The sequence below is a fragment of the Streptomyces sp. NPDC016845 genome, from assembly GCF_044332585.1.
In the GTDB taxonomy this organism is placed as follows: domain Bacteria; phylum Actinomycetota; class Actinomycetes; order Streptomycetales; family Streptomycetaceae; genus Streptomyces.
The window spans coordinates 23249-137583 of record NZ_JBIRPI010000002.1 but is presented as its reverse complement, the minus strand read 5'-3'; the positions used below and the strand labels follow the sequence as shown (position 1 = coordinate 137583).

The window sequence follows — 114335 nt, the reverse complement described above, 5'->3', positions numbered from 1 at the left end:
GGCGGCGACCCTGGCCTCGCTCCTCCCGGCGGGCCTCTACCTCCTCTCCCGCGCGCCGGGCCCGCGCAAGCGGCAGCAGATCGCCTGGTGGTTCCCTGCGGTGGTCGCGGCGACCCTCTGGTGGACAGTCCCGCTCCTGCTGCTCGGCGTCTACGGGGAGAACTTCCTGCCCTTCATCGAGGACGCGCGGACCACGACCGACACGATGGCGGCGACGGAGAGCCTGCGCGGCGCGGGCAACTGGGTCGCCTACCTGCACCTCGGCGAGGCATGGCTCCCGGCCGGCTGGACCGTGGCGACCGCCGCCGTCGTCATCGTCTGCTCGGCGCTCGCGGCGGCGTTCGGACTCGCGGGCCTGGCCCGCCGCGACCTGCCCGAGCGCCGCTGGCTGCTGCTGACGGTCATGGCGGCGGCGCTCGTCACGCTCGCCGGGTACGGGGGTGCGGCGGGCGCCCCCTTCCACGAGACGGTCCAGTCGTGGCTGGACGGCGGCCTGGCCCCGTTCCGCAACATCTACAAGTTCCAGACGGGCCTCGCCCTGGCCCTGGTCATCGGCCTCGCGCACGTCGTGGGCATCGCCACACAGACCCGGGGCACCAGACCGCTGCGCGGGCGCCGGTTCGCACCGCTCGTCGTCGCGGTCCTGATTCTGCCGGGCCTCGCGTGGCCGTACCTGAACGGCTCGATCCTCCAGTCGGGCTCGTTCCAGAAGCTGCCGGCGTACTGGGAGACGACGGCGGACTGGCTGCACAAGTACTCCCCCGACTCGCGCGCCCTCGTCGTCCCGGCCACCGCGCACGGCATCTACACCTGGGGCTCCCCCATCGACCAGCCGCTCGACGTGCTCGCGGACTCCCGCTGGGCGCAGCGCGACTACGTCCCGTTCGGCACGCCGGGCAACCGCCGCACCCTGGACGCGATCGAGCAGGCGCTGATGTCGGGCGGTGAGGTCCCGGGGCTCCAGGACTACCTGTCGCGAAGCGGCCTGTACTACGTGGTGGTCCGCAACGACCTGGACCCGGACCAGTTCGGCTACGTGCCCACCGCCACGGTCAAGCGGACGCTGACCGAGTCCGGCTACCACCGTGTCACCGGCTTCGGCCCGCCCGTGACCGGCGGCCGGATCGCCGAGGACACCCCCATCCAGGTCGAGGGCATCTACCCGCGCTCCCGCTCGGTCGAGATCTACGCGCCCGCCGCCGGCACCCGCCGTCCCGGCCAGGCGGCCCTGCTCCCGGTCGGCTCGACGGCGGAGGTCAGCGGCGGCCCGGAGTCCCTGCTGCCGCTCTCCGCGGACCCGGCGCTCCGCAACCGCCCCGCGGTCCTGACCGGCGACAACCACCCGGGCATCGGAACACCGGCCGTGCGCATGGCCGTTGACGGTCTCCGCCGCGCCGACACCCGCTTCGGCCTGGTCAACACCAACACCTCGTTCCCGTACACGCCGACGGAGCGCAACAGCCCGGACGCCGCCGAGAATCCGGGCGAGAAGCCGAAGCAGATCCTCCCCACCCGGGGCCTCGCCCATCAGACCACCGCCCGGATCGAGGGGGCCCGCTCGGTCTCCGCGTCCTCCAGCGGCAACTGGCTGCTCCACCTCCCGCAGTTCGACCCCGTGCACGCCTTCGACGGCGATCCGGACACCGCGTGGACGGCGGGCTCCCCGGACTCGGGGGACGGCTCATGGGTCCGCGTCGACTTCACCCGCCCCACCCGCGTCCCATCGACGATCCAGGTGACACCGCTCCCGCAGGAGCAGGTACGGGCGGCGCCCACCCGCATCCGTGTCGAGACGGACGAGGGCAGCACGACGGCCGACATCCTGCCGAACGGCAAGCGCCAGCGCGTCAAGGCGCCCGCAAGCGCCGCGAACTGGCTACGGGTGGAGATCCTGGACACGCAGGCCAGGCGCCCCTCGCTGACGGGCGCGGGCTTCGCCGAGATCAGCGTTCCCGGCCTACGGGCGGCCCGCGCGCTGCAGTTGCCGACGGACTCCGACGAGGCGGACCAGTACACGTTCCGCCGCGCGACCGGTGACGGCGCCCTCACCCTCACCGACCTGGCCCCGTCGATCCACCGCTCCTTCACCACGTCCACCACGGCGCCGTTCACGTTCGAGGCGACGGCGGTCCCGGCCCCGACGGAGGCGCTCGACGAACTCCTCTACTCCGTCGCCCCCGACCAGCGCCGCGCCATCACGGCCACCGCCGGCTCCACGGCCCGGATCGGCCCCAACACCTCGGCCCGCAACCTCACCGACGGGGACCTGACCACCGCCTGGATCGCGGGCGACCGGCCGACGATCCAGCTGCGCTGGCCCGACAGACAGCCCGTCTCCCAGCTCGTCCTGCCCGCCGCCGGCGGCCTGTCCAGCCGCCCCGAGAAGATCGAGATCAGCTCCCCGGACGGTGCAGCGGTCGCCGGCGTGGACCAGAACGGGGTCGCGAACTTCGACCCCATCACCACCGACCGCCTCACCATCACCATCACCGACACCGCCCCGCTCACGCTCCACAACCCGGTCGCGGACGAGGACCTCCAGCTCCCGGTGGGCCTGACCGAGGCGTACATCCCGGCGCTCGACTCGTACCGGGTGCGGCAGCCGACGCCCGAGCGCCGGTTCAGCCTGCCGTGCGGCGAGGGCCCGACGGTCACGATCGACGGCGTCCGCCACCGCACGTCGGCCCGCGGCGCCCTCGCGGACCTGACGGAGCGCCGCCCGGTCGCCATCGCCCTGTGCGACCGGCTCACGCTCACCGCCGGACCGCACACCCTCAGCACGGACAGGGAGGGCCCGCTCGCACCGACCAGCATCACGCTGACCCGCGTGGGCGCCGACACGGACGCCGTCCCGCCCGCCGCCCGCGACCTCACCATCGGAGACTGGCTCGGCGACCAGCGCGAGGTGCGGGTGGGCGCGGGCGAGGCCACGTACCTGACGACGTACGAGAACGCCAACGACGGCTGGCGGGCGACCCTCAACGGCAAGAAGCTCTCCAGCCTCCGCCTGGACGGCTGGCAGCAGGCGTGGCTCATCCCGGACGGGGCGGCGGGCACGGTCAAGCTGTCCTACCAGCCCGCGACCAGTTACGACGTGGGGCTGATCGTGGGCGGGGCGATGCTGCTGCTGCTCATCGGCCTGGCGCTGTGGCGGCGCGGGCCGGTCGAGCCCGTGGAGCAGCCGATTCCTCCGCCGCCGCCGGGGTGGATCCTCGGCACGGTGGTCCTCACGGCCGTCGGCATCGTGATCGCGGGCCCGTGGGCGGCCCTGGTCCCGGCCCTGGCCCTCCTCGCGTGGAAACGCCACACCCTCCTCGTACCGCTGGCGTTCCTGGCCATGGCGGCGGCGGGCGTGGCGGCGGCCACGGGGGCGGGGGTCCCGGTACGGGACGGGGAGGGGGCGTTCAGCGGGGTGGCGCAGGTACTGGCACTGGTCGGACTGTTCGCGGCGCTGGTGACCAGTCCGGTCCCTCCGACGAATCAAGCCGATCCGGCAAATCAAGCCGGTCCGGCAAATCAAGCCGGTCCGGCAAATCAAGCCCCTCCGGCGATTGAGGAGCGGGGTCCGGGGCGGAGCCCCGAGACGTCCACGGCGGCCCCGGGCGCCACGGAAGAGGGGCCCAAGCCATGACGGCCACGACGACCCCGGGCGCCGAGGAAAACCGCCACCCCTTCCCGACCGTCGACGAGATCGCCCGCCACTGCCAACAACACGACGAACCCGAGACGGTCCACATAGAGGTACACCTCACCGGCCACCTGGACCCACCCAGACTGAGGACCGCCTTCGGCCAAGCCCTGCGCGCACACCCCCGCATCCTCATGCGCGAGGCCCCCCGCCGCTGGTACACGAGCCGCTACACGTGGGAGCTGACGGACGGCCCGGACGTCCCCCCGGTGTCCTTCCCCGAGCCGGGCCCGAACGCGCTCAAGCGGGCCCGCACCCGGGCGCTGACCGAGGCCCCGCCGCTGACCACGTCGCCCCCCGTACGCCTGGAGTGCGTACCGCACCCCGAGACCGGCGACACCGTCCTCTTCCTCACCATCAACCACACCGCGCTCGACGGTCCGGCCTGCCTCCGCGTCCTGGCGACGGCGGCGGACCTCTACGGCGGCCGGGGCAACACCCCGCCCCCCACGCCTCCACCGCCCCCGCGCAGACCACCCCCGCCCGGCCTGCCGTCCTCCTGGGCACGCCCGGCGCGGGTGGCCCCCGGTACTCCCGAAGCGCGCCCCGGCAACGGCATGCTGGTCTGCGAGCTGGCGGTGCCGCGCCGCCCGAAGGGCGCCCCGTACACGGTGAACGACCAGCTCATGGTGGCGACGGCCCGCACGGTCGCGAACTGGAACGACGAGCACGGAGTGCACCGGCCCCGCCGCCCTCTGCGCATCACGATGCCGGTGGACGACCGCCCCCGGGACGCGACGATGCCGATCGGAAACGGGACACGGCTGGTCGGAGTCCCCCTGTCGGCCGCCGAACTGCAGCGCCCGACACCCGCGCTCCTGCGCCTGACCGCCGAGCGCACGGCGGCCCTCAGGTCCCTGGTACGCCCCCAACTCGGTCATGGAGCAACCCTGTTGACCTCTCCCTACGCTCCCGTCGCCTGGCGCGCCGCCGCCACCCGCGCCCTGCGCACGGCCGCCGCCCCCTGGACCTCGACGACGCTGCTCAGCAACATCGGCCGGATCCCCTACCCCCTGGACTTCGGCGACGGCTGCCGGGCCCGCGCCGTCTGGTTCTCGGCACCGGCCCGCATGCCGCGCGGCCTCACCTTCACGACGGCGTCCACGGCGGGCCGGCTGCACGTGGCCCTGCGCTGGTCGCGCACGCTCCTGAGCCACGGCGACGGAGTGCGCCTGCGCGACCTGTTCGAGCACCACCTCCACGCGACTCAGGAGGAGGCACGATGACGACGACGCCCACGCTGGCGCCGCGCGGTCTGCGGGACTTCTACGAGAACCCGGCCGTCCCCGTGGCCTCGGGCACGCCCCGCACGCTGCGCCAGACCCGGGCCCTGGCCGCCGCCCTCCGCGGCACCCACCACGCCACCGTCCTGGACGTGGGCTGCGGCGACGGCAGCGCGGCGGCGACGGCGGCCCGCCTGCTGCCGGGTCACCGCCTGGTCGGCGTGGACTGGTCCCAGGACGCGCTGCGCCGGGCGGCGCGGCGGATCCCCGATGTCGTACGGGGCGAACTGACCGGGGACGGCCTGCCGTTCGCGTCGGGATCGGCCGACGCGGCACTCCTCTCCGAGGTCCTCGAACACCTCGTGGACCCCGACGCCGCCCTGGACGAACTCCGCCGGGTCCTGCGCCCGGGAGGCCACCTGATGCTCTCCACCCCGAACCTCGCCGCCTGGTACAACCGGGCCCTGCTCCTGGCCGGCGTGCAACCGGTCTTCTCCGAGGTGAGCCTGCGCGCGGTGCACGGCCGCCCCGGCACCGAGGTGGTGGGCCACCTGCGCCTGTACACGCGGCGCGCGCTGTGCGAGTTCGTCGCGGCGTCGGGTTTCGAGGTCGTACGGGTGACGGGCGCGCCCTTCCACGGAGTGCCCCGCGCCCTGCGCCCCCTGGACCGCCTCGCCTGCGGGGCCCCGTCCCTCGCCTCGATCCTCCTCCTGCACGCCCGAAGGACGTGACGTGCGATGCCCGCCGTGGCATGGGGGGTCGGCGCGGCACTGCTCGCCAACACGCTGTACAGCGTCGGCTTCGTCCTGGAGAAGCGGGCCCTGACCCGGCTCCCCGAGGTCAGCGTGCGCCGCCCGGCGCAACTGCTCCGCCATGTGGTGACGAGCCCGCTGTGGCTGGCGGGCTCCATCGCCCTGGCCTCCGGTTTCGGCGCCCAGCTTGTGGTGTACCGGACCCTGCCGATCGCGGCGGCGCAGGGCATCTTCATCACGGGCCTGGTACTGCTCCTGCTGCTCTCCTCGCGGATGCTCGGCGAACGCACCTCCGCCCGCGAGCGGTACGCCATCGCCGCGATCCTCCTCGCGCTGCTCATGGTGGTGCTCTCGCTGCGCGACACCGGCCACGACCGGGACACCGTCGGCGGCGCCGCCCCGGCCCCGCTGATCCTCACGGTCTGCCTCCCGTCACTGGCGGCGGGCCTGTACCTGTACGCGGCGGCGGAACGCAGGGCGGGCCACCGGCACCGCCGGCCCGCGTCGGGCGTCGAGTACGGCGTGGCGGTGGGGTTGCTCTACGGGGTCAGCTCCCTGGCCATCAAGGGCGTGTCCGGAGTCCTTCCGGACATCCCGGCGGTGCTCAGATCCCCGTACCCGTATCTGCTCCTCTGCACGGGCGCGTTCGGCCTGGTCATGTCGCAGGCGGCGTTGCAGCGCTGCCGGGCGTCGCTGATCGTGCCGGTGTGCACGACGGTGACGTGCCTGTTCACGGCGGTGCTCGGAACGCTGGCGTTCGGCGAGTCGCTGCCGTCGGAACCGCTGCGGCTCGGCCTGCGGGTCGCAGGGACGGTGCTGGCGGTGGCCGTACTCCTGCTGATGCCGAAACACGACGCACCGCCACCCGTCTCCCCTGCCCCATCCACTTCTGCCCCCAGAGAGTTGCTCCCCCATGTGCCCCACGAGCCCGAAGAACCCCATGAGCCCTGACGACCCGCTGCTGCGCATCCTCGCCTGCCCCCTCGACAAGGGGCCGCTGGTGCTGCTCCCCGGCGGGACGGCGCTGTACAACCCGCGCCTGCACCGCCGCTACCCGGTCGTCGACGGCATCCCGCAACTGCTGCCGTCGTCGGGCGAGCAACTGCCGGAGGACGAGCACGAGCGGCTCTTGAAGGACCTGGAGACATGACCACCCTCGCGGCCCGCCTGGGCCCGTACCTCCCGCCCCGCCTGACCGCCGCGACGGCGAGAGCCCTGTACCCGCGCTTCGAACCGGAGCTGGCTCGCCTCGCCGACATGCTGCCCGCCCCGCGCGGACGGTGCGGCACGGCGATCGACGTCGGCGGCTGGTACGGCCCCTGGACCCACCGCCTGGCGGCCCGCGCGCGACGCGTCGTCGCCCTGGAACCGGTCCCGCACCTGGCCCGGACGCTCGCCGCCTCCGCGCCGCCGAACGTCCGGGTCGTCCGGGCCGCCGCCAGCGACCGCCCCGGCGCCGCGCCGCTGTGGCAGCCGCCGGACGACGAACGCGGCGAACGCGGCGTCTCGTCCCTGGTCCGCAGGGAGGGCCTGCACGCGCGGACCCCGCACACGGTGCCGTGCGTGACGCTGGACGAGTTGTCGTTGCGCGAGGTCGACTTCATCAAAATAGACGTGGACGGGGCGGAGCTGCCGGTCCTGCGCGGCGCGCGGGTGCTGCTCCACCGCGACCGCCCGGCCCTCTTCGTCGAACTGGAGACCAGGATCCAGCCGATCGCCCCGGTCGTGGCCCACCTGCGCGCGCAGGGCTACGAGGGCTGGGTCCTCCCCGCCACCCACTGGCTTCCGCTCACCGACTTCGACCTCCCCGCCCACCAGCGCGGCACGTCCCACATCGCCTCACAGGGTCTGCTGCGCCGGGCCCTGACCCCCACGGCCCGCCGCCCGCGCTATGTGAACTCGGTCCTGTTCCTGCCGGACGGGCGCCGTCCCGGCCCGGTGCGCGACCATGGAACCCATGCCACGCCCCACGCCCAAGAACTCCCCTGACCCGTTCACACCGCTCGACTTCCAGCTGGTGCTGCTGCGCCGCATGGCCGACCACAACCCGGAGCTGGTGGAGACGGCCCGCGCCGACCTGGGCGTCTCGGTGGCCGACATGCGCGAGGCGAATCGCCGCTGGCAGGCGATGCGGCATGCGCGGGGCGGGCGTTCGGGGGTCTCTCAGTACCGCTCGGTCCTGGGCGCCCCGGAGCAGCGCCTGGTCCGCAAGATCGGCGACCTGGACTGCGAAGCCCTGCTCTGGCCGGTCCCGCTCTGGCCGGACCTCCGCTTCGAGGTTCTGCTGGCCCCGACCGGGGCGGTCTGGAACGCCTGGCTGATCCGCACCCCGGGCGTGCCTTCGCCCCCGCTCCACACCCTGGCCGACCTCACCCCGTGGTCCTGCACGGTGGACGAGGCGGCCCGCGCCTTCGCCCCGGCCCGCCCCCTGGAGGGCTCGGCACCCACACGCTGGGGGTTGGAGTTCACGGCCCCGGACGAGGAATCCGGCACGCCACGCCGGGTGCGGGCGGAGTTCACTTGGGGGTTGCTGCAACGCTGGCAGGAGGTGTGACGCGGAGCCCCTCGACGAACGTGGTGAAGGCGACGCGGGGGACGGTCAGGGGGCCGCGCCCCCGGGCCTTCGAGTCACGGATGCCTACGTGGGTGGGGAGAGCGGCGACCTCTACGCAGTTGTTGCCGTCTCCGCCGCCTGAGTAAGACGACTTCCGCCAGATGAAGGTGCGCGCCATGAGGTACCTCGCAGCTAGGCGGACGGAAAGGCCCGCGCCTTAAGTCCTTCTACGAAAGCGCCGAAGGCGCCGTGGGGGACGGCCAGTGCTGCACGCCCTGGGGTCTTCGAGTCACGGATGCCCACGTGAGTTGGGAGAGCGGCGACCTCTACGCAGTTGTTGCCTTCACCGGCCCCGGAATAGGACGACTTCCGCCAGGTGTAGGAGCGGGTCATGGGGTACCTCACAGTTCCTTCGCCAGTGCGTGGATGAATTCACGAGAACGTTCGGGTTCCAGCGCCACCGCCTCAACCTTACGGAAAAGCGTTCGTGAGGCGACGAGTTGCGCTTCGGAGTCAATCAGTGTCGTGCCGTGCGGTGAATCCCGTACGGCAGTGTCGAGCTTCGGAACGGTTCCGCCCACATACATCATGGCGCTTCCGGCGCCGGCGAACCCGTCGAGGTCGAACGGGATGACGCGCACGGTGACGTGGTCGGCCTCGGAGAGTTCCAGCACGCGGTTGAGCTGCGCCCGCACGGCCGGGCGGTCGCCTACTCGTATCCGCAAGGCCGCTTCGTGGATCACGGCTTTGTACGGGACAGCGGCGGGGCCTTCGATGATGACGCGGCGGTCCATCCGGTGGCGGGCACGCAGTTCCACGTCCTCCTCGGCACGCGCGGGAACTTGGTACGAGAAAACGGCGCGGGCGTAATCCTCCGTCTGAAGCAGCCCGGGTACGTGCAGGAACTCGATGTCATGCCGGTAGGTGGCGTGGTGCTCCACCTCCGCGAGGTCCAGGTACATCGTGGGCAGGAGGCCGCGATACTTCTCCCACCAGCCAACCGTCCGGTCGGTCGCCATCGCCACCAGCGCGTCGATCAACTCCTCGTCCGCGCAAGCGTATTGCGTCGCCATACGCCGCAGGCGCGCCTCGCTCAGACCCGCCAGACCGGCCTCGGTCTGGCTCACCTGCGCGGAGTCCGTACCGAGGAGCGCGGCGGCCTCCCGCCCCTTGAGCCCGGCCGCCTCCCGCAGTTTCCGCAGCTCAGCACCTAGCCGCTCCTGGCGTGCGCTCGCCTGCCGTCTACGCGGCATGACGTCCTCCTCGGCTTCAACTGCTGAGTGATCCCGACTCGTTCGGGCGGCAGACTACGCAACAGCTTGCGTGGGACCAAAATTTGCCCCTACCTTCAGTGACGCACCGCACACTCTGCGGGTTCCCGGGGCGCCGGAAGCGCACCGCTCCGTCCTGCCATGACGGGCGCGACATGCCACCGCCGCCCGGGACCAACGCACAGCCACCCCCTCACCGAACGGAACACCCGCATGCCCGAAAGCGAACCCTGGGAGTACTCCCTCTACATCCCGAACGACCCGCGCGCGGTGACGGTCAGCCGTCGCACCCTGCGCCTCATCCTGACCATGCACGGCCTGATCCGCCTGGTCGATGTCGCGGAGCTGCTCGCCGCCGAGCTGGTGAGCAATGCCGTACGGCATACGAAGGGCCCGGCGGCGCTGAGGGTCAGGTGGTCGGTCGGGGTGCTGCGCATCGGGGCCTGGGACACCGCCCCGGAACCACCTGACCCGCCCAGCGCGAACGCGGAGGACGCCGAGGAGGGCCGGGGCCTGCTGCTGGTCAGGGCGTGTGCCGACGAGTGGGGCTGGCATGCCCTGGGGAGCGGGGCGAACCGGGGCAAGTACGTGTGGTGCGAACTGGCAGCCGCGTAGCGGAGATCCCCGGTCAGCCACGACCGGCACGGCCACCGGCACGGACACCGGATGCAAGCACCACCATCCCCAGCGCCGCCACCGCCCCGACCGCGAACCCGGCATGCGGCCCCGCCCCGTCCACCGCCCGTCCGGCGAGCGCCGCGGCCCCCGCCGTCCCCGCGGCGCTCGCCGAACCGAGCCACGTGAACGCCTGCGTGAGAACGGCCCGGTCAACGGCGTTCTCGGCCAGGACGGAGAAGACGACAAGGAGCACCGGCACCGCCAGACCCGTAAGAGCCAGGCACGCGGCCACCATCCACGGGCCGTCCACGACCGTCAGCGGCAGGCACGCCAGGGCCAACCCCGCCGCCGCCAGCGCTCGTTGCCGTTCGGGCGGCGCATTCCAGTGGCGTACCCCGTACGCCCAACCCCCCGCCAGGTTGCTGCAGTTGGACACCGCGTACAGCAGCGGTGCCACATCCGGCGTGCCCCGCCCGACCGCGTACGCCGTCACCGACACCTGCAGCGCACCGAAGAAGACCCCGAGCGCGGCGTTGAGCGCGACAAGTCGTATGAAGGCGCCGCGCAGCAGGCTGCGGCCCGCGCCCCGGCGTTCGGCCCGGCCCGCGACCGGTGGCGCGGTGCGGCGCTGCGCGGCGAGGGAGAGTCCGCCGCCGACCACCAGGAGGGCGGCGAGCAGGCTGCCGAGGCGCGGATAGCCCGCGGCGCCGACCGCGCTGACGAGGGCGGGGCCCGCGAGGAAGGAGACCCCGTTGGCCAGGGCTTCGAGGGTGAAGGCGCGTGGCAGCGCGCTCTCGTGCGGGGTGCCGCGCAGCAGAGCCGGCCAGCGCGCCGCGGAGAGCGCGCTGAGCTGCGGGAGGCTCGCGCCCGCGAGGACCGCCCCGGCGAGGGTGAGGAGGTTGCCGCCCGCGAACAGCAGCCCGATCGCCCCCGCGTGCACGGACAGCGCGCAGACCAGCACCCGCGCCTGCCCGAAACGGTCGACAAGACGGCCGACCTGCGGTCCGCCCAGCGCGTCGGCGACGGCGAAACACCCTGTCACCACGCCCGCCTCCCCGAACGAGCCCGTCCGCGCGTACACCAGCCACACGATGCCGACCCCGGTCATCGCGAGCCCGACGCGCCCTACGACGCCGGAGAGGAAGAAGGCGGCCGCACCCGGAATGCGGAGAAGGGCCCGGTAAGTACGTCGATTCGCCGTCGGCACGGCGCGTCCCTTTCGCCGCCCGGCGGGACGCGCTCACCCGGGGTCGTCGGCGTCCGGAGTGTGCCGACCCGTGAGCGCGCCAGTAGCCGTCCAGTGCGGGCGGGAGGCGGGGACGCGCGCCTCCCGCCGACTCTGTCACCGGGCAGAAGTATGAGTACGAGTGTGAGTGTGAGTGTGAGTACGAATGCCGCTCGACCTTAACCCAGGAAGCAGCGAAAAGCGCCAGCGGGAATGCGCGCACTCCTCACGCGCATTCCCACCGGCGCTTTTCGCTTACGGTCGGCACACTCACCGACCTGGGGTCATCCGCCGACGTACCAGCTGAATCCGCCGTTGGCCGCGGCGATCATCAGCACGACGAAGAGGATGACGTCGACGATGCCCAGGATGAGGCCCGCCTTCGCCATGCCCGCACCCCCACTGGCGGCCCTCTGCCGCAGGGCGAGCGCGCCGAAGATGATCGCGAGCGGACCCAGGACGAAGCTGAGGAAGAACAGTCCGACGATGCCGCAGACGAGTCCGGCTATCGCGAGGCCATTCGTCCGGGTACCGGAAGAAGCGGCAGAACGGCTACCGTAGGCCGACATGGTCCACACCCCTCAGATCGATCTGACCGATTTGCAGAACGTCGTTACGACCCTCCGGGTGCCCCGGAATTCGGCGCACACGCTGCCCGAATTCCGAGTTTAAGTGGAAGCAATTACTCCGGTGCGCCTTCCTCGGCCTCCGGCTCCCACTCCAGCAGCCGTACCTTCGCCACCGACCGCACATGCCTGCGCATCGCCGCCGCCGCCCCGCGCCCCTGCCCCGCCTCGATCGCGTCGAGGATCGCCCGGTGCTGGGCGAGCGATCGGCCCGGCCGGCGCGGCTGGCGCAGCGACTCGGTGCGGGACTCCGCGATCGGCTCGTCGATCTCGCGCATGAACGCGGCGAGCAGCGCGCTGTGCGCCGCCGCCGTCACCGCCGCGTGGAAAAGCCGGTCCCCCTCGATGCCGAGGCCGCCCGCCTCGATGTCGCGCGCCATGGTGTCGAGGGCGGTGCGCAGCGCGGCGAGGTCGGCGTCCGTTCGGCGCTCCGCCGCCAGCTCCGCCAGCTTCGTCTCCAGCGCCTCACGCGCCTCCAGGACGTCCGGCAGCCGCTTCTTGCGGGCGACGAGGCTCTCGACCGGTTCGACGACGGCCGTGTCGAGGCTGTCCCGCATCAGGTACGTGCCGCCGCCGTGCCGCGCCTCGACCAGGCCCTGCACCTCCAGGACGACGATGGCCTGCTTGACCGAGGCGCGGCTCACCCCGAGCCGCGCCGCGAGGTCGCGCTCGGTCGGCAGCCGGTCACCCTCGCGCAGGCCGCCCTCGGCGACGTACGTACGCAGCCGGTCGAGCACCTGCTCGTACAGGCGCGGGCGCGCAGTCATCGGCCGCAGTGCGTCGGTCATGCCCCGGCCCTTCCTCGCCCGGTACGGGCCTTGTCGTGTGCCCGGCAGCGTACGTCCTTGACGTGGGCGCCTGCCAGACGGCACGCTCGGATTGGCTCAGCCACTGAACCAATCTGCTGCAGATCAGGAGTGTTCACGTGTCCCGACTCCTCCCGGCCCTGGCCGACACCCCCGACCGCCCGGCCCTGCGCTTCGGCGACCGCTCCCTGACCTACGGCGAACTGGCGGCGGCCGCCACGCCCCTGGCGTCCCGGCTGAGCGGTTCGGCGCGCGTCGCCGTGTGGGCGACTCCGACCCTGGAGACCGCCGTCGGCGTGGTCGCCGCGCTGATCGCCGGAGTCGCCGCCGTTCCGGTCAACCCGAAGTCGGGCGGGAGCGAGCTGGGGCACATCGTGGCGGACAGCGCGCCCGACGCGGTCCTCGCGGCGCCGGGTACGGAACTGCCGCCCGCGCTGGCCGGGTTGAACCGCGTCGACATCACCGTAGAGACGGAAACGGGCCGACCGGGCCCCCTCCCCGACGAACCCGCCGACCCCGAAACCCCCGCCTTCATCGTCTACACCTCCGGCACCACCGGGCCTCCCAAGGGCGCCGTCCTCCCCCGCCGCGCCGTCTCCTCCACGCTCGACGCGCTGCGCGACGCCTGGCGGTGGACGGAGCGGGACACGCTCGTCCACGGGCTGCCGCTCTTCCACGTGCACGGGCTGATCCTGGGCGTGATCGGCCCGCTGCGCAGGGGCGGCGCGGTGCGGCACCTCGGCCGGTTCGACACGGACGGCGTCACGCGCGAGCTGGCGTCCGGGGCGACGATGCTGTTCGGCGTGCCGACGATGTACCACCGCATCGCGGAAGCCCTGCCCACCGACCCGGCGCTCGCGAAGGCGCTCGCCTCGGCCCGGCTCCTGGTCTCGGGCTCCGCCGCGCTGCCCGTCCACGACCACGAGCGGATCACCGCCGCCACCGGTCAGCGTGTGATCGAGCGGTACGGGATGACGGAGACGCTGATGAACACCAGCGTCCGCGCCGACGGCGAGCCGCGCCCCGGCGCGGTCGGCGTTCCGCTGCCCGGTGTGGAGCTGCGGCTCACCGAGGACGACGGGACGACCGAGGTGCCGGCCGGGGACCCGGAGGCGGTCGGGGAGATCCAGGTGCGCGGGCCCAACCTGTTCCTGGAGTACCTGAACCGGCCCGACGCGACGGCGGCGGCGTTCGCGCCGGGCGGCTGGTTCCGCACGGGTGACATGGCCGTGCGCGACCCCGACGGCTACGTCCGCATCATCGGCCGCAAGGCCACCGACCTCATCAAGAGCGGCGGCTACAAGATCGGCGCGGGCGAGATCGAGAACGCGCTCCTGGAACACCCCGGCGTCAAGGAGGCCGCCGTCACCGGCGCCCCCGACGCCGACCTGGGCGAACGCGTCGTCGCCTGGATCGTCCCGGCCGACGCCGGCGACCCGCCGGGCGCCACCGCCCTCGCCGACCACGTGGCCGCCCGCCTCTCCCCGCACAAGCGGCCCCGCACGGTCCACTACCTCGACGCGCTGCCCCGCAACGACATGGGCAAGATCCTCAAGCGGTCGCTCTCCGATGGCTGAGGGCACCGGCGCCCGCGCCGTCCTCGCCACCGTCTGCGACCCCGACACCTTCCGCGAACTCGCGCCCCCGGCCCCGCCCGCACGCCCCGACCCGCTCCGCTGGCCCGGCTACGGCGACGCCAAGGCACGCGCCACCGAACGCACCGGCGAAGCCGAGTCCGTCGTCACCGGCACCGCCGAGATCGACGGAGCCCCGGCGGTCGTCGTCGCCTTCGAGTTCGGGTACCTGGGCGGCTCCCTCGGACAGGAGACCGGCGACCGTATCGAGGCCGCGCACGTCCACGCCCGCGCGCACCGCCTGCCCCTCGTCCCGCTCATCGCCACGGGCGGCAGCCGGATGCAGGAGGGCATGATCGCGCTGACCCAACTGCAGCGTGTCGCCCGGCAGTCAGCGCTGACCCGCGCCGCCGGGCTGCCCCAGATCGCCGTCGTACGGGATCCGACGACGGGCGGCGGCTGGGCGACCCTCGGCGCGGGTGCCGACCTGACCCTCGCCCTGCCCGGGGCGCAGATCGGGTTCGCCGGGTCCCGGGTGCGCCCGCCGGGAGCGGACCCGGCGGCGTACACCGCGCAGGCGCAGTGGGAGGCGGGCTCCGTCGACACGGTCGTGGCCCCGGACGAGCTGCGCGCCGCGCTCGGCCGCCGCCTGCGGCTGCTGACCCGGCCGTCCGCTGCTTCGAAGGCCCCGGCGCCCGTACCGTACGCGCTGGGCCGCACCGACCTCCCCACCACCGGCTGGGAGGCGGTCGAACGCGCCCGGGCGCCTCAACGACCGCGCGCCGCCGCCTACTTGGACGCCTACTTCACCGACCGCGTCGAGCTGCGGGGCGATCGCGCGGGCGGCACGGACGACGGCATGCTCTGCGGGTTCGGCGCCCATGAAGCGCAGGGGCGGAGCCGCACCATCGCCTACGCGGCCCAGTGCGGCACCGCCACCACCCCGGCGGGATACCGCACCGCCACCCGGCTGGTCCGGCTCGCGGGCCGCCTCGGCATCCCCGTACTCACGCTCGTGGACACCCCCGGCGCGGCGAGCGGCGACGCGGCCGAGCGGGCGGGCGCGGGCGCGGCCATCGCCGAACTGTTCCTCGCGCTCGCCGAGTCACCGGTGCCGCTCACCACGCTCGTCATCGGCGAGGGCGGCTCCGGCGGCGCGCTGGCCCTCGCGGCTCCCGGCAACACCTGGGTGGCGCCGGACGCGTACTTCTCGGTGATCGCCCCCGAGCTGGCCGCCGCGATCCTCAAGCGGCCCGCCGACCTGGCCCCGGTCACCGCCGGTCAACTGCGCCTCCGCCCACAGGACTTGGTGGACCTGGGCGTGGTCCGAGGCATCGCCGAGCCGCCGCCCGCCGCCACCCCGGCTCCATGATCTGAAACGAACAGGCGCGCAGTTGTTCCCACGAACAGGTGATCGTCCCGCCAAAAAATTGCATGAGGCACGAGTGACCGACGATGCTTACGGTGCGCAAGCGACGGGCTGCAGACCGTAGTTGCCGCGCACCCGGCCCATGTCCCGTACAGAGCCGGGGTGTTCGTCCCACACACATGCACCATCGCAAGGAGAACGTTTCACCATGAACCTGCTCACCGACATCCTCGCCGGCCTCGTCCACTTCGTCGGCTGGCTGGTGTAGCTCAGTCGGACACCAGCGCGGCGCCGTCTCCCCCGGTCCCACGGGGAGGCGGCGCCGCCGCGTTGCCTCCGGCCCCTTCGCCGGCGAGCAACGCCCGCAGCCTCGGGACCACTTCCCCGCCCGCCCGCAGGGCGTCGTCCGCGTCCGGGCCCCCTGAGAGCACGAACTCGTCGACGCCCGCGAGACAGTACGCGTGCAGACGCCGGGCGGTCCCCTCGTGGTCCCGGCCCGCCTCGACGGACAGCCGCAGCGCGAACCGCAGCGCCGGATTCCGGTCCCGCACCCGGGCGACCCGGTCCGCGACCTCGGCCGGGGACTGCTCCGGCTCGCTCCACAGCAGGTGGACGTCGGCCCGCCGCGCGGCAAGGTTCTCCGCGGCACCCGACACGCCCCCCAGATACAGCGGCACCTTGTGCTCGACGGCCGGATCGGTCAGCCGCGCGCCCTCGACCTGCACATGCTGCCCCTGGAAGTCGATGCGCCTGCCGTCGAGCAGATCCCGCACCACCGCCATCACCTCATCGGTGCGGCCGTAACGCCGGTCATGCGTCAACCGCTCACTCACCGACCGCTGTTCGGTGCGGTCATCGGCCGTCACCACGTTCAGCCGCAGCCGCCCGCCGGTGAACCGGCGGAACGCGTCCGCCTGCTGCGCGAGCAGCGTCGGGCTGACCGCCCCCGCCCGCACCCCGACCAGGAACCCGATCCGCTCCGTGCGTCCGGCGAGCACGGACGCCAAGTGCCACGGGTCCGAGCGCCCGCGCCCCACCGGCGCGAACAGCGACACGAATCCGGCCCGCTCGGCGGCGCGCGCGACCCGCACGGGCCCGGCCGTGTCGGCCCGGTCGCCTCCGGCGGGCAGGGACCAATGCAGCAACGGCAAGTTCTGGGACATGGGCACCTCGGGCCTACGACAGGGTGGCAAGGGCAGGGCGCACCCCGGGGCCCCGGTACAGGGAAGGGGTGCGTACGTCATGGAAGTCGCCGCTACGGGCGGGGCGAGCCGGGCCGGTACCTCGGCAACCGGCGAAGGCCTTCAGCGCCTTCGCCAACCGGCGAAAGCCTCACCGACGGACGAGGCGGCTCGCAACGAGGCTGCTCAGCGACCAGCCGTACGGCGACGCGCGGAGGCCCGACAGAGCATCGTCGCGACACGCAGCAGATCCACGTGTCGACGCGAGACGAGAACGAGGGCCATGCCCGCATCCTTTCCGGGCCCCGCCCCCGCCACAACCCACGGTCCGCATCCCGGACGTCGCCGTATCACCCCTTGACATACCGAAGCCATGCCGAAGCCATGCCGAAGGGATGCCGAAGCCATGCCGGGGCCATACCGAAGGGGTGCCGAAGGGATGCCGAAGCCATGCCGGGGCCCGGCGCGGCGTTCCTCCGCACCGGGCCCCGAGCCCAACTGCCGGTTACCTGACCCCGACCGCCCGGATGATCTCCTGGGTCACGGCCCCGCCCCTGTCGTCCTCGGCCGACGCCCGCAGCGAGACGTACTCCGCCTGCCGCGGAACGCTCAGGCTGCCCTTCCACGAGGCGCCACGACCGCTCAGACCAACCGGCCGCCACGTCTTGCCGTCGTCGTACGAGACCTCCAGCCGGCCCCCGCCGATCGTCCCCGTACCGGCCGCGTCCTTCACGTACTCGCCGAAGATCCCGACCGGGACGCGCGAGCCGCCCCGTACGTCACCCGCCAGATCGGTGTCGATGTCGAAACCGAGGTTGATCAGCGGCAGATACGTCCACCGGTCGCCGGGCGTCGCCGCCGACCTGAACGTCCACTCGGCGTGCCCCTTGGCCGACAGTTCCCAGCGCGCGGGGTCGAGCGTGGTGTCCGTGGCGACCTCGTACGTGTGCTCGCCCGGATCGGCGTCCCACACGTACACACCCGAACTCTTCTTGCGGTCGACCTCCGCCCCGTCCACGGAGACCGACGTGTACTGGTCGATGCCGTTGGTCTCGCTGCTCCAGGCGTCGCCGAAGCCGGTGTGGTCGGGCCCGGAGTCGCCCCAGCCGGGCGTGTTGAACCGAAGTGAGTTGCCGGAGCGCTGCTGCCCCCAGCCGAGCCCGGTGCCCAGCCACGGGTGCCAGACCGGCTTGAACCAGTCGAGGTTCTTCCGCGTACCGCCCTCGTAGGTGACCAGGCCGCTGCGCTGCTCCAGGTCGGTCGGGCCGGTCTGCACGGACTCGTGCCACATCTGCCCGGCGCCCGTGGAGACGTACTCGGTGCGTTCGGCCGGGTAGGCGATCTTCTCCAGGAAGCCGAGCCCGATCGGGAACGTGTCGGTGATCGAGTACCGGAACTCGCCCCCGTCCTGCGGCTTCACGGCATGGAACCTGGTGTCCAGGACGGCCAGTTCACGCTTGCCCGGCCGGTACTCCAGGTCCCCCCTCGGCACGCCGCCCTTGTGCTCGTCGGTGAGGTCGTACACCCAGGGCGTGTACCGCGTGCCCGTCATCGAGAGGGTGCGGCCCTTCTTCGCCAGCTCGGCGAGCGTGGCGCCGCCCACCGCGTCGACGGAGGCGATCTGCAACGGCCGGTCGCTGCCGTCCTCCGGCCCGAACCAGGCGCTGAGCCGCCCCGGCGCGTCGTCCGTCACGAACAGCGCCTTCGCGCCCGCGTCCTGCGCGGCCTGGGCCAGCTGGTCAGGGGCGATGGCCTCGGTGCGGCGCACGAGGACGGCCTTGCCGCGCACGTTCCTGCCCGCGTAGTCGGCGGGCGCGCCGTCCCCCGCGTCCACGACACGCAGCCTGCTGCGGCCCTCGACGAGCGTGCCGCCCGCCTGCAAGGTGGCCTCGCGCAGACCGTCGACCCGGAGCATCGGCTTCCCGAGGCGCCACACCGTGCGGTACTCGAAGCTGCCCTCGCTCACCTTGCCCGTCGGCGCGGCGAAGACACTGTCGTAGGTGACCGGCAACTGCACGGCGCTCATGTAGTCGGCGCCGCCCGCCTGGCGCGCGGCCTCCATGACGAGCTGCCGGGTCTCCGTGGTACGCCCGACGTCGGCGGTGATCTCCTTCAGCCGCCGCCCGTCGAGCGTGACCTCACGGTCGCGGTCGAGCGTGATCTCCGGCTCGGCGAGGTAGCCGAGGCCGAGCGAGTCCTTGCCGTGGCTGCCGCGCACGTCGAGGTAGGACTCCAGGTGGTACGAGCCCGGCTTGAGCCGCAACTCCAGCGTGCCGGAGTCGCCGACCGCGGCCGGGAACGGGTCCGTGTCCGCGGCGAGCCGCTGCACCGTCAGGCCGGCGGCTGCGGGCGCGCCGGACCGGTCCTTCACATGGACGGTCAGCGTGTACCGCTCCTCCTCCTTCACCAGGCCGAACACCGTGTGCGCGACGGCCTTGCCGCCCGCGCTCGCGACGATCTGCCCGCTGAGAGCGCCGACCGCCGCCTTGGCGCCGTCGCCGGTGACGGTGGTGGAGGCGGTGCCGTGCGCCGGAACGTTCAGCGCGCTGTCCCCGAGCGTGGCAACACCCTCACCGCCCCCCTGCACGGCGAGATCCAGCTGAACGTCGTCGTCACCCGTGTTCGTGTAGGTGACGGTCCGCGTCACCGGCTTGTTCTCCTCGTACGGCCACGAGTAGTAGCCGAGGTCGGCGCTGCCGGTGGCGGTGACCTGCGCGCCGATGGCGTCCGGCACGCTGACCCGCCCGGCGCCCAGCGCATAGGCGGACGCGTCGTCCAGCTCCTTGCTGCTGGACATGAGCGCGTCCTTGAGCTGCGCGCCCGTCCAGTCCGGATGCTCCTGCGCGAGCAGCGCGGCCACCCCTGCGACGTGCGGCGTCGCCATCGACGTACCGCTCATCTCCGTGTACGGGCCTTCGCCCTCGGCCGCCAGCGAAGAACGCGCGGCCAGGATGCCGACGCCCGGCGCGGAGACGTCGGGCTTGAGGGCGTTGTCGCCGAGGCGCGGGCCCTGGCTGGTGAAGTACGCGGCCTGGTCGGCGCTGTCGACGGCGCCGACGGTGAGCGCGGAGTCGGCGGCGCCGGGCGAGCCGATGGAGCTGGGCGCGCCGGTGTTCCCGGCGGCGATCACGAAGAGGGCCCCGGTCTCGGCGGAGAGCGTATTGACGGCGGCGGACATGGGATCGGTGCCGTCACTGGCCTCGTCCGAACCGAGGCTCATGGAGACGACCTTGGCGCCGATGTCCTTGGCGGCCCACTCCATACCGGCGATGATCTGCGACTCGGTGCCGGAGCCCGCGTTGCTGAGGACCTTGCCGACGGCGAGGGTGGCGTCAGGGGCGACGCCCTTCTCCTTGCCGCCGTCGGAGGCGGCCCCCGACCCGCCGACGGTCGAGGCGACGTGCGTGCCGTGCCCGTGCCGGTCGGCGACCTCCTCCCCCTCGATGAACGACTTCGACTCGGTGACACGCGTCGCGAGGTCGGGGTGGGCGGCGTCGTACCCGGTGTCGAGGACGGCGACCTTCACGCCCTTGCCGGTCAGCCCCGCCTCCCAGGCCTTCGGGGTGCCGATCTGGGCGTTGCTGTCGGCCATGTCGGCTTCGACGCGCCCGTCGAGCCAGACCTTGCGGATGCCGTCCTCGAAACCCTTGCCGGTCGTGGCGGCGTCCCAGAAGGTCCGCCCCTTGTGGGCGTCGAGGGCGGCGCCACGGACGCTCGGCAGCGCACGCGTCCGCTCGGCACCCCTGGGAACGGCGCGGGCGCCGAGGGCCGCCTTGCCGCTCCCGTAGGTCACGATGAGGGGCGTCGCGTCGGCCTCGCCGTCCGCGAGGCCCTGGCGTATCAGCTCGCTGACGTCGAACAGGCGGGCGTCGAGGGTGCCCGCGCTCAGGTAGGGCCGGGCCTCGTCCGGTACGACGCTGATGTCGCCGTGCGCCACCTGCGTGCGGACGGCGCCGGTCGCGCCCCGCGCCCGCTCCACGGTGACGGTCCGCTTGCCGCCGCTCAACTCCGTCACGGTCACCTTGTCGCCGGTCACCAGGGTCACGGTGTGCGCGGCGGCCGCGGCCTTCGTCGCCTTCGCCTTCGCCTGGGGTACGGGCATGGGGGCGGCCTGCGCACCACCGCCGGGCAGCAGCGCGAACGCGATGCCGGCCGACAGCAGGGCCGCGCCGCGTCTCGCGGCAGGTCCTCTGGTCATCGTCGCCTCTCTTCGTATGCCTCGGATCGGGGGTCACCCGAGTGCTCAGAAGAGTGTCAAGCCCCGTGCGTTACGCGGGAGTTGCATGACCTGGCGGAAATCTGCCCTGGCACGTTCCCGCCAGGTCCCGCGGGCGGGGCGGCATCCGCCCGGTCGGCTCATCGAACTTTTCACCCGTTCGGCCCCGCCCCTTCCGGCCCAGTCCAGCGCGCGGAATCGCGATCTTGCCCGCACGCTGCCAAAAGGGCCGCGCCCGCGGCCCCGTCCACGGTCTGCGCTCTCGGGAGGATCTGCCATGACCGTCAGTCTTGAGCAGCTGTATCGCTGCCACTTCGCCGTCGACCTGGGTGCCGCGCGCACCCGCGTCTACGTGAAGGGCCTCGGCCTCGCCGTCGACGAGCCGAGCGCGGCGGCGGTCAACACCCGCACCGGCGCGCTCATCGCGGTCGGCGAACTCGCGGAGAAGATGACCGGCCGCACGCCCGAGCACATCCGCGTCGTCCGCCCGATCTGCGGCGGCACCGTCGTCGACATCGAGATGGCCCAGCGCATGCTCCGCCACCTCCTCGGCGACAAACTCCGCCGTGCCCTGCGCCGCAAGCCCCGGCTGCGCGCGGCGGTCTGCACGCCGCACGACGCGGATCCGCTGGCGCGGCGCGCGGCCGTCGAGACGCTGGTCGGGCTCGGGGCGCGGCGCGTGGAGATGGTGGACACGCTCATCGCGGCGGCCGTCGGCTGCGGGCTCCCGGTGGAGCAGCCCGAGGCCACGATGGTCATCGTGTGCGGCACGGCGTCGACGCAGATCGCGGTGCTCTCGCTGGGCTCGATCGTGACGTCCGTCCGCGTCCCGGTCGGCGGCGAGGCCGTCGACCACGCGGTCGTCCAGCACCTGCGCCAGCAGCACGCGCTCCTGCTCCCCTCGCAGACCGTACGTCCCCTGCAACTCGCCCTGCGCGGCAACGGCCTGACCCCGCACGGCCCCGAGCGCACCGAGATCCACGGGCGCGACGTGACGACGGGCCTGGCCCGCTCGGTCCAGGTGGAGACGGCGGCGGTGCGCGACGCGATCCACACCCCGCTGACCGGCTTGCTCGACGGCATCAGCAAGGTGCTCCGCGACTGCCCGCCCGACCTCGTCGCCGACCTCGCGGAGCGCGGCATCATGATGGTCGGCGGCTCGGCCCGCCTCCCCGGCCTGGACGTCATGCTCAGCGAGGCGACAGGCATGCCGGTCCGCACGGCGGAACGCCCCGACGTCTGCGCGGTGCAGGGCCTCGGCGCGATGATGGAGGGCAAGATCCAGCCAATGGTCCTGGACCCGACAGGAAGCTGACCCGGGTCGCGTCGCTGGCGGCCACGGCCGCACGGGCGGGGCGGCTCTCTCGGCCCTGCCGTCACAGGCGCCCTGAGCGACCGCCCCGCCAGGGGCGCGGGGAACTGCGCGACCAGCCACGCACCACCCGCACGCGCCGTACGACCGCACGAGGCAGACGCGCATGCGCCCCACCAGGGGCGCGGGGAACTGCGCGACCAGCCACGCACGAGCCGCACACGCCATAGAACCCCGCGAAGCAGACGCGTCCGCGGCCCGGCGGGGGCTGAGCGCGCAGTTCCCCGCGCCCCTGAGGCAGACCTACTCGACCCCAGTCCAAGAACACCTGGCCCCCATGACCCCACCCCCCGAACCCCCCGCCGGCCTCCCCCTCCTCCTGGACGCAGTCCTGAACGTAGGTTCCGAGCTCGACCTGATGCCCACCCTCCAGCACCTGGTGGAGAGCGCGGTCGCCCTGACCGGGGCGAAACACGGAGTGCTGGGCGTGTTCGACCCGGTCCACGGCGGCCTGGTCGAGGCGGTCGGCACCGGGGACGTGCAGCCCGTCCTGCCCCCCGGAGAGGCCCCGGACGCCGTGGTCCACGCCCCGGACACCCTGGCCCTCCCCATCCACGTACAACACACCGTCTTCGGCCGCCTGCGCCTGACAGGAAGACCCCCCGGCACAGGCCGCACCGGATTCACCGACGACGACCTCGCCCTGCTGCGCATCCTCGCCACCCAGGCCGGCATCGCCCTCGGCAACGCCCGCCTGTACGACACCGCCAAGCAGCGCGAACGCTGGATCGAGGGCGCCGCCGCCGTGACCACGGCGCTGCTCACGGGCCGCGCGGGCGACGCCCTGACGACGGTCGCGGAACAGGCGCGGCTCCTCGCGGGGGCGGCCGCCGGGGTCGTGCTGCAGCCGACGGAGGCGGGCGGCATGGAGATCGTCGCGGCGGCCACGACGGACGACCCGCAGGAGCTGCTCGGCGCGACGATCCTGCCCGGCAGCGCGGTCCTGGAGCAGCTCCTGACCGGCGAGCCCGTCTTCATCGACGACTCGGCGACGGACCCGCGGATGACGACGGAGGTACGGTCCCGGTTCGGCCCGAGCATGATGCTGCCGCTGAAGGCCGACGGAAAGCTGATCGGCACGCTCGCCCTGCCCCGCGCCCCCGACGACCGCCCGTACACCTCGGTCGACCACCTCCTCGCCACCCAGTTCGCCACGCAGGCGGCGCTCGCCCTGGTCCTGGCGGAGGCGCAGGAGAGCCGCGAGCGCCTCGCCGTCTACGAGGACCGCGACCGCATCGCCCGCGACCTGCACGACCTCGTCGTCCAACGGCTTTTCGCGACGGGCATGATGCTCGAATCGACGCAGCGCCGCACCCAGGCCGAGGACGTCCGCGCAACGCTCGCGCAAGCCGTGGACGAGCTGGAGTCGACGATCCAGGAGGTCCGCACGACGATCTTCGCGCTGCAGCAGCCCCCGGCGGACGCCCCGACGACGTTCCGCGGCAAGGTGCTGCGCGAGACGGCGGGCGCCGCGGCGATCCTCGGCTTCACCCCGTCGGTGCACTTCACGGGCGCGGTGGAGGCGGCCCTCGCCGACCCGGTGCAGTCCCGTCTCCTGTCCCACCTGCGCCGCGCCCTGGCCACGGCGTCCCGCCGCCCGGGGGTCTCGCGCGTGGACGTGACGATCGACACCCGTACACCGCTGCCGGACGGCCGCGCCGGGGTGCGCCTGACGGTGTCGGACGACGGGGCCCACGAGGACGCGGAACCGGCCGCGCTGGTGTGGCACGCGCCGCGTTGATCGGCCGGTGCGGGCGACGGTCGCGCTGATCGGGTGACGAAAAGGCCGCCACGGTTTCCGTGACGGCCCCTCAGGCTACGTACGTCCTGGTCGCATCGTTTCTGCGCCAGGATGGTGGTGGGGCGGGTGGGACTCGAACCCGCATCAGTGACGCGTCTCACCTGCGAAAACGCGGCCGGAGCGGACATTTCCGCCTGTTTCCATCCCACCGCGTCGGCCTCGATCCTGCTCGATCAGGCGTCCGTTAGGCGTTCGCCACACCGCCCCCACACACTCGCCCCCACCCCGCACGAGCGCGCGAGGCTCAGCAATGAACCTAGCGATCTGCCCTCGGGTGCCACTGCACGGGGCACCTTGACCTGGTCGCTCGCATGCGACACTCCTTGAGGGGGCTCACTACGCTGCGTAACTGCGATCCGGCAGATAGGCCATTGAATCTCGTCCAGGTCTGGAACAAGGTTGCGACCGCGAGGATTACCCCCGCGGATACGGGGAGCACCGGAAGCCGATCCACTTCCGTACCTCCACCACGGGAACATCCCCGTGAGTTCGGGAAGCACGGGCACAGTGGCCGCATGTGCCGCCGCCTCGTGGGAACATCCCCGCGGGTGCGGGGAGAGTCCCGAATGCTCCGCCAGCAATCAGCGGCGTACGTCGCGCTGCTGCACTTCCTTGAGCGCCGCCGCCACCGTGGCGAAGTCGTTGTCCACGTGGAGCACCGTGTGACCGTGATGGACCGCCGTCGCACACACCAAGAGATCAATGGCTCCGGCGGCGCGGTGCTGCCCTTGCTGGGTGAGCTTGTACTGCGCGGTCTCCACCCAGCGCCACGCGTTCTTGGGAACCGGCGAGAACTGGCAGAGAGCATCCAGCTCTTCGGCCAACTCATCGCGGTGGGCCGGACTTGTGGCCGAGTAGAGGAACTCCGCCCTCGTGGGCTCGCAGATATGGAACACGCCTGCGGCGATATGCCCTTCCCAGGGCGGCAACGCCCCTGGGGTGCGGAAGAGGTGCCACAGGGCGGAAGTATCGAGGAGGTAGGTGATCACTCGAAGGCTGCCCGCCGGGCGCGCTTCGCGGCTGTATGCGCCGCAGCCGCAGCCTCGAACTCGCCCCGCTCACCCCGCGCGGCCAGCTTCTCGGCAGCCTCCAGCCGCTTGATGCGCGCCACGTAGTCCCGCAGAGCCCCGTTGACCGTCTCTTTCTTCGTCGAGACGCCCATGAGCCGCATCGCCTCGGCCAGCGCCTCGTCATCGAGATCAACCTGGGTAACAGACATACCAGCCACCCCTCACCGAGAGTCCATGATGTACATAACGACGATACATCACCAACATGGCCTTGTGGGGCCCCTCACGCAGGAGGCAGACACGACCCGATCGCTGAGAGGCCGCAAACCACGGGCACCACAAACCCCTGGCAGGGCACCGCACCCGAAAAGACGGGACTGCCTCGCTGGGGAACCAAGGGTGCGGATGCCCGGTGCAGGTGGACCCCTTACCGGAGGGGTGACTATCCCCGCGGGTGCGGGGAGCACCCTGCATCAGCGTGATCACCTTTTTCGAGTTCCAGCTCACCACGGACACGTACACGCACGTACTCCCGCAGCTGATGGCTGCGGGGGCTGAGGCCGTGATGTCGGTGGTTCCGCGAGCCCGCCCCGCCGAGTGACCGTGAGTCACGGCTTCGGGATGCCGCGCGCGAAGCGCCTGGGCAGCGCCACCTTGCAGCCTCGGGCAGCCTTCGGGCAGCCACTCCGTTCGGGTGGTCGTTTTGCCCGTTCGGAGCCGGGCAGGTTTTGACGCTGTATCAGGCAGGGAAGGCAAGAGCCCAGCTCAGAACGTTTCTGCGCTGGGCTCCTAGGTGGGGCGGGTGGGACTCGAACCCACGGCCGACGGATTATGAGTCCGCTGCTCTAACCGGCTGAGCTACCGCCCCGTAACGGCGCGCCGCGCACATGTGTGCGCGCCGTCTGCCGCAGCATAGCCGCTCATACGATCTCCTGCCTCGAATGGTCCGGCTCTGCACGACCTTGAGGACTCCGCGTGCGCGCACGCGGTTCCCCGGGGTGCGAAAAAGCCCCCCGGAGTGTCTCCGAAGGGCTTGTTCCGCAGCTCTCCCGACTGGACTCGAACCAGTAACCTGCCGGTTAACAGCCGGCTGCTCTGCCAATTGAGCTACAGGAGATCGAGCTCCCCCGACTGGACTCGAACCAGTAACCTGCCGGTTAACAGCCGGCTGCTCTGCCAATTGAGCTACAGGGGAATGCTTCATCTGCTTCGAACGCATCCACCTGGGTACTTGCCAGGCGGCGGGCGCTCGCTGCGACACATACATTAGCGCAAGCAGGGGGGTGCTCCGCCAATCGGTACCCCCTCAGTGATCACGACGAGCTACGGAAGGGTGGCCGCCATGCGCTACCGGCTCACATTCATCGCCGGTCTGGCCCTCGGTTACGTGCTGGGTACGCGCGCCGGGCGCGAGCGGTACGAGAAGCTGAAGAAGACCGCGCGCGAGGTCGCCCAGAACCCCGCTGTGCGCAACACCGCGGAGTCGGCGGCGCAGCAGACGCGGACCTACGCGGGCAAGGCCTTCAGCACGGTCAGCGAGAAGGTCGAGGGCCGTGTGCCGGACGCGGTCGCCGACCGGGTGCGTTCGCTGCGCGAGCGCACGAGCGCGACCGGCAGCGCGACCGGCGAGGACGACTGGGGTACGAGCAACACCTAGGCCCGGCCGGAGGCGCGGCACGGGAGTGTCCTGCGGTGCGGCAGAATTTCTGTCATGGGGATAGTCGCAGGGCTGGACAGTTCGCCCGATTTCACGCGCATTGTGGTTTGTGACGCCGACACCGGGGCCGTGCTGCGGCAGGGTTACGCCCCGCACCCGCTGGACCCGGTGGAGGGCGGCGGCCGCCCGTCGGACGTCGATCCCCAGGCGTGGCTGCTCTCGCTCGGCGAGGCGGCGGCCGGCGGGCTGCTCGAAGGCGTGCAGGCCATCGGGGTCTCCGCGCAGCAGAACGCGCTGGTGCCGCTGGACGGGCAGGGCAACACGGTGCGCCCGGCGCTGGTCGGCGGCGACAAGCGGGCGCAGTCGGCCGCCGCGGACCTGATCGACCGGTTCGGCTCGCGCGAGGCGTGGGCCGACGCCGTCGGCTCCGTACCGCAGGCGGCGCACCCGGTCACGAAGCTTCGCTGGCTGGCCCGCACGGAACCGGAGAACGCCCAGCGGGTGGCGTTGCTGCTCCAGGCCCACGACTGGCTGGTGTGGCAGCTCCTCGGCCGGCCCGCGCGCCGCACGACGGACCGTGGCGGCGCCTCCGGCAGCGGCTACTGGTCGGCCGCCGCCGGTTCCTGGCGCCCCGACCTCGTGGAGCTGGCGCTCGGCCGGCAGGCGATGCTGCCCGAGGTGCTCGGCCCGGGCGACGCGGCGGGCACGACCCCCGAAGGCCTGATCATCTCGGCGGGCACCGGCGAGACCATGGCCGCCGCCTTCGGGCTCGGTGTGATGGCCGGGGACGCCGTGGTCTCCCTCGGCGCGTCCGGCTCCGTGATGGCCGTGCACCACGAGGCGCTCACCGACTCCAGCGGCGCCATCACCTCACTCGCCGACGCGACCGGCATGCACCTGCCGGTCGTGCACACGTCGAACGCGGTACGGGCGCTGCGCGGCACCGCCGGGATGCTCGGCCTGGACGGAGGGCTGGAGGAGCTGTCCGAGCTGGCCATGAAGTCGACGGCGGGCGCCCACGGGCTCGTACTCCTGCCGTATCTGGAGGGCGAGAAGACGCCGAACCTGCCGCACACCGCCGGGACGCTCAGCGGCCTGCGGCGCGAATCCATGCGGCCCGAGCACCTGGCGCGGGCCTCCTTCGAGGGCATGGTGTGCGGGCTCGCGGACGCCATGGACGTACTGCGCGGGCGGGGCGTGGAGATCCGGCGGGTGTTCCTGCTGGGCGCCGCCGCCGAACTGCACGCCGTGCAGGCCGTGGCGCCGATGCTGTTCGGAGTGCAGGTCGTCGTGCCGCAGCCCGCGGACTACGCGGCGATCGGCGCGGCGCGGCAGGCCGCGTGGGCGCTGAAGGGGCAGCTGCCGCAGTGGCAGGGCGCGGCGGCGCAGGTCTTCGAGCCGGGCGAGGAGGCGGCCGTCGGACAGGCGGTGCGCCAGCAGTACCGGGCGGTGCGGGAGCAGATCCACCCGGGCGCGTTCTCGTAGGTCGCCGTACGGCTGTGTGGCAGGTCTTTGTCAGTTCTTGGGTCGGTCAGGTGCTTAATCGGTTGAGGTAACGCGGGTGGAGTGTCGGACGATGAGGGTCCATGCGTCCGCACTCCGGTGCGGACGCGACACTCCCCGGTCCACCGCTCACACTCAACGACCGCCGACACCGAGAGACCGAGCGTGCTCATACGACTCCTGCGGACCCACCTCAGTCCGTACAAGAAATCCATCGGGCTACTGGTGCTGCTGCAGTTCCTGCAGACCTGCGCCGCGCTGTACCTGCCCACACTGAACGCGGACATCATCGACAACGGTGTCGTGAACGGCGACACCGGCTACATCCTCCGGTTCGGCGCCCTGATGCTGGGCGTCACCGTCGTCCAGGTGGTGTGCAACACCGGCGCCGTGTTCTACGGCGCCCGGACCGCCGCCGCCCTCGGGCGTGACGTGCGCGGCGCCGTCTTCGACCGGGTGCAGTCCTTCTCGGCGCGCGAGGTCGGCCACTTCGGCGCTCCCTCGCTGATCACCCGGACCACCAACGACGTCCAGCAGGTCCAGATGCTGGCGCTGCTCTCGTTCACGCTGATGGTGTCGGCGCCGATCATGTGCGTAGGCGGCGTCGTCATGGCGCTCGGCCTCGACGTGCCGCTCTCGGGCGTGCTGCTGGCGGTGCTGCCCGTCATGGCGATCGTGCTCTCGCTGATCATCCGCAAGATGCGCCCGCTGTTCCGGTCGATGCAGACCAAGCTGGACACCGTGAACCGGGTGCTGCGCGAGCAGATCACCGGCAACCGCGTGATCCGCGCCTTCGTCCGCGACGACTTCGAGAAAGGCCGGTTCGGCGAGGCCAACCACGATCTGACCCAGACCTCGCTCGCGACCGGCCGGATCATGGCACTGATGTTCCCGTTCGTCATGACGATCGTGAATGTCGCCTCGATCGCCGTCGTCTGGTTCGGCGCGCACCGCATCGACAGCGGTCACATGCAGATCGGCGACCTGACCGCGTTCCTCGCGTATCTCATGCAGATCGTCATGAGTGTGATGATGGCCACCTTCATGTTCATGCAGGTGCCGCGCGCCGAGGTCTGTGCCGAGCGCATCCAGGAGATCCTCGACACCGAGTCGAGCGTCGTGCCGCCGAGCGAGAAGGCGTCCGTACGGGAGCTGCGCCGCCGCGGCCACCTGGAGATCCGCAGCGCCGAATTCGGCTACCCCGGCGCCGAGGAGCCGGTGCTGCGCTCCATCGACCTGACCGCGCTGCCCGGCGAGACCACCGCGATCATCGGTTCGACGGGCAGCGGCAAGTCGACGCTGCTCGGCCTGGTGCCGCGCCTGTACGACACCACGGCGGGCGCCGTGCACGTCGACGGCGAGGACGTCCGCACGATCGACCCCGAGCTCATGGCGAGAACCGTCGGCCTCGTCCCGCAGAAGCCGTACCTCTTCTCCGGAACGGTCGCCTCGAACCTCCGCTACGGGCGGCCCGACGCGACCGACGAGGAGCTGTGGCACGCCCTTGAAGTGGCGCAGGCCAAGGACTTCGTCAGCAAGCTGGAAGGCGGGCTCGACGCGCCCATCAGCCAAGGCGGCACGAACGTCTCCGGTGGTCAGCGCCAGCGCCTGGCCATCGCACGCACGCTCGTACAACAGCCGGAGATCTACCTCTTCGACGACTCCTTCTCCGCGCTCGACTACGCCACCGACGCCGCCCTGCGCCGGGCGCTCGGCAATGAGACGGCCGACTCGACGGTGGTGATCGTCGCCCAGCGCGTCGCCACCATCCGCGACGCCGACCGGATCATCGTCCTCGACGAGGGCCGGGTCGTCGGCGAGGGCCGCCATCACGAACTGATGGCCGACAACGAGACGTACCGGGAGATCGTCCTCTCCCAGCTGACGGAAGCGGAGGCCGCCTGATGAGCGGGCCGATGGCGGCACGGATGGCGGCCGGTGGTCCCGGTTCGCGTTCGATGGACTTCAAGAACTCCGGAAAACGGCTGCTCAAGCGGATGGCGGTGCACCGCTCGGCGGTGTTCGCCGTGCTCGGCGCGGTCGTCATCAGTGTGGGTCTCTCGGTGGTCGGGCCGAAGATCCTCGGCCACGCGACCGACCTCCTCTTCGGCGGGATCATCGGCGGCCGGCTCCCTGCCGGGCAGACCAAGGACCAGGTGATCGAGGGCCTGCGGGCCAAGGGCGACAACGGCATGGCCGACATGCTCGGCGGCGTCGACTTCACCCCCGGCCAGGGCGTCGACTTCGACGCGATCGGCCAGGTCCTGCTGCTCGCGCTCGCCGTCTTCGCGGTGTCCGGCTTCGCCATGATGATCGGCACCCGGCTGGCCAACCGGGTCATCAACCTGGCGGTGGCCCAGCTGCGCAAGGAGATGCAGGCGAAGCTGGCCCGGCTGCCCCTGTCGTACTACGACAAGCAGAAGCGCGGCGAGGTACTGAGCCGGGCGACCAACGACATCGACAACATCGGGCAGACGCTCCAGCAGACGATGGGCCAGATGCTCAACTCGCTGCTGACCATCGTCGGCGTCCTGGTGATGATGTTCTGGATCTCCTGGCTGCTCGCGCTCGTCGCACTCGTGACGGTGCCGCTCTCCGTGTTCGTCGCGGCGAAGGTCGGCAAGCGCTCACAGCCGCAGTTCGTCCAGCAGTGGCGGACGACCGGCGCGCTCAACGCGCACATCGAGGAGATGTACACGGGCCACAATCTGGTCAAGGTGTTCGGCCGGCAGAAGGAGTCGGCCGAGCAGTTCGCCGAGCAGAACGAGGCGCTCTACGAGGCGTCGTTCAAGGCGCAGTTCAACAGCGGCATCATGCAGCCGCTGATGTTCTTCATCTCGAACCTGAACTACGTGCTCGTGGCCGTCGTCGGCGGCCTGCGGGTCGCCTCGGGGTCGCTCTCCATCGGCGACGTACAGGCGTTCATCCAGTACTCGCGCCAGTTCTCGATGCCGCTGACGCAGGTCGCGTCGATGGCGAACCTCGTCCAGTCGGGCGTCGCCTCCGCCGAGCGGATCTTCGAACTGCTCGACGCCGAGGAGCAGTCGGCCGACCCCGTACCGGGCGAGAAGCCGGCCGACCTGCGCGGCCGCGTCGAGTTCGAGCACGTCGCCTTCCGCTACGAGGAGGACAAGCCGCTCATCGAGGACCTGTCCCTGACGGCGGACCCCGGCCACACGGTCGCCATCGTCGGCCCGACCGGCGCGGGCAAGACCACCCTCGTCAATCTGCTCCTGCGGTTCTACGAGGTCACCGGCGGGCGGATCACGCTCGACGGGGTCGACGTCGCGAAGATGGACCGCGACGAGCTGCGCGCCGGGATCGGCATGGTCCTCCAGGACACCTGGCTGTTCGGCGGCACGATCGCGGACAACATCGCGTACGGCGCCGCGAAGGACGTGACCCGGGCGGATGTCGAGGCGGCGGCGAAGGCGGCGCACGCCGACCGGTTCATCCGGACCCTGCCGGACGGTTACGACACCGTCATCGACGACGACGGCACCGGCGTCAGCGCCGGTGAGAAGCAGCTCATCACCATCGCGCGGGCGTTCCTGTCGGACCCGGTGATCCTCGTGCTCGACGAGGCGACCTCCTCCGTCGACACCCGGACCGAGGTGCTGATCCAGAAGGCGATGGCGCGGCTCGCCTCCGGGCGTACCTCGTTCGTCATCGCGCACCGTCTTTCGACGATCCGCGATGCCGACACGATTCTCGTCATGGAGAACGGGTCGATCGTCGAGCAGGGTTCGCACGATGAGCTGGTCGGCTCCGGCGGGGCGTATCAGCGGTTGTACGAGGCTCAGTTCGCGCAGGCGGTCGCCGAGGTCGACTGATCGCCGCAGGGGCGTGGGGCCGGGTGTCGAGCACCGCCTCGTGTGGCTGACCGCGCCCACGCGGCGGATCGGCAGATCGGCACGGCCCCGCGCCCCTGGGCGGCTTCAGTCCAGGTAGCCCCTCAGCTGGTCCGCGAAGGCGTGGTCGCGGAGCTTGTTCAGCGTCTTCGACTCGATCTGGCGGATTCGTTCCCGGGTGACTCCGAAGATCCGGCCGATCTCCTCAAGCGTGCGGGGGCGGCCGTCCGCCAAGCCGTAGCGGAGCTGGACCACCTTGCGTTCACGCTCTCCCAGGGTGGAGAGCACGGCCTCCAGGTGTTCCCTGAGCAGGAGGAACGCCGCCGATTCGACGGGGCTCGTGGCGTCGCCGTCCTCGATGAGATCGCCGAGGGCGACGTCGTCCTCCTCGCCCACCGGGGCATGCAGCGAGACCGGCTCCTGGGCGAGGCGCAGCACTTCGCTGACGCGCTCGTGCGGGAGGTCGAGGTGGGCCGCCACCTCCTGCGGGGTCGGCTCGTAGCCGCGCTCCTGGAGCATCCGGCGCTGGACGCGGACGACCCGGTTGATGAGCTCGACGACGTGCACGGGGACCCGGATGGTGCGGGCCTGGTCGGCGAGGGCACGGCTCATGGCCTGCCGGATCCACCAGGTCGCGTAGGTGGAGAACTTGTAGCCGCGGGCGTAGTCGAACTTCTCCACGGCGCGGATCAGGCCGAGGTTGCCCTCCTGGACCAGGTCGAGCATGGTGAGGCCGCGTCCGACGTAACGCTTGGCGACGGAGACGACGAGGCGGAGGTTCGCCTCGATGAGGCGGCGCTTGGCCATCCGCCCCATGACCACCAACTTGTCGAGGTCGAGGGCGAGTTGGGAGTCGAGGTCGGGCGCGTGGGCGAGCTTCTCCTCGGCGAACAGGCCCGCTTCGACGCGCCGTGCCAGCTCCACCTCCTCGGCCGCGGTGAGCAGCGGAATGCGACCGATCTCGCGCAGGTACTGGCGGAACAGGTCGGAGGAGGGGCTCGCGGTCTCCGTACGGGTGGCGCGCACGGGCTCGGGCGGCTCGACCGTCTCGGGTTCCTCCGGCGCCTCGGGGCGCTCCGCCGTCTCGGGGCGGTGCGCCACGCGGCTCTGCGGCGGCACCGTGGCGAGAGCCTCCCCGTCGGCGGCGTCGGGATCGGCGGGAGCCTGCGCTGTGCTGTCGCGCTGGGTGAGGGTCTGGGTCTGCACGGGGGCGACCTCCATAGTGATCGCTGCTGAGGCGTGCGGCTGGGGGGCGGAAGCGGCGGCCGCGCCGCTGTCCGTCCCGTACGCGATGAGCGGAACCGCGGGGGTGTCGGACCCGGTGTCCGGGTTCCGGCCGCGCTCCGAGGACTCAGGCACCGGAACCCAGTGTGGAGTACGACACAGCGCCGCTACGAGGGGCGTGCGTTGACTTTCTGAGTCCGGTGCGTGACCAAGCGGTTACCGAGCTGTACGAGTGCCCGCTCTTCCCGCCTTCGAACACGCCGAAACGGCGCGTGACAGTGCGGCCCGGCGCCTACAGCGCGGCCGCGCCCCGCTCGCGCAGAGCCTGGTCGTACTGCTGGAGGACCCACAACTCGTTCTGTACGGCAACCAGTTGGGCCGGGTCGCCGCCGGAGCCGAGGCGGGTGAAGGTGCCCTGCATGTCGCGGATGCGGCGCTCGACGGCGCGCCTGCGGACGGTGACGAGCTGATCGCCCGCGTACACCTCGTCGACCGTTTTGCGGTGGATCGCCTCGACGGCCAGCTCGGTGACCATGGCGCGCACCGCGTCGTCCGGCGCCGCGTCGCGGACGCGGACCAGGTACTCGTGCGGTTCGCTCGTGCCCTGCTCGGCGCCGCCCGCCTCCAGGATCGCCAGGCGTACGGCCGCGTAGGGCGGGGCGGTGAACTCGTCGATGCCGTACGCGTCGAACGCCGGGGAGACCAGGTGGGGGTGTTGCAGCGCGAGCTTGAGCAGCTCGCGCTCGGTGGCGTAGACGGGGTTGCGCAGGGTGAGCGCGGGGCCGCCGAAGGCGGGGGCGGCCGGGGCGGCCGTCTCGGGCACCGGGCGGCCGCCGCGTCCGGCCGGGGCCGGGCCCTTGCCGCCGCGGTCGCGGGCCCAGCGGGCGAGCTGGGCGACGCGCTTGACGACGAACTGGGTGTCGAGGATGCCGAGCATCCCGGCGAGCTGGACGGCGACCTCGTGCTGCGAGGCGCTGTTCTTGATGCGGGCGACGACGGGCGCGGCCTCGTCGAGCGCGGCGGCGCGCCCGGCGGGGGTCTCCAGGTCGTACCGCGAGACGATCTGGCGCAGCGCGAACTCGAAGAGCGGCGTACGCGGCTCGACCAGCTCGGCGACGGCCTCGTCCCCCTTGGCCAGGCGCAGGTCGCAGGGGTCCATGTTGTCCGGCGCGATGGCGATGTACGTCTCGGCGGCGAACTTCTGGTCGTCCTCGAAGGCGCGCAGGGCGGCCTTCTGCCCGGCGGCGTCCCCGTCGAAGGTGAAGATGACCCGTGCGGACCCGTTGTCCATGAGGAGACGGCGCAGGATCTTGATGTGATCGCCGCCGAAGGCGGTGCCACAGGTGGCGATGGCGGTGGTGATCCCGGCCAGATGGCACGCCATGACATCGGTGTAACCCTCGACCACGACCGCCCGGGAGGTCTTGGCGATCTCCTTCTTGGCCAGGTCGATGCCGTACAGGACCTGTGACTTCTTGTAGATCGGGGTCTCGGGCGTGTTCAGGTACTTCGGCCCGTTGTCGTCCTCGCGCAGGCGGCGGGCGCCGAAGCCGACGACCTCGCCGCCGATGTCGCGGATCGGCCACATGAGGCGCCCGCGGAACCGGTCGATGGGCCCGCGGCGCCCCTCCTGGGAGAGCCCGGAGAGGGTCAGCTCCTTGTCGGTGAAGCCCTTGCCGCGCAGGAAGCGGGTCAGATGGTCCCAGCCGGCCGGGCTGTAGCCGACGCCGAAGTGCGCGGCGGCGGCCTGGTCGAAACCGCGCTCGGCGAGGAAGGCGCGGCCGATCTCGGCTTCGGGGGACTCCAGCTGATCGATGTAGAACTGGGCGGCGACCTTGTGCGCCTCGACGAGGCGGATGCGCTCGCCGCGCTGGTGGGAGGGGTTGTAGCCGCCCTCTTCGTAGCGCAGGGTGATGCCGGCCTGGCCGGCCAGGCGCTCGACCGCCTCGGAGAAGGTGAGGTGGTCGATCTTCATCACGAACGTGATGGTGTCGCCACCCTCCTGGCAGCCGAAGCAGTGGAAGAACCCCTTGCTCGGGCTGACCTGGAAGGACGGCGACTTCTCGTCGTGGAACGGGCACAGGCCCTTCAGGTTCCCGCCGCCCGCGTTGCGCAACTGCAGGTACTCGGAGACCACGGCGTCGATCGGGACCGCGTCCCGAACAGCCTTCACGTCCTCGTCGTTGATCCTGCCAGCCACGCGAGAATTCTACGGCCCGCCACTGACACCCTCGTCACTCCGGCGTCGCGCGGACGAGAGATCACAGAAGATCACCGAGGGGGACGGTCGGGTCGGAGAGCCGCTCGGTGCCGGGCCGCACGCCCGACCGGATGAGCTGCTGGATGTGGTCAGTGACATCCCACACATTCACGTTCATCCCGGCGAGGACCTGCCCGTCCCTCAGCCAGAAGGCGATGAACTCGCGCTTGCCCGCATTGCCGCGCAGCACGACCTGGTCGTACGAGCCCGGGGGCGCCCAGCCCGAGTACTCCAGGCCGACGTCGTACTGGTCGGAGAAGAAGTAGGGCACGCGGTCGTAGGTGACGTCCTGGCCGAGCATGGCGCGGGCGGCGGCGGGCCCGCCGTTCAGCGCGTTGGCCCAGTGCTCGACACGCAGCCGCTGGGTGTAGAGGGGGTGCTCGAGGGCGGCCACGTCACCGGCGGCGTAGATGTCGGGGTCGGAGGTGCGCAGCGACGTGTCGACGGCGATGCCGCCGCCGTACCGCCGGTCGACGAGAGCCAGGCCCGCGTGCTCGGCGAGAGCGGTGCGCGGGGCGGCGCCGATCGCGGCGAGGACGTCGTGGGCGGGGTGCTCCTCGCCGTCGTCGGTGAGCGCGGCGAGGACCAGGCCGTCCTGACCGGAGATCTCGGTGAGCCGGGCGCCGAAGTGGAAGCGGACGCCGTGGTCGCTGTGGAGCTCGGTGAAGATCTGCCCGACCTCGGGCCCGAGCACGGAGTGCAGCGGGGTCGCCTCCGGCTCGACCACGGTCACCTCGGCGCCGAACTCGCGCGCGGCGGCGGCGACCTCCAGGCCGATCCAGCCGGCGCCCGCGATGACGAGGTGCCCGTTGTCGCGCCCGAGCGAGCCGAGGACGTTCTTCAGCCGGTCGGCGTGGGCGAGGCGGCGCAGGTGGTGGACGCCGACGAGGTCCGTGCCGGGGATGTCGAGGCGGCGCGGCTCGGCGCCGGTGGCGAGGAGGAGCTTGTCGTAGCGGATGACCGTGGAGTCGCCGAGCCGGACCGTCCTCAGGTCGCGGTCGACGGCGGTGACCGGCTGCCCGAGGTGCAGCTCGACGTCGTTGCTCGCGTACCAGGCGGGTTCGTGGACGAAAACGCTCTCCCGCTCCTCCTTGCCCTGGAGGTAGCCCTTGGACAGGGGCGGGCGCTCGTACGGGTGGTCCAGCTCGTCACCGATGAGGATCACCCGCCCGGTGAACCCCTCCGCGCGGAGCGTCTCGGCCGCCTTGGCGCCGGCGAGCCCTCCTCCGACGATGACGAACGTCTGGTCCGCGTCGACCACTTGATGCCTCCTCGTTGCGCTGCCGTCATATGCGAGCGTCCCGCACGCAGCGTGATGCGGGAAGGGGGCGTGACCCGATCAGGGCACCAGAACCCAGTGCCCGGGAACGGAACCGTCACACTTCGTGTCCGACCGACAGTCGGGCGTGCAGGGAGCGCGCCGACGCGTCGGTCAGGGACGCGATCTGGTCGACGATGACGCGCTTCCTCGTACGGTCGTCGGGCGCGTCGTCGAACAGGGCGCGGAACTGGGGGTCGAGCCCCTCCGGCGCACGCGCCGTCAGCGCCTCGGCCAGCTCGGCGACGACGACGCGCTGGTCGGCGCGGAGCCGCTCCTGCTGCGGCCGCTGCATCACGTACCGGTCGGCGACCGCCTTGAGGACGGCGCACTCGTACCGGGCGGCGCGCGGCACGACCAGCTCGGCGGCGTACCGCGTGAGGCGCCCGGTGCCGTACCGCGCGCGGGTGGCGGTCTCGGCGGCGAGGCAGAAGCGCCCGATGAGCTGACTGGTGGCGTCCTTGAGCCGGGCCTGGGAGACGGCGGTGCCGTCGTACCCGTGCGGCCACCATTCCTGGTCGAGGAGCCGGTCGAGGGCGGCGGCGAGTTCGGCGGGGTCGGTGTCGGCGGGCACGTAACGGCCGAGAGCGACGGCGAAGACGTCGGCGCGTTCGGGCTCGGCGTGCAGCATGCCCGGATCGAGGTGTCCCGCGTGCAGCCCGTCCTCAAGGTCGTGCACGGAGTACGCGACATCGTCGGCCCAGTCCATGACCTGCGCCTCGAAGCACGTCCGGCGCCCGGGTGCCCCTTTCCTGACCCAGTCGAAGACGGGCCGGTCGTCCCCGTAGACCCCGAACTTGACCGAGCCCGGATCGCTCGGGTGCTCACCGCGCGGCCACGGGTACTTGGTGGCGGCGTCGAGAGCGGCCCGCGTCAGATTGAGCCCGACGCTGACCAGCTCCCCGCCCTCGGCGGACCGCACGAACCGCTTGGGCTCGATCCGGGTGAGAAGCCGCAGGGACTGCGCGTTCCCTTCGAACCCCCCGCAGTCCTCGGCCACTTCGTTGAGAGCCTGCTCACCGTTGTGCCCGAAGGGCGGATGCCCCATGTCGTGCGAAAGACAAGCGGTCTCGACCAGATCCGGATCGCACCCGAGCGCCGCACCCAGTTCCCGCCCCACCTGCGCGCACTCGAGCGAATGCGTGAGCCGCGTCCGGGGGCTGGCGTCCCAGTGCAGACTGCGTGTGCCCGGCGTGACGACCTGCGTCTTGCCCGCGAGCCTGCGCAGCGCCGAGGAGTGCAGGACGCGGGCCCGGTCGCGCTGGAACGCGGTGCGCCCCGGGCGCTTGTCGGGCTCGGCGGCCCAGCGCTCGACGTCCGCCTCGTCGTACGTACCGGAGCCTTCGTCCGTGGTGTTCATGCCCCGACATTAAGGCCAGGCACCGACAAAGGGCGGGTGACCGCCGAGGTCAGGCGGGCGCGAGCTGCCGCGCGGGCCGCACGGGCGAGAGCAGGGCGCGGTCGTGGCGGTGCAGGACGAGCCGGGCGACGCCGGGATGGGCCCCGAGCGGCGCGGCGACAGGACCGTCGCCGAACGCGTCGGCCGCCTCCGTGGCGAACCGACCGGGCGCGGTGAAGTAGGAGGCGAGGGCGTACTGGTGACACCCCTGCCCGGCGAGATCGCGAAGGGCGGCGGCCACCCCGGCCCCGCCCCCGGAGGCATACGCGGGCACGACCGGGACCCCGAGCCGCTCAGCGAGCCGGCCGGCAGTACGGCGCGTATCCACACGGGCATCGGGATCCCTCGACCCGGAGGCGGCGAGCACGACCCCTCCCTGCCCGTCCCACCCGCTCTCCACCAGCCGGTCGTGCAGGGCGTCGACGAGCAACGGGTGCGGCCCGAGCGGATCGGCGACACGGGTGACCAGGTGCCGGGCGGCTTCGGCGGCACGGGGCAGATCCCGCTTGACGTGATACCCGCGCGACAACAGCAGGGGCACGAGAACGGCGCGCCGCCCGTGGCCGAGCCCGTCCAGCACATCCCCGAGCAAGGGCTCGTTCAGCTCGATGTGGGCGAGCCGGACGTCGAGGAGCGGCCGCAGCTCCCGCACCCGCTCGACGAGTTCACGGACGGTGGCCAGGGCACGCGGGTCACGGCTGCCATGGGCGACAAGGACCAGGGTGCTGCTGTCGAATTCCGTCATGGGCTGATCGTGCCGGTCCCGGATTGCGTACCTGTTGCCCCTCGATGACGGACGATTGCCCGGGCTTCACGGCGCGGCGGACCGCACGGTGAGCACGACACACCCGAACCGTCCACCCCCGTGGAACGTCTCTCACCTCAGAGAACGAAATTCCGTCACCCCCTGGGAGCCGCATGCGCCCGCACTCGCTCCGCACCCGCCGGACACAACGACGGACGATGCAGGCGCTGATGACGCTCTGCGTACTGGCGCTGCTTCCCTCCGCCTGGCTGTTCATCTCGACCGGCGACCGCCTGCGCTCGACGGCGGACGCGCCCCGCACCGGGGTGGCGATGGTGTTCGGAGCGGGCCTGTGGCAGGGCGAACCCTCCCCGTACCTGGCGCACCGCCTGGACGCGGCGGCCGAGCTGTACCGCGCGGGCAAGGTCCGCGCCGTCCTGGTCACGGGCGACAACAGCCGTACGGACTACGACGAGCCGGACGCGATGCGCGCGTACCTGACCCGGCACGGGGTGCCGGACAGGGCGGTGGTCAGCGACTACGCGGGTTTCGACACATGGGACTCATGCGCGCGGGCGAAGAGGATATTCGGGGTGAGGGAAGCGATCCTGCTCAGCCAGGACTTCCACATCCGCCGGGCGGTGGCACTGTGCGAGGCGGCAGGCGTCACCTCGTACGGCGTGGGAGTGGCCGAGAAGCACGACGTGACCTGGTACGCGGGCGGAGCGCGCGAGGTGCTGGCGGCGAGCAAGGCGGCGCTGGACGCAGTGGTCCGTCCGGACCCGCACTTTCTGGGGGCACGGGAGGACGGCATCGACAGGGCGCTGGGCGCCGCCCGTTAGGGCATCCGCCGGCGGCGGGCAGCCGCTTGGTTCACGTCCTCGTACAGCGACACCGGCGGCCAGTGCACAGAGGTCGCCACGAACGTCGCCGCCTCGCGCGGTCCGGCCGGGCTGTTCCCCTCCGTCGCGGCGGGCGTCAGGGCCGACGCCCGCTGACCTCACACCCGCCCGCGGCCCGCTGCGAGACGCGCGTACCGCCCCCGTAACCCGGTCCGCCCGCACCGCGTAACAAGAGCCGCGCACGCTGGCGGTATGCACACGCAGACCATGCCACCGGCCACCGCGACCCACTGCCCGTACTGCGCGCTGCAGTGCGGGATGACGCTCACGCCGGCCGGGGCGGGCGTGGAGGTCGCGGGGCGGGCCGACTTCCCCGTGAACAAGGGCGCGCTGTGCGGGAAGGGCCAGAGCGCGGCGGCCGTGCTGTCGGCCGGGGCCCGGCTGACGACCCCCCTGATCCGTTCGGCCACCGGCGACCTGGAGCCCGCCACCTGGGAGGCCGCTCTTGACGCGATCGCCGACGGGCTCGCCCGTACCCGCACAGCGCACGGCGCTGACGCCTGCGCCCTCTTCGGGGGCGGCGGCCTGACGAACGAGAAGGCGTACGCGCTGGGCAAGTTCGCCCGCACGGTCCTGCGCACGTCGCAGATCGACTACAACGGCCGTTTCTGCATGTCGTCGGCGGCGGCGGCGAACCAGAAGGCGTTCGGCCTCGACCGTGGCCTGCCCTTCCCGCTGGAGGACATCCCGCGCACGGGCTGCGTCATCCTGGTCGGCTCGAACCTGGCCGAGACGATGCCCCCGGCCTTGCGCTACCTGTCCGAACTGAAGGCCAACGGCGGCAAGCTCATCGTCATCGACCCGCGCCGCACCCGCACCGCCGAACAGGCGGACCTGCACCTGGCACCACGCCCTGGCACCGACCTCGCGCTCGCGCTCGGCATGCTGCACCTGGTGGTGGCGGAGGGCCGGGTGGACGAGGAGTACGTAAGGGAGCGCACGAGCGGCTGGCCGGAGGCGCGGGCCGCGGCGATGGCGCACTGGCCCGAGTACGTGGAGCGGGTGACCGGCGTCCCCCTTCCCCAACTCCGCGAAGCGGTCAGCCTCTTCACCACACCCGACCACGCGATGGTCCTGACGGCACGGGGCCCGGAACAGCAGTCCAAGGGCACGGACACGGTAGGCGCCTGGATCAACCTGGCCCTGGCCACCGGACGCCCGGGACGCCCCTTGTCCGGCTACGGATGCCTGACGGGCCAGGGCAACGGCCAGGGCGGCCGCGAACACGGCCAGAAGGCGGACCAGCTCCCCGGCTACCGCAAACTCACCGACCCGGCGGCACGAGCCCACGTGGCGGAGGTCTGGGGCGTGGACCCGGAGACCCTCCCCGCCCCCGGCCGCTCCGCCTACGAACTCCTCGACGCCCTCGGCACGGACATCCACGCCCTGCTCCTCATGGGTTCGAACCCGGTGGTGTCGGCCCCCCGGGCCGCGCACATAGAAGGCAGGCTCCGCTCCCTGGACTTCCTGGCAGTGGCGGACGTGGTCCTGTCGGAGACGGCGGAACTGGCCGACGTGGTACTGCCGGTGACCCAGTGGGCGGAGGAGACAGGAACCATGACGAACCTGGAGGGCCGGGTCCTGCTCCGCCGCCAGGCGCTGGCACCGCCCCCGGGCGTCCACTCGGACCTGGACGTGCTCCACGACCTCACAGCGCGCCTCTCCCCCGACATGGAGAAGAACTTCCCGACCGACCCGGAAGAGGTCTTCGACGAGCTGCGCCGCGCCTCGGCGGGCGGCCCGGCGGACTACGCGGGCATCAGCTACGGCCGCCTGACGAGCGGCGAGGCCCTGCACTGGCCGTGCCCGCAGGAGGACCACCCGGGCACACCCCGCCTCTTCCTGGACCGCTTCGCGACAGAGGACGGCAGGGCCCGCTTCACCCCGGTGGCCCACCGCCCGGCGGCCGAGGAGCCGGACGCGGAGTACCCCTTCTACCTGACGACGGGCAGGGTGGTGGCCCAGTACCAGTCAGGGGCACAGACCCGCCGCGTGGCGGAGCTGAACAAGGCGGCCCCGACCCCGTACGTGGAACTGCACCCGCGCCTGGCCGCGCGCCTGGGCATCACGGAAGGGTCGCCGGTGACGGTCACCTCCCGCCGCGGCACGGCCCAGGCACCGGCCCACCTCTCCCCCGCGATCCGCCCGGACACGGTCTTCATGCCGTTCCACTGGCCGGGCAAAGGCAGGGCGAACACCCTCACCAACCCGGCGCTGGACCCGACGTCACGTATGCCGGAGTTCAAGGTGTGCGCGGTAAACCTTCAGCGAGCGGACTGACGACCACAGCCGGTTCAGCCGCGTACGACAAGGCGTGCGCGACGAGTCAACAGCGAGCCGACGGCTGAACGCACCACCACCGACCGACCGCCCAGCCGAGTACGAGACGGGAGGGGCCGACCGGGGTATGTCCGCGCGCAGCACAGTTCACGCGGTGACAAGGCCCGAAGCAGCGGGCGAGGCCATCAAGATGGCGAGCACGGACATACCCCGGGCGGCACCGTACCCACCCCGGCACCTGTCGGATCGAAACCGCCGGCCGCTGACGGCCCCTCAGGCGGCCACCCTCCATTCAGGCGTACCCAGCATGCGAAGACCCCGCCCTGCCACTTACCTCGTCCTTGCAGGGGCGCACCCGACGCCCACGAAGGAGCGAGGACGATGCGCACAGGCCGACCCCTGGCAGCCGCCGCGTTCGCCGTGACGGCAGCCGCGTTCACGGCGTCACCCGCCACAGCGTCGCTGGGCGGCCTGGAGGTGTACCCGGCGACGGCGTCCCCCGGCAGCACGGTCACCGTCAGCACGACAGCGTGCGGCTCGCGGGGTACGGCGGCCGGGGACGCGGGAGCGGTGGGCCCGGGCCCGTTCACGCTGGCCCCGGACAAGGCGGCCGGACGGGCCACGGCACGGTTCGAGGTGCCGGCGTCGGCGCAGCCGGGCACGTACGAGATCACCGCCCGCTGCTCGGGCGGCACGGTGGTCACCGGCGACCTGATCGTGTCGATGGCGCAACAGGCGGCGGCCCCGGCGCCGGGAGCGCCGGTGCCGCGCGGCCACGTACCCACGGGCATGGGCGGCGCGCTGGGCCCCGACCCGGTGAAGACGACCGCGGGTGTCGCGGCGCTGGCCGTGGCGGCAGCGGGCGGTACGTGGCTGCTGCACCGCAGGACAAGGGACGGCAGGGTCTGAAATCAGTGCGGTTCAAGCCGGTCAACACGGCGAACGCGGCGGTAGGCGTGGTGACGCTGCTGGCCCTGGCCACGGGCGCCTGGCTGCTCGCGGGCGGCGCGGCGGGCCACCCGCCACCCCAGCCGGCCCCGGAACAGGCGGACGCGGCGGCGAACGGAACCGCCCGCCGGACGGGGGCACCCCCGATGCCGAAGTCACCCCCGACCCGCATCCGCATCCCGTCCCTCCAGGTGGACGCCCCGCTGACGGCTCTGGGCCTGTCACCGCGCGGAAGCCTTGAGGTACCGCCGCCGCGCAAGGAGAACTTGGCGGGCTGGTACGAGGCGGGGACGAGCCCCGGCGAGCGGGGCACGGCGGTGGTGGCGGGCCATGTGGACAACGCGGAGGGCCCGGCGGTGTTCTACGGCTTGGGCGCGCTGAGGCGCGGAAGGACGGTGGAGGTCGACCGGCGGGACGGTTCGGTGGCGGTGTTCACGGTGGACGCGGTGCGGATGTACGCGGCGAAGGACTTCCCGGACGAGAAGGTGTACGGGTCGGCGGAGCGCGCGGAGCTGCGGGTCATCACGTGCGGGGGCCCGTACTCGAGGCGTACGGGCTACGAGGGCAACGTAGTGGTGTTCGCACACCTGACGGATAGCCGCTGACCGACAGAAGGCCCTCAGGCAACCGCAACCCACTGCTCGTAGGCCATTTTCACGACCAGCGCACACACGACACTGAGCAGAACGACCCGCACGAACCCGGCCCCCCGCTTCAGCGCCGTATGAGCCCCGACCATCCCCCCGGCGAGATTGAACACGGCCATGAGCCCGGCGAGCTGCCAGTACACGGTGCCCTTGAAGCCGAACATGGCGAGCGCCCCCGCGTTGGTGCAGCAGTTGACGATCTTCGCGGTGGCAGAAGCGACCACAAGGTCAAGATGGAGCAGAGCGGTAAGGGCAAGAACGAGAAAGGTCCCGGTGCCGGGCCCGATGAGCCCGTCGTAGAACCCGATGCCGAGCCCGGCGAACCCGATGGCGGCGAGAACGCGCCGAGGCGGGAGCGGCTCGGCGGAGGGCGCGGTGCCGAAGGAGGGCCGGAAGAGGACGAAGGCGCCGACGCAGACGAGGACGACCATGACGATGGGCTTGAGGACGTCGGTGCTGAGCCCGGCGGCGAGCAGCGCGCCCCCGGTGGACCCGGCGAGGGCGGCGACGCCGATGCGGGCGGCGAGGCGCAGGTCGACGGGGGCTTTGCGGGCGTAGGTGATCGCGGCGCCGGTGGTGCCGACGATGGAGACGGCCTTGTTGGTGCCGAGGGCGTAGGGCCCGGCGCCCGCGGAGCTGGGGAGGCCGAGCAGGAGAGCGGGAAGCAGAAGAAGTCCACCACCCCCCACCACAGCGTCGACCCACCCGGCCGCGAGGGCGGCGAGGCAGAGGACGACGAGGGTGGTCAGGGATATGTCAGGCATGCACATGACCCTATGAGCAAGGGGGGACCGCACCCGGCACACCCCGCCCTCACACCGGCGGACGCCCCTCGCTGAGCCCACCGTTCCCCTGGGGAAACGGACGGGACGCCACGGAGAAACACCGCGCTTGCAGGCTACGAGGCATGAAGCGCGTCGTGGTCATAGGCACCGGCCTGGCCGGCATCCGAGTCGCCGCCCGTCTGGGCGAGGACGCGGTGCTGATCGGGGAGGAACCGCACGCCCCGTACAACAGGGTGCTGCTGGCGGAGGTCCTGGCGGGCAGTTACGGCCCGGAGGTCATCGCACTGCCGGCGCCTCAGGGGCCGAGGCTCCGCACCAGAGCGATCCGCGTGGACCGGACCGCCCGCGTGGTGCAGTGCGAGGACGGCGCGGAGGTGGCGTACGACGCGCTGGTCCTGGCGACGGGCGCGAACCCGGTGCTGCCACCGCTGCGCGGCCTGTTCGAGCCGGGTGCGACGGACCTGCCGGGCGGGGTGCACGCGTTCCGCACGATGGACGACTGCGTGGCGCTGTCGGAGTCGGTACGGGAGGGCACGAGGGCGGTGGTCATCGGCGGCGGCCTGCTCGGCGTGTCGGCGGCGCGGGCGCTGGCCCGCCGCGGAGCGCAGGTGGTCCTTGTACAGCAGGCGGAGCGCCTGATGGAACGTCACCTGGACCCGACGTCATCGGCGCTGGTACGCAGCCATCTCACGGCACTCGGCGTGGAGATCCACACGGAGTGCAGGGTCAAGGCGGTGAGAACGGCGAACGGCACCGTGACCCACGTGGAGCTGCACGACGGCTACGTACTGGAAACCGACGTCACGGTACTGGCCTGCGGCGCCCGCCCCAGGACGGGGCTGGCGAAGGCGGCGGGCCTGGAGGTGCGCCGCGGCGTGGTCGTCGACGACGAGCTGCGCACGAGTGACCCGCACATCCACGCCGTGGGCGACTGCGCCGAGCACGCGGACCGGGTCTACGGCCTGGCGACACCGGCGCTGGAACAGGCCGACGCGCTGGCGAACGCGCTCACCGGCGTCGGCGCCCCGAAGACCTACACGGGCACCCGGACCCTGACCCGCCTGACGCTCCCCCACGCGGCGGACCCCCTGGATCTGGCCGCGTTCGGCGAGACGGAGCCGCTGCCCGGCGACGACGTGGTGCAGCTGACGGACGCGACGCGGGGCACGTACCGCAGGGTCGTCGTACGCGGCGACCGTCTGGTCGGCGGGGTCCTGGTCGGGGCGCTGGGCGGCGTCGGCGCACTCGCGCACGCCTGGGAATCGAACGAAGCACTGCCCGCCGACGACGGCGCGCCGCTGCTGCACCTGCTCACCAACGACGGAGGCCTCTGACATGGCGACTGACATGGCGACCTCGAAGCCCACCCTGGTCCTCGTCGGCCACGGCATGGTCGGACAGCGCTTCCTCGAAGCGGCGGGCGAGCGCGGCCTGACCGGGACGCACCGCGTGGTCGTCCTGTGCGAGGAGCCGCGACCGGCCTACGACCGGGTCCACCTGACCTCGTACTTCTCGGGCACGACGCCCGAGGAACTGTCGATGACGGACCCGGAGTTCATCGAGAGGAACGGCATCGAGCTGCACGTGGGCGACCCGGCGCTGACGGTGGACAGGACGGCCCGCACGGTGACCGCCCGCTCGGGCCTGACGGTGGAGTACGACACGCTGGTCCTGGCCACGGGCTCGTACCCGTTCGTGCCGCCGGTCCCGGGCAAGGACGCGACGGGCTGTTTCGTGTACCGCACGATCGAGGACCTGTACGCGATCGAGGAGTACGCGAAGAACCACGCGACGGTCGGCGCGGTGGTGGGCGGCGGTCTGCTCGGCCTGGAGGCGGCGGGCGCGCTCCAGGGCCTGGGCCTGACGACGCACATCGTGGAGTTCGCGCCGCGCCTGATGCCGGTGCAGGTGGACGAGGGCGGCGGCGCGGCGCTGCTGCGCACGATCACGGAGATGGGCCTGACGGTGCACACGGGCGTGGGCACGCAGGAGATCCTGTCGGACGAGGACCGCGGAGACGCCGTACGGGCGATGAAGCTGTCGGACGGCGCTGAGCTCCCCACAGACCTGGTCGTCTTCTCGGCAGGCGTGCGCCCCCGCGACCAGCTGGCCCGCGACATGGGCCTGGAGGTCGGCGAACGCGGCGGCATCAAGGTGGACGAGGAGTGCCGCACGAGCGACCCGGCGGTCTTCGCGATAGGCGAGTGCGCGCTGGCGGCGGACGGCAGGGTCTACGGGCTGGTGGCGCCGGGCTACGAGATGGCGGTGACGGCGGCGGCGACGATGGCCCGCGCCGGGGCCGAGGCGGACGGCGCGGCCAGGACGACGTTCACGGGCGCGGACCTCTCCACGAAGCTGAAGCTGCTCGGCGTGGACGTGGCGTCGTTCGGTGACGCGCACGGCGCGACCGAGGGCTGCCTGGACGTCGTCTACTCGGATTCGCGTTCGGGCACGTACAAGAAGCTGGTGATGGGCGCCGAGGGGGAGCTGCTCGGCGGCGTCCTCGTGGGCGACGCGGAGGCGTACGGAACGCTGCGCGCGCTGACCGGCACGGTGCCGCCGCTGGCGCCGGAGCAACTGGTCCTGCCGGCGGGCGCGGGCGCCCCCGCGCAGCTCGGCCCGGAGGCGCTGCCCGCCGAGGCCGTCATCTGCTCGTGCCACAACGTGACGAAGGGCGAGATCTGCGCGCACACGACGTTGCCGGAGGTCAAGAAGTGCACGAAGGCGGGGACGGGTTGCGGAAGCTGCGTCAAGCTGATCACCCAGCTCCTGCCGAAGTCCGGCGACACGGGTCTGTGCGGCTGCTTCGCGCGCACGCGCCAGGAGCTGTACGAGATCGTGCGCGTCAAGCGGATCACCTCCTTCGCCCGTCTCCTGGACGAGCACGGCCGTGCGGAGGCGCGCGGCGGCGAGGGCTGTGAGGTGTGCAAGCCGACGGTCGGCTCGATCATCGCGTCGCTCGCTCCGTCGATCGGCGCGGACGGCTACGTCCTGGAGGGCGAGCAGTCGGCGCTGCAGGACACGAACGACCACTTCCTGGCCAACTTGCAGAAGAACGGCTCGTACTCGGTGGTGCCCCGCATCCCGGGCGGCGAGATCACTCCGGAGAAGCTCATCGTCATAGGTGAGGTGGCCCGGGACTACAACCTGTACACGAAGATCACAGGCGGCCAGCGCATCGACCTGTTCGGTGCGCGGGTGGACCAGCTCCCGTCCATCTGGGCGCGGTTGGTGGACGCCGGCTTCGAGTCGGGCCACGCGTACGGCAAGTCGCTGCGCACGGTGAAGTCGTGCGTGGGACAGACGTGGTGCAGGTACGGCGTGCAGGACTCGGTGCGGATGGCGATCGACCTGGAGCTGCGCTACCGCGGCCTGCGGGCGCCGCACAAGCTGAAGTCGGCGGTGTCGGGGTGCGCCCGCGAGTGCGCGGAGGCCCAGTCGAAGGACTTCGGCGTCATCGCCACGGCCAACGGCTGGAACCTGTACGTGGGCGGCAACGGCGGTATGACACCGCGCCACGCCGATCTTCTCGCGCAGGATCTGAGCGACGCGGAGCTGATCCGCCTGATCGACCGCTTCCTGATGTTCTACATCCGCACCGGCGACCGCCTGGAGCGGACGGCGGCCTGGCTGGAGCGGATCGACGGCGGCCTGGACCACGTACGGGATGTGGTCGTGCACGACTCGCTCGGCATCTGCGACGAGCTGGAGGCGCTGATGGCCGCGCACGTGGCGCACTACCGCGACGAGTGGTCCGAGACGATCGAGGACCCGGAGCGCCTGGCCCGCTTCGTGTCGTTCGTGAACGCGCCCGGCACCCCCGACCCGACGGTCCGCTTCGTACCGGAGCGCGACCAGATCAAGCCCGAACTGCCCCTGATCTCGATGCCCTCCCTGGAAGGACTGGCTGTCCGATGACGACATTCGCCCCGGAGCAGACGAAGCTGCTGGTTCAGCTCGACGTACGTGACAGCTGGTTCACGGTCTGCGACCTGGACCGTCTGACGCCGGGCCGCGGGGTCGCCGCCCTGCTCCCGGACGGCACCCAGGCCGCGGTCTTCCTCGACCGCACGGGCCGGCTGTACGCGGTGGACAACACGGACCCGTTCACGGGGGCGGCGGTGCTCTCGCGCGGGCTGCTCGGCTCGGCGCAGGGCCGTCCGTTCGTGGCGTCGCCCCTGCTGAAGCAGCGCTTCGACCTGGAGACGGGCCGCTGCCTCGACGACGAGACGGTGGCCCTGCGCACGCACACCGTTCGCACCGCCTGACGCCGGACCCGTCACCCCTCCAGGGCGCCGAACCGCACCCCGGTCACCTGCTCGGACGCCGCCCACAACCGCTCCCCCGCCACGTCGTGCCGGGTCCACGACGCACGCCACGACCGGGCGGGCGCTCCGCGCCACATGAGGACGCGCGGCCCGTAGAAGTCGTCGGGGCGGACGCCGGGCGCGGTGGCCGCGTACAGCGTGGGCAGCGCTCCGGCCGCGGCGGACTGACCGAAGATCCGGTTGCCGGTCTCGTAGAACCGCTGGGCGCCTTGGCGGCCCCGCATGAGCGGCCCGCGCGTCGTCAGGGAGGTGGCGGCGTACCCGGGATGCGCGGCGGCGGCGACGAGGGGAACGCCTGTGGCGGCGGCGCGCCGGGCCAGTTCGTGCACGAAGAGGAGGTTGGCGGTCTTGGAGCGGGCGTAAGCCACCCAGGGCCGGTAGCGCCGTTCGTTGTTGAGGTCGACGATGTCGATGTTGGCGAGGGTGTGCGCCATGCTGGCGACGGTGACGACGCGGGCGGCGGGCGCGGCGAGCAGGCTCGGCAGGAGCAGCCCGGTCAGCGCGAAGTGGCCGAGGTGGTTGACCCCGAACTGGGTCTCGAACCCGTCGGCGGTGCGGTCGAAGGGCAGCGCCATGACCCCGGCGTTGTTGACGAGGAGGTCGAGGGGGAGCCCCTGCCAGTTGGCGGCGAACTCGCGCACGGAGGCGAGGCTGCCGAGATCGAGCGCGGCGAACTCGACGACGACGTGCGGCAGTTCGGCACGTATGCGGTCGAGAGCGGCGGCGGCCCGTCCCGCGTCACGGCAGGCGAGCACGGTACGGGCGCCCGCGCGGGCCAGTTCGCGGGCGGTGGCGTAGCCGATGCCGCTGTTGGCACCGGTGACGACGGCGGTGCGGCCACGCAGATCGGGTATGTCGCCGACGCTCCAGCCGCTCATGGTGGCTCTCCCTGAACAGGATCGGGTCTCACGGGCACGGGTCTCACGGGCACGGGTCGCCCGACAGTAGAACGGCCGCCCGCACACCGAAAGAGCGGCACCCCCCGCACAGGGGTGCCGCTCTCTCGTCTCGCACCGGAGCCGTCGCCGATCGGTGAGGGTCGGGGACCGGCGGCGGCTCCGGAGTATCAGGGGATGTCAGGACCGACGGGCGGCGTCAGCGGTGATCGCTCCCCGCGGAGGTGGACGCCGCGCGCCCCGCCTCGAGCCGGGCCACCGGAATCCGGAACGGCGAGCACGACACGTAGTCGAGCCCGACCTCGTGGAAGAAGTGCACGGACTCCGGGTCACCGCCGTGCTCGCCGCAGACGCCGAGCTTGAGGTCGGGCCGCGTGGCACGCCCCGCCTCGACGGCGCTGCGCACCAGCGAGCCGACGCCGTCCCGGTCGATCGTCTCGAACGGCGACACCCCGAAGATGCCCTTCTCCAGGTACGCGGTGAAGAAGGAGGCCTCCACGTCGTCGCGGCTGAAGCCCCAGACGGTCTGGGTGAGGTCGTTCGTGCCGAAGGAGAAGAACTGCGCGGCCTCGGCGATCTGCCCGGCGGTGAGGGCGGCGCGGGGCAGCTCGATCATGGTGCCGATGGCGAGCTTCAGCTGGACGCCGGTCTGCTCCTGGACCTCGGCGATGACCCGGTCGGCCTCCTCGCGGACGATCTCCAGCTCCTGGACGGTGCCGACGAGCGGGATCATGACCTCGGCGCGCGGGTCGCCCTTGGCGGTCTTACGGGCGGCGGCGGCCTCGGCGATGGCGCGTACCTGCATGGCGAAGAGACCGGGGATGACGAGCCCGAGCCGCACACCACGAAGCCCGAGCATCGGGTTCTGCTCGTGCAGCCGGTGGACGGCCTGGAGCAGCCGCAGATCGTTCTCGTTGTTGTCCTGGCGGGACTCGGCGAGGGCGACGCGCACCGACAGTTCGGTGATGTCGGGCAGGAACTCGTGCAGCGGCGGGTCGAGGAGGCGGATGGTGACGGGGAGGCCGTCCATCGCCTCGAACAGCTCGACGAAGTCCTGCTTCTGGAGCGGCAGCAGCTGCTTGAGGGACTCCTCGCGCTCGGTGTCCGTGTCGGCGAGGATCAGCTTCTCGACCATCTCGCGCCGCTCACCGAGGAACATGTGCTCGGTGCGGCACAGGCCGATGCCCTGGGCGCCGAACCGGCGGGCGCGCAGGGCGTCCTCGGCGTTGTCGGCGTTGGCGCGGACGCGCAGGCGGCGTACGCGGTCGGCGTAGGCCATGATCCGGTGGACGGCTCCGACGAGTTCGTCGGCGTCGTCGGCGCCCGCGTGCATCCGCCCCTCGAAGTATTCGACGACCGGGGACGGCACGACGGGCACCTCGCCGAGGTACACCTTGCCGGTGGAGCCGTCGATGGAGACGACGTCACCCTCCTCGACGACGACGCTCCCGGCGGTCAGCCGCCGCCGCTTGGTGTCCACTTCCAGGTCCTCGGCGCCGCAGACACAGGTCTTGCCCATACCGCGCGCGACGACGGCCGCGTGCGAGGTCTTGCCGCCGCGCGAGGTCAGGATGCCCTCGGCGGCGATCATGCCGTCGAGGTCGTCGGGGTTGGTCTCGCGGCGGATCAGGATGACCTTCTCGCCGGAGCGCGACCACTTGATGGCGGTGTACGAGTCGAAGACGGCCTTGCCGACAGCGGCTCCCGGCGACGCGGCGATGCCGCGCCCGAGCTGCTCGGTCTTGGCCTCCTCGTCGAACTTGGGGAACATCAGCTGGGCGAGCTGGGCGCCCGTGACGCGCTGCAGGGCCTCGGCCTCGTCGATGAGCCCCTGGTCGACGAGTTGCGTGGCGATGCGGAAGGCGGCCCCGGCGGTGCGCTTGCCGACCCGCGTCTGGAGCATCCACAACTGCCCGCGCTCGATGGTGAACTCGATGTCGCAGAGATCCTTGTAGTGGTTCTCCAGGGTCTCCATGATCTGCATGAGCTGGTCGTACGACTTCTTGTCGATCCGCTCCAGCTCGGCAAGCGGCACGGTGTTGCGGATACCGGCGACGACATCCTCGCCCTGCGCGTTCTGCAGGTAGTCGCCGTAGACGCCCTGGTGTCCCGAGGCGGGGTCGCGGGTGAAGGCGACGCCGGTGCCGCCGCTCTTGGATGTCGCGGTGGGGCCGAGGTTGCCGAAGACCATGGAGCAGACGTTGACGGCCGTTCCGAGGTCGCCCGGGATGCGCTCCTGGCGGCGGTAGAGCTTGGCGCGGTCGGTGTTCCACGAGTCGAAGACCGCGTGGATCGCGAGGTCCATCTGCTCGCGCGGGTCCTGCGGGAAGTCGCGCCCGGCCTCGGTCTTGACGATCTTCTTGAACCGGGTGACCAGCTTCTTCAGATCGGCGGCGTCCAGGTCGGTGTCGACCGCGACCTTCTTGGCGCGCTTGGCCTTCTCGAGCTCTTCCTCGAAGAGATCGCCGTCGACGTCGAGGACGGTCTTGCCGAACATCTGGATGAGGCGGCGGTATGAGTCCCAGGCGAAGCGCTCGTCGCCGGCCTGCTTGGCGAGGCCCTGCACGGACTTGTCGGAGAGACCGATGTTGAGGACGGTGTCCATCATGCCGGGCATGGAGAACTTGGCGCCCGAACGGACCGACACGAGGAGGGGGTTGTCGGGCTGCCCGAGCTTCTTGCCCATGCGCTGCTCCAGCGCGTCGAGGTGGGCGCTCACCTCGTCACGCAGTGCCACCGGCTCGGCGCCGCTCTCGAGGTAGACCTTGCAGGCCTCGGTGGTGATCGTGAAGCCCGGCGGGACGGGAAGGCCCAGGTTGGTCATCTCGGCGAGGTTGGCGCCCTTGCCGCCGAGGAGGTCCTTGAGGTCCTTGTTGCCCTCGGTGAAGTCGTAGACGAACTTCACACCCTGATCGCCGGCCTGGCCTGCCTGATCGGCCTGATCGGCCTGATCGGTTACCTGAGGATCTTTGTTTTCCGACACGGGTCTCGACTCCTCGAGGCTCGGTGGCTGCCCTGACGGCGAGGAACATACCCAGATCCAAGGCACCTGGGTACGTCCACTTTGCCGTCATGGGGCCGTAACCGCCCGTCCGCCAAGAGATCGAAAGTAACCGCGGGGTACGGGGATCGAGGCGCGTGCCTTCAGTTCGTGAAGCGAGATCGTTTAGAGCTGGCAAAATTCGCTCACATGAGCAGGTGCTGCACTCATGTGCGTTCAAGGCGTGAATGATCGAGCGGTGGCACTGAGTGCCACGTCTTGAGAAGGTGCAATCGCGCTGACCGCGCTCGTTTGAGCGTAAGGGTGATCAGAGGTGGCGAGAATCACGCCGGAAGCACGCCGGAATCGGGGCGGATGAGCGGGCGGGTGTCACCATGCGGACACCCGCCGGTCCGTTTCGGGCGGTCGACTGCGGCACCGTCGTGGCTGGTCGCGCAGTTCCCCGCGCCCCTGAAGGCACACTGCTCCGCCGCACCTTCCGCGACGACGCACACGCCCCTGACGAGGCACACACCAACCGAGCACCCTCAAAACGCCACACCCCCGACATGAGCGCACGCCAGGACGGCACACCCCTGGTACGGGCGTACACAAGGACGCGGCCCCTGAGATGGCGCACGTAGTGCGCATCTCAGGGGCGCGGGGAACTGCGCGACCAGCCACGACGGTGACACGCCCGGCAACGCGACAGAACATGGCAGACGCCCGCCCAGGGGCGCGGGGAACCGCGCGATCAGCTCAAGCCGGACCGCAACGGTTCAGCCCCCGGACGTGTCCATCTCGGCATCCTCGGAGAGCCCCGCACAGTCGTACGGATCACGGAGCCACCCATCCGGAAGCACGACCCGGTTGTTGCCGGACGTACGCCCCCGGGGCCCGTCCGCGCCCGCCGGCCACTCCTGCTCCAGGTCCAGCTCATCGAGCCCCGCACGGAGTTCGGCCAGGGACGACGTGACGGCCAGCCGCTTGCGCATCTCGGACCCGACCGAGAACCCCTTCAGATACCAGGCCACATGCTTGCGGAAGTCGATGACCCCCCGCGCCTCGTCCCCGATCCACTCCCCGAGCAGGGAAGCGTGCCGCACCATCGCATCGGCGACGACGCGGAGCGTAGGCCGCACCCGCTCGTCCCGTCCCTCGAACGCCGCCACGAGATCGGCGAAGAGCCACGGCCGCCCGAGGCAGCCCCGCCCGACGACAACGCCGTCGCACCCGGTCTCGCGGACCATGCGCAGCGCGTCGTCCGCCGACCAGATGTCACCGTTGCCGAGGACGGGGATCTCGGGGACGTGCTCCTTGAGCCGGGCGATGGCGTCCCAGTCGGCGGTGCCGCCGTAGTGCTGGGCGGCGGTGCGCCCGTGCAGGGCGATCGCGGTGACGCCCTCCTCGACGGCGATGCGGCCCGCGTCGAGGAAGGTGATGTGGTCGTCGTCGATGCCCTTGCGCATCTTCATGGTGACGGGCAGGTCGCCCGCCCCGGTGACGGCCTCACGCAGGATGGCGCGCAGCAGCGGCCGCTTGTACGGGAGGGCGGAGCCGCCGCCCTTGCGCGTCACCTTCGGGACGGGGCAGCCGAAGTTGAGGTCGATGTGGTCGGCGAGGTCCTCCTCCGCGATCATGCGGACGGCCTTGCCGACGGTGGCCGGGTCGACCCCGTACAGCTGGATCGAGCGGGGCTTCTCGCTCGCGTCGAAGTGGATCAGCTGCATGGTCTTCTCGTTGCGCTCGACCAGTGCGCGGGTCGTGATCATCTCGCTGACGAACAGGCCCTTGCCGCCGGAGAACTCCCTGCACAGGGTGCGGAAGGGTGCGTTCGTGATCCCGGCCATGGGCGCGAGCACCACGGGCGGGACGACGGTGTGCGGTCCGATGGCGAGGGGGGTGGTCGTAGCGGTCATACCCCCTATTGTCGCGTACGCCGAACGAGGCTCCGTACGGATTACGCTGCGGCCATGACCGCCGACACCCGCACCCTGGACACCCGCAGCCTGCGCGCGCTCGCCCACCCGCTCCGCATCAAGATCATGGATTCGCTGCGCGGCGACGGTCCGGCGACCTCGGCGGTGCTCGCCGCCCGCTTCGGCGAGAGCACGGGCACCCTGAGCTGGCATCTGCGCCACCTCGCGGAGAACGGGTTCATCGAGGAGGACGAGGAGCGCGGCACGCGGCGCGAACGCTGGTGGAAGGCGGTCCACAAGACGCATGTGCTGCCGACGTCCAGGCTGCGCAAGGACCCGGAGGCCCGTGCCTCGCTGGACCTCTACCTCGGGCAGATGGTGCAGGACATGACGGATCAGGTCTCCATGTACCTCGCCGAGGACTGGGAGGAGGAGTGGGAGGGCGCCTCGCTCCTGGGCAACTGGAACGACCTGCACCTGACGCCCGCCGCGCTCACCTCTCTGCGCGAGGAGCTGATGGCGCTGGTCAACCGCTACGCGGAAGCCCCGCATGAGCCGGGTGCCCTCCCCGTGACGGCCCAGATCCAGGTGTTCCCGCGCCGCAAACGCGGCTGATCCCGAAGCGCCGCGACCGCCCCCGCCCGACCCCCGCCCAGCCCCCGCCAGGCTCGAGCGATGCAGAGAAAGGTCTGCAAATAATGCTATGCAGAGGCTTCTCTGCAAGCTACGCTCGCTCACATGCCCGCCCTTCTGCGCCGCCACCCCGACTTCCGCCGCCTCTGGATCGCCTCCACCACCGGCCGCACCGGCGCCTCCGTCTCCTCCGTGGCCTTGCCGCTGACCGCGCTCACGCTGCTCGAAGCCTCCACGTTCCAGGTGTCGCTGCTGACGGCCGCCGCCTGGCTGCCGTGGCTGGTCGTCGGGCTGGTCGCGGGCGCGTGGGTGGACCGGCTGCCGCGCCGGCCGCTGATGCTGGTGTGCGACGCGCTGTCCCTCGCCGCGATCGCCGCGATCCCCGTGGCGGCCGGGCTCGACGTCCTCACGTACACGCAACTGCTGGTCACGGCGCTGGTCACCGGTACGGCCACCGTCTTCTTCCAGACCTCGTACGAGGTGCTGCTCCCCCGCCTCGTCGACGGCGCCGACCGCGCCGAGGCCAACTCCACGCTGCACGCCAGTGAGCAGGCCGGGCAGCTCGCCGGGTACAGCGGCGGCGGCGCGCTCGTCACGCTGCTCGGTGCGGCGGGGGCGATGTACGCGCAGGCGGCGGCGTTCGCGGTCTCGTTCCTCGCTGTGCTCGGCCTGAGCCACCGCGAGGAGCCCGCCGCGCGGCCGGTGTCCGGGGCCACGAGCCTGTTCCAGGAGATCCGCGAGGGGTTGTCCTTCACCTTCCGCGACGGCTACATCCGGGCGTTCGTGCTGTGCGGCGCCGCCGCCAACCTCTCCCTGATGGCCTACCAGTCGATCCTGGTCGCCTTTCTGGTCCGTGAGGTCCATCTGGCCGGGGGCACCATCGGGATCGTGATGGGCACGTGCGGGCTCGGCGGGATCGCTGGCGCGTTCGCCGCGCGACGGCTCGGGGTGCGGTTCGGCACGGCCCGCTCGGTCCACGTGCTCACCCTGGGGACCCCGTGCCTGGCGCTGCTGGCGCCGCTGGCCTCGTACTCTCCGCTCGGGATCGGCCTGTTCGCCGTCGGCCACATCGCCGTCGTCTTCTCCGTCGTCGCCGAGAACACGCTGACCGCGACGTTCCAGCAGGACTACACCCCGGCCGCGCTCTACGGCCGCTCCCGTACCGCGTCCTCGTTCGTCAACTACGGCACGATCCCGCTCGGCGCGCTGCTCGGCGGCGTCCTCGCCGAGACCCTCGGCCTTCGCCCCGCGATATGGCTGTCGGTGGCGCTGCTCCCGCTGTGCGGCCTCATCCTGCTGACCTCCCCGATGCGCCACCACCGCGACCTGCCGACGACGCCCGCCACCCCCGAACCCGCACCCGCACCCGCACCGGTCGTCGGACCGGTCGAGTCAGCGCGTCGCTGAAGCGGCGGCCAGCCGCTCCAGACGCTCCTCGGTCGCGTCGTCCGCCGGTACGTACGCGACGACCCGGTGCGCGCCCGGGTCCGGAGCCAGCCACATGTGCCGGTGCTCCAGGTTCAGCAGGCCGATCGCGGGGTCCACATGCTCGTAGCGCTTGACGTGCGAGACCATCGACGCGACCTCGCGCCGCTCCCACAGCTCGCGGAACTCCGGCGAGACGGCGAGGAGTTCGTCGACGGGCGCCTTCCAGGCCGGGTCGGCGACATGCTCGGCCATCGCCTTGCGGTACTTGGCGAGGAGCTCCGGGAGCATGGCCTCGCGGTCCAGGAACCGTACGCGCCAGCGGTCGTTCATGAACATCATCCACAGGGCGTTGCGGTGCCCGGGGGCGAGTTCGGCGGGGTCGCCGAAGACGTCGGCGTAGGCGCGGTTGTGGGCGAGGACGTCGTAGCGGGCGTTCTTCACCTCGGCCGGGTACGGCTCCAGGCGCCGCAGCATGCGCAGGACTGTGGGCGTGACGACCGGCGACACCGTCTCGGCGCGCGGGTCGACGGCCTGGGCGAGGGCGAAGGCGTGGGCGCGTTCGGTGGGGTCCATGAGCAGGGCGCGGGCGACGGCGTCGAGGACACCGGCGGAGACATTGATCGCGCGGCCCTGCTCCAGCCACGTGTACCAGGTGATGCCGACGGAGGCGAGATGCGCGACCTCCTCGCGGCGCAGCCCGGGAGTGCGGCGGCGCGCGGTGTTCGGCAGGCCGACCTGGTCCGGGGTGACGCGCTCGCGGCGACTGCGCAGGAACGCGGCCAGTTCGGCGCGGCGCACCTCGGGCTCCGGCGGGGTTCGCGTTCCCGTACTCATGCCACCAGGATGCTCCCGCCCGCATCCTGGTGCCAGGTACTGCCTGTAACACGATGAGGAGACTCTGGTACCCGGCTGAGCGGCGGACGACGCTGAGGGCATGACCTCCGATGCCAAGTGCACACGTGCCCGTCCCCGTCCCGCTCCGGCTACCGTCGACAACATGCCCGATACACCCTCCGGCCTGAACCATCGCAGGCGCATGCTCGTCCTGGCGATCTGCTGCATGAGCCTGCTGATCGTCAGCCTCGACAACACCGTCCTGAACGTCGCCCTGCCCGTCATGGCCAAGGACTTCGACGCCACGCTCTCGGGCATGCAGTGGACGATCGACGCCTACACGCTGGTGCTCGCCGCGCTGCTGATGCTGGCCGGTTCGACCGCCGACCGGATCGGCCGGCGCAAGGTCTTCATGACCGGGCTCATCGTGTTCACGGCCGCGTCGGTGGCCTGTTCGCTGGCGCCGAACCTGGAGTCCCTCGTGGCGTTCCGGATGGTGCAGGCGGTCGGCGGCTCGATGCTGAACCCGGTCGCCATGTCGATCATCACGAACACGTTCACCGACCCGCGCGAGCGGGCCCGCGCCATCGGCGTGTGGGGCGCTGTCGTCGGCATCTCGATGGCCGCCGGGCCGCTGGTGGGCGGCCTGCTCGTGGACTCCGTCGGCTGGCGTTCGATCTTCTGGGTCAACCTGCCCGTCGGCCTCGCCGCGCTCCTGCTGACCCTCCGCTACGTCCCCGAGTCCCGCGCCCCGAAGGCCCGCCGCCCGGACCCGGTCGGCCAGGTCCTGATCATCGCGCTGCTCGGCTCGCTGACGTACGCGATCATCGAGGCGCCCTCGGCGGGCTGGACCTCGGCGCGGACCCTCGCCTGTACGGCGGTCGCGGTCGCCGCGCTCATCGGCATCCTGCGCTACGAGCCGCGCCGCGCCGAACCCCTTATCGACCTGCGCTTCTTCCACTCGGCGCCGTTCAGCGGGGCCACAGCCATCGCGGTCAGCGCGTTCGCGGCGCTCGGCGGCTTCCTCTTCCTGTCGACCCTCTACCTCCAGGACGTACGCGGTCTGGACGCGCTCCACGCGGGCCTGTGGATGCTGCCGATGGCGGCGATGACCTTCCTCTGCGCGCCCTTGTCCGGGCGGCTCGTCGGCAGCCGCGGCCCGCGCCTGCCGCTGCTGATCGCGGGTGTGTCGATGACGGTGAGCGGCGTGCTGTTCGCGGCGTTCGACGCGGAGACCTCGAACGTGACGCTGTTCATCGGCTACGTCCTGTTCGGGCTCGGCTTCGGCTTCGTGAACGCGCCCATCACCAACACCGCCGTCTCCGGGATGCCGCGCGCGCAGGCCGGTGTCGCCGCCGCCGTCGCCTCCACCAGCCGGCAGATCGGGCAGACGCTCGGCGTCGCCGTCATCGGCGCGGTCCTCGCCTCGGGCGTCGCCGGGTCCTCGTACGCCCGCTCCTTCGTCAGCGCCGGACGGGCCTGCTGGTGGATCATCGCCGGGTGCGGGCTCGCGGTGCTGCTGCTCGGCGCGCTGACCAGCGGACGCTGGGCGCGCGAGACGGCGCGGCGCACGGCCGAGCGCCTGGAGGAGCCGGAGGACGCGGAGGCGGCGCGGGCGGCCACCGGGTCATAGGGCACCGCTGAGCACCAGCTCCTGGAGCCGGTCGAGACGTTCGCGCGAGACATCGTCGGCCGCCGTGTACGTCAGCAGGCGTGCCCCGCTGTCCCTGCCCAGCCACAGATCGGTGTGCACGACCCGGACCAGGCCCACGTGCGGGTTGAGGAACTCCTTGACCTTGCTGGCCTGCGACCGCGTCACCTCATGCCGCTCCCAGACCCCGCGGAACTCGGCGGACTCGTCGAGCAGCCGCTTGAGGACCAGCTTCCAGGCGGGCTCGGCCAGGTGATCGGCCATGCCCGCGCGGAACTTCGCCGCCATGAGCCGCAGCACCTCGTCGAGGTGGACGATGGCGGAGCGCCACGGCGCGTGCGTGAACGCGAGGAACATCATGTTCCGGTCCTCGGCCGGTACCGCGTCAAGGTCGCACAGCAACTGCCCGTAGGTGCGGTTGTAGGCGAGGATGTCGTACCGGCTGTTCTGCACGCAGGCCGGCATCGGCTCCAGCTTGGCCAGCATCTCCCGCAGTTCGGGGGTGAGCGTGGGGCAGGTCGCCGCCGGGGTCGGGTCGATCGCCCCTGCCAGGCCGAACAGGTGGGCGCGTTCGCTCCCGTCGAGCCGCAGGGTGCGGGCGAGGGCGTCGAGGACCTGCGCGGAGACCTGGATGTCGCGGCCCTGCTCCAGCCAGGTGTACCAGGTGACGCCGACGGCGGAGAGCTGCGCGACCTCCTCGCGGCGCAGCCCGGGAGTGCGGCGGCGCCTGCCGCGCGGAAGCCCCACTTCCTCGGGCGTGATGCGCTCGCGGCGGCTGCGCAGGAACCCGGCCAGCTCGTGGCGGCGGATCTCGGCGGGCCGCGCCTCCGGCGTCAGGGTGGTCATGAGACCCGTCCCGTCATCGTGGTCATGGCACCAGCCTCCACCCGTGTGCCGCCCGCCGCCAAGCTGTTTCCGGGTAGAGGTTCTACCAGGATAAGAAGACTCTGGTACCAGCCTGCGGACCGGCGGACGCTCGGTGCCATGACCACCCACACGCAGTCCCCGCCGGTCACCCGCACCACGGCGCCCGGCCACTCGCTCGGCGGCGCGGGTCTGTTCACCGTGCTGCTCGGCGCCGCCCTGCCTCTCATCGACTTCTTCATCGTCAACGTCGCCCTGCCCACCATGGCCCGCGACCTGTCGGCGAGCGAACCGGTCCTCGAACTCGTCGTCGCCGGGTACGGCATCGCGTACGCCGTCCTCCTCGTCCTTGGCGGCAGACTCGGCGACCAGCTCGGCCGTCGCAGGATGTTCGTCGGCGGCATGGCCGCGTTCGGCCTGACCTCCCTGGCCTGCGGCCTGGCCCCCACCGCCTGGACCCTCGTGATCGCGCGGATCGCGCAGGGCGCGGCGTCGGCGGCGATGCTGCCGCAGGTGCTCGCCACCATCCAGGCGACGACGGCGGGCCCGCGCCGCGCCAAGGCCATGAGCATGTACGGGGCGACGGCGGGCCTGTCGATGGTGGCGGGCCAGGTCCTCGGCGGCGTCCTCGTCTCGGCGGACCTGTTCGGCTCCGGCTGGCGTTCGGTGTTCCTGGTGAACGTGCCGGTCGTCGTCGTGGCCCTCGTCCTCGCGCTCCGCACCGTCCCGGAGACCCGCTCGGCGCGCCCCGAACGCGTCGACGTACCGGGCACGCTGCTCCTCGCGCTCGCGCTGATCGCGCTCCTCGCCCCGCTGACCGAGGGCCGCGCGGCGGGCTGGCCGCTGTGGACCTGGCTCTCCCTCGCCGCGTGCCCGCTCCTCGCGTACGCCTTCTACGAGGTCGAGCGCCGGGCCGACCGGACGGGCGGCGCCCCGCTGATCCCGCCGTCCCTCTTCGCGCTCCTCTCCCTGCGGCGCGGGCTCGCGCTCATCGTGCCGTTCTCCATCGGCTTCAGCGGCTTCATGTTCGTGATCGCGGTCGCGCTCCAGCAGGGCGAACGGCTCAGCGCGACCTCGGCGGGCCTGGCCCTCGCCCCGATGGCGGCGGTGTTCTTCGCGACCTCGCTCGCCGGTCCGCGCCTGGTGGCCCGCTGGGGCGCGCGCGTCGTCACGGCGGGCGGTCTGGTGCAGGCGGCCGGGGTGGCGCTGATCGCGCTGGCCGCGTACCGGACGTGGCCGCACTTCGACCTGCTCCCGCTCCTGCCGGGCGCGGCGCTCGCGGGCGCGGGGCAGGCGCTCCAGCTTCCGATCCTCTTCCGGATCATCCTGTCCGAGGTCCCGGCGGCGCGGGCGGGCGTCGGCGGCGGCGTGATGACGACGATCCAGCAGGCGTCCCTGGCCCTCGGCGTGGCCACACTCGGCACGCTGTTCCTCTCCCTGACCCCGGCGCTGGGCATGCGGGACGCGCTGGTCACGACGTTGCTGGTGCAGCTCGGGGCGGTGGCGCTGACGGTAGGACTGAGCCTACGACTGCCCCGCGACGTCGTCTGAGGACAAGGGGTGGCGACGAACGCGAGGTGACAGATGACAGGGAACAGGTGACAGGGAACAGGTGACAGGGAACGGATGACAGCTGACAGATATTGAAATCTGTCAGCTGTCATGTCACTGTGGAGAACATGAACCTCTCCGCGGAAACACAGCGCCCCCTCGGCACCACAGGACCCCGCGTCTCCCCCCTCGGCCTCGGCTGCATGGGCATGTCCGCGCTCTACGGCGACGCCGACCGCGCCGAGTCGATCGCCACCATCCACGCCGCGCTCGACGCGGGCGTCACCCTCCTGGACACCGGTGACTTCTACGCGATGGGCCACAACGAGATGCTGATCGGTGAGGCCCTGCGCTCAGCGCCCGCAGCGGCCCGCGAATCCGCGCTGACCAGCGTGAAGTTCGGCGCTCTGCGCGACCCCGACGGCGGCTGGAGCGGCTACGACGGGCGCCCGGCGGCGGTGAAGAACTTCGCCGCGTACAGCCTCCAGCGCCTCGGCGTCGACCACATCGACGTGTACCGGATCGCCCGCCTCGACCCGGACGTGCCGATCGAGGAGACGGTCGGCGCCATCGCCGAACTGGTCGAGCAGGGCCACGTCCGCCACATCGGCCTCTCCGAGGTCGGCGCGGAGACGATCCGCCGGGCCGCCGCGACCGCGCCGATCTCGGACCTCCAGATCGAGTACTCGCTCATCTCGCGCTCCATCGAGGAGTCGATCCTGCCGACCGTCAGCGAACTCGGCATCGGTGTCACCGCGTACGGCGTCCTGTCGCGCGGCCTGATCTCCGGCCACTTCACCCAGGACCGCACCCTCGCCGCCAACGACTTCCGCGGCATGAGCCCTCGCTTCCAGGGTGAGAACCTGCGCCACAACCTCGGCCTCGTCGAGCAGCTCCGCAAGATCGCCGAGCAGAAGGGCGTGAGCGTCGCGCAGATCGCCATCGCCTGGGTCCTCGCCCAGGGCGCCCTCCACAAGGCCGACATCGTGCCGCTGGTCGGCGCCCGTACCCGTACCCGGCTGACCGAGGCGCTCAGCGCGCTCGACGTCACGCTCGACGCCGCCGACCTCGCCGCGATCGAGCAGGCCGTGCCCGCCGACGCCGCGGCCGGCGAGCGCTACCCGGCGGCCCAGATGGCACACCTCGACAGCGAGCGGTGACAACCCGCCCGGTACGGTCACTGACATGGCACCGACCGAGACCCTGACCCCCGAGCGCATCCTCGCCGCAACCGAGGAAGTGCTGCGCCGCCACGGCGCCGCGAAGGCGACCGTGGTCGACGTGGCCCGCGCGCTCGGCGTCAGCCACGGCTCGGTCTACCGCCACTTCCGTACGAAGGCCGAGCTGCGCGGCGCGGTCACCAAACGCTGGCTGGAGCGGACGACCGGCGTCCTCGCCGAGGTCGTCGCGGGCGACGAGGCGCCCCCGGCCAAGCTGCGGCACTGGCTCGCGGCGCTCTTCGAGGCCAAGCAGCACAAGGCGGGCGACGACCCCGAGCTGTTCGCCACGTACACGGTCCTGGTGACCGAGAACAGCGACGTGGTCGACGAACACCTCGACGAGCTGCTCAGCCAGATCGGCGCGATACTCCGGGAAGGCGTCGAGCGGGGCGAGTTCGAGGCCCCGGACGTCCCGGTGACGGCCCGCGCGGTCCTGGAGGCGACCGCGCACTTCCACGACCCGGTGCACGCGCCGGAGTGGTCGAAGCCGGGCAGCCAGGCGGCGTTCGACGCGGTGGTGGCGCTGGTCCTGCGCGGCATCGCGGCCCGCTGAAGACACGGCGAAAAGCCCCGGCCCGCCGCCTCGTCAGGGACGGTGAACCGGGGCTTTCCCGTGTCTACGGCTGTCAGCAGCCGATCAGGCGGCTGGCGAGGTAGCCCTCGATCTGGTCGAGGGAGACGCGCTCCTGCTTCATGGTGTCGCGCTCGCGCACCGTCACCGCGTTGTCGTCCAGGGTGTCGAAGTCGACCGTCACGCAGAACGGCGTGCCGATCTCGTCCTGGCGGCGGTAGCGGCGGCCGATGGCGCCGGCGTCGTCGAAGTCGATGTTCCAGTGCTGGCGCAGCGCCTGGGCGAGCCCCTTGGCCTTCGGGGAGAGCTCCGGGTTGCGGGACAGCGGCAGGACGGCGACCTTCACCGGCGCGATGCGCGGGTCGAAGCGCATGACCGTGCGCTTCTCCATCTTGCCCTTGGCGTTGGGCGCCTCGTCCTCGAAGTACGAGTCGAGCATGAAGGCGAGCATGGTGCGGCCGACACCGGCCGCGGGCTCGATGACGTACGGCGTGTAGCGCTCGCCCTTCTCCTGGTCGAAGTAGGAGAGGTCCTGGCCGGACGCCTTGGAGTGCGCGGAGAGGTCGTAGTCGGTGCGGTTGGCGACGCCCTCCAGCTCACCCCACTCGCTGCCGCCGAAGCGGAAGCGGTACTCGATGTCGGCGGTGCGCTTCGAGTAGTGGGAGAGCTTCTCCTTCGGGTGCTCGAACCAGCGCATGTTCTCCTCGCGCAGGCCCAGGCCGGTGTACCAGTTCCAGCGCTGCTCCATCCAGTACTCCTGCCACTGCTCGTCCTCGCCCGGCTTGACGAAGAACTCCATCTCCATCTGCTCGAACTCGCGGGTGCGGAAGATGAAGTTGCCGGGCGTGATCTCGTTGCGGAAGGACTTGCCCATCTGGGCGATGCCGAACGGGGGCTTGCGCCGCGAAGTCGTCTGCACCTGGCTGAAGTTGGTGAAGATGCCCTGCGCGGTCTCGGGGCGCAGGTAGGCGACGGAGCCGCTGTCCTGGGTCGGGCCGAGGTGCGTGGAGAGCAGGCCGGAGAACTGCTTGGGCTCGGTGAACGTGCCCTTGTTGCCGCAGTTCGGGCAGGTGAGGTCGGCGAGGCCGTTCTCGGGCGCGCGGCCCTTCTTCTCCTCGTACGCCTCTTCCAGGTGGTCCGCGCGGTAGCGCTTGTGGCAGGAGGTGCACTCGGTGAGCGGGTCGGTGAAGGTGGCGACGTGGCCCGACGCCTGCCAGACCTCCGTGGCCAGGATCACCGACGAGTCGATACCCACGACGTCCTCGCGCGAGGTGACCATGTAGCGCCACCACTGGCGCTTGAGGTTCTCCTTCAGCTCCACGCCCAGCGGACCGTAGTCCCAGGCGGCCTTCTGACCACCGTAGATCTCACTGCAGGGGTAGACGAAGCCACGGCGCTTGCTGAGGCTGACGATGGTGTCGATCTTGTCGGCGGCCACGGTGCTCTCTTCATTACGACGACGACGAGCGCGCTGGATACGCGCTCCGGGAGCGAATGCCTCAGGTTACCGGCGGGCCCACCCCTGCGACCAAATCGGTTCGGGGGTACAGAGCGGGACCTTGCGTGACGAAGTCGTTGTTGACAATCGTTTCCAAATTTGTTGAAAATGACTGTCATGAACGTACGCCTGGCCCGTCGCCCCCGCCGCCGCCTCATATCCACCGCCGCCGTCACCGCCGCCACGGCGCTCGGCCTGGCAGGCCTCTCCGCCTGCTCCTCCTCGGACGCGGCGGACGGCAAGGGCGGCGGGAACGACGGCAAGCTCGACGTCGTGGCGTCGTTCTACCCGATGCAGTACCTCGCCGAGCAGATCGGCGGCGGCCACGTCTCCGTGCGCAACCTCACCGAGCCCGGCCAGGAGCCGCACGATCTCGAGGTCAGCGCCAAACAGCGCGCCCAGCTCGAGGAGTCCGACGTCGCGGTCTACCTCAAGGGGCTGCAGCCCTCCGTCGACGAGGCGATCGACCAGTCCGGGATCTCCACCAAGGTCGACGCCGCCTCCCTGACCGAGCTGGAGAAGCACGGCAGCGAGGTCGGCGGCCACGCCGAGGAGCACGACGACCACGATCACGACCACGGCGGCGAAGAGGGCACCGACCCGCACATCTGGCTCGACCCGGTGAAGTACACCGAGGTCGCCGAGGGCGTCGGCAAGGCCCTTCAGAAAGCCGACCCGGACCACGCGGCCGACTACAAGAAGAACACCGCGGCCCTGGTGAAGAAGCTGGACGCCCTGAACACGAAGTTCGAGGACGGCCTCAAGAACACGGACAGCAAGGTCTTCATCACCACCCACGCCGCCTTCGGCTACCTCGCCGAGCGCTACGGCCTCACCGAGGAGGCCATCAGCGGCCTCGACCCGGAGAGCGAGCCCAGCGCCGCCCGCGTGAAGGACCTGCAGAAGATGGCGAAGGCCGACGGGGTCACCACCGTCTTCTACGAGACCCTCGTCAGCGACAAGACGGCGAAGACCCTGGCGGGCGACGCGAAGTTGAAGACTGATGTACTCGACCCCATCGAGGGCATCACCGAGAAGTCCAAGGGCACGGACTACCTCCAGGTCATGGAGGCGAACCTGAGCGCCCTGCAGAAGGCGCTCGGCGCCAAGTGACGTATGCGGTACTTGAGTTGAAGGGCGGCAGTGAGATGACCGAACCCGTCATCACCCTGCGCAAGGTGACGGCCGAGCTGGGCTCGCGCCCCGTGCTGCGCGGCATCGACCTGACCGTGGGCCGCGGCGAGGTCGTCGCACTGCTCGGCGCCAACGGCTCCGGCAAGTCGACCGCCGTGCGCTCGATCATCGGCCAGGTGCCGGTCACGAGCGGCGAGATCGAGCTGTTCGGTACCGCGCGCCGCCGCTTCAGGCAGTGGGCGCGCGTCGGCTACGTGCCGCAGCGCACCACCGCCGCGGGCGGCGTGCCCGCCACGGTCGCGGAGATCGTCGCCTCCGGGCGGCTCTCCCGCTCCCGCTTCGGCATCCTGCGCGCCGCCGACAAGGACGCGGTGCGCCGCGCCCTCGACCTCGTCGGCCTCGCCGACCGCGCCAAGGACTCGGTCAACGCGCTCTCCGGCGGCCAGCACCAGCGCGTGCTCATCGCGCGCGCCCTCGCCGCCGAACCCGAGCTGCTGATCATGGACGAGCCGATGGCCGGCGTCGACCTCGCCAGCCAGGAGATCCTCGCCGCGACCCTGCGCGAGCAGGTCTCGGCGGGCGCCTCCGTCCTCCTCGTCCTGCACGAACTCGGCCCGCTGGAGCCGCTGATCGACCGCGCGGTGGTGCTCCGCGACGGCTGCGTCCTGCACGACGGGCCGCCCCCGAAGGCGGTCGGCCAGCACGCGCTGCCGGGCCACGACCACGTCCACCCGCACGCCGCCGTGGACGCCGAACCCCTCCGCACGGGACTGCTGAGCTGATGGAAATCCTGAGCTACGAATTCATGCGGCGGGCGCTGCTCGCCGCCGTCCTCGTCGGCATCACCGCGCCGGCCATCGGCATCTACCTGGTCCAGCGCCGCCAGGCCCTCATGGGCGACGGCATCGGCCACGTGGCGATGACCGGCGTCGGCCTCGGCTTCCTGCTCTCCACGTCCCCGGTGTGGATGGCGACCCTCGTCTCCGTCCTCGGCGCCGTCGTCATGGAGCTGATCCGCTGGTACGGCAAGACCCGCGGCGACATCGCGCTCGCCATGCTCTTCTACGGGGGCATGGCCGGCGGCGTCATGTTCACCAGCCTCGCGCCGGGCGGCTCCACGGCCAACCTCACCTCGTACCTCTTCGGCTCGCTCTCCACCGTCTCCTCCGAGGACGTCACCGCGATCTGCCTGCTCGCGGCGTTCGTGGTCCTGGTCACGGTCGGCCTGCGCCGCCAGCTGTTCGCGGTGAGCCAGGACGAGGAGTTCGCCCGCGTCACCGGCCTGCCCGTGCGCGCCCTGAACCTCCTGACCGCCGTCACCGCCGCCGTCACCGTGACGGTCGCGATGCGCGTGGTCGGCCTGCTGCTGGTCTCCGCCCTGATGGTGGTCCCGGTGGCCGCCGCGCAGCAGCTGACCCGCAGCTTCAAGGCGACCTTCGTCATCGCCGTGGCCATCGGCGTCGCGGTCACCCTGGGCGGCACCGTCACGTCGTACTACCAGGACGTGCCGCCCGGCGCGACGATCGTGCTCCTGACCATCGGCGTCTTCATCGTCCTGACGTTGCTCGCCACCCCGCTGGCCAGGCGCAGGGCGCGAGCCGCGGCGGCGACGGCGCCGGGCGATCCGGCGGAGTGCGCGATCCCCGGGCAGGCCCCCGCCAAGGTCTGACCCGGCCCATCGCCGCCTGGCACAATGGCGGCGGTACGTACGTGGCAGGGATGTGAGGAGAAACCCGTGGCAGCCCCGGTTCGAGGCAGGTCGACCCGCCAGCGCGCGGCCGTGGCGGCAGCGCTCGACGAGGTGGACGAGTTCCGCAGCGCGCAGGATCTGCACGACGTCCTCAAGCACAAGGGTGACTCCGTCGGCCTCACCACGGTGTACCGCACGCTGCAGTCGCTCGCGGACGCGGGCGAGGTGGACGTGTTGCGGACGTCCGAGGGCGAGGCGGTGTACCGGCGGTGCTCCACGGGTGACCATCACCATCACCTGGTGTGTCGGGTGTGCGGCAAAGCGGTTGAGGTCGAGGGGCCGGCGGTTGAGTCCTGGGCGGAGACGATCGCCTCTGAGCACGGGTATGTGAACGTGGCGCACACCGTGGAGATCTTCGGCACCTGTGCGGATTGCGCTGCCGCTGTGTGAGCCCCTTGTCGTGAGTCGCGGAGCGCGCGTCTCGTCGTGGCCGGCCGCGCAGTTCCCCGCGCCCCTGGAGCATGCGGCTTCGCCGCAGCCCCATGGGGCGCGTGCCAGGGGCGCGGGGAACTGCGCGACCAGCCCCCACCGGCGTGCAGACGTAATCGGGCCCCGTCAGGCCTTGCCCTCGAGCTGCAGCAGGACCTCATTGGGGGTGGCCCCGCCGAAGCGTCGGTCGCGGGAGGCGTACTCCACGCACGCTCGCCACAGGTCACGCCGGTCGAAGTCCGGCCACAGCACGTCCTGGAAGACCATCTCCGCGTAGGCGCTCTGCCAGAGCAGGTAGTTGGACGTGCGCTGCTCACCGCTGGGCCGCAGGAACAGGTCGACGTCGGGCATGTCCGGGTAGTACAGATACTTCGCGAACGTCTTCTCGCTGACCTTCGACGGATCGAGCCGGCCCGCCTTCACGTCCTCGGCGAGCGCCAGCGCCGCATCGGCGATCTCGGCGCGGCCGCCGTAGTTCATGCAGAAGTACAGGGTGAGCCTGTCGTTGTCCTTCGTCTGCTCCTGGGAGATCTCCAGCTCCTTGGCGACCGACTTCCACAGCTTGGGCATGCGGCCGACCCAGCGGACCCGGATCCCGAGGTCGTCGAGCTGGTCACGGGTCTTGCGGATGAAGTCCCGGTTGAAGTTCATCAGGAAGCGGACCTCGTCGGGCGACCGCTTCCAGTTCTCGGTGGAGAAGGCGTAGAGCGAGATCGCGCCCACACCCAGCTCGACGGCGCCCTGGAGGACGTCGAGGACCCGCTCGGCGCCCACCTTGTGGCCCTCGGTGCGCGGAAGGCCGCGCTCCTTCGCCCACCGCCCGTTGCCGTCCATGACGATGGCGACGTGTCCCGGCACCAGCTCGCCCGGGATCTTCGGCGGCCGCGCGCCCGACGGGTGCGGTTCGGGCGTGACGTACTCCCGGCGGGACCGTCCGAGAATTCCGCGACGTGCCATGTTTCCGGCCTCTCCCCTAGCTCAGTTTGCAGCTCGATCACAACGTGCCAGCGCTTGCGCTAGCTCTTCTCCACATAGCGCAAGGACCGCAGTCCGCGCTCGAGGTGCCAGTGCAGATAGGCCGACACCAGGCCGCTGCCCTCCCGCACGAAACGTGGCTCGCTCGCGTCGGCCGTCGCCCAGTCCCCGGTAAGGAGCGCGCCGAGCAGGGTGAGGGCCTGTGGTGAGGGTACGACGCTGCCCGGCACCCGGCAGTCGACGCAGACGGAGCCGCCCGCGCCGACCGAGAAGAACCGGTTGGGACCGGGCATTCCGCACTTGGCGCAGTCGCCGAAGGTGGGCGCGTACCCGTTCACGGCGAGGGAGCGGAGCAGGAACGCGTCGAGGACGAGGTGCGGCTCGTGCTCGCCGCGGGCGAGGGTGCGCAGGGCGCCGACGAGCAGCAGGTACTGCTGGACGGCCGGTTCGCCCTCGTGGTCGGTGAACCGTTCCGCCGTCTCCAGCATCGCGGTGCCCGCGGTGTAGCGGGCGTAGTCGGTGACGATGCCGCCGCCGTACGCGGCGATGGTCTCGCTCTGCGTGCACAGCGGCAGGCCGCGGCCGATCAGTTCGCTGCCGCGCGCGAAGAACTGCACGTCGACGTGGGAGAACGGTTCGAGCCGTGCCCCGAACTTGGACTTGGTGCGGCGTACGCCGCGGGCCACCGCGCGGACCCGGCCGTGGCCGCGCGTGAGGAGCGTGATGATGCGGTCGGCCTCGCCGAGTTTCTGGGTCCGCAGGACGATCCCGTCGTCCCTGAAGAGACTCATCGCGCACCCCCGGGGGCGGCGGCGTCGTCTTCACGGAGCGGGCTCATGCCCTCCATTCTGCCTTGCCCGGTCCCCTGCCCGGTGCCCGGTCAGGGCACCTCGCCCCGGCTCCTTCTGTTCGCGTACGCCGTGGCCGCGCGCAGCCGCTCCGTGGTGGTGGCCTCCCGCACCATGTCGGGCGCGCAGTCCCATTCCCGGCCGCCGCCGAACGGTCGCAGCTGCACGTACGGGCCCTCGTGCCCCATCACCCGTCCCACCCGGCCGGTGCTCATGTCGACCGCGTACGAACCGATCGCTGGCTTCATCGGGTGGCGCTCCTGTCCCGTAGTGCGTCCTGCCGCGCGGGGTGCGGCGGCCACGGCGCCAGGGGCGCGCCGCGCGTCAACCGGACAACGCCACGGTTCCACCGATGGACACGGGGCAGCCGGGGCGACCTGCGACCGGCACTCCGTTCGCCTCATCCGCGGGCCGGCGGGCGCAGGCCGCCGACGGTCGCTTCGAGGCGGCGGCGCCTGCCCGCGGCGACCAGGTGGAGCACGATCCCGGCGCCGCCGAGCACGAGGGCGACGAGGAGGCCGAGCCCGCCGGCGGTGAGGAGCAGCGGGTTCGGGCCTTCGGTGACTTCTGCGACGAGGGCCCGGCGCAGGGCCTCGCCCGCGTCCCGCGACGGTGTCCCGCGCACCACCTCGGCGGCGCGGCGCGCGAGCGGGAGCGCTGCCGCGAAGGCGGCGAGGTGCAGTACAAGGCAGCCCGCGAGCAGCCGGCGTGCTCTTCGCCGGGTGGCCCGGATGTCGTGGAGGAGGCTGTCCCGTTCGTGGCGGATCTGCTGGAGGTAGCGGGCGTAGAGCTCGTACTCGGTCTGCCGGGGGACCGGTGCGGTGGCGGAGGGCATGGCCGTGACGGTCTGGAGCGAGGCGTTGCGGGCGGCCTCGTCCTGTTCGTAGCGGGCTTCCACGGTGCCGAACTCGATGACGTCGCCGTGGTGGAGCGGGCGGGCCGCGGTGACCGGGGCGCCGTTGACGCGGGTGCCGTTGCGCGAGCGCAGGTCCTCGACGACGACCCGGCCCTCGACGGGCTTGAGCACCGCGTGCCGCCCGCTGACGCACGGGTCGTCGAGGCGCAGGCCGCACGCGTCGGCCCGGCCGACCAGGAGCGGTCCGCCGGAGACGTCGACGATCGCGCCGCGCAGCGGTTGCGGGCCGAGGAGGGTCAGTCGGTGAGCGCCACCGCTCGGAGTACTCATGGCGGCCTGGACGTACCGGCGCCGCCGTCCGGTTTCGGGGGTTGTACGGGAGACGCCCGTTTGTCGGGTACCGGTACCGGAGGGTGACGTACCGCATCCGGCGCACCTTCAGTGCACTGCTGCTCAATGCACGCCCCGCGTCCGCCGCTCCGCCCGCTTCTCGATGCCTCGGAAGTGGGTGGCCATGGCGTGCTGGGCGGCGGTGGCGTCCCCTTCGCGCAGGGCCGTCACGATGGCGCGGTGGCGGTCGACGGTGATCTCGGGCGCCGGGTCGCCGGCCCACTTGCGGACCCCGGCGACGCGGTCGAAGACGTTCCAGAACGCGCCGAGGAGCTGCGGTATCAGCTCGTTGCCGAGCGAGCGGTAGAGCGTCTCGTGGAACTCCCGGTCCAGGTCGGCGAAGGGTTCACCGGCCTCGCCCGCCTCGTTCATCTTCCGTACGAGAGCGTCGAGCCGGTTCAGGGTCTCGGCGTCGGGCGGGGCGGTCGCGATGCGGTGGACGAGCCCTTCCTCCAGGATCTCGCGGACCTGGAGGATCTCGGCGAGGGCGTGCGCGTCGTCGGCGGGGCGCAGCAGGGTGCGGAAGGTGAGGCCGTCGGCGAGCGGGGTCAGCGAGGCCTGGCCGACGTACGTGCCGTAGCCGTGTCTGATTTCGACTATGTCCAGGGCTTGGAGGGCCTTGAGCGCTTCGCGCACGGAGTTTCTGCTGACGCCGAGCGAGTCCATCAACTCGGCTTCGGTGGGCAGGAGTTCGCCGGGCCGCAGCCCGGCGTCGAGGATCTGCTGCGTCACCGCGCGCTGCACCTGCCGGCTGACGCGGCGGTGGCGGACGGCCGGATTCGTGGGCTCCTCTGACATGCGCCGCATCGTAGGCGCCCTGGACATCCCACGTCCCACCTCCGGGCGAAAGTCCTTGCGCGATCTCTTGACCGCCCCCTCCGGTCCTCTTATGGTCACGTCGCTGCCCAAGACGTAGGACGTTGGATCTCCGGGTCACCGGGGTCACTTGTAGTCACGTGGAGTCACTACAGCCACGGAGCCGTTGCGAGTCACGCGAGAACCGCGAGTCATGCGAGTCATGCGAGTCATTGGAGGCAACCATGAGCGACCACGCCGCGACCGGCCGCCGTTCCTTCCTCAAGTACACCGGCGCCCTGGGTGCGGCGGCCGCCGTCTCCGCGTCCCTGTCGGCCTGTTCGTCCGGGCCGAAGTCGACGAACGACACGGGTGAGGACGGCGGGAGCGGCTCCGCCTCCCTGACGGCCGTCATCGGCTACGGCAACGACGGCAGCTGGGACCCGGCCCAGACGGCGTCCGCGTTCGCGATGGCGGGCAACCACCACATCTACGAGGGGCTCGTCGACACCGACCCGATCACCCGGGCCCCGTACGCGGCGCTCGCGACCGAGGTCCCGGACGCGGCCCAACTCAAGGGCACGAGCTGGAGATTCACCCTGCGTCCGGGCGCCAAGTGGCACGACGGGAAGCCGGTCACCGCCGACGACGTGGTCTTCGTCTTCGACCGCATCCTCGACCCGAAGACCCAGACGCTCGCCAAAGGGTTCTTCGAGAGCTGGCTGAAGGAGGTCAGGAAGACCGGCGACGCGTCGGTCGAGCTGGTCCTCAAGTTCCCGTTCCCCGAGGGGGTCGCGCGGCTGACGCTCGCGAAGATCATGCCGAAGCACGTCTTCTCGCTCCCCGGCGCCTGGGACGACGCCATGAAGGGCAAGGCCGTCGGCTCGGGACCGTACCGGCAGACCTCGCACCAGCCGAAGACGAACACCACCTTCGCCGCGTTCGACGACTACAACGGCCCGCGCGAACCCGCGTTCAAGAAGATGAACTGGCTGACCATCGTCGACGCCGCACCGCGCGTCGCGAAGATCTCCGGCGGCAGCGCCGACGCGCAGATCTCCGACAACATCCCCTACGCCAACATCCAGCGCCTCGAACAGGACGGGCTCACCGTCGAGGGCGGCGCCGGGATGAACAACCTGTTCCTGATGTTCAACACCGCGCACAAGCCGTTCGACGACGTACGCGTGCGGCAGGCGCTGCACCACGCGATCGACAAGAAGAAGATGATCGAGGTCGCGCTCAAGGGCCACGGCAAGGCGGCGCGTTCGTTCCTCAACGAGGGCAACCCGACCTTCCGCCCCGCGAGGACCGTCTACGACTACGACCCCGAGAAGGCGAAGAAGCTGCTGCGGGAGGCGGGCGTCAGCGGCCTGACCGTCAACCTCATGGCCGTCAACGTGTCCTGGATCGTCGACTGCCTGCCGACCGTCAAGGCGTCCTGGGACGCGATCGGCGTCAAGACCACGCTCGACCCGCAGGAGACCACCGCCGTCTTCACCAAGATGGACCAGAAGAAGGACTACCAGGTGGTGGCGGCGGCCTCGAACCCGAACCAGTTCGGCCTCGACGCGGACCTGATCATGCGTTACAACTACGGCCCCGCCAATCTGTGGATGGGCTACGCGCGCTGGGCCGACGACCCCACCGCCAAGCAGCTGTTCCGGCAGATGGACCAGGCCACCCGGGAACCGGACGCCGACCGCAAGAAGACGATGATCCAGGACTACCTCGACACCGTCGCCGCGCAGGCCGTCATCTACCCCGTCGTGCACAACGAGCTGATGACCGCGTGGGACGCCCACAAGATCACTGGCGTGCAGGCGCAGCCGTACCCCGGCATCAACGTCCTCAAGGCGCACCCCGCATAAGACCGCACGCTCGTTCCTCGACCCAGGAGTTCGCGCCCGTGGCAGTGATCGCCAGAATTCTCGCCCGGCGGCTCGTGCTGCTCGTGCCGCTGCTGCTCGGCATCGTCCTGTTCGTGTTCCTCGTGATGCGCTTCGCCGACATCGACCCGGCGTCCGCGTACTTCCAGGGCGCCAACCCGACGCCGGAGCAGCTGCACGACTTCCGCGAGCGCAACGGGCTCCTCGACCCGCTGCCCCTGCGCTACCTCCACTTCGTCGGCGACCTGCTCCAGGGCGACATGGGCATCAGCGTGCTGACCCGGCAGCCGGTCGTGGAGCAGGTGACGACCGCGCTGCCGCTCACCCTGCAACTGACGTTCCTCGGGCTCGGCATCGCCGTGACCGTTTCCCTCGCGCTCGGCATCAGCGCCGCGATCCACCGCGACCGGGCCTGGGACCAGATCGTCCGCGTCGTATCGCTGACCGGCGTCGCCGCGCCCGGCTTCTGGCTGGCGCTGCTGATGATCCAGTACCTGGCGGTCGGCCAGGGCTGGTTCCCGACCGGCGGCTACATCAACCCCGCCGACTCCTTCACCGGCTGGCTCAAGTGCATGACGCTCCCCGCGCTCGCCCTGTCCCTCCCCGTCGCCGCGCAGCTCACCCGGATCGTGCGGACGGCGGTCGTGGAGGAGCTCGACAAGGACTACGTGCGCACGGCCGTCGGCAGCGGACTCCCGCCGGTCGTCGTGGTCGGCCGCAACGTCCTGCGCAACGCCCTGATCAACCCGCTCACCGTGCTCGGCCTGCGCGTGGGCTATCTGCTGGGCGGGGCGGTGGTCGTCGAGACGATCTTCTCGCTGCCCGGGATGGGAAAGCTGATGATCGACGCGGTGAAGAACGGCGACCCGGCGGTGGTCCAGGGGGTCGTGCTGACCACGGCCGTCGGGTTCGTCGTGATCAACCTGGTGATCGACGTGCTGTACCTGCTGGTCAACCCGCGGCTGCGGGCGGCGTCATGAGCCGCCGCCTCGACCCGCGCAGGCTGCGCCGCCTGCCCGTACTGTCACGCATCGCCCTCGGGGTCGTCACCGTCGTCGTCCTCATGGCCGTGTTCGCCCCGCTGCTCGCACCGCACGACCCGCTCGACCAGCAGCCGCAGGTGGACGGCGTCGGGCACCCCTCCGCCCAGCACTGGATGGGCCAGGACAGCCTCGGCCGCGACATCCTCAGCCGGCTGATGTACGGGGCGCGCTGGTCCCTTGCCATCGGGCTCGGGGCGACGCTGCTGGCGCTCGTCGTCGGCGCGGTCCTCGGCGCCGCCGCCGCGACCTCCACCAAGGCGGCGGACGAGACGATCATGCGCTGCCTCGACGTCGTCATGGCGTTCCCCGGCATCGCCCTCGCGGCCGTCCTCGTAGCCGTGTTCGGCGGCGGCATCCCGGTGCTGATCTGCGCGCTCGCGTTCCTGTTCACGCCGCCGATCGCGCGGGTCGTGCGCGCCAACGTCCTGGACCAGTACGGGGAGGACTACGTCACCGCCGAGCGGGTCATCGGGGCCCGTACCCCGCACATCGTGCTCAAGCACGTCGCCATCAACTGCGCGGCCCCGATCCTCGTCTTCTGCACCGTGCAGGTCGCGGAGGCCATCGTCTTCGAGGCGTCGCTGTCCTTCATCGGCGCGGGCGTGCGGCCGCCGGACCCGTCGTGGGGCAGCGTCATCGCCGACGGCAAGAACATGGTCCTGCTCGGCGGCTGGTGGGCGACCGTCTTCCCCGGCCTGCTGATGCTGTTCACGGTGCTGTCCCTGAACGTCCTCAGCGAGGGCGTCTCCGACGCGTGGGCGGCACCGGCCGCGCGCGACGTCCCCACGGCCAAGGAGCCCGACCGCCTGGAGACGGCGGCGCCCGGCACCGGCAAGGTCCTCGAACTCCCCGGCCTCACCGAGGCGGCGGCCCGCCTGCGCTCCCGGGCCCGCCCCTTGCCCGACGCCTCCCCCGTCCTGTCCGTACGGGACCTCGCCATCGGGTTCGACGGCCGGCACGGCGGGGTCGACATCGTCGACGGCATCGGCTTCGACGTCCGGCCCGGCGAAGTCCTCGGCCTGGTCGGCGAGTCCGGCTGCGGCAAGTCGCTGACCGCGCTGACCGTGATGGGCCTGCACCCGGCGGGCGCCCGGATCCGCGGCCACGTCACCTTCGACGGCCGCGAACTCGTCGGCCTCCCGATGAGCGCCCGGCGCCGCCTCCTCGGTCACGACATGGCGATGATCTACCAGGACGCGCTGTCGTCCCTGAACCCGGCGATGACGGTACGGGCCCAGCTCAGACAGGTGGTCCGGCGCGGTGGCCGCCGCTCCCCCGCCGAACTCCTCGACCTCGTCGGCCTCGACCCGGACCGCACCCTGCGCAGCTACCCGCACGAACTCTCCGGCGGCCAGCGCCAGCGCGTCCTCATCGCCATGGCGCTCTCCCGCGACCCGAAGCTGATCATCGCCGACGAGCCGACGACGGCGCTCGACGTGACGGTGCAGGCCCAGGTCATCGAGTTGCTGCTGCGGCTCCGCGCCGAACTGGGCTTCGCGCTCGTCCTCGTCTCGCACGACCTGGCGCTCGTCGCCGACGTCACCGACCGCGTCGTCGTCATGTACGGCGGCCAGATCGTGGAGACGGGCGTGACGGCGGACCTGGTCGGGGCCCCGCACCACCACTACACGCGCGGCCTCCTCGGCTCGGTCCTCTCCCTGGAAGCCTCGGCGGACCGCCTGACCCAGATCAGGGGCGTCGTCCCGTCCCCGGCGGACTTCCCCCCGGGCTGCCGCTTCGCGGACCGCTGCCCGCTGGCGTCGCAGGTCTGCAGAGCACAGGCCCCCGCATTGACCGGCGGACCCGCACACGAGACAGCGTGCCATCACCCGGTCTCCGCCAGGGGCGCGGGGAACCGCGCGACCAGCCACGCCGAACCCGCACCCGCGCACGCGACCTCCATCCCCACGGCGCGACAGGCGACCCCCACGGACAGGGACCCGACATGACACAGCCCCTCGTGGAACTGGCCGACGTACACGTCGTGCACAAGGCCCGCTCAGGCGGCCTCTTCACACGCGACCACGTCTACGCCCTCACATCGGCGGACCTGGAGATCGCCCCGGGCGAGACCCTCGGCGTCGTGGGCGAATCAGGCTGCGGCAAGTCGACGCTGGCCAAGGTCCTGGTGGGCGTCCAGCGCCCGACGTCCGGCACGGTGACGTACCGCGGCGACGACCTCTGGACCATGCCGCCCGCACAGCGCCGCGCAGCGCTCGGCACCGGCGTAGGCATGATCTTCCAGGACCCGTCGACGGCCCTGAACCGCCGCCTGACCGTACGCCAGATCGTCCGCGACCCGATGGACGTGCACCGCCGCGGCACACCGGCCGAACGCGCCGGCCGCGTACGGGAGCTGCTGTCCCTGGTGGGCCTGCCAGCGGCCCTGGCGGACGTCCTCCCCGGCCAGCTCTCCGGCGGCCAGCGCCAACGAGTGGCCATCGCCCGCGCGCTGGCCCTGGAGCCGGACCTGGTGGTGGCCGACGAACCGACGAGCGCCCTCGACGTCTCCGTACGCGCCCAGATCCTCAACCTCCTCCTCGACCTCAAGGAGCGCCTGGGCCTCGCCCTGGTCTTCGTCTCGCACGACATCCAGACGGTGCGCAGGATGAGCGACCGGGTCATCACCATGTACCTGGGCCGCATCGTGGAGGAGACCCCGGCGGCCGACGTCCTCGACCGCTCCCGCCACCCCTACACCCGCGCCCTCTTCTCGGCCACGCCCGGCCTCCTCGACCCCATTGACCCGATCCCCCTGACCGGCCCGGTCCCCTCGGCCACGCACCCGCCGTCCGGCTGCCCGTTCCGCACCCGCTGCTGGCGGGCGGACGTGACGTGCGCGACGACCATGCCGGACCCGCGCGGCGCGAACGGCCACATCTTCCGCTGCCACCACCCGGTGGACGCGGAACAGTCGACCCATGACCTGGTGCACGAGGTATAGCGCCGGGCGCGCCCCTGGGGCCTGTCGGGCCCCTCCGGCGATCGCGTCAGCTGGGCGTCCGCGCCGCCACCGCGAGCAGGCGGCTCACCTCGTCCGTGCACATGGTCAGCGCCGCCCCGACCGTCCCCAGGACGTCCCGCTCCGCGGCCGAGTACGGGCCGTCGGCCAGGGCGATCCGGGCGCCTTGCAGCAGGATCGATTCGCGTCCTGCCGGGGCGAGGTGCTGGGCGAGCGGGTCGAGGGCCTCGTGCAGCTCTATGGCCAGGCCGGCGCCGGGCCCGCAGTGCTCGGGAAGGCGACCGGCGTCGGTGACCAACCCTTCGACGAGTGCGGCCAGTTGGACTTCGGAGCAGTCCTCGAACCCGGCCGTGCGCAACACCCCGACGGCGCACTCGAGCGAGGGGCGGGAGGTGGAGCCGCCCACCGCGAGCACGGCCAGGACGACCGTGTGCACGGCGTCGCGCAGCATGCCGGAGAAGCGGTGCGTGGTCGGATGGTCGAGCGCGTCCGTGCCGAACCGGTCCTCGCAGGCGGCGCACTGGACGACGGGCCCGGTCTCGCCGCGCGGCACCACAGGGACGCCCAGTACGGTGAAGCGGCGGCGGCCCGTGCACCGCTGGTAGTTGCGGTCACCACCGCAGCCCGGGCAGAAGAACTCCCCGTCCCCGACGGTGGTCCATGTGGTGTGCACGCCCAGAACCCGCGAGTTCCCGGTTCGTCGCATACGTCCCCAAATCGGCAGCACGTCGCACACCTCCCTGACGGCGCCGCAACATCGCGGCGTTGGCGTGATGTTAGCCACATTGCCCGCTCGGCGTCAGTACCTTGGTCACGCCCAGGTCACGAAAGGTGGGCCCACTGGCCGAGACACGACACGGCCCCGCACACCCACAAAAGGTGTACGGGGCCGCGAACGCGCAGCTCAGCCGGGTCAGCGGGCGGAGCGGTTGACCGCCGAGACGACCGCCTTCAGCGACGCACGTGTCGTATTCGCGTCGATCCCGATGCCCCACAGAACCTTGTCGCCGATGGCGACCTCGATGTAGGAGGCGGCGACGGCGGAGGCGCCCTCGCTCATCGTGTGCTCCTGGTAGTCCAGCAGGCGGGCGTCGATGCCGATGCCCTGCAGCGCGTGGAAGAACGCGGAGATCGGACCGTTGCCGGTGCCGACCAGGACCTGCTCGGCACCGTCGACCTCGGCCTCGACGGTCAGCGTGTCGACGCCGTCGGTGTCCGTGGTCGTCTGACCGGCCTTGACCTGGATGCGGCCCCACGGGTTCTCGGGGTTCGGCAGGTACTCGTCGCGGAAGATGTTCCAGATGTCCTTGGGCGTGACCTCGCCGCCCTCGGCGTCCGTCTTCAACTGGATGACCTTGGAGAACTCGACCTGCATACGGCGCGGCAGGTCCAGGCTGTGGTCGTTCTTCAGGACGTAGGCGATACCGCCCTTGCCGGACTGCGAGTTGACGCGGATGACGGCCTCGTAGGAGCGGCCGACGTCCTTCGGGTCGATCGGCAGGTACGGGACGGCCCACTCGATGTCGTCGACGGTCTTCCCGGCCTTCGCGGCGCGGTTCTCCATCGCCTCGAAGCCCTTCTTGATGGCGTCCTGGTGGGAGCCGGAGAAGGCGGTGTAGACCAGGTCGCCCGCGTAGGGGTGGCGCGGGTGGACCTCCATCTGGGTGCAGTACTCGGCGGTGCGGCGGATCTCGTCGATCTCCGAGAAGTCGATCTGCGGGTCGACGCCCTGCGAGAACAGGTTCATGCCCAGCGTCACCAGGTCGACGTTGCCGGTGCGCTCGCCCTGGCCGAACAGGCAGCCCTCGATACGGTCGGCGCCGGCCATCAGCGCCAGCTCGGCGGCGGCGACGGCGGTGCCCCGGTCGTTGTGCGGGTGCACGGACAGGCAGACGTACGCGCGGCGCGTCAGGTTGCGGCTCATCCACTCGAAGCGGTCCGCGTGCGTGGACGGGGTGGAGCGCTCGACGGTGGCGGGCAGGTTCAGGATGATCTCGCGATCCGGGCCCGGCTGCCACTCGTCGCAGACGGCCTCGCAGACCTCCAGGGCGAAGTCCAGCTCGGTGTCGGTGAAGATCTCCGGGCTGTACTGGTAGCCGAAGACCGTCTCGGGGCCGAGCAGCTTCTCCGCGTACTCCATGACCAGCCGCGTACCGTCGACGGCGATCTGCTTGACGGCGTCCTTGGAGCCGCGGAAGACGACCTCGCGCCAGACCGGCGCCGTCGCGTTGTACAGATGGACCGTGGCGCGCTTGGCGCCGACCAGGGACTCGACGGTCCGCGCGATCAGCTCCTCGCGGGCCTGGGTCAGTACGGAGATCGTCACGTCGTCCGGGATGGCGTCCGGGTCCTCGATGATCGACCGTACGAAATCGAAGTCGGTCTGGCCGGACGAGGGGAAGCCGACCTCGATCTCCTTGTAGCCCATGCGGACCAGCAGGTCGAACATCTCACGCTTGCGCGCCGGGGACATGGGGTCGATCAGCGCCTGGTTGCCGTCGCGCAGGTCGGTGGAGAGCCAGCGGGGCGCCTTCGTGATCCGGTTCTGCGGCCAGGTGCGGTCGGCGATGTCCACCTGGTCGTACTGGCCGTACTTGTGGATCGGCATCGACGTGGGGCGCTGGAAGTTCGGCATATGCGTGGGGCTCCTCGAGGGTGGCCGGTAAGGCGGCCGACGGCGCAACGCCAAACTCCGCGGGGAGGGGGTCGGCCTCGACTACAGGCCCTCGCCGCGGCAGCTAAGGAGAAGCAACCCGAAACGCATGATGCTCCGCACTCTAACCGAGACGCGCCGGACACGAAGGCCCGTATCAGTATGCGGGACCGTCCATACCCGAGACGGAGGCCGCATGACGGGTAAGGGGTGATCAATACCTCTATTTCGCTAATCATGGTCGCAGGTAGTGACAGCGGCATGACCCAGTGCCACATTGCTGCGCATGACCGCCAACCCAACGGGGAACCCGAAGGGGTTCGAGCCCGTTTTCTGCACGATCGTGCCGCCCCACCTCCAGGACCAGGTCGCCCAGTCCGAGAACCGCGCGGTCGCGGTCAAGGCCCGCAAGAGCCTCGAGCGCGACGCCTTCGAGCGCACCCGCCGGCGGATGACCACCGTCCTCGGTGCCCCCTCCGCCGCCCCGCCGTCCACCGCGGACGCCGACCAGTCACCCCGCCGCACCCTCTACGACGCCCAGCACCGCACCGACCTGCCGGGCCGCAAGGTCCGCGGCGAGGGGGACGAGCCCGGCCAGGACGCGACCGTCAACCGCGCGTACGCGGGCCTCGGCGCGACCTTCGAGCTCTACCTCCAGAAGTACGGCCGTTTCTCCATCGACGGCGAGGGCCTGGCGCTCGACGCGACGGTCCACTACGACCAGGACTACAACAACGCGTTCTGGAACGGCGAGCAGATGGTGTTCGGCGACGGGGACGGCGAAATCTTCCTCGACTTCACCATCCCCATCGACGTCATCGGCCACGAGCTGACCCACGGCGTCACGCAGTACACGGCGAACCTGACGTACTTCGGGCAGCCCGGCGCCCTCAACGAGTCGATGTCCGACGTCTTCGGCTCCCTCATCAAGCAGTACTCGCTCGGCCAGACCGCCGCCGAGGCCGACTGGCTGATCGGCGCGGGCCTGCTCGCCCCGGACGTCACCGGCGTCGCCCTGCGCTCCATGAAGGCCCCCGGCACGGCCTACGACGACGACGTGCTCGGCAAGGACCCGCAACCCGCCGACATGGCCCACTACGTCAGGACCGGCCGGGACAACGGCGGCGTGCACATCAACTCCGGCATCCCCAACCACGCCTTCTACATCCTCGCCGAGACCCTCGGCGGCAACGCGTGGGAGCGGGCCGGACAGATCTGGTTCGACACCCTGACCGGCGGCGAGCTGAAGCAGGACGCCCTCTTCCCCGACTTCGCGAAGGCGACGGTGAAGAGCGCGCAGGCCCGCTACGGCGGCGGCGAGGAGTACCAGTCCGTCCTGAAGGCGTGGGAACAGGTCGGCGTGCCGACGCACTGACCGTCGCGGCGGATTGGGGTAGACAGGGACCCATGCGTATCCACGTCTCACGCACGGGCGGCTTCGCCGGGATCGACCGCCACGCGGAGGTCGACACGGCCGGCCGCACCGACGCCCATGAGTGGCATGCCCTGGCCGAGAAGGCGCTGGCCGCCGGCCGGGGCACGCCACCCGTCGGGGTCCCCGACGGGTTCAGCTACACCCTCACCGTGGACGGGAAGACCGTGTACTGCGCGGATCCCCGGCTCACCGAGGAACAGCGCAGACTGATCACGCGCGTACTCAAAGAAGGAGCGTAAGTCCCGTCCGCCGCTGGGGCGTTGACTTCGTGGTGAACCACCTGGGCGGTTACCGGACGCTGTATCTGGTGGCGGCGGCCGTGGGTCTGCTCGGGGCGCTCCTGGTCCAGAAAATCCGGTCGGTGGATCGAGGGGTATGACGTAGCCTCCGCGCCTGTGACCAAAGTCGACGCACATACCCCTCTTCTCGGCCGCCTGGAGCGGTACTACGACGCCGTGCCGCGCGCCGCCGCCCGCGTCGAGGAGCACGGTTCGCTCACGCTCTTCGTCCGCGAAGGGCCGGGCTGGCCGTATTACGCGCGGCCCGCGCTCCGCCCCGACGCGCCACCGCCCGGCGCCGCCGACGTACGCGCCGTCCGCGCGCGGCAACGGGAACTCGGTGCGCCCGAGGCGTTCGAGTGGGTGGCGGAGACGACGCCCGGCATGCGGGCGGCCGTCGAGGAGGCCGGGCTGCAGGTCAGCGAGCATCCGCTGATGGCGCGGGACGCGGCCGCTCCGCTCCCCGGCCCGCATCCCCTGGTCCGGGTCCTCGACGCGCGGGACCCGTTCCTCGCCGCCGCGCTCGCGCTGCCGTACGTGGCGTTCGCGCAGCCCGGCACGGCGGTGGGCTCCGCCGGGGGTGCGGAGCTCTCGGCGATGGTCGTCGAACGCGCCGGGGACGGGAGCGTCCCCGAGCACCAGGAGCGCATCCGCGCCGGCCGCCTCGTCCTCGCCGCCGCCGTCGAGGACGGGGTCGTCCTCTGCTCCGGCATGCACTTGCCCGTCGGCGACGTGACGGAGGTCGCGGGCGTCGGTACGTTGCCCGCGGCGCGGCGGCGGGGGCTGGGTCTGGCGGTGACGGCCGCCCTGGTCTCCGAGGCGGTGGCCTCCGGCATCTCTACGGTGTTCCTGTCGGCCGGGGACGATGATGTCGCCCGGGTCTACGCGCGGCTGGGTTTCGAGCCCGTGGGCACGGCGATGATCGCGTCCGCGTCAGAGGACTGAGGATTCTCCGGCGGGTGCGACACCGCCGTGGCTGATCGCGCAGTTCCCCGCGCCCCTGGGCCGGTCAAGCCCCTCCGGCGATCGAGGAGCGGGGGCCGGGGCGGAGCCCCGGGGGTTCGCGTCGTTGCCGGGTGCGGCGTCGTCGTGGCTGGGCGCGCCCCCGGCCGGGACCCGCTACAGGGCGCCCATGTCCTGGGCCGGTCAAGCCCCTCCGGCGATTGAGGAGCGGGGGCCGGGGCGGAGCCCCGGGGGTTCGCGTCGTTGCCGGGTGCGGCGTCGTCGTGGCTGGGCGCGCCCCCGGCCGGGACCCGCTACAGGGCGCCCATGTCCTGGGCCGGTCAAGCCCCTCCGGCGATTGAGGAGCGGGGGCCGGGGCGGAGCCCCGGGGGTTCGCGTCGTTGCCGGGTGCGGCATCGTCGTGGCTGGGCGCGCCCCCGGCCGGGACCCGCTACAGGGCGCCCATGTCCTGGGCCACCCAGACCGACGGGTAGAACGGGCGGTACCCCAGTTCCCGGCGGACACGGGACGTGGACATCACCGCTCGCCAGGGATCCGGGTCCGTCTTCTCGTACAGGGCGGGCGGCACCGGAAGGCCGTTCAGGGCGTACACGTCCACCGTCGTCAGCGGAGCGTCATCCGCGATGTTGTAGACGCCCTGGGCGCCAGGCGCGTACAGAAGGCGCTGGAGACCCTGGGCGACGTCCGCGTGGTGGCCCATGTGGAGGCGCTGGGTGGCGGGCCAGTGCGGAGCCCATTGCATCGCGTTGGCCAGATGGGGATCGCCGTCGCCGTAGACGAAGGGGAGCCGCCCGATGCGCAGGTCCGAGAGGCCGTCCAGCGCCGCCAGGGCCCGCTCCGCCTCCCACTTGGACTCGGGGTACGCGCCCCACATGGCCCCGCCCGGCACGGTCGCGTCGGACTCCACCAAGGGCCGCCCGCGCCCAGCCCCGTACACAAGCCCCGTGCTGACCTGCACAAACCTGCCTACGCCGGAGGCCACCGCCGCGCGGCCCAGCTCGATCGCCGCGTCCCGGTTGACCGCGCGGGCCTCCTCGTCCGGCACGCCGCGGAACGCCGCGGCGACGTTGACCACCGCGTCCGCCCCGGCCGTCGCCTTGCCGAGCACCTCGGCGTCCCGCAGATCGCCGACCACCACCTGCGCGCCCAGCTCGGCGAACCGTTCCGCGCGGGACGCGTCCCGCACCAGGACCCGGACCTCGTCGCCGGGCGCCGCGCTCTGCAGCAGCCGGGGCACGAACCGCTTGCCGACCTGCCCTGTCGCACCTGTCACCAATGTCAGCATGGCCGCCTCCGTGTCGTCGTAGTCGTCGTAGTCGTCGTAGTCGTCGTTGCCATGGACACCACCCTCGGCGCGGCAGCGCACAAGCGGGAGAGACGCGCTTATCCAGGGACCGGCACGCCCTGGATAAGCCGGGCGGCCCGCGCGACCCTGAAGAGGTGAACCGTGTCGAACTCGCCGATTTCCTGCGCCGCGCCCGCACCCGCCTGGCCCCCTCGGACGTGGGCCTGACGGCAGGCGCCCGGCGCCGTACGCCGGGCCTGCGCCGCGAGGAGGTGGCGCAGCTGGCGGGGATGTCCGTCGACTACTACACGCGGCTCGAACAGCGCCGCGGCTCACACCCTTCACGCCAGATGCTGGCCGCCCTCGCACGCGCACTGCGCCTGACGGCGGACGAACGCGACCACCTCTTCCACCTGGCGGGCGAGGAGCCCCCGCGCGCAGGCGGCTCGTCGGCGCACGTCCGGCCGGGCCTGCTGCTGATCCTGGACCGGCTGCACGACCTGCCGGCGCAGGTGCTGAGCGACTGGGGCGAGGTGCTCGCGCAGAACACGATGGCGGTGGCCCTGTCGGGCGAGCACACGGGCGAGAACCTGGTGCGCCGCTACTTCACGGACCCGGCCGTGCGCGCCATGGTCCCGGCGGAGGACTACGCGACGCACGCCCGCGCCCACGTGGCGCACCTGCGGGCCGTCGTCGGGGCGCGCCCGGACGACCCGGGCCCGGCCGCGCTGGTGGCCGAACTCCGGGCGAGCGACGCGCACTTCGCCGAAGTGTGGGAGTCACACGTCGTGGCGGTGCGGCACGCGTCGACGAAGCGTTTCCTGCATCCGGTGGTCGGGCTACTGGACCTGGACTGCGAGGTGCTGCTGAGCGACGGACACGACCAGCAGCTCGTGGTGCACTCGGCGCGGCCGGGCACGGACACGTACGAGCGTCTGGAACTGCTGAGGGTGATAGGCCTCCAGGACCTCACCCCGACGATCCGCTAGAAGCCGAGCTTGCGGAGCTGACGCGGGTCGCGCTGCCAGTCCTTGGCGACCTTCACGTGCAGGTCGAGGAAGACGGGCGTGCCGAGCAGCGCCTCGATCTGCTTGCGGGACTTGATGCCGACCTTCTTCAGGCGCTCGCCCTTGGGGCCGATGATGATGCCCTTCTGGCTGGGCCGCTCGATGTAGACGAAGGCGTGGATGTCGAGGAGCGGCTTGTCGGCGGGCCGGTCCTCGCGCGGCAGCATCTCCTCGACGACGACGGCGATGGAGTGCGGCAGCTCGTCCCGGACGCCTTCGAGCGCGGCCTCGCGGATCAGCTCCGCGACCATGACCTGCTCGGGCTCGTCGGTGAGGTCGCCCTCGGGGTAGAGCGCGGGCCCCTCGGGGAGCAGCGGCACGAGCAGATCGGCGAGCAGGCCGACCTGCTGGTCGGCGACGGCCGAGACCGGGATGATCTCCGCCCACTCGAAGCCGAGCTCCTTGCCGAGCTGGTCGATGGCGATGAGCTGCTCGGCGAGGGCCTTGCTGTCGACGAGGTCGGTCTTGGTGACGACGGCGATCTTCGGCGTCTTCTTGATGGACGCCAGTTCCTTGGCGATGAACCGGTCGCCGGGCCCGATCTTCTCGTTGGCGGGCAGGCAGAAGCCGATGACGTCGACCTCGGCCCACGTCGTGCGCACCACGTCGTTGAGCCGCTCGCCGAGCAGTGTGCGCGGCTTGTGGAGCCCCGGGGTGTCCACGAGGATCAGCTGCGCGTCGTCGCGGTGCACGATGCCGCGCACGGTGTGGCGCGTGGTCTGCGGCTGGTCGGCGGTGATGGCCACCTTCTTGCCGACCAGAGCGTTCGTGAGGGTGGACTTGCCCGCGTTGGGACGGCCGACGAAGCAGGCGAAGCCGGCGCGATGGGCGGATCCGGCGGCGGGGGTGTGAACGCTCATGGCGCCCATTGTCCCTGATCCCGAACGCACACGAGCACCGAGAGGTCCCGGTAACGCCCCGGCAACACGAAACACGTCGGAAACGTCGGGGTACGGAATCGGAAACGCGGAGCGGTGACGCTGAAGCGCATGCCTGCCACGACCGTCATGTCCGGCCCCCTCGCGGCCCCCGCCCTGGACTCCGGCGACACCGCCTGGCTGCTCGCCGCCACGGCCCTGGTCCTCCTCATGACCCCCGGTCTGGCGCTGTTCTACGGCGGTATGGTCCGCTCGAAGAGCGTCCTCAACATGCTCATGATGAGCTTCGTCTCGATCGCGCTCGTGACGGTGGTCTGGCTGGTGGCGGGCTATTCGCTCGCCTTCGGCGACGACACGTTCGCGGGCCTGATCGGCGGCCTGGAGCACGCGGGCATGGCGGGCATCGGCCCGCAGTCCCTCACCGGCACGGTCCCCACCTTCCTCTTCACCACCTTCCAGCTGACGTTCGCGATCATCACGGCGGCGCTGATCAGCGGAGCCGTCGCGGACCGCACGAAGTTCGCCGCGTGGCTGGTCTTCGTCCCGGTGTGGGCGCTGCTCGTATACGTCCCGGTGGCGCACTGGGTCTGGGGCCCCGGCGGCTGGATCGGCCACCACCTGGGAACGCTCGACTTCGCGGGCGGCCTGGTGGTCGAGATCGCGTCGGGCGCGTCCGGCCTGGCCCTGTGCCTGGTCCTGGGCCCGCGCGCGGGCTTCAAGAAGGAGGCGATGCGCCCGCACAACCTCCCCATGGTCGTCATGGGCGCGGGCCTGCTCTGGTTCGGCTGGCTCGGCTTCAACGGCGGCTCGGCCCTCGGCGCGAACGGCCTCGCCGCCGCCTCCCTCTTCAACACCCTGATCGCGGGTTGCACGGGCCTGCTCGGCTGGCTCTTCGTGGAGCAGAAGCGCGACGGCCACCCGACGACGTTCGGCGCCGCGTCCGGCGCGGTGGCGGGCCTGGTGGCGATCACCCCGGCGTGCGGCGTGGTGGGCGTCGTGGGCGCGGCGGTGGTCGGCCTGGCGGCGGGCGTCATCTGCTCGTACGCGGTGGCCTGGAAGCTCAAGCTCCACTACGACGACTCGCTCGACGTGGTCGGCGTGCACTTCGTGGGCGGGGTGGTGGGCACCCTGCTGATCGGCCTGTTCGCGACATCGGCGATGACGGGCTCGACGGCGAAGGAGGGCCTGCTGTACGGGGGCGGCCTCGGCCAGCTGGGCAGACAGCTCCTGGCCGTCCTGGTCGTGGCGGCGTACACGTTCCTGGTGACGTACGGGATCGGGAAGGCCATCCACAAGCTGATGGGCTTCCGGGCGTCGGCCGAGGAGGAGCTGACGGGCCTGGACCAGACGGTGCACGCGGAGAGTGCGTACGATCACGGCGTCCTGGGCGCCACGGTCCACCCCGCGTCCGCCCCCGCCGCCCGAAAGGTCGCGCCATGAAGCTGATCACCGCGGTCGTCAAACCGTTCCGCCTGGACGAGGTCAAGACGGCGTTGCAGGAGCTGGGCGTGGACGGTCTGACCGTGACGGAGGCCAGCGGATACGGGCGCCAGCGCGGGCACACCGAGGTGTACCGGGGCGCGGAGTACCAGGTCGACCTCGTACCGAAGGTGCGGATCGAGGTCGTGGTCGACGACGCGGACGCGGAACCGGCGATGGACGCGATCGTCCGCGCCGCGCGCACGGGCAAGATCGGCGACGGCAAGGTGTGGGCGGTACCGGTGGAGAGCGTGATCCGCGTCCGGACAGGCGAAAGGGGCCCGGACGCGGTCTAGGCCGGTCCGGGCCCCTGTGTCGCTCGTCCGTCTCAGAGGTTCTTGCCGCAGACGGGCCAGGCGTTCTGCCCCTGGGCGGCGAGCACCTTCTCGGCGACGGAGATCTGCTCGGCCTTGGTGGCGAGGTGCGCGGACGCCGCGTACTTGGTGCCGCCGTACGCGGACCAGGTGGACGACGTGAACTGCAGACCGCCGGAGAAGCCGTTGCCGGTGTCGGCTGCCCAGTCGCCGCTGGACTCGCACTGGGCGACGGCGTCCCAGTTGTGCGCGGGGGCGCTCGTCGCCGCGGAGGCCGAGCTCGTACCCGCGATCACCATGGCGCCCGCGGCACCGGCGAGAGCACCGGTGGCGGCGAGACGGCGGACGCGGGAGGTACGGGCAGCGGTGTTGCGGGCGGAGAAGATCACGAGAAGCCTTTGTTCGGGGACGGTGACGGCCGCGGCGCACCCCCCGGCTTTGAATCCGGGGACGCTGTCGAACGCTTGCTGCGCCGGGCGACCGCTCCACCATGGCCCGCGGACCCCGCCCCGTCCCAGGGGTCGCAGGCCCTTCCGCAAGGACCTCGGTCCCTGCCCGGGCCCCGCCCCTGCCAGGGCCGGTAGCCCCGGGCCGAAAGTCCCGGACGCCCTCCATGGAGCCCCGGGCCCCGGCCGCCGTTCACCGGTGCGTACGGGGACCGACGCCCCTGACCTGGGCGAATGTGACGGTCCCCACAATTCTCAGCCGGCCCGAACGGTGTCCCGCACATTTCCGTCGGCCCCCGCGAGGAAGACCGGCGTACCGGCGCCGCCCAGATCGCGTACGGCGGCCACGTCCTCCTCGGGCAGGGCGTCGGCGCCGGAGACGACGGCGGCGGCCTCCAGGGACTGCGCGCCGGAGGCGACGGCCATGGCGACGGCGGTACGCAGCGCGCTGAGCTTCAGGGAGTCCAGGGCGACGGTGCCTGCGACGTACGTACGCCCGGTCTCGTCGCGCACGGCGGCGCCCTCGGGCACACCGTTGCGGGCCCGCGCGGAACGGGCCAGGGTGACGATCTTGCGGTCCTCGGGGCCGAGGTCGGTGCTCTCAGTCATGGGGTGAGCATAAGGAGAGGCCCGGGGCCAAAAGCGCTCAGGGCCGGTCGAGCCGCAGCCGCTCGGCGCGCGGCAGCCCGGCCACGACGAGGTCGTACGAGTCCTCGACGAGCTCCCGCACCATCCGGTCCGGAAGCTCGCCCACGGTCACGGTGTTCCAGTGCCGCTTGTTCATGTGCCAGCCGGGCACGACGACACCCTCGTACTCCTCGCGCAGCCGTACGGCGTCCTCGGGATCGCACTTGAGATTGACGGTGAGGGGCACCCCGTCGAGGGAGCTGAGCGCGAAGACCTTTCCGAGCACCTTGAAGACAGACGTCTCCGGATTGAACGGAAAGTCCTCAACGGCCGCGTTGAACGACAGACAGAAGGCGCGCAGCTCCTTGGGCGTCACTCTCCGCCCTCCCCCTTCTTCTCGTCCTCGGCCTGTACGGGCTCCACGAGCACGGTCACGATCTTGTTCCGTCGCCCGGCGGCGGTCTCGGCGGTGAGCCGCAGCCGCCGCTCGTCGGGCAGGGTGACGACCGACGAGGCCCCGGCGATGGGAACGCGCCCCAGCGCCTTGGCGAGCAGCCCGCCGACGGTCTCGACGTCCTCGTCGTCGTACTCCTCGATGCCGTACAGCTCACCGAGGTCCCCGATGTCGAGCCGGGCGGTGACCCGGAACCGGTCGTCGCCCAGCTCCTCGACGGGCGGCAGCTCACGGTCGTACTCGTCGGTGATCTCGCCGACGATCTCCTCGAGGATGTCCTCGATGGTGACGATGCCGGCGGTGCCGCCGTACTCGTCGATGACGACGGCGACGTGGTTGCGCAACTGCTGCATCTCGCGCAGCAGGTCACCGGCGTTCTTCGTGTCCGGCACGAAGGTGGCGGGCCGCATGGCGGTGGAGACGAGCTCGGCCTCGGAATCCCGGTTGATATGGGTCTTGCGAACGAGGTCCTTCAGATAAACGATGCCGACGACGTCATCCTCGCTCTCCCCGACCACCGGGATACGGGAGAACCCGGACCGGAGGGCGAGCGTGAGAGCCTGCCGGATGGTCTTGTACCGCTCGATGACGACGAGATCGGTACGCGGCACCATGACCTCACGCACGAGCGTGTCCCCCAGCTCGAAGACGGAGTGCACCATGCGGCGCTCCTCGTCCTCGATGAGGGACTCCTTCTCGGCGAGGTCGACCATGGCCCGCAACTCGGCTTCGGAGGCGAACGGCCCACGCCGGAACCCCTTGCCGGGCGTCAGCGCGTTACCGATGAGAATGAGAAGCGGCGGAATCGGCCCCATGACCCGAGCGAGCGGCAACAACACATAAGAAGCCGCGGTGGCGGTATTGAGCGGATGCTGGCGTCCGATGGTCCGAGGCGAAACCCCGACCGCCACATACGAGACGAGCACCATCACACCGATGGCGACGAGCAGCGCCTGCCAAGTAGCGGCGAACTCCTCGAGGCACGCATAGGTGACGAGAGCGGCGGCGGCCATCTCACACGCCACACGCACCAGCAGCGCGACGTTGAGATACCGGGTCGGATCGGCGGCGACCTGGGCGAGTTTGGCGCTGCCGCGCCGCCCGGACCGTACGGCCTCCTCGGCGCGGAAACTGGAGGTACGGGCGATACCGGCCTCGGCGCACGCGGCGAGCCAGGCGACGACGACGAGTGCGACGGCGCCCGCGATCAGCGAGAGACTCATGACACGGTCGGCGCCGGAGACGGCCCGCTCAGCCCCTTCTCCGCACGCCAGCCGTCCACGATGGCGGCCTGGAGGCCGAACATCTCGGCCTTCTCGTCGGGCTCCTCGTGGTCGTAACCGAGCAGATGCAGCACTCCGTGCACGGTGAGGAGCTGGAGCTCCTCGTCCATGGAGTGCTGCGTAGGCGCTTCGGCACCCTGCCGCGTGGCCACCTCAGGACAGAGCACGATGTCACCGAGGAGGCCCTGCGGGGGCTCGTCGTCGTCCTTCATGGGCGGCCGCAGCTCGTCCATGGGGAAGGACATGACATCGGTCGGCCCCGGCAGGTCCATCCACTGGACGTGCAGCTGCTCCATGGCGTCGGCGTCCACGACGATCACCGAGAGCTCGGAGAGCGGGTGGATACGCATCCGCGCGAGCGCGTAGCGGGCGATGTCGAGGATCGCCTGCTCGTCGACCTCGGTTCCGGACTCGTTGTTGACGTCGATCGACATGGGGCTCTCGAACTACTTTCCTTGGGTCCCTCTGGAGGAGCGGCCCTTGCGGGTGCCGTTCTCCGTACCGTTCTCGGTGTCGTACTTCTCGTACGCGTCGACGATACGGCCGACCAGCTTGTGCCTGACGACATCCTGGGAGGAGAGCCGCGAGAAGTGCACGTCGTCGAGCCCCTCCAGGATGTCCTGCACCTGCCGCAACCCGCTCTTCGTCCCGTTGGGCAGGTCGACCTGCGTGACGTCACCGGTGATGACGATCTTCGAGTCGAACCCGAGCCGGGTGAGGAACATCTTCATCTGCTCGGGGCTGGTGTTCTGGGCCTCGTCGAGAATGATGAAGGCGTCATTGAGGGTGTTGTGCGTCAGCAGGTAGTCCTGCGTGACATACAGGGAGTCCTCGGCGGCCACCTGGATACATACGGCCTCCTCACGCCCCGCCGGCTCGATGCTGTCGATGAAGCGCATCGGGCGTCCGCCGCCGCCGGCCCCGCGGTACTTGTCGCGCTTGCGGGCGAGACGGAAAGGTTCGATGCCCTCGGGAAGACGGATGTCGACGACGTGCGCGTCGCGGCGGTGGGCCGCCCGTGCGGAGCCCTGTTCGCGCTCCCCGGCCGGGCGGCGACGTGTGTGGGCGACGCCGCCGAGCGACTGGACCAGGCCGATCACGTCGTCGCGGAGCAGGATCGACGTCGTCGAGAACCGGACCCGACAGGTGCGGTCCTTCTGCGTGACCGGAACGCCGTCGGAGTCGAGCAACCCCTGGAGCACCGCGAGGCGTACCTCGGCGGTGTTGTACAGGTAGTCGTCGGGGACGAACTCGGTGTGAGAGCGGGTACCGATGAGCTCCGTGACGACCTCCCCGGGTTGCCGCACTCGGTCGAGGACGGAGTCGACGCCTCCCTTGTGCCGCACCTTCGCACCGGGCAACACGGCTTCGAGCCGCTCCGTGAGTTCCGCGTCCCCGGTCGCGGATCCAGGCGTGGTCTCTCCGGTGATGCAGCCGTCACCCAGCAGTAGTCCCAGCGCGTACGGGTCCATGGCAACCGCCCGCTCGGGAAACTCCACCGGAGCGGTCAGGAGCGGCAACTCGTACCGACGGGCGTGCGCCGCCCGCAGGCTGCCGATCATCTCCTGGGTCTCCAGGACCCGCCACGGCTTGTCGCGGCGCGCGTCGTCCTGTGTCCTGACCGTCCAGAGGTGCTCACCGCAGCACAGAGTCCAGGACCCGTCCTGGGCGGTGACACGGTAAATGTCCTTCTCACCCTGCGGGTACACACCGAGGACGGGGGTCGGCTCACCGTTCGATCCGATGACGAGGTCACCGACGCGCAGGTCACCGATGGGTCGCCAGCCGTCCGGCGTCAGGACATTCGTGAAGCGCGGCTGCGCACGCCCACGCATGTAGGCGAGCGGCGCGACCTCGATCGTCCCCGCGGCCATCAGCCTCGGGATCGAATCCGGGTCGAGCATGTCGTGCAGGGCGTCGTACAGGGGCCGCAGATAAGGATCGATCTTCTCGTACAACGTCCCTGGCAGAAACCCGAGCCGCTCCCCCGCCTCGACGGCGGGCCGAGTCAGGATGATGCGATTGACCTGCTTGGACTGAAGAGCCTGCACAGCTTTCGCCATGGCCAGATAGGTCTTGCCGGTACCGGCGGGCCCGATGCCGAAGACGATGGTGTGCTTGTCGATGGCGTCGACGTACCGCTTCTGGTTCAGCGTCTTCGGCCGGATGGTCCGCCCGCGCGAGGACAGAATGTTCTGCGTGAGCACCTGGGCCGGAGTCTCACTCCCGTCCCCCTGACCGCTCTCCGACGCCTTCAACATGGCGATGGACCGCTCCACGGCGTCCTCTGTCATCGGTGCCCCTGTCCTCAGGACCAGCATCATCTCGTCGAACAGGCGCTGAACGAGAGCGACTTCCCCGGGCTCGCCCGTCGCGCTGATCTCATTGCCCCGGACATGGATGTCGGCCTCCGGGAAAGCCTCCTCGATCACACGCAACAAAGCATCGCCGGAGCCCAGAACCTCGACCATCGGGTGCTTGGCCGGGACGGTGAACTGCGCGCGTGCGCTGGATGGTGTCTGCGTCATGGGCGGGCTCTGAGGGCCGCATTCTCCTTGTGACAGCCGATGTCTGATGTGCCTCCCAGCGTACGACGCTCCGCTCGGTAGCCCGAAGTGTTTTCGCGCCGCTGCTCGGCGGTTGCCCCGCGTTGTCGCTGAACCCGGGGCTCCGCCCCCGGACCCCGCTCCTCAAGCGCCGGAGGGGCTTGAGCGAGGTGCCACCGGCGGTCGGCCGCGACTCGGCGGGAGGGGACGGACGGGGTATGTGCGCGCGCAGCACGGTTCACGCGGTGAGAGGGGCCGGAGCAGCCGGCGATGCCATCAAGACGGCGAGCACGCACATGCCCCGGCCGGCCGGCCTCCCTTCACGCGGACCGCCCGAATCCGATCGTCGGCACCGCACGACGCAGTGGCCAGGGCCGCCCCGCCTCCGGCAGCAACGGCTCGAGAAAGGCGTACCGCTCCAGCGCCGCGGGATCCTGCTCCCCCCGCTCCTCGTACGCGTGGATCTGCCGCCACCACGCCGCCACCTCCGACCACCCGGGCGCCGACAACGACCCCCCGAACTCCTGCACGGACAACGCCGCGGTCAGCCCGGCGAACGCGAGCCGGTCCGCCAGCGGCCACCCGGCCAGGGTCCCGGTCACGAACCCGGCCACGAACACGTCCCCCGCCCCGGTCGGATCGAGCGCGGCGACCTCGATGGCCGGCACGGACGCGGTCTCCCCGGTCCGCCCGTCCACGGCATAGGCCCCCTCGGCCCCGAGAGTGACGACGGCCAGCGGCACATACTCCGTCAACGCATGCGCGGCATCCCGGGGACACGACGTACGGGTGTACCGCATCGCCTCCTCCGCGTTGGGCAGAAACGCCTCGCACTGCCGCAGGTCCTCAAGCGCGCCGAGATCCCACCGCCCACTCTCGTCCCACCCGACATCCGCGAAGATCCGCGTCCCGTTCCGCGCGGCCTCCGCCACCCAGGGCGCAGCGACCCCCGGCACGAGCGAGGCCACGGCGGCCCGCGCACGAGGCGGACACCGGGGCGCGGGCTCCTCGGGCGGCGGCTCGTGCCCGTGGCTCACCATGGTGCGTTCGCCTTCGTACGCCATGGAGACGGTGACGGGCGAGTGCCAGCCGGGCACGGACCGCGAGTACCCGAGGTCGATCCCCTCGCCCCGCTCGAGCGTGTCCCAGCAGTACTCCCCGTAGTGGTCGTCCCCGAACGCGGCGGCCAGCGACGTCCGCAGCCCGAGCCGGGCGAGCGCCGCCGCCATGTTGGCGACGCCCCCGGGGCTCGACCCCATGCCGCGGGCCCAGGACTCGGTGCCGCGCACAGGCGCGCTGTCGAGCCCGGTGAAGACGATGTCGAGGAAGACGGTGCCGGTGAGGTACACGTCGCAGGCGGGGTCGCCGGGCGCGCGAAGGGCCGCGAGAGGGTCCGTGTGCGCCGTTTCGGACCGGGCCGGTTCGGGGTGGGTCACGTCCTTCTCCCTGCAGAGGTACGGGTCCGGACAGTGTGCACGAGGCAACCCGCCACCAGGGCGGTCGACATGAAGCGACGGGGACGGAGCGGCGAGCCGGAGAGCCGCTCGGCCAAGGCGGGACGCGCGGTGAATCCTCCCGCGCCCTCACCCCAAAACAAGCGCCGCTACCCGGCGCCCCCACCCCCAAACCAAACGTGTCGCAGGTCACACAGCCCCGACTTCTGCGGACCCCCCGCGCCTTGATACAAATTGGCCGCGCCCCAACGTCCCCGGTTCGGTCCCGTTCGCAAAGACGTCGCGCCCCCACCCCCTTTTCCTTACCACCCCCTTGCCCAAAACAGCGTCCAAGGCAGGGGGGTCCGTTCACAGGACTGCCCGTGTCTTCGCGCGCTCCCCGGCCCGCTCTGATCGCCCTCTTCACGGCCGGCTATCTCGCTGCATACCTGCTCCCCACCGTCGTCGGCCGACTCGCCGACAGCCTGCGGCTTTCCCCGACGCAGGCGGGCCTGATCGGCAGCACGCTGCTGCTCAGCTCGGCCAGTGCGGGCTTCACGCTCGCGGCCCGCGTCGAACGGGTCGGCGCCCGCCGCGCCGCCCGCGCGGGCCTCCTCCTCGCGGCCGTCGGCTACGGCACGGCGGCGCTCTCCGCCTCCGTCCCCCTCGTCGTCGCGGGTGCGATGATCGGCGGCTTCGGCTCGGGCACGGCGACGGCGGTCGCCGCCACCGGGATCGCCGCACAGAAGGACCCGCACCGCGCCTCCACGCTCGGCCTGCTGAGCGTCTCGGCGCTGGCGGGCGCCCTCTACCTGTCGATCCCGCGGATCAGCCCGACGGGCCACGCCCTGCCGTTCGCGGCGCTCGCGATCACCGCACTCGCGGTGTGGCCGGCGACGCACCGCCTGTCGTCCCCCGCGGGCCCGGACACCGCCCCCACCCACACCCACGCGGATCCGGCCCTCAAGAGCCCGCTCCCCTACGCCCGTTCGGGCGCGGCACTCGCCGCCGTCATCGTCTGCTGGTCGATGGCGCAGAACTCGCTGTGGGGCGTGAGCAGCCGCATCGGCACCGTCCAGGCGGGCCTCAGCGAGGTCACCGTCGGCAGTGTGTTCGCGATCGCGCTCGGCACGGGCCTGCTCGGAGTGGTGGGCGCGGGCGCGCTCGGCACCCGTATGGGCCGCGCGCTGCCGATCGGCGCCGGCACGGCGGCGATCGCCTGCTGCATCGCGCTGAGCGCCCGCGCCGACGGCCTGGCCACCTTCGCGACGGGCGAGATCGCCTGGAACACGCTCTACCCGGTGGTGCTTTCGTACCTGCTCGGCCTGGCCGCGTCCCTGGACCCCCGGGGCCGCTGGGCGGTCCTGGTCGGTTCGGCGTCGTCGCTCGGCACAGCGTGCGGCCCGCTGGTGGGCAGCTCGCTGTCGCAGGCGGTCGGCTTCCCGGCGATGGGCGCGGCCCTGGCCATCGCGCTGCTCCTGCTCGCGGCGCCGCTGACGGCGGTGGCGCTGCACACGGGCGGCCGCCCGCTGTTCGCGGGCGCGGCACGGCGCCGCAGCGGCGCCCCGGTCGGCGCGATGGTTCCGCCGTCGGGCCTGCTCGAGCAGCCGGTGGTCGAGGTGGAGATCCACCCCCTGGAGGCACCCGCCGCCACGGCTCACACGAAGGACGAGTTCACGACGGCGGGCCCCGGCGGCCTTCAGCCCGAGATGTCGTCCAGCGGATACGCCTCGACCTCGGCGAGGTAACGGGCGCGCCGCGCCTCGTCCTCCGCGCTGCCGTCGAGGAAGGACGCCACGAACGAGTTGCGGGCAAGCTCCCGCAACCGCTGGTGATCCAACGCCAGCGCCTCGTGAACGGCGTGGAAGGTGTCGCCGACGTAACCGCCGAAGTAGGCCGGATCGTCGGAGTTGACGGTGCACAGCAGCCCGGCGTCCATGAGGGCGACGAGCGGGTGCTCCTCCAGAACGTCTATGGCGCGCAGCCGCACGTTCGACAGCGGGCAGAGCGTCAGCGGAATCCGGTCCCGTACGAGACGCGCGACGAGCTCCGGGTCCTCCAGGGACCGGAGCCCGTGGTCGACGCGCTCGACTCCGAGCACGTCGAGGGCTTCCCAGATGTACGACGGGTCGCCCTCCTCCCCCGCGTGGGCGACCTTCCGCAGACCCAGCGCGCCCGCGGCCTCGTAGACCTCGCGGAACTTCGAGGCGGGGTTGCCGACCTCGGCGGAGTCGAGGCCGACGCCCACGATCCGGTCGAGGTAGGGCTTCGCGGCCTGCAGGGTCTCCATCGCCGACTCTGCGGACTGGTCGCGCAGGAAGCACATGATGAGCTTGGTGGAGACCCCGTGCCGCTCCTCGCTGCGGTCGAGCGCCCGCCCGAGCCCCTCGATGACGGTGCCGATGTCGACGCCGCGCGCGGTGTGCGCCTGCGGGTCGAAGAAGATCTCGGCGTGCCGGACGCCCTGCCCGGCGGCGCGCGCGAGGTAGGCGTCGGCGAGCGCCTCGAAGTCGTCCTCGGTGACGAGGACGGCCATCAGCTCGTAGTAGAGGTCCAGAAAGGACTGAAGGTCGTCGAAGAGGTAGGCCTTGCGCAGGGCCTCGGTGTCGGCGTACGGCAGGCTGATGCCGTTGCGGTCGGCGAGGGCGAAGGCCAGCTCGGGTTCGAGAGTGCCTTCGATGTGCAGGTGAAGCTCGGCCTTGGGGATGCGTGCGAGTGGTGCGAGGGACATTCGGGCATCGTACGCATCCTGTGGGGCCGTCCGAGGTTCGGCTGGGGCCGTCCGAGGTTCGGCTGGGGCCGTCCGAGTTCAGCGTCGCTTCGGCACCGGTACGCGGTCCAGGTCGCGGGCGACGGTCAGCTCGCCCTCGAACCCGGCGGCGCGCGCCTGCCGCGCGAACTCGTCGGGGTCGGTGTAGCGCTGGCTGAAATGGGTCAGGACAAGATGCCGCACGCCGCCGTCCCGGGCGGCGCGGGCGGCCTGCCCGGCGGTCAGGTGCCCGTGGTCGGTGGCGAGGCGCTCGTCCTCGTCGAGGAAGGTCGACTCGATGACGAGCAGGTCGCACCCCTCGGCCAGCTCGCGCACGCCGTCGCACAGCCGGGTGTCCATGACGAACGCGAAGCGCTGTCCGCGCCGCGCCTCGCTGACGTCGTCGAGCGTGACGTCGCCGATGCGGCCCTCGCGCTGGATCCGGCCCACCTCGGGTCCGGCGATGCCGTGCGCGGCGAGCCGCTCGGGCAGCATGCGGCGGCCGTCCGGCTCGGTCAGGCGGTAGCCGTACGACTCGACGGGGTGCGAGAGGCGCCGCGCCTCCAGGCGGTACGAGGGGGTGTCGGCCAGCACCGCGCCCTCCCCGTCGACCGGCTCCTCCGCGATGTCGACGGTCTCCCGGTACGCGGTGGCGTACCGCAGCCGGTCGAAGAACCGCTGCCCGGAGGCCGGGTAGTGGGCGGTCACGGGGTGCGGTACGCGGTCCAGGTTGATGCGCTGGACGACTCCGGCGAGCCCGAGCGAATGATCACCGTGGAAGTGGGTGACGCAGATCCGGTTCAGGTCGTGCGCGGCGACCCCGGCGCGCAGCATCTGGCGCTGCGTGCCCTCGCCGGGGTCGAAGAGGATGCCTTCGGCGTCCCAGCGCAGCAGGTAGCCGTTGTGGTTGCGGTGGCGTGTCGGCACCTGGCTTGCGGTGCCGAGCACGACGAATTCCCGTACGGACATGGCGCGTTGTCCGTTGTCCGTTATCCGGGGGGCCACTGGAGGCCGCGGCCGCCCAGGACGTGGGCGTGCGCGTGGAAGACGGTCTGGCCCGCGCCGCTGCCGGTGTTGAGGACGAGCCGGTAGCTGTCCAGCTTCTCCTCCTTGGCGACCTCGCCGGCCTCGCGCAGCACGTCTGCGGCTACCTCCGGTTCGGCGGCGGCGAGTGAGGCGGCGTCCGGGTGGTGGACGCGCGGGATGACCAGGACGTGCGTCGGGGCCTGGGGGTTGATGTCCCGGAACGCGACGGTGGTCGGGGTCTCCCTGACCAGGGTGGCGGGTACGTCTCCCGCGACGATCTTGCAGAACAGGCAGTCCGCCTGGGGTTCGCCGGTCACGACGGGTCTCCTTCGCGGGTCGTTGCGTACGGCGGCATCGTATCGATCAGCCCTGCGAGCGGGCATACGCGTCTGCCATGTGGCTCTACGTGCCCGGGTGCGGGCGGGTTCGTGGCTGGTCGCGCAGTTCCCCGCGCCCCTGAAGATGCGCACTGCGTGCGCCACTTCCCCGTCCCTCGGGTGCCCCGCCATCGTGGTTGCTCGCGCAGTTCCCCGCGCCCCCGAGATGCGCACTGCGTGCGCCGTCTCAGGGCCATGGGGCTGCGGCGAAGCCGCATGCTCCAGGGGCGCGGGGAACTGCGCGACCAGCCACGACGAGAGTCGCGCCCGAGAACCGGAGGGGAATGCCGCACGCAGTGCGCATGACAGGGGCGCGGGGAACGGCGCGAGCGGCCACGATGACGAACCGCTACCCCGCGGATGGACTCGGCAACGGCGGAGCCGACTTCGCCGGGGCCCGCTCCAACTCCGCCAGCGCGATGCGAACCGCCTCCTCAAGTTGCGGATCACGCCCCGCCGCCGCGTCCTGGGGCGCGGCGACGACCTCGACGTCAGGGTCGACGCCGTAGTTCTCGACGCCCCACCCCACCCCCTCCATCCAGGTCGCGTACTTCGGCTGAGTGACCAGCGTCCCGTCGACCAGCCGGTACCGGCTGTCGATCCCGATGACGCCGCCCCAGGTCCGCACACCCACCACGGGCCCGATCCCGAGCGCCTTGATCGCCGCGGTGACGATGTCGCCGTCGGAGCCGGAGAACTCGTCGGCGACGGCGACGACGGGCCCCCGGGGCGCGTCCATCGGGTAGCTGAAGGGCCGGCTGCCGCGCGGGACGTCCCAGCCGACGACGCGCCGGGCGAGCTTCTCGACGACGAGCTGCGAGGTGTGGCCGCCGCGGTTCTCACGGATGTCGACGACGAGGCCCTCGTGCGCGACCTCGGCGGCGAAGTCCCGGTGGATCTGCGCCCAGCCGGGCGCCTGCATGTCGGGAACGTGGAGGTAGCCGAGCCGCCCGCCCGAGCGCTCGTCGACGTAGGCCCGCCGGTCGGCGACCCACGCGTGGTACCGCAGGGGTTCCTCGGTGGCGACGGGCACCACGACCACGTGGCGCGGATCACCGCCGCCCGCGGGCGACACGGTCAGCTCGACGGGCTGCCCGGCGGTGCCGACGAGCAGCGGCGCGGGACCCGCCACCGGGTCGACGGGCCGCCCGCCGACCGCCACGATCGCGTCCCCGGCGCGCACCGCGACCCCGGGCGCGGCGAGCGGCGAACGGGCGCGCGGGTCGGAGGTCTCCGAGGGCAGCACCCGGTCGACGACCCACCGTGGCACACCGTTCGGCCCGTCCTCGTGCCGGGAGTGCCGGGAGTGCCGGGAGATGTCGGCCCCGAGGAGCCCCTGCCTGCGCGCGGCGGAGCCGCCCCCGCCGCCGGGGGTGACGTACGCGTGGGACGTCCCCAGCTCGCCCTGCACCTCCCACAGCAGATCGACGAGGTCGTCATGGGTGGCGACCTGCGCGAGAAGGGGCCGGTAGCGCTCAAGGACCCCGTCCCAGTCCACGCCGTCCATGTCGGCCCGCCAGAAGTTGTCCCGCATGAGGCGCCCGGCCTCGTCGTACATCTGGCGCCATTCGGCGGCGGGTTCGACGCGCTGGCTGATCCGGGCGAGGTCGACGGTGATGTTGGTGTCGCTGTCGTCGTCGTGGGAGGGCCGCCGGTCGCTCGGTACGACCTTGAGGGCGTCGCCGGTCCACAGGAGCACCCGCTTGCCGTCGCCGGTGACCTCGAAGTGGTCGGCGTCGGAGCCGATCTCCTCCAGGCGCTGCTGAACGAGGTCGTAGCGTTCGAGCCGGGTCTTGGGGTCGGGGTCGCTGCGGTCGGCGCGCGAGTCGCCGAGGACGCCGCGCACCGGCCGGCGCAGCCACAGCACGCCGTCCTTGGCGGTCCGCAGCGTCGAGTAGCTGGCGGCCTCGACGGGGAACGGCACGATCCGGTCGACGAGCCCTTCCAGGTCGACGCGGGTGACGGGCGTGCCCTCGCTGTCGGGGGTCTCGGCGCCCGGCGCGTCCGCCGGTTCGAACGGACGGCCGTGCCGCTGCGGGCCGAACGGCGAGGGTGTCGTCGCGGCGAGCGCGAGCAGATGCGGCCGTGAGCCGCCCACGAACGCGAGGTCGAAGGCGTGCTCGTCGTAGACGGGGTCGAAGGAGCGGGCCGAGAGGAACACCAGGAACTTGCCGTCGAGGGTGAACGCGGGCGCGGAGTCCCTGAAGCGGGGCGGCGTCGCCTCGGTGACGGCGAGGTCGGCGGTGTTGGCGAGCTTGAGCTGGCGCAGGCTGTGCGGCCCGGGATGCGACCAGGCGAGCCAGGCCGAGTCGGGCGAGAAGGCGAGCCCGGTCGCGTGCCCGTCCTCGCTGCGGTCGACCTCCCGTACGTCGCCGCTGTCCCGTTCGACGAGGAGGATCCGTCCGTCGTGCGCGGCGACGGCGACCCGGCCGCCGTCCGGCGCGATGGTCAGCCCGAGGACGCGGCCGAGCCGCCCGGCCCCGAGCCGGCGCGGCGTACCGCCGGGCGCGGCGCCGGTCGCGGGAGCGAACTCCAGGGCGTCGTCGCCCTCGGCGTCGGTCACCCACACCACGTGTTCCTCGCCGTCGACGCGGAACGTGTGCGGCAGCCTGGCCCGTACGCCCGGCTCCGCCGCGAGCGCGCGCGCCGGGCCGCCCCGGTGGGTCACCCAGTGCACGGCCCCGCGCACGGAGACGGCGCTGCCGCGCCCGGTGTGGTCCGGCGACGCGGCCCCGAACCAGTGCGCGGCGTCGACGGGGCGCGGCCGCAGACGCGCCCGCTGCCCGCCGAGCCGCACGTCCATGGGGCGCGGCTCGGCACCCTCCAGGTCGTCGACGATCCAGAGCCGCCCGGCGCTCGCGTAGGTGACCCGGGCGCCGTCGGTGGCGGCATGGCGGGCGTAGAACCCGTCGAGCAGGCTGTGGCGCCGCAGGTCGGAGCCGTCGGGGAGGGAGGAGTAGAGCGCGCCCGTGCCCTCGTGGTCGGAGAGGAAGGCCACGCGCTCGCCGGCCCACATCGGGTGCTCGATGTTCCCGGCGAGGCCGGCGTGGAGCCGGACGAACTCGCCGCCGCCGTCCCGGTCGATCCAGAGCTTGCCCGCGGTGCCGCCCCGGTACCGCTTCCAGTGGGCGGCCTCGCGGCCCATCGGCGCGGAGCCGAGGAGCACCGCGGAGCCGGGCCCGTACGCGACGCCGCCGACGGGCCCGAACGGCAGGGTTTCGGCGGGGCCGCCGTCGAGCGGCACGGCGCGCGCCCAGCTCCTGCGCGCTGTCGCCTGTCCGTGCGCGCTGGTGGCGAGGACCCGCCCGTCGGGCGTCCAGCCGCGTACGCCGGTGGTCCAACTGCCCCAGTAGGTGAGGCGGTCGGCCGCTCCGCCGTCGAGCGGCGCGACGTGCACCTCGGGCGCGCCGTCGCGTCGCGACGTCCAGGCGACGGTCGTGCCGTCCGGGGAGATCCGTGGGTGGCTGACGGGTACGTCGTCGGCGCTGACGCGCCAGGCGCGGCCGCCGTCGAGGGGCGCGGCCCACACGTCGTTCTCGGCGGTGAAGACGACCGTCTCACCGTGCGGGTGCGGGAACCGGAGATAGGCAGGGCTCGTCACCCGGCCCACTCTATTTGCCCGTCATCGCTCTTTGCCGGTCATTTCCCTTCAAAGCACGAGCAGTTGGGGTCGGGGACCCTGACCGTCTGCGTCACCGTCTCGATGACGGTGCGCGTGCCGCCCGGCTGCGTGGAGCGCGGCGCCGGCTGCTGCGGCTGCGGCTTGTTCGACGGCTTCGTGTACGTGTACGTGGGCTGGGAGGTGCTCAACGCCGCGCAGTTTCCCAGGACTTGGAGCCGGAACCACACCTTGTTGTCGACCCGCGCGATCGTCGTGCCGCGCACGCACTTGCCGGGCACGACCCCGTAGATCCACCCCTCGATCCTGATGTCCTTGCCGTCCCGGGTCCGGCCCCGGCAGTCGACCTTCACCTCGTCCGGCGTCGAACCGCCGGACGGGGCGCGGCCGATCCACGCCGCCGTGCAGCTGATCCAGGCGACTTTGCCGTGCGTACGGTTCAGCTCCTGGGTGGCCTGGGAATCGGTGGTCGCGGCGACGGTGACCGTGTCCAGTTCCCCCTCGACCGGCTGGCACGCGACGGCACCGGCGACCACCACGGCCACAGCGCCGCCCGCGGCGAGCACGCGCGGGGCCCGTGACCGAGCCCGTGGCCGTCGCACATGCTGGGCGCGCAACCGTCGCACATGCGGGGCGCGCAACCGTCGCACATCCCAACTGATTCGCCTCAGATCCCCCATGGACGGCAGAATGACACCGGCTCCCCCGCACGGATAGAGCCGTTGCAGCCACTGTCCGGGCCAGGCTCCGGGCGCCTGTCAGCTCCAGCGTCCGGTGCGGCCGAGCAGCAGCGCGACGGCCGCCGTCCCCGCCGTCGACGTCCGCAGCACACTGCGGCCGAGCCGGTACGGGTCTGCTCCCGCCTGCGCGAACACGGCCAGCTCCTCCGGCGACACCCCGCCCTCGGGCCCCACGACCAGCACGATCTCGCCGTCCGCCGGCAGCTCGGCGGCGGCGAGGGCGGTGCTCGGCGTATCCCGGTCCTCGTGCAGGACGACGGCCAGATCCGCGTCCGCGAGCAGCGCCGCGACCTCCTTGGTGGACGCCGCCTCCGCCACCTCGGGGAAGCGGACCCGGCGCGACTGCTTCCCGGCCTCGCGCGCGGTGGCCCGCCATTTACCGAGGGCCTTGGCCCCGCGCTCGCCCCGCCACTGCGTGATGCAGCGCGACGCCGCCCACGGCACGATCGCGTCGACGCCCGTCTCGGTCATCGTCTCCACGGCCAGCTCCCCGCGGTCGCCCTTGGGCAGCGCCTGCACCACGGTGATCCGGGGCCGCTCGACGGGCTCGGACCTGACCGGCCCGGCCTCCACGACGAGGCGGTCCTTGCCCTCGGCCGCGGCGACGACGCCCTCGCTCCACTCCCCGCGCCCGTCCGTGAGGACCAGCGCTTCCCCGGCCCGCAGCCGCTTCACGGAGACGGCGTGCCGCCCCTCCGCGCCGTCGAGTACGTACGTGCGGTCGCCCGGCACAGCGCCGTCGACCACGAACACCGGGGCGGTCACGCGCCACCACCCGGCTGTCCGCCGCGCTGTCCGCCCCGCTGTCCGAGCGTGGCCTCGGCGGCACCGAGTTCGGCGGCGAGGACCTCGACGAGCTGCCCGGCGGGCAGCTCCCGGGCGAGCCGGTGCCCCTGGCCCGCCCACAACGCCATGGCCTGCGGGTCACCCGCCTTGGCGGCTGCCTTGCGCAGCGGTGACGTCATGTGGTGGACCTCCGGGTACGCGGCGGGCGCGTACGGCCCGTGCTCACGCATGAAACGGTTGACGAGTCCGCGCGCGGGCCGCCCGGAGAACGCCCGGGTCAGCTCGGTGCGGGTGAACAGCGGATCGGTCATGGCCTGTTTGTGGAGTGCGGGCGCGCCCGACTCGGGGGTCACGAGGAACGCGGTGCCGAGCTGGGCGAGGTCGGCCCCGGCCGCGAGCACGGCGGCGATCTGGGCGCCGCGCATGATGCCGCCCGCCGCGATGATGGGAAGCTGGACCGCCTCCCGTACCTGCGCGATCAGCGCGAGAAGGCCGATGCCGCTGCCGTCGGCCTCGGGGTTGTCGCGGTGGGTGCCCTGGTGGCCGCCGGCCTCGATGCCCTGGACGCACACGGCGTCGGCGCCCGACCGCTGCGCGGCGAGCGCCTCGTCGACGGTCGTCACGGTGACGGCGGTACGGGTGCCGGCCTTGCGCAGCGCCTCCACGACCTCGCGCGTCGGGCAGCCGAACGTGAAGGTGACCAGCGGCACCGGCTCGTCGAGGAGGACGGCGAGCTTGGCGTCGTAGCCGTCGTCGCGTCCGCTGTCGGGGTCGCCGATCCGCGTCTGGTACCAGCCGGCCTCGCCGGCGAGCTGGTGGCGGTAGACGTCGACCGCCGCCGGGTCCGCGAGGTCGGGCTGCGGCATGAACAGATTGACGCCGAACGGCCGCCCCGTCAGCCCTCGCACCTGCTTGATCTCCTGGTACATCCCGTCCGCCGTCTTGTATCCGGCGGCGAGGAACCCGAGCCCGCCCGCCTCGGACACGGCCGCCGCGAGCGCGGGCGAGGACCCGCCGCCCGCCATGGGGGCCTGCACGATCGGACAGGGGCAGAGATCGGTCAGAGCGGAGGACATGACGGCATGGTGCCACGTACGCGTCGGACGACCGAATCGGCGCCAATGCCGGTCATGTGCCGCCCCGGCCGGGGCGGCACATGAGGTACGTGTGCGGCACGCGTGCCGCACACGCCCGGGCGTCACCGCCCGTTGAAAGCATCCTTCAACCGCGAGAACAAACCCTGCTGGCCCGGCTGACTGTGCCGATCCGGGGGACAACCCCCGGACCCCCGGCCGCACCGCCGGCACCACTCACCGCCCGTTGAAAGCATCCTTCAACCGCGAGAACAAACCCTGCTGACCCGGCTGGAACTGGCCCGTGGGGCGTTCCTCGCCGCGCAGCTTGGCCAGCTCACGGAGCAGGCGCTCCTGCTCGGGCTCCAGCTTCTGCGGCGTCATCACCTCGACGTGCACGATGAGGTCGCCGCGACCGCCGCCCCGCAGGTGCGTGATGCCGCGCCCGTGCAGCGGGACCGACTGGCCGGACTGGGTGCCGGGCCGGATGTCGACGTCCTCCATGCCGTCGAGCGTCTCCAGCGGCACCTTGGTGCCGAGGGCCGCCGCCGTCATGGGGATGGTCACCGTGCAGTGCAGGTCGTCGCCGCGGCGCTGGAAGACCGGGTGCGGCAGCTCGTGGATCTCGACGTACAGGTCACCGGCGGGGCCGCCGCCGGGGCCGACCTCACCCTCGCCCGCGAGCTGGATCCGCGTCCCGTTGTCCACACCCGCCGGGATCTTCACCGTCAGCGTGCGGCGCGAACGGATCCGCCCGTCACCGGCGCACTCCGGGCACGGCGTCGGCACGACGGTGCCGAAGCCCTGGCACTGCGGGCACGGCCTGGAGGTCATGACCTGGCCGAGGAAGGAGCGGGTGACCTGCGAGACCTCACCGCGACCGCGACACATGTCACAGGTCTGCGCGGAGGTCCCGGGCGCGGCGCCCTCACCGCTGCACGTCGTACAGACGACAGCCGTGTCGACCTGTATGTCCTTGGTGGTGCCGAAGGCGGCCTCGTCCAGCTCGACCTCGAGCCGGATCATGGCGTCCTGTCCCCGGCGCGTGCGCGAGCGGGGCCCGCGCTGCGACGCGGTCCCGAAGAACGCGTCCATGATGTCCGAGAAGTTCCCGAACCCGCCGGCGCCGAAGCCACCGGCACCGCCGCCGCCCGACTGGGACAGCGGGTCGCCGCCGAGGTCGTAGACCTGCTTCTTCTGCGGGTCCGACAACACCTCGTAGGCGGCGTTGATCTCCTTGAACCGCTCCTGTGTCTTCGGGTCCGGATTCACGTCCGGGTGAAGCTCACGGGCGAGCCTTCGGAAGGCCTTCTTGATCTCGTCCTGGGAAGCGTCTCGGCGCACGCCGAGTACGGCGTAGTAGTCCGTGGCCACTTACGACTCCGCCAGGATCTGTCCGACGTAACGTGCCACTGCGCGTACTGCTCCCATCGTTCCCGGGTAATCCATGCGGGTCGGTCCGACCACGCCGAGCTTGGCTACTGCCTCGCCGCCCGAACCGTAGCCGACCGACACGACGGACGTGGAGTTGAGTCCCTCGTGGGCGTTCTCGTGGCCGATGCGTACCGCCATGCCCGAATCGCCCACCTCACCAAGCAACTTGAGGAGCACGACCTGCTCCTCAAGGGCTTCCAGAACCGGCCGGATGGTGAGGGGAAAGTCATGCCCGAAGCGGGTGAGGTTGGCGGTGCCGCCGATCATCAGCCGCTCCTCGGTCTCCTCGACGAGCGTCTCCAGGAGAGTGGAGAGCACCGTCGTGACCGTGGAGCGGTCCTCCGCCTCGAAGGCTTCGGGCAGGTCCTGCACCAACTGCGGCACATCGGCGAACCTGCGGCCCGCGACACGGCTGTTCAGCCGCGCACGCAGATCCGCCAGGGACGATTCGCCGAACGGCGCCGGGCAGTCGATCATCCGCTGCTCCACGCGCCCGGTGTCCGTGATCAGTACGAGCATCAGACGGGCGGGCGCGAGCGCGAGCAGCTCGACATGGCGCACGGTGGACCGGGTCAGGGACGGGTACTGGACGACCGCGACCTGCCGCGTCAGCTGCGCGAGCAGCCGCACGGTCCGGCCGACGACGTCGTCGAGGTCGACGGCGCCCTCCAGGAAGTTCTGGATGGCGCGCCGCTCCGGCGCCGTCATCGGTTTCACCGCGGTGAGCTTGTCGACGAAGAGGCGGTACCCCTTGTCGGTGGGGATGCGCCCGGCGCTGGTGTGCGGCTGGGCGATGAACCCCTCGTCCTCCAGAGCGGCCATGTCGTTGCGCACCGTCGCCGGTGAGACGCCCAGGCTGTGCCGCTCGGTCAGCGCCTTGGAGCCGACGGGCTCCTCGGTGCCGACGTAGTCCTGGACGATGGCGCGCAGCACTTCGAGCCTGCGTTCACTGAGCATCGGGCGCACACCTCCAGCAACCGTCTCCGAGATCAACACGAGGTCGTCGTGGTGATCGTTGCGATCTTTCCGTTTTGGCACTCACTGCGCGCGAGTGCCAGTCGTCCCCGGCTCAGTGTACGGCCGGTGGGTACGGACCGGGCAAGGCCGCTAGCGTCGACCTCATGAAAAGCACGGCGAGCGGCGACAACGAGGAGAACACGGCGGGCATCGACTGGCGGTCCGCGGGCTGGGAAGAGCTCGCGCCGCGCGTGGGCCGCGTCCGGCTGCCGGGCTGGGACTGCACGACCGGCCTGGTCGTGGGTGACGACGCGGCCCTGCTCATCGACGCCGGATCCACCCTGCGCGAAGGGGCCCGCCTGCGCGCGGACACCCGCCGCCTGCTCGGCACCCGCGCGCGGGTGGCGCACATCGCACTCACGCACCCCCACTTCGACCATGTGCTCGGCACGGCCGCCTTCGCGGGCGTCGAGGTGTACGGGGCCGTGGGCATCGACACCGTCTTCACGCGGGACGGCGCCGACGTCCTGCGCGCCGCTGCCGTACGTCATGGGGTCGACCCCGACGCGGCGGCCGAGGCGGCCGACCTCCTCGTCACCCCGGCCCACCGCATCTGCGGCGAACGCACGCTCGACCTGGGGGGCGGCGTCCAGGTCCTGCTCGCGAACGTCGGCCCCGGCCACACGGCTCACGATCTCGCGGTCCTCGTCCCCGCCGGAACGGGCGACGGCCCCGAGATCGTCTTCTGCGGCGACCTGGTCGAGGAGTCCGGCGAACCCCAGGCGGGCACCGACGCGGCCCCGCGCCTGTGGCCGGAGGCGCTGGACCGGCTCCTCGCCCTCGGCGGCGAGGACGCGCGCTACGTCCCCGGGCACGGATCAGTGGTGAATGCGGAGTTTGTCCGCGAGCAGCGCGCCACATTGGCGGCGCGATTCGGCGTGTCGTAGCCCGTACGGACGGGTTTTGCTTATCGTCGGCCGAATGCGCCAGTACAGCCCTGACTTCACGCCTCCATGGAAGCGGAAGACGTCCGTCCCCGAGGTCCCGGCCGAACCGGACCTGGTCGTGGAGGAGGTCGCCACGGGCTTCTGCGGCGCGGTCGTCCGCGTCGAGAAGACGGCGCAGGGCCCGACGGTGACCCTGGAGGACCGCTTCGGCAAGCACCGCGCGTTCCCGATGGAGCCGCGCGGCTTCCTCCTGGAGGGCAAGGTCGTCACCCTGGTCCGCCCCTCCGCCGGCGGCCCGGCCCGGCCCACCCGCACGGCCTCCGGCTCGGTCGCCGTCCCGGGCGCCCGCGCGCGCGTGGCCCGCGCGGGCCGCATCTACGTCGAGGGCAAGCACGACGCCGAGCTGATCGAACGCGTCTGGGGCGACGACCTGCGCATCGAGGGCGTCGCCGTCGAGTTCCTGGAGGGCGTCGACGACCTCCCCGCGATCGTGGCGGAGTTCGCCCCGGGCCCCGACGCGCGCCTCGGCGTCCTGGTCGACCACCTGGTCCCCGGCACGAAGGAACACCGCATCGCCCAGTCGGTCACCAGCCCTCACGCCCTGGTCGTCGGCCACCCCTACATCGACATCTGGGAGGCCGTGAAGCCCTCCTCCGTAGGCATCGACGCCTGGCCCCGCGTCCCCCACGGCCAGGACTGGAAGACGGGCGTCTGCCGAGCGCTGAGCTGGCGCGTGGCCAACACGGGCGAGGCGTGGCAGCACATCTTGTCGCGGGTCCACACGTACAGGGACCTGGAGCCGGCGCTACTGGGCCGCGTCGAGGAACTGATCGACTTCGTGACGGCCTGACCGCCGGCCCGTCCGGGCCCGCTCGGCCACCGCCTCCGCCGCCCGCCCCGCGCCGTCCTGGGCAGTCCGCCGCCCGGGGCGGCACGGGTGGGCAAGGCGGCACCCCAGCGCCGGGCAAGCGCTGAAGAGGGCGTCAGCGGCAGCCCGGCGAGGGCGGGTCAGTCGACCAGATCCCGCACGACCCCGTCGGCCAGCAACCGCCCCCGCAACGTCAGAACGGCCCGTCCCGCGTCGAACGGCCCGGCCTCCAGCAACCCGTCCCGCACAGCCTTGCGCGCGGCACCCAGCCCGGCAGGCTTCAGCAACGACACAGGGCACCCGTCCCGAAGCCGGAGCTCGAGCAGGATCCGCTCGACCCGCCGGTCCTCATCCCCCAGAACCTCCCGCCCCGCCCCGGGCGACCGCCCCGCGGCCAGCGCACCCGCGTACGCCCCGGGATGCTTCACGTTCCACCACCGCACCCCGCCCACGTGCGAGTGCGCCCCGGGCCCGGCCCCCCACCAGTCGGCCCCGCGCCAGTACAGCTCGTTGTGCAGACACCGCCCCGCCTCCGACGTGGCCCAGTTCGACACCTCGTACCACTCGAACCCGGCGGAGCCCATCGCCTCGTCGGCCATGAGATACCGGTCCGCATGCACGTCGTCGTCGGTCATGGGCACCTCGCCGCGCCGGATGCGCCGGGCGAGCTGCGTGCCCTCCTCGACGATGAGCGCGTACGCGGAGATGTGGTCGGGCCCGGCGCCGAGCGCGGCGTCGAGGGTGGCCCGCCAGTCGTCGTCGCTCTCGCCCGGGGTGCCGTAGATGAGGTCGAGGTTGACGTGCTCGAACCCGGCCGCCCGCGCCTCCACGACGCACGCCTCGGGCCGCCCGGGCGTATGCGTACGGTCGAGGATCTTCAACACGTGCTGCCGGGCGCTCTGCATGCCGAAGGAGACCCGGTTGAAGCCCCCGGCGCGCAGTGCGGCGAGGTAGGCGGGGTCGACGGACTCCGGGTTCGCCTCCGTCGTCACCTCCGCGTCGTCGGCGAGCCCGAACTCGTCACGGATCGCGCCCAGCATCCGTACGAGGTCGGCGGCGGGCAGCAGCGTGGGCGTGCCGCCGCCGACGAAGACGGTCCGCACGGGGCGCGGGTCGTCGCCGAGCACCTTCCGGGCGAGCCGGACCTCCTCGATCAGGGTCTCGGCGTAGTTGTCGCGGGAGGCGAGCACGCCGCCGGTGCCACGCAGCTCGGTCGCGGTGTAGGTGTTGAAGTCGCAGTAGCCGCAGCGGGTGGCGCAGTACGGGACGTGCAGGTAGAAGCCGAGGGGCCGATCGGCGGCGCCGGCGAGGGCGGAGGCGGGCAGCGCCCCGTCGTCGGGCACGGGCTCACCATCGGGAAGAGCGGAAGGCATACCCCCATTGTCCAGCAGCCCGCCGCAAGCCGGACGCCACGCTCACATCGCCTGAAGGACAAGCAGCGCGAGGCCGTCGTCCGGCGGCGCGTCCGCGTACGCGTGCACCAGGCGCCGGATGTGTTCGGCGAGCAGCTGGGCGGTGAGCCCGGCGCAGCCGGAGAGGGCCTGGGCGAGCCCGTCGTCGTCGTCGAACTGGCGGTGTCCCGAGCGGCGCTCGGTGACGCCGTCGGTGACGCAGAGCAGGGTGTCGCCGGTGAGCAGGTCGAACGTCTCGCTGGTGTAGTCGGGGTCGTCGACGACGCCGAGCAGCACTTGGGGGACGGCGGCGGTGCAGACCTCGCCGCCGGGCCGCATCAGCAGGGGCAGCGGGTGTCCGGCGGAGGCGAGGGTGCAGGTGACGGCGCGGCCGTCGTCGGACGGGGTGAGTTCGCCGTAGAGGAGGGAGAGGAAGCGGGAGCTGGAACCTTCCGGCGGAATGCCCTGGCCGCCCGCGGCGGCTAGGGCGCGGGCGGCGGCGTCGGCGGCCTCGGTCGCGTCGTCGAGCAGCAGCCGGTTGAGCCGGTCCAGGACCTGGGCGACGGGGTAGCCCTCGCGGGCGAGGAGCCGCAGCCAGGGCCGGACGAGGCCGATGACGACGGCCGCTTCGGGGCCCTTGCCCTGGATGTCGCCGAGCACGAAGCACCAGCGGCCGTCACCGGCGGGGAAGACGTCGTAGAAGTCGCCGCCGGGGCCGCCCGCCTCCTTGGGCTCGTAGACGAGGGCGCTCTGGACGCCGGGGATCTCGGCGATGGCGGTCGGCAGCAGGCCGCGCTGGAGGATGCGGCTGATGGTGGCCTGCCGGGTGAAGCGGCGGGCGGCGCTGACGGCGAGGGCGACGCGGCGGGCGAAGTCCTCGACGAGCCCGGTGACCTCGTCGGGGAAGCGGAGCAGGTTGGCGCGGCCGATGACGAGGAGGCCGAGGCTGCGGCCGCCGACCATGAGCCGGTAGGCGAGGGCGGAGCCCGAGTCGTCGGAGCCGGTCCCGCCGCACGACTCGAACGGCCAGGGCACGGGGACGGCGGCGGTGCGGGCGGCGGCGGGCAGCCGCGGGGGCTCCTTCTCCAGGCGTCCGCGCAGTTCGTCGGTGCGGTTCTCCTGGGCGTGCCAGACGCGGGCGAGCCGGGGCGCGGGCAGCGGGTCGCTGTCGCGCGTGTCGTGGTCGGCGGCGCCGGATGCGGAGCGGCCGTCGTCGTCGTAGAACCAGACGGCGCACCAGTCGGCGAGCCGGGGCACGAGGAGCTGGCCGACGAGCGCGGCGACCACGTCCTCGTCGAGCTGTCCGGCGAGCAGGTCGGAGGCCTCGGCGAGGAAGGAGAGCGCGCCGCGGTTGATCCAGTCCCGGTCCTGGGCCGCGCGCCGGGGCATGGGGGCGAGGAGGTCGGCGGCGCGCAGGCCGCGCTCGAGGGCGCGTACGGCGTACTGCACGGAGGGCTGGGCCGCGCTCTCGTCGATCTCGGCGGGCAGCCGGGCCCACACCGTCTTGGTGCCGGGCCGGTAGGTGATGCCCCACGCCTCGGCGAGGGTGGCGACGAGGTGGAGGCCGCGGCCGTACTCGGGGGTCTCGGCGGGGCGGGAGGGCTGGTGGCCGCGGACGGCGCGGGCCGGGTGGTGGTCGGTGACCTCGACGACGAGCCCGGCGGGGGTGCCGTCGGGGGCGGCCTCGTCCAGGCGGCACAGCAGGTCGACGCTGGTTCCGGCGTGGACCACGGCGTTGGTGACGAGCTCGCTGACGACGACCACGGCGTCGTCGGTCAGCCGGTCGCCGAGGTGGGCGGCGCCGGGGAGGTCCCGCTCGGTCCAGTCGGTGAACGCCGCGCGGACGAAGCGGCGGGCGGCCGCGGGCGTGAGTGGGTTCCCCGGCAGCGAGGTACGGACCATGACCGGTCCGACGAGCGGTTGGTCCGCTACGTCCCCGCCGTCGAGGGCGGTGTCCCGCTGGATAGGAATGGGCCCCACGTTCGGCTCCTGAGCAGTTCGGGCAAAGACGCCTCAGGCGACACGAACAGAGTGACAGACTGACCACGCCCATAAGCACCGAGTTACCGAAGTGGGCCGCCATGAGTGAGAACAGTGCTATGCGTGTGCATCAAAGCGGATCCGGGAGCGACAGCACCGACGCCATCCGCCCGCCCGACCTCCGGCCGCTCCTCGCCGCTCTGTCGGCCGCCCGCGACGGGAACTTCACCCGCCTTCCCGCGGGCGGGGAGGGCATGGTCGGCGAGCTGGGCGCCGTCTTCAACCAGCTCATAGACCGCAGTGTGCATTACAACGCGGAGCTGACTCGGGTGCGCCGCGAGATCGTCCGGCACGGCCGGCTCGACGAGCGCCTGGAGGCGAGCCCGGGGCAGGGCGCGTGGGCGACGCGCATCGCCGACGTCAACACCATCATCGGTGCCCTGGTCGCGCCCACCGCCAATGCCACCCGGGTCCTCGACGCGGTGGCGGGCGGCGATCTGACGCAGCGTGTCGACCTGCACGACGGGAACCGTCAACTCCGGGGCGATCTGCGGCGGTTGGGCCGCGCCGTGAACAAGATGGTGGACCAGCTCTCCCTGTTCACGGGCGAGGTGACCCGGGTGGCGCGGGAGGTCGGCACCGAGGGCCGGCTCGGCGGCCGGGCCAAGGCGCAGGGCCTGTCGGGCAGCTGGCGGGACGTGACCGAGGCGGTCAACACGATGGCGTCCCGGCTGACGGCGCAGGTCCGGGACATCGCCCTGGTGACGACGGCGGTGGCGCGGGGCGACCTGACCCGTACCGTCACGATCGAGGCGACGGGCGAGCTGCTCGAACTGAAGCTGACCGTCAACACGATGGTCGATCAGCTCTCCGCCTTCGCCGACGAGGTCACGCGCGTGGCGCGCGAGGTCGGCACCGAGGGCCAGCTCGGCGGGCGGGCCCAGGTCCGCGGCGTGTCGGGCGTCTGGAAGGACCTCACCGACAACGTCAACTTCATG

General features: G+C 71.8%; 98 protein-coding genes and 3 tRNA genes (1 of these 101 cut by a window edge). 49 read left to right on the top strand and 52 right to left on the bottom strand.

The genetic code is table 11. The features are described 5' to 3' along the window. The 7 genes in view from ACH4RC_RS06500 to ACH4RC_RS06470 are tightly spaced (at most 6 nt apart) and all read left to right on the top strand, a layout consistent with a single transcriptional unit that may run on beyond the window. A protein-coding gene (locus ACH4RC_RS06500; protein ID WP_398196033.1) for an alpha-(1->3)-arabinofuranosyltransferase family protein crosses the window boundary here: on the top strand, positions 1 to 3631 show its 3' portion. Its footprint begins 599 nt before the window's first position; only the last 3631 of its 4230 coding nucleotides appear in the window; its start codon lies beyond the left edge, outside the window; the stop codon is at positions 3629 to 3631. After that, positions 3628 to 4914, top strand: a complete 1287-nt coding sequence (locus ACH4RC_RS06495) for a condensation protein (protein WP_398196031.1) — start codon at positions 3628 to 3630, stop codon at positions 4912 to 4914. The genes ACH4RC_RS06500 and ACH4RC_RS06495 overlap by 4 nt, the downstream gene beginning before the upstream one ends. Further along, entirely contained in the window at positions 4911 to 5642 is a 732-nt protein-coding gene (locus ACH4RC_RS06490; protein WP_398196029.1) for a class I SAM-dependent methyltransferase, read from the top strand. Before ACH4RC_RS06495 ends, ACH4RC_RS06490 begins: the two co-directional genes overlap by 4 nt. 6 nt (positions 5643 to 5648) lie before the next feature. Next, a complete protein-coding gene (locus tag ACH4RC_RS06485; protein ID WP_398196026.1) occupies positions 5649 to 6614 on the top strand; it encodes a DMT family transporter in 966 nt (321 codons plus the stop codon). Further along, the gene (locus tag ACH4RC_RS06480; RefSeq protein ID WP_398196024.1) at positions 6604 to 6813 is read left to right on the top strand and encodes a Trm112 family protein; all 210 of its coding nucleotides are present in this window, start codon (positions 6604 to 6606) and stop codon (positions 6811 to 6813) included. Before ACH4RC_RS06485 ends, ACH4RC_RS06480 begins: the two co-directional genes overlap by 11 nt. After that, positions 6810 to 7652, top strand: a complete 843-nt coding sequence (locus ACH4RC_RS06475; protein ID WP_398196021.1) for an FkbM family methyltransferase — start codon at positions 6810 to 6812, stop codon at positions 7650 to 7652. The genes ACH4RC_RS06480 and ACH4RC_RS06475 overlap by 4 nt, the downstream gene beginning before the upstream one ends. Then, positions 7621 to 8217: a hypothetical protein gene (locus ACH4RC_RS06470; RefSeq protein WP_398196018.1), complete on the top strand. Its 597-nt coding sequence runs from the start codon at positions 7621 to 7623 to the stop codon at positions 8215 to 8217. Before ACH4RC_RS06475 ends, ACH4RC_RS06470 begins: the two co-directional genes overlap by 32 nt. On the opposite strand, the gene ACH4RC_RS06465 is transcribed toward ACH4RC_RS06470, so the two are convergent. From ACH4RC_RS06465 to ACH4RC_RS06455, 3 genes are read right to left on the bottom strand one after another with little or no spacing between them, the layout of a single operon-like run. After that, positions 8180 to 8395, bottom strand: coding sequence for a DUF397 domain-containing protein (locus ACH4RC_RS06465; protein ID WP_398196016.1), 216 nt, complete (start codon positions 8393 to 8395; stop codon positions 8180 to 8182). The two genes, ACH4RC_RS06470 and ACH4RC_RS06465, sit on opposite strands and share 38 nt — an antisense overlap. 14 nt (positions 8396 to 8409) lie before the next feature. Continuing rightward, positions 8410 to 8610 (bottom strand): DUF397 domain-containing protein, encoded by a 201-nt coding sequence (locus ACH4RC_RS06460; RefSeq protein WP_398196014.1) that lies wholly within the window; start codon positions 8608 to 8610, stop codon positions 8410 to 8412. An 8-nt stretch (positions 8611 to 8618) separates the two neighbouring features. Continuing rightward, positions 8619 to 9470, bottom strand: a complete 852-nt coding sequence (locus ACH4RC_RS06455) for a helix-turn-helix domain-containing protein (protein WP_398196011.1) — start codon at positions 9468 to 9470, stop codon at positions 8619 to 8621. A 231-nt stretch (positions 9471 to 9701) separates the two neighbouring features. Between ACH4RC_RS06455 and ACH4RC_RS06450 the strand changes: the two genes are divergently transcribed. Then, positions 9702 to 10103 carry an ATP-binding protein gene (locus ACH4RC_RS06450; RefSeq protein ID WP_398196009.1) on the top strand — a complete coding sequence of 134 codons (402 nt, stop codon included), beginning with the start codon at positions 9702 to 9704 and terminating at the stop codon, positions 10101 to 10103. Between the two features lie 13 nt (positions 10104 to 10116). Here the strand turns inward: ACH4RC_RS06450 and ACH4RC_RS06445 are convergent, their stop codons facing one another. The 3 genes from ACH4RC_RS06445 to ACH4RC_RS06435 all read right to left on the bottom strand — a co-directional run bounded on the left by ACH4RC_RS06445 (position 10117) and on the right by ACH4RC_RS06435 (position 12745). After that, positions 10117 to 11313 (bottom strand): MFS transporter, encoded by a 1197-nt coding sequence (locus tag ACH4RC_RS06445; RefSeq protein ID WP_398196006.1) that lies wholly within the window; start codon positions 11311 to 11313, stop codon positions 10117 to 10119. A gap of 302 nt (positions 11314 to 11615) precedes the next feature. Further along, positions 11616 to 11900: a DUF4190 domain-containing protein gene (locus ACH4RC_RS06440; protein ID WP_398196004.1), complete on the bottom strand. Its 285-nt coding sequence runs from the start codon at positions 11898 to 11900 to the stop codon at positions 11616 to 11618. 113 nt (positions 11901 to 12013) lie between these two features. After that, entirely contained in the window at positions 12014 to 12745 is a 732-nt protein-coding gene (locus ACH4RC_RS06435) for a FadR/GntR family transcriptional regulator (RefSeq protein WP_398196002.1), read from the bottom strand. A gap of 137 nt (positions 12746 to 12882) precedes the next feature. Between ACH4RC_RS06435 and ACH4RC_RS06430 the strand changes: the two genes are divergently transcribed. After that, positions 12883 to 14340 (top strand): acyl-CoA synthetase, encoded by a 1458-nt coding sequence (locus tag ACH4RC_RS06430; RefSeq protein ID WP_398195999.1) that lies wholly within the window; start codon positions 12883 to 12885, stop codon positions 14338 to 14340. Continuing rightward, complete coding sequence (locus ACH4RC_RS06425) at positions 14333 to 15709, top strand: carboxyl transferase domain-containing protein (protein ID WP_398195996.1); 1377 nt, start codon at positions 14333 to 14335, stop codon at positions 15707 to 15709. The genes ACH4RC_RS06430 and ACH4RC_RS06425 overlap by 8 nt, the downstream gene beginning before the upstream one ends. A 266-nt stretch (positions 15710 to 15975) precedes the next feature. Here ACH4RC_RS06425 and ACH4RC_RS06420 read toward each other — a convergent pair whose 3' ends face one another. Both ACH4RC_RS06420 and ACH4RC_RS06415 read right to left on the bottom strand, forming a co-directional pair. Further along, entirely contained in the window at positions 15976 to 16869 is an 894-nt protein-coding gene (locus tag ACH4RC_RS06420) for an LLM class flavin-dependent oxidoreductase (RefSeq protein WP_398195993.1), read from the bottom strand. Positions 16870 to 17392: 523 nt separating this feature from the next. After that, positions 17393 to 21085 (bottom strand): S8 family serine peptidase, encoded by a 3693-nt coding sequence (locus ACH4RC_RS06415; RefSeq protein ID WP_398195990.1) that lies wholly within the window; start codon positions 21083 to 21085, stop codon positions 17393 to 17395. A 295-nt stretch (positions 21086 to 21380) separates the two neighbouring features. On the opposite strand from ACH4RC_RS06415, the gene ACH4RC_RS06410 reads away from it, so the two are divergent. Together ACH4RC_RS06410 and ACH4RC_RS06405 are read left to right on the top strand one after the other, a co-directional pair. Next, positions 21381 to 22418 (top strand): rod shape-determining protein, encoded by a 1038-nt coding sequence (locus ACH4RC_RS06410; RefSeq protein ID WP_398195989.1) that lies wholly within the window; start codon positions 21381 to 21383, stop codon positions 22416 to 22418. Between the two features lie 334 nt (positions 22419 to 22752). Next, positions 22753 to 24216, top strand: a complete 1464-nt coding sequence (locus tag ACH4RC_RS06405) for a GAF domain-containing sensor histidine kinase (protein ID WP_398195986.1) — start codon at positions 22753 to 22755, stop codon at positions 24214 to 24216. 641 nt (positions 24217 to 24857) lie between these two features. Here ACH4RC_RS06405 and ACH4RC_RS06400 read toward each other — a convergent pair. Beyond that, the gene (locus tag ACH4RC_RS06400; RefSeq protein ID WP_398195983.1) at positions 24858 to 25265 is read right to left on the bottom strand and encodes a PIN domain nuclease; all 408 of its coding nucleotides are present in this window, start codon (positions 25263 to 25265) and stop codon (positions 24858 to 24860) included. Continuing rightward, the gene (locus ACH4RC_RS06395; protein WP_398195981.1) at positions 25262 to 25495 is read right to left on the bottom strand and encodes a type II toxin-antitoxin system VapB family antitoxin; all 234 of its coding nucleotides are present in this window, start codon (positions 25493 to 25495) and stop codon (positions 25262 to 25264) included. Before ACH4RC_RS06395 ends, ACH4RC_RS06400 begins: the two co-directional genes overlap by 4 nt. Before the next feature lie 269 nt (positions 25496 to 25764). Between ACH4RC_RS06395 and ACH4RC_RS06390 the strand changes: the two genes are divergently transcribed. Further along, the gene (locus ACH4RC_RS06390; protein WP_398195978.1) at positions 25765 to 25887 is read left to right on the top strand and encodes a hypothetical protein; all 123 of its coding nucleotides are present in this window, start codon (positions 25765 to 25767) and stop codon (positions 25885 to 25887) included. Between the two features lie 193 nt (positions 25888 to 26080). Here ACH4RC_RS06390 and ACH4RC_RS06385 read toward each other — a convergent pair. The 3 genes from ACH4RC_RS06385 to ACH4RC_RS06375 form a co-directional block, all read right to left on the bottom strand. Beyond that, positions 26081 to 26154 (bottom strand) — tRNA-Ile (locus ACH4RC_RS06385). A 176-nt stretch (positions 26155 to 26330) separates the two neighbouring features. After that, positions 26331 to 26403 (bottom strand) — tRNA-Asn (locus ACH4RC_RS06380). Between the two features lie 5 nt (positions 26404 to 26408). After that, positions 26409 to 26481: transfer RNA gene (locus ACH4RC_RS06375), tRNA-Asn, on the bottom strand. Between the two features lie 147 nt (positions 26482 to 26628). Between ACH4RC_RS06375 and ACH4RC_RS06370 the strand changes: the two genes are divergently transcribed. The 4 genes from ACH4RC_RS06370 (at position 26629) to ACH4RC_RS06355 (ending at position 32279) form a co-directional block, all read left to right on the top strand. Next, positions 26629 to 26943, top strand: coding sequence for a YtxH domain-containing protein (locus ACH4RC_RS06370; RefSeq protein ID WP_398195976.1), 315 nt, complete (start codon positions 26629 to 26631; stop codon positions 26941 to 26943). Between the two features lie 54 nt (positions 26944 to 26997). Continuing rightward, a complete protein-coding gene (locus ACH4RC_RS06365) occupies positions 26998 to 28428 on the top strand; it encodes an FGGY family carbohydrate kinase (RefSeq protein ID WP_398195973.1) in 1431 nt (476 codons plus the stop codon). 183 nt (positions 28429 to 28611) lie between these two features. Continuing rightward, positions 28612 to 30351 carry an ABC transporter ATP-binding protein gene (locus ACH4RC_RS06360; RefSeq protein ID WP_398195970.1) on the top strand — a complete coding sequence of 580 codons (1740 nt, stop codon included), beginning with the start codon at positions 28612 to 28614 and terminating at the stop codon, positions 30349 to 30351. Further along, the gene (locus ACH4RC_RS06355) at positions 30351 to 32279 is read left to right on the top strand and encodes an ABC transporter ATP-binding protein (protein ID WP_398195967.1); all 1929 of its coding nucleotides are present in this window, start codon (positions 30351 to 30353) and stop codon (positions 32277 to 32279) included. The genes ACH4RC_RS06360 and ACH4RC_RS06355 overlap by 1 nt, the downstream gene beginning before the upstream one ends. Before the next feature lie 105 nt (positions 32280 to 32384). Here ACH4RC_RS06355 and ACH4RC_RS06350 read toward each other — a convergent pair whose 3' ends face one another. From ACH4RC_RS06350 to ACH4RC_RS06330, 5 genes are all read right to left on the bottom strand, one after another. Further along, positions 32385 to 33656, bottom strand: coding sequence for an RNA polymerase sigma factor (locus tag ACH4RC_RS06350; protein ID WP_398195964.1), 1272 nt, complete (start codon positions 33654 to 33656; stop codon positions 32385 to 32387). 157 nt (positions 33657 to 33813) lie between these two features. Beyond that, the gene (gene dnaG, locus ACH4RC_RS06345; protein ID WP_398195962.1) at positions 33814 to 35721 is read right to left on the bottom strand and encodes a DNA primase; all 1908 of its coding nucleotides are present in this window, start codon (positions 35719 to 35721) and stop codon (positions 33814 to 33816) included. 61 nt (positions 35722 to 35782) lie between these two features. Then, positions 35783 to 37042, bottom strand: coding sequence for an NAD(P)/FAD-dependent oxidoreductase (locus ACH4RC_RS06340; RefSeq protein ID WP_398195960.1), 1260 nt, complete (start codon positions 37040 to 37042; stop codon positions 35783 to 35785). Positions 37043 to 37157: 115 nt separating this feature from the next. Then, positions 37158 to 38459 (bottom strand): deoxyguanosinetriphosphate triphosphohydrolase, encoded by a 1302-nt coding sequence (locus ACH4RC_RS06335; protein WP_398195958.1) that lies wholly within the window; start codon positions 38457 to 38459, stop codon positions 37158 to 37160. Between the two features lie 49 nt (positions 38460 to 38508). Then, positions 38509 to 39243 (bottom strand): sirohydrochlorin chelatase, encoded by a 735-nt coding sequence (locus ACH4RC_RS06330; RefSeq protein WP_398195955.1) that lies wholly within the window; start codon positions 39241 to 39243, stop codon positions 38509 to 38511. A gap of 173 nt (positions 39244 to 39416) precedes the next feature. On the opposite strand from ACH4RC_RS06330, the gene ACH4RC_RS06325 reads away from it, so the two are divergent. The 5 genes from ACH4RC_RS06325 (at position 39417) to ACH4RC_RS06305 (ending at position 43978) form a co-directional block, all read left to right on the top strand. Next, on the top strand, positions 39417 to 40085 hold the full coding sequence (locus ACH4RC_RS06325; protein ID WP_398195953.1) for a vancomycin high temperature exclusion protein: 669 nt from the start codon (positions 39417 to 39419) through the stop codon (positions 40083 to 40085). A gap of 3 nt (positions 40086 to 40088) precedes the next feature. Further along, positions 40089 to 40241 (top strand): DUF397 domain-containing protein, encoded by a 153-nt coding sequence (locus ACH4RC_RS06320; RefSeq protein WP_398197813.1) that lies wholly within the window; start codon positions 40089 to 40091, stop codon positions 40239 to 40241. 96 nt (positions 40242 to 40337) lie between these two features. Continuing rightward, entirely contained in the window at positions 40338 to 42425 is a 2088-nt protein-coding gene (locus ACH4RC_RS06315; protein WP_398195951.1) for a molybdopterin oxidoreductase family protein, read from the top strand. Between the two features lie 381 nt (positions 42426 to 42806). Then, positions 42807 to 43334, top strand: a complete 528-nt coding sequence (locus ACH4RC_RS06310) for a hypothetical protein (RefSeq protein WP_398195949.1) — start codon at positions 42807 to 42809, stop codon at positions 43332 to 43334. Positions 43335 to 43339: 5 nt separating this feature from the next. Beyond that, a complete protein-coding gene (locus tag ACH4RC_RS06305; protein WP_398197811.1) occupies positions 43340 to 43978 on the top strand; it encodes a class F sortase in 639 nt (212 codons plus the stop codon). A gap of 14 nt (positions 43979 to 43992) precedes the next feature. Here ACH4RC_RS06305 and ACH4RC_RS06300 read toward each other — a convergent pair whose 3' ends face one another. Further along, a complete protein-coding gene (locus ACH4RC_RS06300; protein ID WP_398195946.1) occupies positions 43993 to 44784 on the bottom strand; it encodes a sulfite exporter TauE/SafE family protein in 792 nt (263 codons plus the stop codon). A gap of 143 nt (positions 44785 to 44927) precedes the next feature. Between ACH4RC_RS06300 and ACH4RC_RS06295 the strand changes: the two genes are divergently transcribed. The 3 genes from ACH4RC_RS06295 to nirD are packed head-to-tail and all read left to right on the top strand — an operon-like array spanning position 44928 to position 49073. After that, positions 44928 to 46139: an NAD(P)/FAD-dependent oxidoreductase gene (locus ACH4RC_RS06295; protein ID WP_398195943.1), complete on the top strand. Its 1212-nt coding sequence runs from the start codon at positions 44928 to 44930 to the stop codon at positions 46137 to 46139. A gap of 1 nt (position 46140) precedes the next feature. Then, complete coding sequence (nirB, locus tag ACH4RC_RS06290) at positions 46141 to 48723, top strand: nitrite reductase large subunit NirB (protein ID WP_398195941.1); 2583 nt, start codon at positions 46141 to 46143, stop codon at positions 48721 to 48723. Beyond that, positions 48720 to 49073 carry a nitrite reductase small subunit NirD gene (gene nirD / locus ACH4RC_RS06285; RefSeq protein WP_398195939.1) on the top strand — a complete coding sequence of 118 codons (354 nt, stop codon included), beginning with the start codon at positions 48720 to 48722 and terminating at the stop codon, positions 49071 to 49073. Before nirB ends, nirD begins: the two co-directional genes overlap by 4 nt. A gap of 11 nt (positions 49074 to 49084) precedes the next feature. Here nirD and ACH4RC_RS06280 read toward each other — a convergent pair whose 3' ends face one another. The 3 genes from ACH4RC_RS06280 to dusB all read right to left on the bottom strand — a co-directional run bounded on the left by ACH4RC_RS06280 (position 49085) and on the right by dusB (position 54928). Then, on the bottom strand, positions 49085 to 50011 hold the full coding sequence (locus tag ACH4RC_RS06280) for an oxidoreductase (protein WP_398195936.1): 927 nt from the start codon (positions 50009 to 50011) through the stop codon (positions 49085 to 49087). A 217-nt stretch (positions 50012 to 50228) separates the two neighbouring features. Continuing rightward, positions 50229 to 53012, bottom strand: a complete 2784-nt coding sequence (gene ppdK / locus ACH4RC_RS06275; RefSeq protein ID WP_398195933.1) for a pyruvate, phosphate dikinase — start codon at positions 53010 to 53012, stop codon at positions 50229 to 50231. Between the two features lie 776 nt (positions 53013 to 53788). Continuing rightward, a complete protein-coding gene (gene dusB, locus ACH4RC_RS06270; protein ID WP_398195931.1) occupies positions 53789 to 54928 on the bottom strand; it encodes a tRNA dihydrouridine synthase DusB in 1140 nt (379 codons plus the stop codon). Positions 54929 to 54982: 54 nt separating this feature from the next. Between dusB and ACH4RC_RS06265 the strand changes: the two genes are divergently transcribed. Both ACH4RC_RS06265 and ACH4RC_RS06260 read left to right on the top strand, forming a co-directional pair. Beyond that, positions 54983 to 55543 carry a winged helix-turn-helix domain-containing protein gene (locus ACH4RC_RS06265; protein ID WP_398195928.1) on the top strand — a complete coding sequence of 187 codons (561 nt, stop codon included), beginning with the start codon at positions 54983 to 54985 and terminating at the stop codon, positions 55541 to 55543. Positions 55544 to 55666: 123 nt separating this feature from the next. Continuing rightward, a complete protein-coding gene (locus ACH4RC_RS06260) occupies positions 55667 to 56968 on the top strand; it encodes an MFS transporter (RefSeq protein WP_398195926.1) in 1302 nt (433 codons plus the stop codon). On the opposite strand, the gene ACH4RC_RS06255 is transcribed toward ACH4RC_RS06260, so the two are convergent. Then, complete coding sequence (locus tag ACH4RC_RS06255; protein WP_398195924.1) at positions 56954 to 57823, bottom strand: helix-turn-helix transcriptional regulator; 870 nt, start codon at positions 57821 to 57823, stop codon at positions 56954 to 56956. The genes ACH4RC_RS06260 and ACH4RC_RS06255 overlap by 15 nt on opposite strands. A 163-nt stretch (positions 57824 to 57986) precedes the next feature. On the opposite strand from ACH4RC_RS06255, the gene ACH4RC_RS06250 reads away from it, so the two are divergent. After that, the gene (locus tag ACH4RC_RS06250) at positions 57987 to 59456 is read left to right on the top strand and encodes an MFS transporter (RefSeq protein ID WP_398195921.1); all 1470 of its coding nucleotides are present in this window, start codon (positions 57987 to 57989) and stop codon (positions 59454 to 59456) included. Here ACH4RC_RS06250 and ACH4RC_RS06245 read toward each other — a convergent pair. After that, a complete protein-coding gene (locus tag ACH4RC_RS06245) occupies positions 59451 to 60320 on the bottom strand; it encodes a helix-turn-helix transcriptional regulator (RefSeq protein ID WP_398195919.1) in 870 nt (289 codons plus the stop codon). The two genes, ACH4RC_RS06250 and ACH4RC_RS06245, sit on opposite strands and share 6 nt — an antisense overlap. Before the next feature lie 138 nt (positions 60321 to 60458). Here ACH4RC_RS06245 and ACH4RC_RS06240 point away from each other — a divergent pair, with 138 nt between their 5' ends. From ACH4RC_RS06240 to ACH4RC_RS06230, 3 genes are all read left to right on the top strand, one after another. Then, a complete protein-coding gene (locus tag ACH4RC_RS06240) occupies positions 60459 to 61889 on the top strand; it encodes an MFS transporter (RefSeq protein WP_398195918.1) in 1431 nt (476 codons plus the stop codon). A gap of 128 nt (positions 61890 to 62017) precedes the next feature. Beyond that, a complete protein-coding gene (locus tag ACH4RC_RS06235) occupies positions 62018 to 63049 on the top strand; it encodes an aldo/keto reductase (RefSeq protein WP_398195915.1) in 1032 nt (343 codons plus the stop codon). A gap of 25 nt (positions 63050 to 63074) precedes the next feature. Next, positions 63075 to 63662: a TetR family transcriptional regulator gene (locus tag ACH4RC_RS06230; RefSeq protein WP_398195913.1), complete on the top strand. Its 588-nt coding sequence runs from the start codon at positions 63075 to 63077 to the stop codon at positions 63660 to 63662. Between the two features lie 73 nt (positions 63663 to 63735). Here the strand turns inward: ACH4RC_RS06230 and ACH4RC_RS06225 are convergent, their stop codons facing one another. Next, positions 63736 to 65118: a glycine--tRNA ligase gene (locus tag ACH4RC_RS06225; RefSeq protein ID WP_398195912.1), complete on the bottom strand. Its 1383-nt coding sequence runs from the start codon at positions 65116 to 65118 to the stop codon at positions 63736 to 63738. 168 nt (positions 65119 to 65286) lie between these two features. Here ACH4RC_RS06225 and ACH4RC_RS06220 point away from each other — a divergent pair, with 168 nt between their 5' ends. The 4 genes from ACH4RC_RS06220 to ACH4RC_RS06205 are packed head-to-tail and all read left to right on the top strand — an operon-like array spanning position 65287 to position 68452. Beyond that, positions 65287 to 66291 carry a metal ABC transporter substrate-binding protein gene (locus ACH4RC_RS06220; RefSeq protein ID WP_398195909.1) on the top strand — a complete coding sequence of 335 codons (1005 nt, stop codon included), beginning with the start codon at positions 65287 to 65289 and terminating at the stop codon, positions 66289 to 66291. 35 nt (positions 66292 to 66326) lie between these two features. Further along, positions 66327 to 67094, top strand: a complete 768-nt coding sequence (locus ACH4RC_RS06215; protein WP_398195906.1) for a metal ABC transporter ATP-binding protein — start codon at positions 66327 to 66329, stop codon at positions 67092 to 67094. Continuing rightward, positions 67094 to 67981 carry a metal ABC transporter permease gene (locus ACH4RC_RS06210; RefSeq protein ID WP_398195903.1) on the top strand — a complete coding sequence of 296 codons (888 nt, stop codon included), beginning with the start codon at positions 67094 to 67096 and terminating at the stop codon, positions 67979 to 67981. Before ACH4RC_RS06215 ends, ACH4RC_RS06210 begins: the two co-directional genes overlap by 1 nt. A 24-nt stretch (positions 67982 to 68005) precedes the next feature. Continuing rightward, positions 68006 to 68452 (top strand): Fur family transcriptional regulator, encoded by a 447-nt coding sequence (locus tag ACH4RC_RS06205; RefSeq protein ID WP_398195900.1) that lies wholly within the window; start codon positions 68006 to 68008, stop codon positions 68450 to 68452. 165 nt (positions 68453 to 68617) lie between these two features. Here ACH4RC_RS06205 and ACH4RC_RS06200 read toward each other — a convergent pair whose 3' ends face one another. From ACH4RC_RS06200 to ACH4RC_RS06180, 5 genes are all read right to left on the bottom strand, one after another. Beyond that, complete coding sequence (locus ACH4RC_RS06200; RefSeq protein ID WP_398195899.1) at positions 68618 to 69448, bottom strand: isoprenyl transferase; 831 nt, start codon at positions 69446 to 69448, stop codon at positions 68618 to 68620. 59 nt (positions 69449 to 69507) lie between these two features. After that, positions 69508 to 70257, bottom strand: a complete 750-nt coding sequence (recO, locus tag ACH4RC_RS06195; protein ID WP_398195897.1) for a DNA repair protein RecO — start codon at positions 70255 to 70257, stop codon at positions 69508 to 69510. A gap of 89 nt (positions 70258 to 70346) precedes the next feature. Continuing rightward, positions 70347 to 70562: a hypothetical protein gene (locus ACH4RC_RS06190; protein WP_356492875.1), complete on the bottom strand. Its 216-nt coding sequence runs from the start codon at positions 70560 to 70562 to the stop codon at positions 70347 to 70349. Positions 70563 to 70714: 152 nt separating this feature from the next. Then, a complete protein-coding gene (locus tag ACH4RC_RS06185) occupies positions 70715 to 71500 on the bottom strand; it encodes an FHA domain-containing protein (RefSeq protein ID WP_398195894.1) in 786 nt (261 codons plus the stop codon). Positions 71501 to 71623: 123 nt separating this feature from the next. After that, on the bottom strand, positions 71624 to 72367 hold the full coding sequence (locus tag ACH4RC_RS06180) for a FadR/GntR family transcriptional regulator (RefSeq protein ID WP_398195892.1): 744 nt from the start codon (positions 72365 to 72367) through the stop codon (positions 71624 to 71626). 233 nt (positions 72368 to 72600) lie between these two features. Here ACH4RC_RS06180 and ACH4RC_RS06175 point away from each other — a divergent pair, with 233 nt between their 5' ends. Genes ACH4RC_RS06175 through ACH4RC_RS06160 form a run of 4 tightly spaced genes read left to right on the top strand, consistent with a single transcriptional unit; the run spans position 72601 to position 78231 of the window. Then, a complete protein-coding gene (locus ACH4RC_RS06175; RefSeq protein WP_398195889.1) occupies positions 72601 to 74226 on the top strand; it encodes an ABC transporter substrate-binding protein in 1626 nt (541 codons plus the stop codon). A gap of 38 nt (positions 74227 to 74264) precedes the next feature. Next, positions 74265 to 75224 (top strand): ABC transporter permease, encoded by a 960-nt coding sequence (locus ACH4RC_RS06170; RefSeq protein ID WP_398195885.1) that lies wholly within the window; start codon positions 74265 to 74267, stop codon positions 75222 to 75224. Next, positions 75221 to 77236: a dipeptide/oligopeptide/nickel ABC transporter permease/ATP-binding protein gene (locus ACH4RC_RS06165; protein ID WP_398195882.1), complete on the top strand. Its 2016-nt coding sequence runs from the start codon at positions 75221 to 75223 to the stop codon at positions 77234 to 77236. Before ACH4RC_RS06170 ends, ACH4RC_RS06165 begins: the two co-directional genes overlap by 4 nt. Further along, positions 77233 to 78231 (top strand): oligopeptide/dipeptide ABC transporter ATP-binding protein, encoded by a 999-nt coding sequence (locus ACH4RC_RS06160; protein ID WP_398195880.1) that lies wholly within the window; start codon positions 77233 to 77235, stop codon positions 78229 to 78231. Before ACH4RC_RS06165 ends, ACH4RC_RS06160 begins: the two co-directional genes overlap by 4 nt. Before the next feature lie 46 nt (positions 78232 to 78277). On the opposite strand, the gene ACH4RC_RS06155 is transcribed toward ACH4RC_RS06160, so the two are convergent. Together ACH4RC_RS06155 and leuA are read right to left on the bottom strand one after the other, a co-directional pair. Next, the gene (locus ACH4RC_RS06155) at positions 78278 to 78976 is read right to left on the bottom strand and encodes a TerB family tellurite resistance protein (protein WP_398195878.1); all 699 of its coding nucleotides are present in this window, start codon (positions 78974 to 78976) and stop codon (positions 78278 to 78280) included. Between the two features lie 186 nt (positions 78977 to 79162). Further along, the gene (leuA, locus tag ACH4RC_RS06150; protein ID WP_398195875.1) at positions 79163 to 80884 is read right to left on the bottom strand and encodes a 2-isopropylmalate synthase; all 1722 of its coding nucleotides are present in this window, start codon (positions 80882 to 80884) and stop codon (positions 79163 to 79165) included. Positions 80885 to 81188: 304 nt separating this feature from the next. Here leuA and ACH4RC_RS06145 point away from each other — a divergent pair, with 304 nt between their 5' ends. The 3 genes from ACH4RC_RS06145 to ACH4RC_RS06135 all read left to right on the top strand — a co-directional run bounded on the left by ACH4RC_RS06145 (position 81189) and on the right by ACH4RC_RS06135 (position 83560). Beyond that, the gene (locus tag ACH4RC_RS06145; protein ID WP_398195873.1) at positions 81189 to 82277 is read left to right on the top strand and encodes a M4 family metallopeptidase; all 1089 of its coding nucleotides are present in this window, start codon (positions 81189 to 81191) and stop codon (positions 82275 to 82277) included. A gap of 32 nt (positions 82278 to 82309) precedes the next feature. Beyond that, positions 82310 to 82576 (top strand): protealysin inhibitor emfourin, encoded by a 267-nt coding sequence (locus ACH4RC_RS06140; RefSeq protein WP_398195870.1) that lies wholly within the window; start codon positions 82310 to 82312, stop codon positions 82574 to 82576. A 156-nt stretch (positions 82577 to 82732) separates the two neighbouring features. Continuing rightward, positions 82733 to 83560: a GNAT family N-acetyltransferase gene (locus tag ACH4RC_RS06135; protein WP_398195867.1), complete on the top strand. Its 828-nt coding sequence runs from the start codon at positions 82733 to 82735 to the stop codon at positions 83558 to 83560. 448 nt (positions 83561 to 84008) lie between these two features. On the opposite strand, the gene ACH4RC_RS06130 is transcribed toward ACH4RC_RS06135, so the two are convergent. Continuing rightward, positions 84009 to 84863: an NAD-dependent epimerase/dehydratase family protein gene (locus tag ACH4RC_RS06130; protein WP_398197809.1), complete on the bottom strand. Its 855-nt coding sequence runs from the start codon at positions 84861 to 84863 to the stop codon at positions 84009 to 84011. Between the two features lie 155 nt (positions 84864 to 85018). Here ACH4RC_RS06130 and ACH4RC_RS06125 point away from each other — a divergent pair, with 155 nt between their 5' ends. Beyond that, positions 85019 to 85852, top strand: coding sequence for a helix-turn-helix transcriptional regulator (locus tag ACH4RC_RS06125; protein WP_398195864.1), 834 nt, complete (start codon positions 85019 to 85021; stop codon positions 85850 to 85852). On the opposite strand, the gene era is transcribed toward ACH4RC_RS06125, so the two are convergent. After that, positions 85849 to 86799, bottom strand: a complete 951-nt coding sequence (gene era / locus ACH4RC_RS06120; protein WP_398195861.1) for a GTPase Era — start codon at positions 86797 to 86799, stop codon at positions 85849 to 85851. The two genes, ACH4RC_RS06125 and era, sit on opposite strands and share 4 nt — an antisense overlap. Before the next feature lie 120 nt (positions 86800 to 86919). Between era and ACH4RC_RS06115 the strand changes: the two genes are divergently transcribed. Then, the gene (locus tag ACH4RC_RS06115) at positions 86920 to 88248 is read left to right on the top strand and encodes an ammonium transporter (protein WP_398195858.1); all 1329 of its coding nucleotides are present in this window, start codon (positions 86920 to 86922) and stop codon (positions 88246 to 88248) included. After that, on the top strand, positions 88245 to 88583 hold the full coding sequence (locus ACH4RC_RS06110; protein WP_398195856.1) for a P-II family nitrogen regulator: 339 nt from the start codon (positions 88245 to 88247) through the stop codon (positions 88581 to 88583). The genes ACH4RC_RS06115 and ACH4RC_RS06110 overlap by 4 nt, the downstream gene beginning before the upstream one ends. Positions 88584 to 88615: 32 nt before the next feature. Here ACH4RC_RS06110 and ACH4RC_RS06105 read toward each other — a convergent pair whose 3' ends face one another. The 7 genes from ACH4RC_RS06105 to ACH4RC_RS06075 form a co-directional block, all read right to left on the bottom strand. Further along, complete coding sequence (locus tag ACH4RC_RS06105; RefSeq protein ID WP_398195854.1) at positions 88616 to 88990, bottom strand: transglycosylase family protein; 375 nt, start codon at positions 88988 to 88990, stop codon at positions 88616 to 88618. Between the two features lie 312 nt (positions 88991 to 89302). Further along, positions 89303 to 89656 (bottom strand): cytidine deaminase, encoded by a 354-nt coding sequence (locus ACH4RC_RS06100; RefSeq protein ID WP_398195852.1) that lies wholly within the window; start codon positions 89654 to 89656, stop codon positions 89303 to 89305. Positions 89657 to 89693: 37 nt separating this feature from the next. Continuing rightward, on the bottom strand, positions 89694 to 90050 hold the full coding sequence (locus ACH4RC_RS06095; protein WP_398195849.1) for an MmcQ/YjbR family DNA-binding protein: 357 nt from the start codon (positions 90048 to 90050) through the stop codon (positions 89694 to 89696). Next, entirely contained in the window at positions 90047 to 91351 is a 1305-nt protein-coding gene (locus tag ACH4RC_RS06090; protein ID WP_398195846.1) for a hemolysin family protein, read from the bottom strand. The genes ACH4RC_RS06095 and ACH4RC_RS06090 overlap by 4 nt, the downstream gene beginning before the upstream one ends. Then, the gene (gene ybeY / locus ACH4RC_RS06085; protein WP_398195843.1) at positions 91348 to 91845 is read right to left on the bottom strand and encodes an rRNA maturation RNase YbeY; all 498 of its coding nucleotides are present in this window, start codon (positions 91843 to 91845) and stop codon (positions 91348 to 91350) included. The genes ACH4RC_RS06090 and ybeY overlap by 4 nt, the downstream gene beginning before the upstream one ends. Before the next feature lie 12 nt (positions 91846 to 91857). Then, complete coding sequence (locus ACH4RC_RS06080; RefSeq protein ID WP_398195840.1) at positions 91858 to 93939, bottom strand: PhoH family protein; 2082 nt, start codon at positions 93937 to 93939, stop codon at positions 91858 to 91860. A 338-nt stretch (positions 93940 to 94277) separates the two neighbouring features. Then, positions 94278 to 95393, bottom strand: a complete 1116-nt coding sequence (locus ACH4RC_RS06075) for a carbohydrate kinase family protein (protein ID WP_398195838.1) — start codon at positions 95391 to 95393, stop codon at positions 94278 to 94280. A 380-nt stretch (positions 95394 to 95773) separates the two neighbouring features. Between ACH4RC_RS06075 and ACH4RC_RS06070 the strand changes: the two genes are divergently transcribed. Beyond that, entirely contained in the window at positions 95774 to 97138 is a 1365-nt protein-coding gene (locus tag ACH4RC_RS06070) for an MFS transporter (RefSeq protein WP_398195836.1), read from the top strand. On the opposite strand, the gene ACH4RC_RS06065 is transcribed toward ACH4RC_RS06070, so the two are convergent. The 9 genes from ACH4RC_RS06065 to hrcA all read right to left on the bottom strand — a co-directional run bounded on the left by ACH4RC_RS06065 (position 97090) and on the right by hrcA (position 108151). Further along, positions 97090 to 98121, bottom strand: coding sequence for an adenosine deaminase (locus ACH4RC_RS06065; RefSeq protein ID WP_398195833.1), 1032 nt, complete (start codon positions 98119 to 98121; stop codon positions 97090 to 97092). The genes ACH4RC_RS06070 and ACH4RC_RS06065 overlap by 49 nt on opposite strands. Positions 98122 to 98199: 78 nt before the next feature. After that, positions 98200 to 99108, bottom strand: a complete 909-nt coding sequence (locus tag ACH4RC_RS06060; protein WP_398195830.1) for a ribonuclease Z — start codon at positions 99106 to 99108, stop codon at positions 98200 to 98202. A 20-nt stretch (positions 99109 to 99128) separates the two neighbouring features. Then, positions 99129 to 99482, bottom strand: a complete 354-nt coding sequence (locus tag ACH4RC_RS06055; RefSeq protein ID WP_398195828.1) for a histidine triad nucleotide-binding protein — start codon at positions 99480 to 99482, stop codon at positions 99129 to 99131. A gap of 409 nt (positions 99483 to 99891) precedes the next feature. Further along, positions 99892 to 103143 (bottom strand): S41 family peptidase, encoded by a 3252-nt coding sequence (locus tag ACH4RC_RS06050; protein ID WP_398195825.1) that lies wholly within the window; start codon positions 103141 to 103143, stop codon positions 99892 to 99894. Positions 103144 to 103181: 38 nt separating this feature from the next. Next, positions 103182 to 103727, bottom strand: a complete 546-nt coding sequence (locus ACH4RC_RS06045; RefSeq protein ID WP_398195823.1) for a hypothetical protein — start codon at positions 103725 to 103727, stop codon at positions 103182 to 103184. A gap of 192 nt (positions 103728 to 103919) precedes the next feature. Further along, complete coding sequence (locus ACH4RC_RS06040; protein WP_398195820.1) at positions 103920 to 104666, bottom strand: 16S rRNA (uracil(1498)-N(3))-methyltransferase; 747 nt, start codon at positions 104664 to 104666, stop codon at positions 103920 to 103922. Further along, positions 104663 to 105763, bottom strand: coding sequence for a nitronate monooxygenase (locus ACH4RC_RS06035; RefSeq protein ID WP_398195817.1), 1101 nt, complete (start codon positions 105761 to 105763; stop codon positions 104663 to 104665). The genes ACH4RC_RS06040 and ACH4RC_RS06035 overlap by 4 nt, the downstream gene beginning before the upstream one ends. 234 nt (positions 105764 to 105997) lie before the next feature. Then, complete coding sequence (gene dnaJ / locus ACH4RC_RS06030) at positions 105998 to 107134, bottom strand: molecular chaperone DnaJ (RefSeq protein ID WP_398195814.1); 1137 nt, start codon at positions 107132 to 107134, stop codon at positions 105998 to 106000. Continuing rightward, positions 107135 to 108151, bottom strand: a complete 1017-nt coding sequence (hrcA, locus tag ACH4RC_RS06025; protein WP_398195812.1) for a heat-inducible transcriptional repressor HrcA — start codon at positions 108149 to 108151, stop codon at positions 107135 to 107137. Between the two features lie 164 nt (positions 108152 to 108315). On the opposite strand from hrcA, the gene ACH4RC_RS06020 reads away from it, so the two are divergent. Beyond that, positions 108316 to 109098 carry an MBL fold metallo-hydrolase gene (locus tag ACH4RC_RS06020; RefSeq protein WP_398195809.1) on the top strand — a complete coding sequence of 261 codons (783 nt, stop codon included), beginning with the start codon at positions 108316 to 108318 and terminating at the stop codon, positions 109096 to 109098. A gap of 34 nt (positions 109099 to 109132) precedes the next feature. Next, positions 109133 to 109948 (top strand): DUF3097 domain-containing protein, encoded by an 816-nt coding sequence (locus ACH4RC_RS06015; protein ID WP_398195806.1) that lies wholly within the window; start codon positions 109133 to 109135, stop codon positions 109946 to 109948. Between the two features lie 158 nt (positions 109949 to 110106). On the opposite strand, the gene hemW is transcribed toward ACH4RC_RS06015, so the two are convergent. After that, on the bottom strand, positions 110107 to 111339 hold the full coding sequence (gene hemW / locus ACH4RC_RS06010) for a radical SAM family heme chaperone HemW (protein ID WP_398195804.1): 1233 nt from the start codon (positions 111337 to 111339) through the stop codon (positions 110107 to 110109). 42 nt (positions 111340 to 111381) lie between these two features. Further along, on the bottom strand, positions 111382 to 113337 hold the full coding sequence (locus ACH4RC_RS06005) for a SpoIIE family protein phosphatase (protein WP_398195801.1): 1956 nt from the start codon (positions 113335 to 113337) through the stop codon (positions 111382 to 111384). 119 nt (positions 113338 to 113456) lie between these two features. On the opposite strand from ACH4RC_RS06005, the gene ACH4RC_RS06000 reads away from it, so the two are divergent. Further along, positions 113457 to 114335: HAMP domain-containing protein (locus tag ACH4RC_RS06000; protein ID WP_398195798.1), on the top strand; the 879-nt coding region annotated here is incomplete at its 3' end.

Coding starts and splice junctions, on each gene's coding strand:
- ACH4RC_RS06495 (WP_398196031.1), top strand. CDS start 3,628: ATGACGGCCACGACGACCCCGGGCGCCGAGGAAAACCGCCACCCCTTC.
- ACH4RC_RS06490 (WP_398196029.1), top strand. CDS start 4,911: ATGACGACGACGCCCACGCTGGCGCCGCGCGGTCTGCGGGACTTCTAC.
- ACH4RC_RS06485 (WP_398196026.1), top strand. CDS start 5,649: ATGCCCGCCGTGGCATGGGGGGTCGGCGCGGCACTGCTCGCCAACACG.
- ACH4RC_RS06480 (WP_398196024.1), top strand. CDS start 6,604: ATGAGCCCTGACGACCCGCTGCTGCGCATCCTCGCCTGCCCCCTCGAC.
- ACH4RC_RS06475 (WP_398196021.1), top strand. CDS start 6,810: ATGACCACCCTCGCGGCCCGCCTGGGCCCGTACCTCCCGCCCCGCCTG.
- ACH4RC_RS06470 (WP_398196018.1), top strand. CDS start 7,621: ATGCCACGCCCCACGCCCAAGAACTCCCCTGACCCGTTCACACCGCTC.
- ACH4RC_RS06465 (WP_398196016.1), bottom strand. CDS start 8,395: ATGGCGCGCACCTTCATCTGGCGGAAGTCGTCTTACTCAGGCGGCGGA.
- ACH4RC_RS06460 (WP_398196014.1), bottom strand. CDS start 8,610: ATGACCCGCTCCTACACCTGGCGGAAGTCGTCCTATTCCGGGGCCGGT.
- ACH4RC_RS06455 (WP_398196011.1), bottom strand. CDS start 9,470: ATGCCGCGTAGACGGCAGGCGAGCGCACGCCAGGAGCGGCTAGGTGCT.
- ACH4RC_RS06450 (WP_398196009.1), top strand. CDS start 9,702: ATGCCCGAAAGCGAACCCTGGGAGTACTCCCTCTACATCCCGAACGAC.
- ACH4RC_RS06440 (WP_398196004.1), bottom strand. CDS start 11,900: ATGTCGGCCTACGGTAGCCGTTCTGCCGCTTCTTCCGGTACCCGGACG.
- ACH4RC_RS06435 (WP_398196002.1), bottom strand. CDS start 12,745: ATGACCGACGCACTGCGGCCGATGACTGCGCGCCCGCGCCTGTACGAG.
- ACH4RC_RS06425 (WP_398195996.1), top strand. CDS start 14,333: ATGGCTGAGGGCACCGGCGCCCGCGCCGTCCTCGCCACCGTCTGCGAC.
- ACH4RC_RS06420 (WP_398195993.1), bottom strand. CDS start 16,869: ATGTCCCAGAACTTGCCGTTGCTGCATTGGTCCCTGCCCGCCGGAGGC.
- ACH4RC_RS06415 (WP_398195990.1), bottom strand. CDS start 21,085: ATGACCAGAGGACCTGCCGCGAGACGCGGCGCGGCCCTGCTGTCGGCC.
- ACH4RC_RS06410 (WP_398195989.1), top strand. CDS start 21,381: ATGACCGTCAGTCTTGAGCAGCTGTATCGCTGCCACTTCGCCGTCGAC.
- ACH4RC_RS06405 (WP_398195986.1), top strand. CDS start 22,753: ATGACCCCACCCCCCGAACCCCCCGCCGGCCTCCCCCTCCTCCTGGAC.
- ACH4RC_RS06395 (WP_398195981.1), bottom strand. CDS start 25,495: ATGTCTGTTACCCAGGTTGATCTCGATGACGAGGCGCTGGCCGAGGCG.
- ACH4RC_RS06370 (WP_398195976.1), top strand. CDS start 26,629: ATGCGCTACCGGCTCACATTCATCGCCGGTCTGGCCCTCGGTTACGTG.
- ACH4RC_RS06365 (WP_398195973.1), top strand. CDS start 26,998: ATGGGGATAGTCGCAGGGCTGGACAGTTCGCCCGATTTCACGCGCATT.
- ACH4RC_RS06355 (WP_398195967.1), top strand. CDS start 30,351: ATGAGCGGGCCGATGGCGGCACGGATGGCGGCCGGTGGTCCCGGTTCG.
- ACH4RC_RS06335 (WP_398195958.1), bottom strand. CDS start 38,459: ATGAACACCACGGACGAAGGCTCCGGTACGTACGACGAGGCGGACGTC.
- ACH4RC_RS06330 (WP_398195955.1), bottom strand. CDS start 39,243: ATGACGGAATTCGACAGCAGCACCCTGGTCCTTGTCGCCCATGGCAGC.
- ACH4RC_RS06325 (WP_398195953.1), top strand. CDS start 39,417: ATGCGCCCGCACTCGCTCCGCACCCGCCGGACACAACGACGGACGATG.
- ACH4RC_RS06315 (WP_398195951.1), top strand. CDS start 40,338: ATGCACACGCAGACCATGCCACCGGCCACCGCGACCCACTGCCCGTAC.
- ACH4RC_RS06310 (WP_398195949.1), top strand. CDS start 42,807: ATGCGCACAGGCCGACCCCTGGCAGCCGCCGCGTTCGCCGTGACGGCA.
- ACH4RC_RS06300 (WP_398195946.1), bottom strand. CDS start 44,784: ATGCCTGACATATCCCTGACCACCCTCGTCGTCCTCTGCCTCGCCGCC.
- ACH4RC_RS06295 (WP_398195943.1), top strand. CDS start 44,928: ATGAAGCGCGTCGTGGTCATAGGCACCGGCCTGGCCGGCATCCGAGTC.
- nirB (WP_398195941.1), top strand. CDS start 46,141: ATGGCGACTGACATGGCGACCTCGAAGCCCACCCTGGTCCTCGTCGGC.
- nirD (WP_398195939.1), top strand. CDS start 48,720: ATGACGACATTCGCCCCGGAGCAGACGAAGCTGCTGGTTCAGCTCGAC.
- ACH4RC_RS06280 (WP_398195936.1), bottom strand. CDS start 50,011: ATGAGCGGCTGGAGCGTCGGCGACATACCCGATCTGCGTGGCCGCACC.
- dusB (WP_398195931.1), bottom strand. CDS start 54,928: ATGACCGCTACGACCACCCCCCTCGCCATCGGACCGCACACCGTCGTC.
- ACH4RC_RS06265 (WP_398195928.1), top strand. CDS start 54,983: ATGACCGCCGACACCCGCACCCTGGACACCCGCAGCCTGCGCGCGCTC.
- ACH4RC_RS06260 (WP_398195926.1), top strand. CDS start 55,667: ATGCCCGCCCTTCTGCGCCGCCACCCCGACTTCCGCCGCCTCTGGATC.
- ACH4RC_RS06255 (WP_398195924.1), bottom strand. CDS start 57,823: ATGAGTACGGGAACGCGAACCCCGCCGGAGCCCGAGGTGCGCCGCGCC.
- ACH4RC_RS06250 (WP_398195921.1), top strand. CDS start 57,987: ATGCCCGATACACCCTCCGGCCTGAACCATCGCAGGCGCATGCTCGTC.
- ACH4RC_RS06245 (WP_398195919.1), bottom strand. CDS start 60,320: ATGACCACCCTGACGCCGGAGGCGCGGCCCGCCGAGATCCGCCGCCAC.
- ACH4RC_RS06240 (WP_398195918.1), top strand. CDS start 60,459: ATGACCACCCACACGCAGTCCCCGCCGGTCACCCGCACCACGGCGCCC.
- ACH4RC_RS06235 (WP_398195915.1), top strand. CDS start 62,018: ATGAACCTCTCCGCGGAAACACAGCGCCCCCTCGGCACCACAGGACCC.
- ACH4RC_RS06230 (WP_398195913.1), top strand. CDS start 63,075: ATGGCACCGACCGAGACCCTGACCCCCGAGCGCATCCTCGCCGCAACC.
- ACH4RC_RS06220 (WP_398195909.1), top strand. CDS start 65,287: ATGACTGTCATGAACGTACGCCTGGCCCGTCGCCCCCGCCGCCGCCTC.
- ACH4RC_RS06215 (WP_398195906.1), top strand. CDS start 66,327: ATGACCGAACCCGTCATCACCCTGCGCAAGGTGACGGCCGAGCTGGGC.
- ACH4RC_RS06210 (WP_398195903.1), top strand. CDS start 67,094: ATGGAAATCCTGAGCTACGAATTCATGCGGCGGGCGCTGCTCGCCGCC.
- ACH4RC_RS06205 (WP_398195900.1), top strand. CDS start 68,006: ATGGCGGCGGTACGTACGTGGCAGGGATGTGAGGAGAAACCCGTGGCA.
- ACH4RC_RS06200 (WP_398195899.1), bottom strand. CDS start 69,448: ATGGCACGTCGCGGAATTCTCGGACGGTCCCGCCGGGAGTACGTCACG.
- recO (WP_398195897.1), bottom strand. CDS start 70,257: ATGAGTCTCTTCAGGGACGACGGGATCGTCCTGCGGACCCAGAAACTC.
- ACH4RC_RS06190 (WP_356492875.1), bottom strand. CDS start 70,562: ATGAAGCCAGCGATCGGTTCGTACGCGGTCGACATGAGCACCGGCCGG.
- ACH4RC_RS06185 (WP_398195894.1), bottom strand. CDS start 71,500: ATGAGTACTCCGAGCGGTGGCGCTCACCGACTGACCCTCCTCGGCCCG.
- ACH4RC_RS06180 (WP_398195892.1), bottom strand. CDS start 72,367: ATGCGGCGCATGTCAGAGGAGCCCACGAATCCGGCCGTCCGCCACCGC.
- ACH4RC_RS06175 (WP_398195889.1), top strand. CDS start 72,601: ATGAGCGACCACGCCGCGACCGGCCGCCGTTCCTTCCTCAAGTACACC.
- ACH4RC_RS06165 (WP_398195882.1), top strand. CDS start 75,221: ATGAGCCGCCGCCTCGACCCGCGCAGGCTGCGCCGCCTGCCCGTACTG.
- ACH4RC_RS06160 (WP_398195880.1), top strand. CDS start 77,233: ATGACACAGCCCCTCGTGGAACTGGCCGACGTACACGTCGTGCACAAG.
- leuA (WP_398195875.1), bottom strand. CDS start 80,884: ATGCCGAACTTCCAGCGCCCCACGTCGATGCCGATCCACAAGTACGGC.
- ACH4RC_RS06145 (WP_398195873.1), top strand. CDS start 81,189: ATGACCGCCAACCCAACGGGGAACCCGAAGGGGTTCGAGCCCGTTTTC.
- ACH4RC_RS06140 (WP_398195870.1), top strand. CDS start 82,310: ATGCGTATCCACGTCTCACGCACGGGCGGCTTCGCCGGGATCGACCGC.
- ACH4RC_RS06130 (WP_398197809.1), bottom strand. CDS start 84,863: ATGCTGACATTGGTGACAGGTGCGACAGGGCAGGTCGGCAAGCGGTTC.
- era (WP_398195861.1), bottom strand. CDS start 86,799: ATGGGCGCCATGAGCGTTCACACCCCCGCCGCCGGATCCGCCCATCGC.
- ACH4RC_RS06115 (WP_398195858.1), top strand. CDS start 86,920: ATGCCTGCCACGACCGTCATGTCCGGCCCCCTCGCGGCCCCCGCCCTG.
- ACH4RC_RS06110 (WP_398195856.1), top strand. CDS start 88,245: ATGAAGCTGATCACCGCGGTCGTCAAACCGTTCCGCCTGGACGAGGTC.
- ACH4RC_RS06100 (WP_398195852.1), bottom strand. CDS start 89,656: ATGACTGAGAGCACCGACCTCGGCCCCGAGGACCGCAAGATCGTCACC.
- ACH4RC_RS06090 (WP_398195846.1), bottom strand. CDS start 91,351: ATGAGTCTCTCGCTGATCGCGGGCGCCGTCGCACTCGTCGTCGTCGCC.
- ybeY (WP_398195843.1), bottom strand. CDS start 91,845: ATGTCGATCGACGTCAACAACGAGTCCGGAACCGAGGTCGACGAGCAG.
- ACH4RC_RS06080 (WP_398195840.1), bottom strand. CDS start 93,939: ATGACGCAGACACCATCCAGCGCACGCGCGCAGTTCACCGTCCCGGCC.
- ACH4RC_RS06065 (WP_398195833.1), bottom strand. CDS start 98,121: ATGTCCCTCGCACCACTCGCACGCATCCCCAAGGCCGAGCTTCACCTG.
- ACH4RC_RS06060 (WP_398195830.1), bottom strand. CDS start 99,108: ATGTCCGTACGGGAATTCGTCGTGCTCGGCACCGCAAGCCAGGTGCCG.
- ACH4RC_RS06035 (WP_398195817.1), bottom strand. CDS start 105,763: ATGTCCTCCGCTCTGACCGATCTCTGCCCCTGTCCGATCGTGCAGGCC.
- hrcA (WP_398195812.1), bottom strand. CDS start 108,151: ATGCTCAGTGAACGCAGGCTCGAAGTGCTGCGCGCCATCGTCCAGGAC.
- ACH4RC_RS06020 (WP_398195809.1), top strand. CDS start 108,316: ATGAAAAGCACGGCGAGCGGCGACAACGAGGAGAACACGGCGGGCATC.
- ACH4RC_RS06015 (WP_398195806.1), top strand. CDS start 109,133: ATGCGCCAGTACAGCCCTGACTTCACGCCTCCATGGAAGCGGAAGACG.
- hemW (WP_398195804.1), bottom strand. CDS start 111,339: ATGCCTTCCGCTCTTCCCGATGGTGAGCCCGTGCCCGACGACGGGGCG.